At 65.4% G+C, this 112,654-nt stretch carries 107 protein-coding genes, 1 tRNA gene and 4 pseudogenes (1 of these 112 cut by a window edge); 62 read left to right on the forward strand and 50 right to left on the reverse strand.

The genetic code is table 11. The features are described from left to right. Positions 1-298: 298 nt before the first annotated feature. Positions 299-595, reverse strand: a complete 297-nt coding sequence (locus HNS34_RS09720; RefSeq protein WP_235952682.1) for an ArsR/SmtB family transcription factor — start codon at positions 593-595, stop codon at positions 299-301. A 152-nt stretch (positions 596-747) separates the two neighbouring features. Between HNS34_RS09720 and HNS34_RS09725 the strand changes: the two genes are divergently transcribed. Together HNS34_RS09725 and HNS34_RS09730 are read left to right on the forward strand one after the other, a co-directional pair. Next, positions 748-1,716: an efflux RND transporter periplasmic adaptor subunit gene (locus HNS34_RS09725; protein ID WP_172319875.1), complete on the forward strand. Its 969-nt coding sequence runs from the start codon at positions 748-750 to the stop codon at positions 1,714-1,716. Continuing rightward, a complete protein-coding gene (locus HNS34_RS09730) occupies positions 1,713-4,949 on the forward strand; it encodes an efflux RND transporter permease subunit (protein ID WP_172319876.1) in 3,237 nt (1,078 codons plus the stop codon). Before HNS34_RS09725 ends, HNS34_RS09730 begins: the two co-directional genes overlap by 4 nt. A gap of 163 nt (positions 4,950-5,112) precedes the next feature. On the opposite strand, the pseudogene HNS34_RS21085 reads toward HNS34_RS09730, so the two are convergent. Continuing rightward, a pseudogene (locus HNS34_RS21085) lies at positions 5,113-5,281 on the reverse strand (transposase); the annotation flags it as partial. 208 nt (positions 5,282-5,489) lie between these two features. On the opposite strand from HNS34_RS21085, the gene HNS34_RS09735 reads away from it, so the two are divergent. The 9 genes and pseudogenes from HNS34_RS09735 to HNS34_RS09780 all read left to right on the forward strand — a co-directional run bounded on the left by HNS34_RS09735 (position 5,490) and on the right by HNS34_RS09780 (position 13,058). Continuing rightward, positions 5,490-5,858, forward strand: coding sequence for a hypothetical protein (locus HNS34_RS09735; protein WP_172319877.1), 369 nt, complete (start codon positions 5,490-5,492; stop codon positions 5,856-5,858). Between the two features lie 66 nt (positions 5,859-5,924). After that, entirely contained in the window at positions 5,925-6,548 is a 624-nt protein-coding gene (locus tag HNS34_RS09740; RefSeq protein WP_172319878.1) for a cupredoxin domain-containing protein, read from the forward strand. A 120-nt stretch (positions 6,549-6,668) separates the two neighbouring features. Then, positions 6,669-8,183: pseudogene (locus tag HNS34_RS09750) on the forward strand (cytochrome c oxidase subunit I). A gap of 15 nt (positions 8,184-8,198) precedes the next feature. Further along, positions 8,199-9,353, forward strand: coding sequence for a multicopper oxidase domain-containing protein (locus HNS34_RS09755; RefSeq protein ID WP_172319881.1), 1,155 nt, complete (start codon positions 8,199-8,201; stop codon positions 9,351-9,353). Between the two features lie 80 nt (positions 9,354-9,433). Then, entirely contained in the window at positions 9,434-10,360 is a 927-nt protein-coding gene (locus HNS34_RS09760) for a heme o synthase (RefSeq protein WP_172319882.1), read from the forward strand. 45 nt (positions 10,361-10,405) lie between these two features. Next, positions 10,406-10,811 (forward strand): annotated as a pseudogene (locus HNS34_RS09765) (transposase); the annotation flags it as partial. Positions 10,812-10,914: 103 nt separating this feature from the next. Then, positions 10,915-11,469, forward strand: a pseudogene (locus tag HNS34_RS20990) (NADPH-dependent FMN reductase). Further along, positions 11,426-11,809 (forward strand): NAD-binding protein, encoded by a 384-nt coding sequence (locus HNS34_RS09775; protein WP_172319883.1) that lies wholly within the window; start codon positions 11,426-11,428, stop codon positions 11,807-11,809. Before HNS34_RS20990 ends, HNS34_RS09775 begins: the two are co-directional and overlap by 44 nt. 217 nt (positions 11,810-12,026) lie before the next feature. After that, the gene (locus HNS34_RS09780) at positions 12,027-13,058 is read left to right on the forward strand and encodes a glutathione S-transferase C-terminal domain-containing protein (RefSeq protein ID WP_172319884.1); all 1,032 of its coding nucleotides are present in this window, start codon (positions 12,027-12,029) and stop codon (positions 13,056-13,058) included. Positions 13,059-13,132: 74 nt separating this feature from the next. On the opposite strand, the gene HNS34_RS09785 is transcribed toward HNS34_RS09780, so the two are convergent. The 6 genes from HNS34_RS09785 to HNS34_RS09810 all read right to left on the reverse strand — a co-directional run bounded on the left by HNS34_RS09785 (position 13,133) and on the right by HNS34_RS09810 (position 21,156). Next, complete coding sequence (locus HNS34_RS09785) at positions 13,133-13,489, reverse strand: PRC-barrel domain-containing protein (protein WP_172319885.1); 357 nt, start codon at positions 13,487-13,489, stop codon at positions 13,133-13,135. Between the two features lie 88 nt (positions 13,490-13,577). Next, entirely contained in the window at positions 13,578-13,763 is a 186-nt protein-coding gene (locus tag HNS34_RS09790) for a DUF3008 family protein (RefSeq protein ID WP_172319886.1), read from the reverse strand. A 66-nt stretch (positions 13,764-13,829) separates the two neighbouring features. Next, complete coding sequence (locus HNS34_RS09795) at positions 13,830-15,368, reverse strand: trimethylamine methyltransferase family protein (protein WP_172319887.1); 1,539 nt, start codon at positions 15,366-15,368, stop codon at positions 13,830-13,832. Further along, on the reverse strand, positions 15,365-17,803 hold the full coding sequence (locus HNS34_RS09800) for a GcvT family protein (protein ID WP_172319888.1): 2,439 nt from the start codon (positions 17,801-17,803) through the stop codon (positions 15,365-15,367). The genes HNS34_RS09795 and HNS34_RS09800 overlap by 4 nt, the downstream gene beginning before the upstream one ends. 9 nt (positions 17,804-17,812) lie before the next feature. Next, positions 17,813-18,709: a homocysteine S-methyltransferase family protein gene (locus tag HNS34_RS09805; protein WP_172319889.1), complete on the reverse strand. Its 897-nt coding sequence runs from the start codon at positions 18,707-18,709 to the stop codon at positions 17,813-17,815. After that, on the reverse strand, positions 18,706-21,156 hold the full coding sequence (locus HNS34_RS09810; protein ID WP_172319890.1) for a GcvT family protein: 2,451 nt from the start codon (positions 21,154-21,156) through the stop codon (positions 18,706-18,708). The genes HNS34_RS09805 and HNS34_RS09810 overlap by 4 nt, the downstream gene beginning before the upstream one ends. A gap of 223 nt (positions 21,157-21,379) precedes the next feature. Here HNS34_RS09810 and HNS34_RS09815 point away from each other — a divergent pair, with 223 nt between their 5' ends. Continuing rightward, complete coding sequence (locus HNS34_RS09815; RefSeq protein WP_172319891.1) at positions 21,380-22,249, forward strand: LysR family transcriptional regulator; 870 nt, start codon at positions 21,380-21,382, stop codon at positions 22,247-22,249. A gap of 6 nt (positions 22,250-22,255) precedes the next feature. On the opposite strand, the gene HNS34_RS09820 is transcribed toward HNS34_RS09815, so the two are convergent. Further along, positions 22,256-22,462: a hypothetical protein gene (locus HNS34_RS09820; protein ID WP_172319892.1), complete on the reverse strand. Its 207-nt coding sequence runs from the start codon at positions 22,460-22,462 to the stop codon at positions 22,256-22,258. Positions 22,463-22,576: 114 nt separating this feature from the next. Here HNS34_RS09820 and HNS34_RS09825 point away from each other — a divergent pair, with 114 nt between their 5' ends. Beyond that, positions 22,577-23,413: a LysR family transcriptional regulator gene (locus tag HNS34_RS09825; protein ID WP_172319893.1), complete on the forward strand. Its 837-nt coding sequence runs from the start codon at positions 22,577-22,579 to the stop codon at positions 23,411-23,413. A 9-nt stretch (positions 23,414-23,422) separates the two neighbouring features. On the opposite strand, the gene HNS34_RS09830 is transcribed toward HNS34_RS09825, so the two are convergent. Genes HNS34_RS09830 through HNS34_RS09840 form a run of 3 tightly spaced genes read right to left on the reverse strand, consistent with a single transcriptional unit; the run spans position 23,423 to position 26,621 of the window. Continuing rightward, positions 23,423-24,436 (reverse strand): AbrB family transcriptional regulator, encoded by a 1,014-nt coding sequence (locus HNS34_RS09830; protein WP_172319894.1) that lies wholly within the window; start codon positions 24,434-24,436, stop codon positions 23,423-23,425. A 51-nt stretch (positions 24,437-24,487) separates the two neighbouring features. Beyond that, positions 24,488-25,393, reverse strand: a complete 906-nt coding sequence (gene trhO, locus HNS34_RS09835) for an oxygen-dependent tRNA uridine(34) hydroxylase TrhO (protein WP_172319895.1) — start codon at positions 25,391-25,393, stop codon at positions 24,488-24,490. Between the two features lie 52 nt (positions 25,394-25,445). Then, on the reverse strand, positions 25,446-26,621 hold the full coding sequence (locus tag HNS34_RS09840) for an alpha/beta hydrolase (RefSeq protein WP_172319896.1): 1,176 nt from the start codon (positions 26,619-26,621) through the stop codon (positions 25,446-25,448). A gap of 131 nt (positions 26,622-26,752) precedes the next feature. On the opposite strand from HNS34_RS09840, the gene pncA reads away from it, so the two are divergent. After that, complete coding sequence (gene pncA / locus HNS34_RS09845) at positions 26,753-27,358, forward strand: bifunctional nicotinamidase/pyrazinamidase (RefSeq protein ID WP_172319897.1); 606 nt, start codon at positions 26,753-26,755, stop codon at positions 27,356-27,358. Positions 27,359-27,388: 30 nt separating this feature from the next. On the opposite strand, the gene HNS34_RS09850 is transcribed toward pncA, so the two are convergent. Beyond that, positions 27,389-28,501: a THUMP domain-containing class I SAM-dependent RNA methyltransferase gene (locus tag HNS34_RS09850; protein ID WP_172319898.1), complete on the reverse strand. Its 1,113-nt coding sequence runs from the start codon at positions 28,499-28,501 to the stop codon at positions 27,389-27,391. Positions 28,502-28,621: 120 nt separating this feature from the next. Here HNS34_RS09850 and HNS34_RS09855 point away from each other — a divergent pair, with 120 nt between their 5' ends. The 4 genes from HNS34_RS09855 (at position 28,622) to HNS34_RS09870 (ending at position 32,471) form a co-directional block, all read left to right on the forward strand. Next, positions 28,622-29,893, forward strand: coding sequence for a peptidoglycan-binding domain-containing protein (locus HNS34_RS09855; protein ID WP_172319899.1), 1,272 nt, complete (start codon positions 28,622-28,624; stop codon positions 29,891-29,893). Between the two features lie 91 nt (positions 29,894-29,984). Continuing rightward, positions 29,985-31,277 carry a nicotinate phosphoribosyltransferase gene (gene pncB, locus HNS34_RS09860; protein WP_172319900.1) on the forward strand — a complete coding sequence of 431 codons (1,293 nt, stop codon included), beginning with the start codon at positions 29,985-29,987 and terminating at the stop codon, positions 31,275-31,277. Between the two features lie 119 nt (positions 31,278-31,396). Then, on the forward strand, positions 31,397-31,603 hold the full coding sequence (locus HNS34_RS09865; protein ID WP_172319901.1) for a hypothetical protein: 207 nt from the start codon (positions 31,397-31,399) through the stop codon (positions 31,601-31,603). Then, positions 31,569-32,471: an SDH family Clp fold serine proteinase gene (locus tag HNS34_RS09870; RefSeq protein ID WP_235952683.1), complete on the forward strand. Its 903-nt coding sequence runs from the start codon at positions 31,569-31,571 to the stop codon at positions 32,469-32,471. Before HNS34_RS09865 ends, HNS34_RS09870 begins: the two co-directional genes overlap by 35 nt. A gap of 32 nt (positions 32,472-32,503) precedes the next feature. Here the strand turns inward: HNS34_RS09870 and HNS34_RS09875 are convergent, their stop codons facing one another. From HNS34_RS09875 to sseA, 8 genes are all read right to left on the reverse strand, one after another. Next, positions 32,504-32,659, reverse strand: a complete 156-nt coding sequence (locus tag HNS34_RS09875; RefSeq protein WP_172319902.1) for a type II toxin-antitoxin system RelE/ParE family toxin — start codon at positions 32,657-32,659, stop codon at positions 32,504-32,506. Next, positions 32,625-32,759 carry a hypothetical protein gene (locus HNS34_RS20920; protein ID WP_268879089.1) on the reverse strand — a complete coding sequence of 45 codons (135 nt, stop codon included), beginning with the start codon at positions 32,757-32,759 and terminating at the stop codon, positions 32,625-32,627. The genes HNS34_RS09875 and HNS34_RS20920 overlap by 35 nt, the downstream gene beginning before the upstream one ends. Then, positions 32,756-33,022: a type II toxin-antitoxin system ParD family antitoxin gene (locus HNS34_RS09880; RefSeq protein WP_172319903.1), complete on the reverse strand. Its 267-nt coding sequence runs from the start codon at positions 33,020-33,022 to the stop codon at positions 32,756-32,758. Before HNS34_RS09880 ends, HNS34_RS20920 begins: the two co-directional genes overlap by 4 nt. A gap of 86 nt (positions 33,023-33,108) precedes the next feature. Continuing rightward, entirely contained in the window at positions 33,109-33,528 is a 420-nt protein-coding gene (gene arfB / locus HNS34_RS09885; protein ID WP_172319904.1) for an alternative ribosome rescue aminoacyl-tRNA hydrolase ArfB, read from the reverse strand. 294 nt (positions 33,529-33,822) lie between these two features. Then, positions 33,823-34,446 carry a queuosine precursor transporter gene (locus HNS34_RS09890; protein ID WP_172319905.1) on the reverse strand — a complete coding sequence of 208 codons (624 nt, stop codon included), beginning with the start codon at positions 34,444-34,446 and terminating at the stop codon, positions 33,823-33,825. A gap of 164 nt (positions 34,447-34,610) precedes the next feature. Then, positions 34,611-35,795 carry an amino acid aminotransferase gene (locus tag HNS34_RS09895; protein WP_172319906.1) on the reverse strand — a complete coding sequence of 395 codons (1,185 nt, stop codon included), beginning with the start codon at positions 35,793-35,795 and terminating at the stop codon, positions 34,611-34,613. Between the two features lie 11 nt (positions 35,796-35,806). Then, complete coding sequence (locus HNS34_RS09900) at positions 35,807-36,367, reverse strand: GNAT family N-acetyltransferase (protein WP_172319907.1); 561 nt, start codon at positions 36,365-36,367, stop codon at positions 35,807-35,809. Then, complete coding sequence (gene sseA, locus HNS34_RS09905; protein WP_172319908.1) at positions 36,364-37,215, reverse strand: 3-mercaptopyruvate sulfurtransferase; 852 nt, start codon at positions 37,213-37,215, stop codon at positions 36,364-36,366. The genes HNS34_RS09900 and sseA overlap by 4 nt, the downstream gene beginning before the upstream one ends. Before the next feature lie 92 nt (positions 37,216-37,307). Here sseA and HNS34_RS09910 point away from each other — a divergent pair, with 92 nt between their 5' ends. Continuing rightward, positions 37,308-37,997 carry a DNA alkylation repair protein gene (locus tag HNS34_RS09910; protein WP_172319909.1) on the forward strand — a complete coding sequence of 230 codons (690 nt, stop codon included), beginning with the start codon at positions 37,308-37,310 and terminating at the stop codon, positions 37,995-37,997. On the opposite strand, the gene smpB is transcribed toward HNS34_RS09910, so the two are convergent. The 3 genes from smpB to dapA form a co-directional block, all read right to left on the reverse strand. Beyond that, the gene (gene smpB / locus HNS34_RS09915; RefSeq protein WP_172319910.1) at positions 37,994-38,470 is read right to left on the reverse strand and encodes an SsrA-binding protein SmpB; all 477 of its coding nucleotides are present in this window, start codon (positions 38,468-38,470) and stop codon (positions 37,994-37,996) included. The two genes, HNS34_RS09910 and smpB, sit on opposite strands and share 4 nt — an antisense overlap. Positions 38,471-38,521: 51 nt before the next feature. Further along, positions 38,522-40,015: a calcium-binding protein gene (locus HNS34_RS09920; protein WP_172319911.1), complete on the reverse strand. Its 1,494-nt coding sequence runs from the start codon at positions 40,013-40,015 to the stop codon at positions 38,522-38,524. A gap of 417 nt (positions 40,016-40,432) precedes the next feature. After that, the gene (gene dapA, locus HNS34_RS09925; RefSeq protein WP_172319912.1) at positions 40,433-41,305 is read right to left on the reverse strand and encodes a 4-hydroxy-tetrahydrodipicolinate synthase; all 873 of its coding nucleotides are present in this window, start codon (positions 41,303-41,305) and stop codon (positions 40,433-40,435) included. 145 nt (positions 41,306-41,450) lie between these two features. Between dapA and HNS34_RS09930 the strand changes: the two genes are divergently transcribed. Next, positions 41,451-43,388: a lytic transglycosylase domain-containing protein gene (locus tag HNS34_RS09930; RefSeq protein ID WP_172319913.1), complete on the forward strand. Its 1,938-nt coding sequence runs from the start codon at positions 41,451-41,453 to the stop codon at positions 43,386-43,388. Here the strand turns inward: HNS34_RS09930 and HNS34_RS09935 are convergent. Together HNS34_RS09935 and mnmD are read right to left on the reverse strand one after the other, a co-directional pair. Then, positions 43,385-44,248: a DMT family transporter gene (locus tag HNS34_RS09935; RefSeq protein ID WP_172319914.1), complete on the reverse strand. Its 864-nt coding sequence runs from the start codon at positions 44,246-44,248 to the stop codon at positions 43,385-43,387. The genes HNS34_RS09930 and HNS34_RS09935 overlap by 4 nt on opposite strands. After that, a complete protein-coding gene (mnmD, locus tag HNS34_RS09940) occupies positions 44,238-44,921 on the reverse strand; it encodes a tRNA (5-methylaminomethyl-2-thiouridine)(34)-methyltransferase MnmC2 (protein ID WP_235952684.1) in 684 nt (227 codons plus the stop codon). Before mnmD ends, HNS34_RS09935 begins: the two co-directional genes overlap by 11 nt. Positions 44,922-44,931: 10 nt before the next feature. Between mnmD and HNS34_RS09945 the strand changes: the two genes are divergently transcribed. Next, positions 44,932-46,008 carry an NAD(P)/FAD-dependent oxidoreductase gene (locus tag HNS34_RS09945; RefSeq protein WP_235952685.1) on the forward strand — a complete coding sequence of 359 codons (1,077 nt, stop codon included), beginning with the start codon at positions 44,932-44,934 and terminating at the stop codon, positions 46,006-46,008. Here HNS34_RS09945 and HNS34_RS09950 read toward each other — a convergent pair. Both HNS34_RS09950 and HNS34_RS09955 read right to left on the reverse strand, forming a co-directional pair. After that, a complete protein-coding gene (locus HNS34_RS09950) occupies positions 46,005-46,547 on the reverse strand; it encodes an NADPH-dependent FMN reductase (RefSeq protein WP_172319917.1) in 543 nt (180 codons plus the stop codon). The genes HNS34_RS09945 and HNS34_RS09950 overlap by 4 nt on opposite strands. Before the next feature lie 93 nt (positions 46,548-46,640). Continuing rightward, positions 46,641-48,014 carry a mechanosensitive ion channel family protein gene (locus HNS34_RS09955; RefSeq protein ID WP_172319918.1) on the reverse strand — a complete coding sequence of 458 codons (1,374 nt, stop codon included), beginning with the start codon at positions 48,012-48,014 and terminating at the stop codon, positions 46,641-46,643. A gap of 245 nt (positions 48,015-48,259) precedes the next feature. Here HNS34_RS09955 and leuC point away from each other — a divergent pair, with 245 nt between their 5' ends. The 4 genes from leuC (at position 48,260) to HNS34_RS09975 (ending at position 52,370) form a co-directional block, all read left to right on the forward strand. Then, a complete protein-coding gene (gene leuC / locus HNS34_RS09960; protein WP_172319919.1) occupies positions 48,260-49,663 on the forward strand; it encodes a 3-isopropylmalate dehydratase large subunit in 1,404 nt (467 codons plus the stop codon). Between the two features lie 67 nt (positions 49,664-49,730). After that, positions 49,731-50,249 carry an HdeD family acid-resistance protein gene (locus HNS34_RS09965; protein WP_172319920.1) on the forward strand — a complete coding sequence of 173 codons (519 nt, stop codon included), beginning with the start codon at positions 49,731-49,733 and terminating at the stop codon, positions 50,247-50,249. 89 nt (positions 50,250-50,338) lie between these two features. Next, a complete protein-coding gene (locus HNS34_RS09970) occupies positions 50,339-50,818 on the forward strand; it encodes an NUDIX hydrolase (protein WP_172319921.1) in 480 nt (159 codons plus the stop codon). Between the two features lie 88 nt (positions 50,819-50,906). Then, on the forward strand, positions 50,907-52,370 hold the full coding sequence (locus tag HNS34_RS09975) for an inorganic phosphate transporter (protein WP_172319922.1): 1,464 nt from the start codon (positions 50,907-50,909) through the stop codon (positions 52,368-52,370). On the opposite strand, the gene HNS34_RS09980 is transcribed toward HNS34_RS09975, so the two are convergent. Together HNS34_RS09980 and HNS34_RS09985 are read right to left on the reverse strand one after the other, a co-directional pair. Next, positions 52,350-53,921 (reverse strand): AMP-binding protein, encoded by a 1,572-nt coding sequence (locus tag HNS34_RS09980; protein ID WP_172319923.1) that lies wholly within the window; start codon positions 53,919-53,921, stop codon positions 52,350-52,352. The genes HNS34_RS09975 and HNS34_RS09980 overlap by 21 nt on opposite strands. A 54-nt stretch (positions 53,922-53,975) precedes the next feature. Then, positions 53,976-55,058, reverse strand: a complete 1,083-nt coding sequence (locus HNS34_RS09985; protein ID WP_328700505.1) for a HupE/UreJ family protein — start codon at positions 55,056-55,058, stop codon at positions 53,976-53,978. Positions 55,059-55,122: 64 nt separating this feature from the next. Here HNS34_RS09985 and HNS34_RS09990 point away from each other — a divergent pair, with 64 nt between their 5' ends. The 4 genes from HNS34_RS09990 to HNS34_RS10000 all read left to right on the forward strand — a co-directional run bounded on the left by HNS34_RS09990 (position 55,123) and on the right by HNS34_RS10000 (position 58,839). Then, on the forward strand, positions 55,123-55,938 hold the full coding sequence (locus HNS34_RS09990) for a DUF4198 domain-containing protein (protein WP_172319925.1): 816 nt from the start codon (positions 55,123-55,125) through the stop codon (positions 55,936-55,938). Between the two features lie 163 nt (positions 55,939-56,101). Further along, positions 56,102-56,707: a 3-isopropylmalate dehydratase small subunit gene (gene leuD, locus HNS34_RS09995; RefSeq protein WP_172319926.1), complete on the forward strand. Its 606-nt coding sequence runs from the start codon at positions 56,102-56,104 to the stop codon at positions 56,705-56,707. 369 nt (positions 56,708-57,076) lie between these two features. Then, complete coding sequence (locus HNS34_RS20705) at positions 57,077-57,802, forward strand: hypothetical protein (RefSeq protein ID WP_328700506.1); 726 nt, start codon at positions 57,077-57,079, stop codon at positions 57,800-57,802. Between the two features lie 77 nt (positions 57,803-57,879). Further along, positions 57,880-58,839 (forward strand): endonuclease/exonuclease/phosphatase family protein, encoded by a 960-nt coding sequence (locus HNS34_RS10000; RefSeq protein ID WP_328700514.1) that lies wholly within the window; start codon positions 57,880-57,882, stop codon positions 58,837-58,839. Here the strand turns inward: HNS34_RS10000 and HNS34_RS10005 are convergent. Next, positions 58,765-59,664 (reverse strand): Rossmann-fold NAD(P)-binding domain-containing protein, encoded by a 900-nt coding sequence (locus tag HNS34_RS10005; RefSeq protein ID WP_172319928.1) that lies wholly within the window; start codon positions 59,662-59,664, stop codon positions 58,765-58,767. The two genes, HNS34_RS10000 and HNS34_RS10005, sit on opposite strands and share 75 nt — an antisense overlap. Positions 59,665-59,761: 97 nt before the next feature. Between HNS34_RS10005 and HNS34_RS10010 the strand changes: the two genes are divergently transcribed. The 8 genes from HNS34_RS10010 to HNS34_RS10045 all read left to right on the forward strand — a co-directional run bounded on the left by HNS34_RS10010 (position 59,762) and on the right by HNS34_RS10045 (position 66,787). Then, the gene (locus tag HNS34_RS10010) at positions 59,762-60,658 is read left to right on the forward strand and encodes a LysR family transcriptional regulator (protein ID WP_172319929.1); all 897 of its coding nucleotides are present in this window, start codon (positions 59,762-59,764) and stop codon (positions 60,656-60,658) included. A gap of 57 nt (positions 60,659-60,715) precedes the next feature. Continuing rightward, complete coding sequence (leuB, locus tag HNS34_RS10015) at positions 60,716-61,822, forward strand: 3-isopropylmalate dehydrogenase (RefSeq protein ID WP_172319930.1); 1,107 nt, start codon at positions 60,716-60,718, stop codon at positions 61,820-61,822. Between the two features lie 93 nt (positions 61,823-61,915). Beyond that, positions 61,916-62,896 carry a DMT family transporter gene (locus tag HNS34_RS10020; RefSeq protein ID WP_235952686.1) on the forward strand — a complete coding sequence of 327 codons (981 nt, stop codon included), beginning with the start codon at positions 61,916-61,918 and terminating at the stop codon, positions 62,894-62,896. After that, positions 62,893-64,389, forward strand: coding sequence for a capsular polysaccharide export protein, LipB/KpsS family (locus HNS34_RS10025; protein WP_172319931.1), 1,497 nt, complete (start codon positions 62,893-62,895; stop codon positions 64,387-64,389). Before HNS34_RS10020 ends, HNS34_RS10025 begins: the two co-directional genes overlap by 4 nt. Then, the gene (gene pseF / locus HNS34_RS10030) at positions 64,386-65,078 is read left to right on the forward strand and encodes a pseudaminic acid cytidylyltransferase (protein ID WP_172319932.1); all 693 of its coding nucleotides are present in this window, start codon (positions 64,386-64,388) and stop codon (positions 65,076-65,078) included. Before HNS34_RS10025 ends, pseF begins: the two co-directional genes overlap by 4 nt. A 31-nt stretch (positions 65,079-65,109) precedes the next feature. Beyond that, positions 65,110-66,165 carry an N-acetylneuraminate synthase family protein gene (locus HNS34_RS10035; RefSeq protein ID WP_172319933.1) on the forward strand — a complete coding sequence of 352 codons (1,056 nt, stop codon included), beginning with the start codon at positions 65,110-65,112 and terminating at the stop codon, positions 66,163-66,165. Beyond that, positions 66,162-66,587: a GNAT family N-acetyltransferase gene (locus HNS34_RS10040; RefSeq protein ID WP_172319934.1), complete on the forward strand. Its 426-nt coding sequence runs from the start codon at positions 66,162-66,164 to the stop codon at positions 66,585-66,587. Before HNS34_RS10035 ends, HNS34_RS10040 begins: the two co-directional genes overlap by 4 nt. Continuing rightward, on the forward strand, positions 66,584-66,787 hold the full coding sequence (locus HNS34_RS10045; protein WP_172319935.1) for a hypothetical protein: 204 nt from the start codon (positions 66,584-66,586) through the stop codon (positions 66,785-66,787). The genes HNS34_RS10040 and HNS34_RS10045 overlap by 4 nt, the downstream gene beginning before the upstream one ends. A gap of 99 nt (positions 66,788-66,886) precedes the next feature. Here HNS34_RS10045 and pseC read toward each other — a convergent pair whose 3' ends face one another. After that, the gene (pseC, locus tag HNS34_RS10050) at positions 66,887-68,050 is read right to left on the reverse strand and encodes a UDP-4-amino-4,6-dideoxy-N-acetyl-beta-L-altrosamine transaminase (RefSeq protein WP_328700507.1); all 1,164 of its coding nucleotides are present in this window, start codon (positions 68,048-68,050) and stop codon (positions 66,887-66,889) included. Position 68,051: 1 nt separating this feature from the next. Continuing rightward, entirely contained in the window at positions 68,052-69,065 is a 1,014-nt protein-coding gene (gene pseB, locus HNS34_RS10055; RefSeq protein ID WP_235952687.1) for a UDP-N-acetylglucosamine 4,6-dehydratase (inverting), read from the reverse strand. A gap of 106 nt (positions 69,066-69,171) precedes the next feature. On the opposite strand from pseB, the gene HNS34_RS10060 reads away from it, so the two are divergent. Then, positions 69,172-69,248, forward strand: a tRNA-Pro gene (locus HNS34_RS10060). Positions 69,249-69,332: 84 nt separating this feature from the next. Here the strand turns inward: HNS34_RS10060 and hmgA are convergent. Genes hmgA through HNS34_RS10085 form a run of 5 tightly spaced genes read right to left on the reverse strand, consistent with a single transcriptional unit; the run spans position 69,333 to position 74,100 of the window. After that, positions 69,333-70,703 (reverse strand): homogentisate 1,2-dioxygenase, encoded by a 1,371-nt coding sequence (hmgA, locus tag HNS34_RS10065; RefSeq protein WP_172319936.1) that lies wholly within the window; start codon positions 70,701-70,703, stop codon positions 69,333-69,335. A gap of 48 nt (positions 70,704-70,751) precedes the next feature. Continuing rightward, positions 70,752-71,294: a VOC family protein gene (locus HNS34_RS10070; RefSeq protein ID WP_172319937.1), complete on the reverse strand. Its 543-nt coding sequence runs from the start codon at positions 71,292-71,294 to the stop codon at positions 70,752-70,754. Positions 71,295-71,298: 4 nt separating this feature from the next. Further along, on the reverse strand, positions 71,299-71,493 hold the full coding sequence (locus HNS34_RS10075; RefSeq protein ID WP_172319938.1) for a DUF2783 domain-containing protein: 195 nt from the start codon (positions 71,491-71,493) through the stop codon (positions 71,299-71,301). A gap of 4 nt (positions 71,494-71,497) precedes the next feature. Further along, positions 71,498-73,120 (reverse strand): FAD-dependent oxidoreductase, encoded by a 1,623-nt coding sequence (locus HNS34_RS10080; protein WP_172319939.1) that lies wholly within the window; start codon positions 73,118-73,120, stop codon positions 71,498-71,500. A gap of 29 nt (positions 73,121-73,149) precedes the next feature. Then, a complete protein-coding gene (locus HNS34_RS10085; RefSeq protein WP_172319940.1) occupies positions 73,150-74,100 on the reverse strand; it encodes an MBL fold metallo-hydrolase in 951 nt (316 codons plus the stop codon). Positions 74,101-74,205: 105 nt separating this feature from the next. On the opposite strand from HNS34_RS10085, the gene HNS34_RS10090 reads away from it, so the two are divergent. After that, entirely contained in the window at positions 74,206-74,703 is a 498-nt protein-coding gene (locus tag HNS34_RS10090) for a MarR family winged helix-turn-helix transcriptional regulator (RefSeq protein WP_172319941.1), read from the forward strand. On the opposite strand, the gene HNS34_RS20995 is transcribed toward HNS34_RS10090, so the two are convergent. From HNS34_RS20995 to HNS34_RS10115, 5 genes are all read right to left on the reverse strand, one after another. Next, a complete protein-coding gene (locus HNS34_RS20995) occupies positions 74,651-75,457 on the reverse strand; it encodes a universal stress protein (protein WP_172319942.1) in 807 nt (268 codons plus the stop codon). The two genes, HNS34_RS10090 and HNS34_RS20995, sit on opposite strands and share 53 nt — an antisense overlap. Before the next feature lie 28 nt (positions 75,458-75,485). After that, positions 75,486-76,970 (reverse strand): aldehyde dehydrogenase family protein, encoded by a 1,485-nt coding sequence (locus HNS34_RS10100; RefSeq protein WP_172319943.1) that lies wholly within the window; start codon positions 76,968-76,970, stop codon positions 75,486-75,488. Further along, positions 76,970-78,445, reverse strand: coding sequence for a tripartite tricarboxylate transporter permease (locus HNS34_RS10105; RefSeq protein ID WP_172319944.1), 1,476 nt, complete (start codon positions 78,443-78,445; stop codon positions 76,970-76,972). The genes HNS34_RS10100 and HNS34_RS10105 overlap by 1 nt, the downstream gene beginning before the upstream one ends. 12 nt (positions 78,446-78,457) lie before the next feature. Then, positions 78,458-79,009, reverse strand: coding sequence for a tripartite tricarboxylate transporter TctB family protein (locus tag HNS34_RS10110; protein ID WP_172319945.1), 552 nt, complete (start codon positions 79,007-79,009; stop codon positions 78,458-78,460). Between the two features lie 66 nt (positions 79,010-79,075). Then, complete coding sequence (locus HNS34_RS10115) at positions 79,076-79,996, reverse strand: tripartite tricarboxylate transporter substrate-binding protein (protein WP_172319946.1); 921 nt, start codon at positions 79,994-79,996, stop codon at positions 79,076-79,078. Positions 79,997-80,127: 131 nt separating this feature from the next. Here HNS34_RS10115 and HNS34_RS10120 point away from each other — a divergent pair, with 131 nt between their 5' ends. The 4 genes from HNS34_RS10120 (at position 80,128) to HNS34_RS10135 (ending at position 84,748) form a co-directional block, all read left to right on the forward strand. Further along, complete coding sequence (locus tag HNS34_RS10120; protein ID WP_172319947.1) at positions 80,128-80,928, forward strand: IclR family transcriptional regulator; 801 nt, start codon at positions 80,128-80,130, stop codon at positions 80,926-80,928. A 3-nt stretch (positions 80,929-80,931) separates the two neighbouring features. Next, on the forward strand, positions 80,932-82,287 hold the full coding sequence (locus tag HNS34_RS10125) for an aminotransferase class III-fold pyridoxal phosphate-dependent enzyme (RefSeq protein WP_172319948.1): 1,356 nt from the start codon (positions 80,932-80,934) through the stop codon (positions 82,285-82,287). 19 nt (positions 82,288-82,306) lie between these two features. Beyond that, positions 82,307-83,530, forward strand: coding sequence for a Tm-1-like ATP-binding domain-containing protein (locus HNS34_RS10130; protein ID WP_172319949.1), 1,224 nt, complete (start codon positions 82,307-82,309; stop codon positions 83,528-83,530). A 69-nt stretch (positions 83,531-83,599) separates the two neighbouring features. Next, positions 83,600-84,748 (forward strand): acyl-CoA dehydrogenase family protein, encoded by a 1,149-nt coding sequence (locus tag HNS34_RS10135; protein WP_172319950.1) that lies wholly within the window; start codon positions 83,600-83,602, stop codon positions 84,746-84,748. 68 nt (positions 84,749-84,816) lie between these two features. Here the strand turns inward: HNS34_RS10135 and HNS34_RS10140 are convergent, their stop codons facing one another. Beyond that, on the reverse strand, positions 84,817-85,710 hold the full coding sequence (locus HNS34_RS10140) for a transglutaminase-like domain-containing protein (protein WP_172319951.1): 894 nt from the start codon (positions 85,708-85,710) through the stop codon (positions 84,817-84,819). A gap of 102 nt (positions 85,711-85,812) precedes the next feature. Between HNS34_RS10140 and HNS34_RS10145 the strand changes: the two genes are divergently transcribed. From HNS34_RS10145 to HNS34_RS10155, 3 genes are all read left to right on the forward strand, one after another. Continuing rightward, complete coding sequence (locus tag HNS34_RS10145) at positions 85,813-86,694, forward strand: transglutaminase family protein (protein WP_214647463.1); 882 nt, start codon at positions 85,813-85,815, stop codon at positions 86,692-86,694. Between the two features lie 62 nt (positions 86,695-86,756). Beyond that, complete coding sequence (locus tag HNS34_RS10150; protein WP_172319953.1) at positions 86,757-87,656, forward strand: MBL fold metallo-hydrolase; 900 nt, start codon at positions 86,757-86,759, stop codon at positions 87,654-87,656. Between the two features lie 11 nt (positions 87,657-87,667). Further along, positions 87,668-88,051: a rhodanese-like domain-containing protein gene (locus HNS34_RS10155; protein ID WP_172319954.1), complete on the forward strand. Its 384-nt coding sequence runs from the start codon at positions 87,668-87,670 to the stop codon at positions 88,049-88,051. 116 nt (positions 88,052-88,167) lie between these two features. On the opposite strand, the gene HNS34_RS10160 is transcribed toward HNS34_RS10155, so the two are convergent. The 3 genes from HNS34_RS10160 to HNS34_RS10170 form a co-directional block, all read right to left on the reverse strand. After that, positions 88,168-88,731 carry an amino acid synthesis family protein gene (locus HNS34_RS10160; RefSeq protein WP_172319955.1) on the reverse strand — a complete coding sequence of 188 codons (564 nt, stop codon included), beginning with the start codon at positions 88,729-88,731 and terminating at the stop codon, positions 88,168-88,170. A gap of 72 nt (positions 88,732-88,803) precedes the next feature. Then, a complete protein-coding gene (gene argE / locus HNS34_RS10165) occupies positions 88,804-89,961 on the reverse strand; it encodes an acetylornithine deacetylase (RefSeq protein ID WP_172319956.1) in 1,158 nt (385 codons plus the stop codon). Then, positions 89,958-91,142 (reverse strand): M24 family metallopeptidase, encoded by a 1,185-nt coding sequence (locus HNS34_RS10170; RefSeq protein WP_172319957.1) that lies wholly within the window; start codon positions 91,140-91,142, stop codon positions 89,958-89,960. Before HNS34_RS10170 ends, argE begins: the two co-directional genes overlap by 4 nt. 137 nt (positions 91,143-91,279) lie before the next feature. On the opposite strand from HNS34_RS10170, the gene HNS34_RS10175 reads away from it, so the two are divergent. The 3 genes from HNS34_RS10175 (at position 91,280) to HNS34_RS10185 (ending at position 92,808) form a co-directional block, all read left to right on the forward strand. Next, entirely contained in the window at positions 91,280-91,837 is a 558-nt protein-coding gene (locus HNS34_RS10175) for a pseudouridine synthase (RefSeq protein ID WP_172319958.1), read from the forward strand. Between the two features lie 35 nt (positions 91,838-91,872). Continuing rightward, positions 91,873-92,256 (forward strand): YbaN family protein, encoded by a 384-nt coding sequence (locus HNS34_RS10180; RefSeq protein WP_172319959.1) that lies wholly within the window; start codon positions 91,873-91,875, stop codon positions 92,254-92,256. A gap of 75 nt (positions 92,257-92,331) precedes the next feature. Continuing rightward, entirely contained in the window at positions 92,332-92,808 is a 477-nt protein-coding gene (locus HNS34_RS10185) for a hypothetical protein (protein ID WP_172319960.1), read from the forward strand. A 201-nt stretch (positions 92,809-93,009) separates the two neighbouring features. Here HNS34_RS10185 and glpK read toward each other — a convergent pair whose 3' ends face one another. Next, the gene (gene glpK, locus HNS34_RS10190; RefSeq protein ID WP_172319961.1) at positions 93,010-94,497 is read right to left on the reverse strand and encodes a glycerol kinase GlpK; all 1,488 of its coding nucleotides are present in this window, start codon (positions 94,495-94,497) and stop codon (positions 93,010-93,012) included. Positions 94,498-94,523: 26 nt separating this feature from the next. Next, the gene (gene glpD / locus HNS34_RS10195; protein ID WP_172319962.1) at positions 94,524-96,071 is read right to left on the reverse strand and encodes a glycerol-3-phosphate dehydrogenase; all 1,548 of its coding nucleotides are present in this window, start codon (positions 96,069-96,071) and stop codon (positions 94,524-94,526) included. A 131-nt stretch (positions 96,072-96,202) separates the two neighbouring features. On the opposite strand from glpD, the gene HNS34_RS10200 reads away from it, so the two are divergent. Beyond that, entirely contained in the window at positions 96,203-96,973 is a 771-nt protein-coding gene (locus HNS34_RS10200; RefSeq protein WP_172319963.1) for a DeoR/GlpR family DNA-binding transcription regulator, read from the forward strand. Here the strand turns inward: HNS34_RS10200 and HNS34_RS10205 are convergent. Continuing rightward, positions 96,948-97,640 (reverse strand): arylesterase, encoded by a 693-nt coding sequence (locus tag HNS34_RS10205; RefSeq protein ID WP_172319964.1) that lies wholly within the window; start codon positions 97,638-97,640, stop codon positions 96,948-96,950. The genes HNS34_RS10200 and HNS34_RS10205 overlap by 26 nt on opposite strands. On the opposite strand from HNS34_RS10205, the gene HNS34_RS10210 reads away from it, so the two are divergent. The 12 genes from HNS34_RS10210 to HNS34_RS10265 form a co-directional block, all read left to right on the forward strand. Further along, entirely contained in the window at positions 97,639-98,310 is a 672-nt protein-coding gene (locus HNS34_RS10210; RefSeq protein WP_172319965.1) for an ABC transporter ATP-binding protein, read from the forward strand. The genes HNS34_RS10205 and HNS34_RS10210 overlap by 2 nt on opposite strands. Further along, positions 98,307-100,829, forward strand: coding sequence for an ABC transporter permease (locus tag HNS34_RS10215; RefSeq protein ID WP_172319966.1), 2,523 nt, complete (start codon positions 98,307-98,309; stop codon positions 100,827-100,829). The genes HNS34_RS10210 and HNS34_RS10215 overlap by 4 nt, the downstream gene beginning before the upstream one ends. 69 nt (positions 100,830-100,898) lie before the next feature. After that, positions 100,899-101,696: a metallophosphoesterase gene (locus HNS34_RS10220; RefSeq protein ID WP_172319967.1), complete on the forward strand. Its 798-nt coding sequence runs from the start codon at positions 100,899-100,901 to the stop codon at positions 101,694-101,696. Positions 101,697-101,753: 57 nt separating this feature from the next. Next, positions 101,754-102,551: an Ldh family oxidoreductase gene (locus HNS34_RS10225; protein WP_172319968.1), complete on the forward strand. Its 798-nt coding sequence runs from the start codon at positions 101,754-101,756 to the stop codon at positions 102,549-102,551. Between the two features lie 27 nt (positions 102,552-102,578). Next, entirely contained in the window at positions 102,579-103,547 is a 969-nt protein-coding gene (locus HNS34_RS10230) for a LysR family transcriptional regulator (RefSeq protein ID WP_172319969.1), read from the forward strand. Between the two features lie 508 nt (positions 103,548-104,055). Continuing rightward, positions 104,056-105,999: an acetate--CoA ligase gene (gene acs / locus HNS34_RS10235; RefSeq protein ID WP_172319970.1), complete on the forward strand. Its 1,944-nt coding sequence runs from the start codon at positions 104,056-104,058 to the stop codon at positions 105,997-105,999. A 3-nt stretch (positions 106,000-106,002) separates the two neighbouring features. Next, positions 106,003-106,689, forward strand: coding sequence for an adenylate kinase (locus HNS34_RS10240; protein WP_172319971.1), 687 nt, complete (start codon positions 106,003-106,005; stop codon positions 106,687-106,689). A gap of 109 nt (positions 106,690-106,798) precedes the next feature. Next, complete coding sequence (locus HNS34_RS10245) at positions 106,799-107,059, forward strand: DUF4212 domain-containing protein (RefSeq protein ID WP_172319972.1); 261 nt, start codon at positions 106,799-106,801, stop codon at positions 107,057-107,059. 12 nt (positions 107,060-107,071) lie between these two features. Next, the gene (locus tag HNS34_RS10250; protein ID WP_172319973.1) at positions 107,072-108,841 is read left to right on the forward strand and encodes a sodium:solute symporter family protein; all 1,770 of its coding nucleotides are present in this window, start codon (positions 107,072-107,074) and stop codon (positions 108,839-108,841) included. A gap of 118 nt (positions 108,842-108,959) precedes the next feature. Further along, the gene (locus HNS34_RS10255) at positions 108,960-110,774 is read left to right on the forward strand and encodes a DUF294 nucleotidyltransferase-like domain-containing protein (RefSeq protein ID WP_172319974.1); all 1,815 of its coding nucleotides are present in this window, start codon (positions 108,960-108,962) and stop codon (positions 110,772-110,774) included. Between the two features lie 17 nt (positions 110,775-110,791). Next, positions 110,792-111,313, forward strand: coding sequence for a hypothetical protein (locus tag HNS34_RS10260; protein WP_172319975.1), 522 nt, complete (start codon positions 110,792-110,794; stop codon positions 111,311-111,313). A 15-nt stretch (positions 111,314-111,328) separates the two neighbouring features. Further along, positions 111,329-112,654, forward strand: the 5' portion of a protein-coding gene (locus HNS34_RS10265; protein ID WP_172319976.1) for a 3'-5' exonuclease. The gene runs 681 nt beyond the window's last position; 1,326 of the gene's 2,007 nt are visible here — the first part of the coding sequence; it begins with the start codon at positions 111,329-111,331; its stop codon lies off the right edge, out of view.

Here is a 112,654-nt window from a genome sequence, read left to right on the forward strand (position 1 = left end):
GGCCTCGCTTCGCTATGCGAAGGCTCCGCTCAGCCCGCGCTACCGGCGGGAGTTACACCAACTGTTGGGACACTGCTTTCGAGAACCGATGGAACAAACGCTACAGTCCCAAGCTCGGCCACCTTTTCTGCATATCTGCAATCAATCGCTGCACGCCGAACCGTCGTTAGGTTGGACCAATGTGAATCGGGCCCGTTGCGGGCCGCAACCTTCACCGATTTCACGTGCTTTGGCCCGAAATCTTCGGCTCACCTTGCTCCGCTCGTCAACCGGCAATTCTCCACGACCGGAACGGCACCTACTTGACGTCACGAGGTTCTTGGCAACTCAAATGTGCCAATAGATCCAGACAACGCGGATCGGTGATCGAATAGTTTATCTGCAAGCCATCTTTCTCACCCTTGACCAACCCGTCCCGCCGCATTTTGGCCAGATGCTGCGAAATCGCCGATTGCGACAGCCCCACGACCGCGCAAAGCTCGGATACCGAGGCCTTGCCGGATGAAAGTCGGCACAGGATCAGCAACCGGCTTTTGTTGGACATCAGCTTGAGCAGCCCGGCGATCTCCTCGGCGCGGGCTTCCAGATCTGCCAAGGCGTGGTTTTGGAACTGCGACATAAAGGCATATCAATCCGGTTGACACTAATTCAGTAATAACTAATTTAGATTTTGCTAATCTTTCTGTCAACTACCCATCCCGCCACCCCGTCTTCCCGCCTCCGACACCCGACGCTGAAAGCTCTGCCATGTTCAAGCCCTTACTCCTTTCCATATTTCTTGCCACGCCCGCCCTGTCCCAAACCGCGCCGGTTCTCGAGGTCACGACCACCATGATCGCCGACCGCAAGGCGGTGTTCGCAACGGTGGAAAGCGTCGATACCCTGACCGCGCGGACCCGCATCGGCGGCACCATCGCGGAACTGATGGTCGATGAGGGCGACAGCGTCGCGGCGGGCGAAGTGCTGGCGTTGGTGGTCAATGATCAGATGGCCCCGCAGATCGCCTCTGCCAGTTCGCAGGCCGATGCGCTCGAGGCCGAACTGGTCCAGGCCCGCGAAGACCTGGCCCGCGCCGAGGATCTCTTTGAACGCGGCATCGTCGCGCAGACCAGGCTGGATCAGGCGCAAACCGCGGTGGCGGTGCTCGAAGGCCGCCTGGCCGCTGCCAACCAGGCGCGCGATGTGCTGGTGCAACAGGAACGCGAGGGCGCGGTTCTGGCCCCCGCCGCGGGCCGCGTGCTGGACGTTCGGAGCCCGCAAGGAAGCGTCATGTTACCGGGTGAACCGGTCGCCATCATCGCCTCGGACCGCTACCTGTTGCGTCTGAACCTGCCCGAACGCCACGCCCGCTCCATCTCCGAGGGCGACGAGATCGAGGTTGCCGGGGCGGCGCTCGGGGCAGATGTGGCCCCCACCGGCGTGATCGTCCAGGTCTATCCGCGTATCGAAAACGGGCGCGTCATCGCCGATGCCGAGGTCGACGGATTGGGCAGCTTCTTTGTCGGCGAGCGCGTGCGCGTGCACGTGACGGTCGAGCGACGCGAAACGATCATCTTGCCACGCGCCTATATTTCCACCCGGTTCGGCAATGATTTCGTCACCGTCGAAACCGAGGAAGGCAGGCATGACATTGTTGTCCTCCTCGGGGCGGAAACCCCGCAAGGTGTTGAAATTCTGACAGGGTTGTCAGTTGGCGACCGGGTGGTGCGGCCATGAAATTGGGGATTTCCGGGCACCTGACGCGTGCCTTTGTCCGCTCGGCTCTGACACCGCTCTTGCTGTTGGCCTCGCTGGCCGTGGGATTGATCGCGCTAACGGTTATCCCGCGCGAGGAAGAACCTCAGATCTCGGTGCCGATGGTCGATGTGATGCTGCGTACCGATGGGCTGCGCGCGACCGACGCGGTGGAACTTGTGACCGAACCGCTGGAGGCGATTCTGCGGTCGATCAACGCGGTTGAGCATGTCTATTCGCAGACCGAGGATGACCGGGTCATGGTCACCGCGCGGTTCGAGGTCGGCACCGACCCCGATGACGCCATCCTGCGGGTGAACGAACGGATCATGGCCAATATGGATCGCATCCCGCAGGGCATTCCGCAGCCCTTGATCGTCGGGCGCGGCATCAATGATGTCGCCATCGTGTCGCTGACGCTTTCGCCCGCGCCCGAGTCCGCCGAACACTGGGACGACCGGGCGCTCTATTCGCTGGCCGAAGAATTGCGCGCGGCGCTGATGTCGGTCGAGGATGTCGGCTTGACCTATATCGTGGGCGGGCGCACCGATCAGATCCGGATCGAGCCCGACCCCGAACAGTTGGCGCTTTACGGCGTCACCCTGCAACAGCTGGCCGCGCGCGTTTCCGAGGCCAACCAGACCTTTCCCGCCGGAGAAGTCTCGACGCTGGACCGCACGCTCTCCGTTACCGCGGGACAAACGCTGCGCGGCCCCGGCGATATCGGCCTGCTGCAGCTGACGACCCGCGATGGGCGCCCGGTCTATGTCCGCGATGTTGCCGATGTCATCGTCGGCGGCGCGCCGGTCGAGGCACGCAGCTGGACCCTGACCCGCGAAGAGGGCGAGACCGAGTGGACCCGACTGCCCGCCGTCACGCTGGCCATTGCCAAGCGCGAGGGGGCCAATGCCGTATGGGTGGCCGAAAACGTGATGGAGCGGCTGGAGCTCCTGCGCGGCGAACTGATCCCCGAGGATATTACGGTCGAAATCACCCGCAACTACGGCGAGAACGCCGATGAAAAGGCCGATGAACTGATCTTCACCCTCGGCCTTGCCACCGTTTCCATCGCGCTTTTGGTGGTGCTTTTCATCGGTTGGCGCGAAGGGCTCGTGGTGGGCATCGTGATCCCCACAACCATTTTGCTGACGCTCTTTGCCTCGAATTTCATGGGCTATACGATTAACCGAGTCTCGCTCTTTGCGCTGATCTTTTCGATCGGGATCCTTGTCGATGACGCCATCGTGGTGATCGAAAACATCTCCCGGCACTGGGCCATGGGCGGCCGCCGCACCCGCACCCAGGCGGTGATCGAGGCCGTGGCCGAGGTTGGCAACCCCACCATCATCGCCACCCTGACCGTGATCGCCGCGCTGTTGCCGATGCTGTTCGTCTCGGGGTTGATGGGGCCCTATATGGCCCCGATCCCGGTCAATGCCTCGGCGGCGATGGTCTTTTCCTTTTTCGTGGCCGTGATCCTGACCCCGTGGCTGATGATGCGCATCGCCGGGCGCGGTGCCATGACGGCCGGGGATCATGACGATGACCGGGAAAGCCTTGTTGGCCGGATCTTCCGCCGGGCCGCCACACCGATTGTCGCCAGCCGCTGGCGCTCGGGGCTGCTGCTGGTGATTGTGCTGGCCCTGACGGCGGGATCGCTGACCTTCTTCTTTGATCGCACCGTGACGGTCAAGCTCTTGCCCTTCGACAATAAATCCGAGTTTCAGGTGATCCTCGACATGCCCGAAGGCACCAGCCTGGAACGCACCGAGCGCATTCTGGCCGAGGCCGGCGAACGCCTGGCCGCCCTGCCCGAGGCCACTTCGATCCAGATGAATGCCGGCACCGCCGCGCCGTTCAACTTCAACGGTCTGGTGCGCCATTATTACTTGCGCAACCGCCCCGAACTGGGCGATTTGCAGGTCAACCTGCTGCCGCGCGACGAACGAACCCGCGTCTCGCATGACGTGGCTCTCGAAGCGCGCGAATTGCTGGCCGATATCGAGCTTCCCGAAGGCGGCTCGATCCGCATCGCCGAAGTGCCACCCGGGCCCCCGGTTCTGGCCACTCTGCTGGCCGAGATCTACGGCCCCGATGCCGACACCCGCCGCGCCGTCGCCCGCGAAGTCAGCGAAGCCTTCGCCTCGGTGCCCTATATCGTCGATATCGAGAACAGTTTCGGCGTTCCGCGTCCGCGCTTGCGGCTGGCCATCGACCAGGACAGCCTGGAGTTCTTCCGGGTCCGTCAAAGCGATGTCTACCAGACCATCCAGGCGCTGTTTGAAGGCGTCCCGGTGGGCTATTCGCATCGTGGCGAAGGCCGCGATCCGACCGAGATCCTGGTGGCGCTGCCGCGTGGCGAGCTGACCTGGACCGAACGCTTGGCCTCGACCCCGGTTCCCGCCAACCTATTGCCCGGAGATCGTGGCGTGGTGGAACTGGGCGACGTGGTTTCGGTCAGCGAAGAGCTGGGCAGTTATCCGATCTTCCGCCGCAATGGCCGCTTTGCCGAGATGGTGATGGCCGAGATGGCGGGCGATTTCGAGGCCCCCATCTACGGCATGATCGCGGTGCAGGACGCGCTGGATGACCGGCCCTGGTCGGACGCGGTGCCGCGCCCCGAGATCAGCTTCTATGGCCAGCCCGCCAGCGACACCACGCCGACGCTGCTCTGGGATGGCGAATGGGAGGTTACCTATGTCACCTTCCGCGACATGGGCACCGCCTTTTCCGTGGCGATCCTGGCGATCTATGTGCTGGTGGTGGCGCAATTCGGGTCGTTCCGGGTGCCGTTTGTCATCCTCACACCCGTCCCGCTGACCTTTATCGGCATCGTCTTCGGCCACTGGCTGTTCAACGCGCCCTTCACCGCGACCTCGATGATCGGGTTTATCGCTTTGGCCGGGATTATCGTGCGAAACTCGATCCTGCTGGTCGATTTCATCCGCCATGGCGCGGCCGAGGGTGAGCCGTTGCGCGAAACGCTGCTGCGCGCGGGGGCGATCCGGTCCAAGCCGATCCTGCTGACGGCGATTTCCGCGATGATCGGGGCCTCGGTCATCCTGACCGATCCGATCTTCCAGGGATTGGCGATTTCGCTTTTGTTCGGGCTGGCCTCGTCAACCTTGCTGACGGTATTGGTGATCCCGGCCATCTACGTCGTGTTCAAGAATGCCGACGCGCCCTATCGACCGAAAGGACCCGAAGCGATCTAAGAGTCCGATTAAGAACTCGGGCGTTTCAGGTTTTGACGGAAGCGCATCCGGCTTTTGCGAGGTGATTTGCACACTTTTGTGGAGTGAATTTGTTGAGGACGGCACCAACGGCGCGCCGGAGGGACTCGCGGAATCTGGCAGCCGTTTTGCGGATCCTGTGTTAGAGCCTGGCGAAGACTTGTTCTATCGGGTTCAGGTCAGGGCTGTAGGGGCGGCAGGAACAGAAGGTTGGCGCCAGCCGTGCGGATTGCCTGTCGGACGGCCTGGCCTTTGTGGTTGCCGAGATAGTCCATCACCACCACATCGCCGGGCCTGAGCGTAGGCACCAGCCGAGGCGCCCCGGCGGGTCGGAAACTGCGCACCGACAGGTCGCTCGCCGCGTGCGGAAATGCACGTCCTTCTTCGAAATTCTCGCGGCCGGGGCCAAGACGATTGATTATTATGTTTCATGTGATAATGTGTCGCATCAGGGGAGCGTTGGCCATGTCATTGGGGACGGCCAGTTTTATTTCGCAAAGGTGCGTTTGCACTTTTATTTCGATGATGATCGTTCTGACGATCGCCATCGGACTTTCGACATCTACGGCTGCGTCGATGGGCGGAGGGATGACCTCCGACATGTCTCGGGAATCCGCCTCGCAGGCCTGCCAGGCCGAGGTTTCCGGCAGCCTGGCCGAACAGCCCTGTGACGCCGGTGACGACGAACCGAGAGGTTATGCAGCCTGTCCGATGTCGGGCCTGTGTGCCAACATGTCTTCCGGCCCGACCCATTGCGGCTTGCTGGGCCTGACCAGTATCGCCGAGTTGAACCCCGAGAACATCTCGTTTGCGACGGTCCGCTATCTCCGCACCGAGGTTCACGCGGCCGACCTGCCTGCCGACCCGAGGTTCCATCCTCCGATCCTCTGAACCGTTTGTCGCGGCTGCCCGTTGTGCGGGCCGCCAGGAAACACGTTCAAGGGAAGGAGAATTGCAATGGAAAATGCACTCGGACTGGCCGGTTACCAGTCCACGATGATCATCATAGTTTTTGTGGTGCTGGGGCTGGGGATTGCGGCGTTGTTCGCCGCGCTGTTCCTGCCGGCGCGCTGGCGATTGCCGTATTCGATGGAGTTCCTGTTCGTCGGCCTCCTTCTGGTGATGGTCTGGTACGGCGATCGGCGCAGCGCCGAGATTTTCGCTGCCTATCAGGCACCGCTGGAAGAAGAAGGCGTTCTGGAAGTCGGCTATGAACCCGGAGAGGGGGAGTTCGACCGGGTTATCCGTGTTCTGGCCTTTCAGTGGGGCTTTGCCTTCATCAACGAAGAGGATGAGATCTCGCGCAATGCGGCGGTCGTTCAGCCCGGTGAAAGGGTGCTGTTCAGCTTGTTCGCCAATGACGTCATCCACGGCTTCAACATCCCCGCCGCCGGCATCACCGCCGAGTTCGAGCCGGGCGCCGAGCGCAACGTATGGATCCGCGCGCCCGAGGAGCCGGGCCGCTACCTTGTCCAGTGCCTGAACTACTGCGGCGTGGGACACGCGCAGATGAAGGCCTGGCTTGTCGTTCAGGACGACGAAGGCGATGGCGACGAAGATCATGAAGGGGACGCGGCCTGATCCTGGGCCCATCCGTGACAACGCATTCAGAATTGAGGAGTCCGCACCATGGCAAGTGCACATGATGCAGAACGTATGGGGACAAAACCCCACTGGGAGCCGGAGGACGTCATCGGCAAGATGACCCTTTCAACGCTGCTTTTTTCCGACCACTACCGGCACATCGCGATCAAGGGGATGCTGACCTCGGTGGTGATGCTTGGCCTTGGCGGCCTGATGGCGATCTTGTTCAGGACCGAACTGGCCTATCCCGACATTCAGATCCTGGATGCCAGACCCTACATGTCGCTGATGACCTTGCACGGCATGTTCATGGTCTTCGGGTTCATCATTCCGTTCGTGGTTTCGATCATGTACTACATGATGCCCAAGATCCTCGGCACCGAGGAACTGCTGTGGGCGCGCGGCGCGCAATGGAGCTACTGGACATTGATCCTGGCCGCGGTGCTGCTGGTGATCTCGCGGCCCGATTTCACCTAGACATTCTATCCGCCCATGTCTCTGCGCGTTGGGGGCAGCCTGGTCTGGATGGGATATGTCGCGGTTGCCCTGGTGGCGCTCTCGGAGTTTCTCGCCGGTGCGGTGCTGCTGAAGAACGGTTTGGCGGCGGCCAGGCGCAAGGGATACAGCAAGCTGCCCCTGATGGGCTGGGGCGCGATTTCCGAAGGTATCCTGCTGGCCCTGTCGACCCCCATTCTCGGGCTTGTCGGTGTTGTCATGCTGACCGACTGGCTGGAAATGACGGCGCTGTTCGATCCGGCGCGCGGCGGCGACGTGATGACCTTCATGTTCATGTTCTGGTTCTATGGCCACCCGGCGGTTTATCTGCCGCTGATGCCGACGGTGGCGATCCTCTATACGCTTCTGCCGCGCTATCTGGGTCGCCCGATCTGGAGCTACTGGTCGGCGGTCACGGCTTTTGCACTGCTGACGCTGTTGGGCTTTATCGTGTATCCTCATCACTTCCAGCCGGCCGAAAACGTCAGCGGCTGGTTGCAGCGCGCGACACAGATCCTGACGCTGCTGATCTTCATCCCGTCCACGCTGCATGTGTTCAACTGGATCGCCACGCTCTGGTCCGATCCGATTCCGGATACGGCGCGGCGCGCGGTGCCGTTCAAGTTCATGATCGCGTCGATCTTCTTTCTGATGTACGGCGGTGTGACGGCCTATGTGAACGCCCAGATCGCGACCGACAGCGATTTCGTGCACAACACCTACTTCGTGCCGGCGCATTTCCACGCGATGTTCGTGGGCTTCATGGCCAATATGGCAATGGCGGGGATCTACTACCTCTATCCCTACTTCACGGGCCGGATGTACAGTCAGGGAATGGGAAACACCCATTTCTGGTTCTGGCAGATCGGCATCTTCACCAAGGTCACGATGATGTACCTGCTGGGGTTCAACTACTTCCCGCGCTGGGTGGTGGATTACCTGGACCTGCCGCAATGGTCGACACCGCAACTGATCCTGACCGGGGCGGCCTACCTGATCGGCCTCGGCTTTATCGTGTTCGTCTATAACATCATGCGCAGCTCAACCCGTGGCGTCGCCGTGTCCGGCGACCCCTGGGCAATCGGCGACAGCGACAGCGCCAAAGCCGGCTCGGCCAAGCCGGTCCCTGCGGAATAGGAAGGAGAACCTAAAATGATCATGCGATTGTTTCTGATAATTGGGCTGATCCTTCTTGGAGGGACAGGCTATTTCATCGTCGTTCAGACCCCGCCGACAGTGCAGGCCACGCCTGCGGTTGGCGAGATCGTGCGGCTTCGCGAAGAGGGCATCCTGCCGGAAGGGATCATGTTCGAGAACGAAGAAATCGAGCACGACATTTTCGGGGTGCCGCCCGAAGATGAAGCGATGATCGAGGCCGCCATGGCGAACATGGATATGGACATGGGTGGCATGGACATGGGTGGCATGGACATGGGCGGCATGGACATGGGCGGCGATGGTGACATGGATATGGCCGCTGACGGCGATATGGACATGGCCGCTGATGTCGACATGGACATGGCCGCTGATGGCGACATGGACATGGCCACTGACGGTGACATGGACATGGCCGCTGACGGTGACATGGACATGGCCGCTGATGGCGACATGAACATGGCCGCTGACGGCGGCATGGACATGGCCGCTGACGGTGACATGAACATGGCCGCGGACGGCGACATGGACATGGCCACTGACGGCGACATGAACATGGCCACTGACGGCGACATGAACATGGCCGCTGACGGCGACATGAACATGGCCGCTGATGGCGACATGAACATGGCCGCGGACAGCGGCATGGACATGGCCACCGACGGTGACATGAACATGGCTGCCGACGGTGGCATGGACATGGCCGAAGGCGGTGCTTTCGACGAGGAGGAAGCCGAGCGGCTGATGGCAGGTCAGATGGCCGGTTTGATCATCACCGACGAGGGCGACTTCGATCGTGAGATCGAACTGTCGATGTCGGAATGGACGTTCTCGGACCTTGAAATCGACGCCCAACCCGGCGAGCGGATCCGCTTCACCCTGCGCAATGACGGCAATATCGTGCACGAGTTCATGTTCATGGGCATGGCGCAGATGCAGGGTGTGAACTACCGCGCCCGTCGTGCGGACTGGAACCTGCTGGAGCACGAAGCGCTCTACGAGCAGTCGCTGGTTCTGCCGGGAGAGGAGATCACATTCGTCGCCGAGGTGCTCGCGCCCGGTGCCTGGATGTTCATGTGCATGCTGCCCTATCACATGCAGATGGGCATGATGGGCCAGATGGCGACCGAAGGCATGGCCATGGAGATGTGACCGGCGGGCCGAGTCACGATCAGAACACGGTCCGGCGCACGCGCCGGGCCCACCACCCCTCATCCGAGCGAGAGTGACCGATGTCCGATACCACCAGCAACGCGACCGGCCTGCTCCGGTCCGGATTGCCCAGCTATCTGGCGCTTCTGAAGCCGCGCGTCATGTCACTGGTGATCTTTACCGCGACTGTGGGGGTCTTTGCCGCCCCGGTTGCGGTGGGTCCACTGAACGCCATCCTGTCGTTGCTGTTCATCGCCATCGGCGCCGGCGCCTCGGGCGCTTTGAACATGTGGTGGGATGCCGATATCGACGCCCAGATGCGGCGCACCCGCAACAGGCCGATTCCCAACGGCCAGGTCACGCCACGCGCAGCGCTGGTCTTCGGCCTGGCTCTGTCGGTCCTGTCGGTGGCCGCCCTGTGGGCGGTGTCGAATGCGCTGGCTGCGGGGCTTCTGGCGTTCACCATCTTCTTCTACGCCGTGATCTACTCGATGATCCTGAAGCGGCGGACACCGCAGAATATCGTGATCGGCGGCGCCGCCGGCGCGTTCCCGCCGATGATCGGCTGGGCAGCCGCGACCGGTTCGGTCGGGATAGAGAGCCTGATGCTGTTCGGCCTGATCTTCTTCTGGACACCGCCGCATTTCTGGGCGCTGGCGCTTTACATGCACGACGATTACACCCGCGCCGGGGTTCCGATGTTGACCGTCACCCACGGCCGTGCGGTGACGCGGCGACGCATCCTGCTCTACAGTGTCGTGCTGGCGGTCATATCCGTGGGCGTGGGGGTTTCGGCCATTGGCGGCCCGATCTTCCTGGCGGCAGCGGTGGTGCTGAACGTTGCGCTCTTGCGTGGTGCCGCGGCGATCTCGGCGCGGGGCGAGGACGCGGCCGGCGCCGACCGTTACGAGACCGAACGCCGGTTCTTCCGGCTGACGCTCTACTATCTTTTCACCCTCTTCGCTGCCATCTGGCTGGAGGCGGCTATCGGGACCGCTGGCTTCTGAGGTCTTTCCGAGTGTCTTGCACCGGCTTGCAGCCCGATGGGCGGGGTGGAGTATCCGTTCGCCGGAAGCCGGATGATGAAGGGGGCTTTTGCGCCAGGAAGGCTTCACCGCTGGTCGGCTGCACGTCGCGACTTGCATGATGGTGATGGGGATAGAGGCGCTCTATCGCAGGCCGAACACCAGCAGACCCACACCCGGCCACAAGATATATCCGTATCTGTTGCGCAAGCTGGCGGTGAACCGTCCCAATCAGGTCTGGGCGATGGACATTACCTACATCCCCATGGCCCGAGGGTTTGTTTATCTGGTTGCCGTGCTCGACTGGTTCAGCCGGAAGGTGCTGGCCTCGCGACTCTCGGTCACACTGGAAACTGCGCCGTGCCTGAAAGCTTTGAACGAAGCGATCCGTAGGTTTGGCAAGCCGGAGATCATGAACTCGGATCAGGGTAGTGTCCCTGGAGATGGTGTAGGAGGCCGCGCGCGAAGCCATTGGCTTAGCGCAGCACGCGGCCGGGCTGGCGGCCACCAACAGCCGCAATTCCATCAACCGCGCCCTGGTTGAATTCGCCGCCAAGCGCCTCCGCTCCTCGGTGTCGCAGGAAGCGGAGGTCGCCTTCGTCAACCTGACCGACTTCGAAATGCCGATCTACTCCATCGATCGCGAGCGTGCGTCCGGTATCCCGCAGGCTGCCCGGAGCTTCTTCGACCTGATCGGCGCGGCGGAAGCGGTGCTGGTCTCCTTCGCCGAGCATAACGGCACGGTCACATCCGCCTAGAAGAACCTCTTTGACTGGATGAGCCGGATCGACAGACAGGTCTGGCAGGGCAAGCCTGTCGTCTTCCTTGCCGCCTCGCCGGGGCCGCGGGCCGGCGCGGGCGTGCTGGGCCATCAAGCGCAGCTGGCGCCGTTCTTCGGGCCGATCTGCGCGGCGTGCAAGGGATCGGCACATGGGGCGAAGCTTGGGACGCCGAGACCGGGTCGCTCACCCGTGTCGAGGACATCGCGGCGCTGGACGCCGCTCTCTCAGGACTGGTCACGGAACAGGCACGCAAAGGAGAGGCCGCATGAGCCCGAAGTCAAGCGAGCCGAAGCTTGTCATCGTCGGTGACGGCTACCTGGGCAGCGACCTGGCGAAATCGCTCGACGCGGTGATGGATGTCACCCTGATCGAGCGCGCTAGCCATTTCACCCACGCCCCCGCGATGATCCGCGCCATGGTCGACCCGGCGCTGCTGGACCGGGCGCTGATCCCCTACGACGGGCTGCTGGGGCGCGGGCGGGTGATCCGGGGCGAGGCCGCTTCGATTGACGGTACCGGGGTAATGCTGGCCGACGGCACGCAGATTGCGGGCGACTATATCGTGCTGGCCACCGGCTCGTGGAATTCCGCACCGTTCAAATCCGCGACGGGCGACATTGAGGGGCCAAGGGCCGACAATGCGCGCTGAAACGCCGCCCTGCACGAAGCGTCCCGGGTTCTGATTATCGGCGCAGGGGCGGGCGAAACACTACGCGCGCACCTACATCGGCAACGGCGCAGAATGCCCTTGATGAAGGATGGGCGGGCGCGGCCCCGAACCGGGACCGCAACGGCATCGGACAGCCGAAGAAGGGCTTGCCGTGCCGTTCATCTTGCCTCACCTTCCGAGGGATGGGGGGGCTGGCATGACCGAACCACGCAAAGACGCATCCGTCGAGGAAGACCAGACCGACGCCGCCAAACGCCGGGCAGAGGGCGAATTCGTGCGGGGCGTCAGCGGCTTCCGGCAAGCCATTGGCGATCCCGATTTCCCGCCAGAGCCAGGACGCTACCACCTCTTCGTGGCCCTGAACTGCCCCTGGTGCCACCGCGTCACGCTGGCCCGGAACGTCCTGGGTCTGGGCGATGCACTAACGATGGATGTGGTGTTTCCGAACCGCACTGGCGAAGATGACCCCGAAGGTCCGAACCTGTGGCAGTTCAACCCAACCCGTCCCGCCAGCCTGACCGGCGCGCCACTGCCTGAATGCACATCCGAGACCGGGACAGGCAGATCGCACCGTCTTGTCCGCGGCATCTACCGCGCTGAAGGGTCCGACGAACAATCCGTTCCGATCCTCTACGACAAGCAAGCGGGCCGCATCGTCAATAACGAGAGCGCCGAGATCCTGCGCATGTTGAACGCCGCCGCCGGGCCGCTTGGCAGCACGCTGTCCGACACCGACAGGCCCGACCTCTACCCGGTTCAGCCCGGCCTTCGCAGCGAGATCGAGGATCTCAACGACCTGATCTACACCGCCATCAACAACGGGGCCTACAAGGCCGGGTTCTCATCGGACCAGGCTGCCTATTCAGATGCGTTCAAGGCCTATTTCATTGCGCTGGACGCCCTGGAGGCCCGGTTGTCCGACGGTCGCCCTTTCCTGACCGGCCCACGTTTCACCGAAGCCGATCTGCGCCTGTTCCCGACCCTCTACCGTCACGACCCGGTCTATTACGTCCGGATGAAGCTGAATGGCGCGCGCATCCTGGATTATCCACATTTGTGGCACTGGCTGTGCCGTGCCCATGCCCTGCCCGGAGTCGCGGGCAGCGGATCGCTGATCCATTGCCGGCAAGGCTATTTCGGCAGATCGTGGAACGGCACCGTCCCATTGGGACCATTCAGGCCGATGCCCTACCCAGAGGCCTACGGGCACCCGGAACTTTGCGACTGATCCAATTTGGATCTGAACCGCATTCGGCACCCCAGACCGGCGCGCGTGAGTCGCGGGCCGGATCGTGCGACCGTTCAGAACCAGTAATACGGCACCCCGAAATGGTCGTGGGCGCGTTGTTCCCACTGCCGGTCGCGGTACCATTCGTCATGCGGCTCGGGGGCGCCCTTGACCTCTTCTTCCGTGATGTCGGTGCGATACGCCCCAAGCGAGGGGTCGTAGCGCAACCTCTTCCACGGCACCGGGTAGTGATCCTTGCCAAGGCCGAGGAAGCCGCCGAAGCCGACACTGGCATAGGCCACCTGGCCGGTTTCGCGTTCGATCATCAGGTGGTCGATCTCGCCGATCTTGGCACCGCTCGGGTCCACGACGGGGTTGCCGTTCACATCGCCCGAACTGATCAGGGGCGTCGATTTCACATAATCATCCATGTCCAGGTCTCCTTTCAGGTCTCTGCAAGGAAAACGTGGCGGAAGAGGCGTTCGTTCCCGCCCCTCATGGCGGTCGGCCAAAATGCGCTCAGCCGTCTTTCTTGTCGGGCAGCCCGTTGCGGTCGGTCGCGGCGTAATCCTCCAGCTCCGCCTCGCTCATCTCGTCATACATCTCCTTCGAGGCGCCTTGCAGCTCGGATACCTTGGTTTCGCCGCGCTTGGCCGCCAGGGCCGCCCCGGCCGCTTTCTGTTGTGCTTTCGATTCTGCGGGCATTGGCGCGCGCCCTCCTGCTTGCGTTGCAATGCAGGGGAAACGCAGCTTGCAAGGGCGGGGTTCCGTTCAGATCACGATGTTGAACTGCGCCCGGATCGCCCGGTCGATATCCGGGGCCAGCGTGCTGCCCGCCTTCTCAAGAATCGCATTCTTGCGCGCAATCGCGGCGTCCAGCAGCTTGGGCTTGCCCGCCTCGCCCCATTCCTTCGGGCTCATCCGGTTGCCGACCGCCGGGTAGATATATTCCGTCTGCATCAGCGCCAGCGTCTGATCCGATCCCAGGTAATGCCCCGGCCCCTCCAGGCAAACCGCGCGCATCACCTCGATCGACAGCGCATCCTCGGTCACGTCGATGCCCCGCACACAGCGCAGCGCCTGCCCCAGGATGTCATCGCCCATCACCAGGCTTTCCAGGCAATACCCAAGCAGCGAGGCATGCATCCCCACCGCCTCATAGACCATGTTGAGGCCCGAAAGCCCCGCCATCACATTGGTGATCCCCTGTTCCCACCCGGCCTGCATGTCGGGCAGCTTGCTGTCCGAGATCCCCGCCGCCGCGCCGCCCGGAAGGCCGTAGAACTGGTGCATCTGCGCGCAGCCCGCCGTCAGCAGCGCCTGTTCCGCCGACCCGCCCGACATCGCGCCGGTGCGCAGGTCGCTGACAAAGGGCCAGGTGCCGAACACCGCCGGATGACCCGGCTGGATCGCATTGACATAGACCACCCCCGCCAGGCATTCGGCGACGGCCTGCACGATGGCGGATGCAATCGGCGCGGGCGCAGTGGCCCCGGCCTGACCGGCGGAAAGCAGCAGAACCGGCATCCCGCGCCGGATGCAATCCTCCATCACCAGGCAGCTTTCCTCGGCAAATTTCATCGGCGGCACGACGAAACAGTTGGAGTTCGACACGAAGGGCCGCGCCCGCCACGCCGCCTCGCCGCCCGCGATCATGTGCAGAAGGTCGAAACAGCCCGCGACATGGGAGGGGTCGGAAAACGAGGTGCCGATATGCTTGGTCGTGCCGGAACAGCTTGCGAATATCGTGTTGATATCCATGTCGAAATTGTCGGTTATATCGCGGCAGACCATGGGCCGCTGGAAGAAATGCACATTGTCCAGATGCTGCACCAGCCGCGCGGCGGCATAGAGATCGGCGGTGCTGCTTTCGCGGTAATCGTCATTCTCCAGGTCAACCACATGCACCGCCGCGCCCGCCGTGCCGTAATGCACGCGCGTGCCCGACAGGTGCAGATCGTGTTTCGGATCGCGCGCCATCAAGGTGATGTCGCGCGCCGCCAGCGCCAGCATGTCCTCGACCAAGGCACGCGGAAATCGCAGCCGCCCGTCATCGCCCTGTACCGCGCCCGCCGCCGTCATCGCCACCACCCCCGAGGGCGGGGCCTGCGCCAGTCCGATCTGCTCCAAAGCCTGCAACGCGGCCTCATGGATGCGGGCGATATTGGCCTCGCTCAGGGGCTTGTATTGCCCGCCCGACAATCCGGGGCGCACGGGGCGCATGTTCTCGGCCAGCGGGGCCGCGCGCAGGGCCTTGCGGGCGGCGCGCCCGCCCGACCGCTTCGCGCGTGTGGAGGTTTCCGTCGTCATTGCTTCACCCTTTCCGACCGTGGGTCATAGAGCGGCCTCAAACTGGCCATGGCCTCTTGACGCGTGCCTGCAATCTCGATCTCGTAGGATGAGGCCAGCACATCGGCGGGGGCCTCGCCCTTGCAGGGCACATAGCCAAGCCCGACAGCCGCGCCCAAATGATGCCCGTAATTGCCCGAGGTGAGGTAGCCCACCATCTTGCCATCGCGGATGATCGCCTCATTGTGGAACAGCATCGGCTCAGCGTCGCGCAGCTGGAACTGCACCAGCCGCCGCGCCAGACCTTCCTCGCGCTTGCGCAACACCGCGTCACGCCCGATGAAATCGCCCTTGTCGGGCTTGACGGCAAAGCCAAGCCCCGCCTCAAGCACGTGATCCTCATCGGAAATGTCATGTCCGAAATGGCGAAACGCCTTCTCGGTCCGGCACGAATCCAGCGTGTGCATCCCGCAGAGCTTCATCTCCGGCGCGGCCTCCGTCAGCGTCTCGAAGACATGCGCCGCCTGATCGGAGGAGACATAGAGCTCCCACCCCAATTCACCCACGTAGGTGACCCGATGCGCCCGCGCCAACCCCATCCCGATCTCGATCTCGCGCGCGGTCCCGAAGGGGTGCGCGGCGTTGGAGAAATCGTCGGGGCTGACCGCCTGCATCACCTCGCGCGCCTTCGGTCCCATGACGCACAGAACCGCCTCCGCCGCCGTCACATCCGTGATCACCGCCAGGTCGTCGCCAAGGTTCCGCCGCAGCCAGTTAAGATCGCGTTGCAGCGTCGCCCCCGGCACGACGAGGAAGAACGCGGTCTCGGACAACCGCGTCACCGTCAGGTCGCATTCGATCCCGCCGCGCGCGTTCAGCATCTGCGTATAGACGATGCGCCCCGCCGCGACATCCATCTGCCCGCCGCAGACCCGTTGCAGGAAGGCCAGCGCCCCCGACCCCTCGACCCGGATCTTGCCGAAACTGGTCATGTCGAAGAACCCGACCGCTTCGCGCACCGCCTTGTGTTCGGCGGCATGGTTGGCGAACCAGTTCTGCCCCTTCCAGTCGTAGCGATATTCGCGCTCCTGCCCCTCATCCGCGAACCAATTGGCCCGCTCCCATCCGGCCATTTCCCCGAACACCGCGCCGCGCGCTTTCAAATGTTCATGCAGGGGCGACCGCCTGATGCCACGCGCGGTTTCCACCTGCCGGTAGGGGTAGTGATCGGCATAGAGCAGGCCCAATGTCTCGCTCACCCTCTCGCGCAGATAGCGCCGGTTGCGCTGGAACGGCTGCGCCCGGCGGATGTCGGATTCCCACAGGTCAAAGGGCGGCTCGCCATCCTCGATCCACTGCGCCAGCGCCATGCCCGCCCCGCCCGAGGAGACGATGCCGATGGAGTTATACCCGGCCGCAACCCAGTAGCCGCGCAATTCCGGCGCTTCGCCCAGGTAATAACGGTCATCCGGGGTGAAGCTTTCCGGTCCGTTGAAGAACGTATGAATGCCCGCCGTCTCGAACAGCGGCACCCGGTTCATCGCCATCTCAAGAATGGGCTCGAAATGGTCGAAATCCTCGGGGAGGCTGTCAAACTCGAAATCCTCCGGAATGCCCGCCATCCCCCAGGGCTTCGCGCGCGGCTCGAACGCGCCGAGCATCATCTTGCCCGCGTCCTCCTTGTAATAGGCGCATTCATCGGGCACCCGCAGCACCGGCAGCCTCCCCATGTTTTCAACGGGTTCGGTCAGCAGGTAGAAATGCTCACACGCGTGCAGGGGCAGCGTGACGCCGGATGCAGCCGCCAGATCGCGCCCCCACATGCCGCCGCAATTGATCACCACATCCGCCGCGATATGGCCCTGTTCACCGCCGCGCTCCCAATCCACGCCGGTCACCCGCGCGCCGTCATCGGTGACGCGCGCCACTTTCACACCCTCGATCACCTGCGCGCCCCGCATCCGCGCGCCCTTGGCCAGCGCCATGGCGATATTGGCGGGGTCGCATTGCCCATCGAGCGGCAGATGCACCGCGCCGACCACGTCCGAGACATTGAGATGCGGATACATCGCCTTGACCTCTGCGGGCGAGATCTCCGCCACCTCCACATCCAGCGCGCGCGCCAGCGTCGCCTGGCGCAGCAATTCCTCGTGCCGGTGCTCCGTCAACGCGACCGAGATCGACCCGTTCTGCCGCATCCCCGTGGCCACGCCGGTTTCAGCCTCCAGATCGACATAAAGACCGGCGGAATACTTCGCCAATTGCGTCGCGTTGTGGGTATTCCGAAGCTGCCCGATCAGCCCCGCCGCATGCCACGTGGTGCCACAGGTCAACTGCTTGCGCTCCAGCAGCACGATGTCGGTCCAGCCCAGTTTCGCCAGGTGATAGGCGACCGAACAGCCCGAGACGCCGCCCCCGATGATGACGGCACGGGCGTGGGTGGGAATGGGTTTCATGGCGCGACCTCAGATTATCTGGTGACCCGCGGCGCGCAGCCGCGTGGCGATTTCCGCGATATGGGCGGGGCCGATCTCGCAGCAACCACCGAGGATCGTGGCGCCTTGATCGACCCAGGTGAGCGCGAGCCTGGCATAGGCGTCGGGCGTCATATCCGCGCGTTCCTGCAACGCATCCACCGTCGGCGCCTCTTCCAGGAATCCTTCGGAAATGCGCGTGAACCCGTTGGCATAGGCCCCGAACGGCACCCCGAACCCCTTGAGGATCTCCAGCCCGTCGGCCACCACCTCGGGCCGGGTGCAGTTGATCAATACGGCCTCGGGCGCGAAATCCGCGACCACAGGGGCCAGGTCATCCACCCCCTCGCCCGAACGCAGCCGCGTTCCATCCCCGTCCATGGTCGAGACCGCCAGCCAGACCGGCTTGCCCGCCTCCTTCGTCCCCTCCAACGCCCCGATTGCATGCTTCACCGACACCACCGTTTCGATCAGGAAGAGGTCGACCCGGTCGCGGATCAGCCCCACGATCTCGGCGTAGATCGCCCCCGCCTCTTGCGGGTCGGGGCACAGGTCGGGCCGGTAGGACGCCCCGAGCGGCCCAAGCGCGCCCGCCACCCGTCCAGCGCCAAAAGCCTCCCGCGCCGCGACAGCGCCACCCACCGCCGCGGCCAGCAGATCCTCGAACCGCTCCTCGACGCCCGCGCGCACCAGCCGGTCGCGCAGCACCGCGTAGGTGTTGGCCGTCGCCACCGTCGCCCCCGCGGCGAAGTAATCCCGGTGCAGCCCCGCCACCAGATCGGGTTTCTCCATCATCACCGTGGTGGACCAGAGCGGCGTCGGACGGTCGCCCGCCCGCTTGACCAGCTCCTGCCCGATGGAGCCGTCCATGAGGGTCACGCGGCTCACGCCCGCAACCTTTCATTCTCGGGATCCCACAGCGGCCGATCCTCCTGCACCACCGCGCGGTGTTTCTGTCCGTAGATTTCTACCTCCAACTCGGTCCCCGGCACCGCCAGTTCGGCCCGCACCATGCCAAGCGCGATCGAGGCATTCACCCGGTAGCCCCAGCCGCCGCTGGTGGTCTCGCCGACGATCTCATCGCCGTGCCAGAGGCAGGACATATAGGGCGCATCGGCCTCCCCCGCCTCCACGATCAGCGTCACAAAGCGCTTGGACACGCCGCGCTGCTTCTCGGCCATAAGCGCGGCTTTGCCCGGAAACTCCTGCGGCTTGTCCAGCTTGACAAAGCGGTCCAGCCCGCCTTCAAGCAGGCTGTAATCGGTGGACAGATCGCCCTTCCAAGCGCGGTATCCCTTCTCCAGCCGCAGGCTGTTCAACGCATACATGCCAAAGGGCTTGGCCCCGGCGGCGATCACCGCATCATGGATCGCGGGCATTTCCGCGGTCTCGGCATGGATTTCCCATCCCAACTCGCCCGCAAAGGACAGCCGCACCAGCGCCGCCCAACCGCCCGCGATCTCGGTCTCCTGAAGGCTCAGCCAGGGCAGGGTCAGGTCGGCATCGCAAAGCGTCGCCATCAGGTCGCGCGACTTCGGCCCGGTCACGATCAGGGTCGACATCCGGTCGGTCCAGTCTGTCAGGGTGAACCCCGCATCCTGCGGCATGTGGCGCGTCAACCAATCCCGGTCATGCCATTGCGCCGAGGCCGCCGTGACCAGGATGAACAGATCCTCCGCGTCGCGCGCGACTGTCATCTCGGTCACGATCCGCCCGCGATGATCGGCGAAATAGACCAGACCGGCGCGGCCCAGTTTCGGCAGCGCCCCGGCCACCAGCCCGCGCAGCCACTCATCCGCGCCCGGCCCTTCGACCTTGAACCGCGAGAACCCCGGCAGGTCCAGCACGCCGACATGATCGCGCACCGCCTCGCATTCCTCGCGGATGCGCGCCTCCCACGGGCCGCTGCGGCCCCAGGTATGCGTTGCCTCAAGCGAGGTATCGTCGCCCGGCTTGGCGAACCAGTTCGCCCGCTCCCACCCGTTATAGGCGCCCATCACGCCGCCCGCCGCGATCACGCGGTCATGCACGGGCGACAGCTTCCGGTCGCGTCCGGCGGGCCATTCATGCCAGGGGAAATGCATCGCGTATTCGTTGCCATAGGTCTCCATCCCCTTGGCGACGCAATAGGCGTGATCGGTGTAATCTGTGTAGCGGCGCGGATCGACGGCCCACATGTCCCATTCGGTCGCGCCATCGACGATCCATTCGGCCAGCACCTTGCCCGCCCCGCCGCCCTGCGCAATGCCGAAGGTGAAGACGCAGGCCTCGAAGGCGTTTTTCACCCCCGGCATCGGTCCAAGCAGCGGCAGCCCGTCGGGCGCATAGGGGATCGGACCGTTGATGACGCGGCTGACACCGGAGGTGCCCAAAAGCGGCACCCGCTCCATGGCATCTGTCACGATCTCCTCGATCCGGTCCAGATCGTCGGGGTAGAGCTGAAAGCTGAAATCCTCGGGCATCGGATCGCCGGGGTCTTCCCATGCGGCCCGGCAATTCGGCTCATAGGGCCCAAGGTTGAATCCGTTCTTCTCCTGCCGCAAATAGTAGGAGACATCGACATCGCGCAGAAGCGGCAGCTTGCGACCGTTCTCCTTCGACCAGGCCACAACCTCCGGCACCTCCTCCGACAGCAGGTACTGATGGCTCATCACCATCATCGGCACGGTGCGCCCGCCATAGGGCTTGAACCACTCGCCCACCCGCTGCGCGTAATAGCCTGCGGCATTGACCACGTAGTCACAGGCGATATCGCCCTTTTCGGTGTGGACAATCCAGCCCTCGCCGTTCTGCGTCACGCCTGTCGCAGGCGTAAACCGCAGGATCGCGCACCCCATCTCCCGCGCGCCCTTGGCCAGGGCCTGGGTCAGCTGCGCCGGGTCAATATCGCCGTCATTCGGATCATAGAGCGCGCCCGCCAGGTCATGTGTTTCCAGGAACGGATAGCGCGCCTTTGTTTCTTCAGGGCTGAGGATCTCTATATCCATCCCCTGGTAGCGCCCCATCGCGGCGGCGCGCTGAAACTCCTGCATCCGCAGCTCCGAATGCGCCAGCCTGAGAGACCCGGACTGGTGATAATTCATCGGGTAATCGACCTCATCGCCCAAGCGCGCATAAAGCTCGGTCGAATAGCGCTGCATGTTCATGATGCCCCAGGAGGTGCTGAAGGTCGGCACATTCCCCGCCGCGTGCCAGGTCGATCCGGCGGTCAGCTCGTTCTTCTCAAGCAGAACGCAATCCGACCAGCCCCGCGCCCCCAGGTGATAGAGCACCGAGGCCCCCACGACCCCGCCGCCAATGATCACGACGCGCGCGCGCCCTGGAATCTCAGCCATCGAACCCCTCCGCAAATCAGCCTCGCCAAAGCCTATCCGCGCGCCCACCCTGCTATCAATCGCCAGTAATCGCCCTTTTTAATCGACAGGACCGATTAGCTCCTTCATTTTGCCGAAAATACCTCAGAGGGTTTGGGAGAGGATCTCCCAAGCGGTCGGGCGAGGGCTCCCGCCAGGGGGCCTGAACCCGACCGCACCCAAGCGCACCGGAAAGGCCCACGCGATGCAGATCGAACTTGTCGAAACCTTCCTTGACCTCTGCGACACGCGCAGCTTCAACCGCACCGCCGACCGGCTCGGGATCACCCAATCCACCGTCTCGGGCCGCATCAGGAGCCTGGAGAAATCCCTCGACCGAAGGCTCTTCCAGCGCAACCGCTCCGGCACCTCGCTGACCCTCGAAGGGCTGCGCTTCGAGCCCCACGCCCGCGCCCTGCGCGTCGGCTGGTCCGAGGCCCTGCGCGCCACCCGCGATGCGGGACCCACCGCGACCACCCTGCGCGTCGGGCTGCAACGAGACCTGACCTCACCACAGATCGGCGACTGGGTACGTGCCTTCCGCGCCTACCTGCCTGATACCGCGCTCTATATCGAGGCCGATTTCTCCACCCAGATGTGCAACGACCTGATGCAGGGTATCCTTGACGTGGCGGTGATCTACACGCCGAAACCGCATCCCGATCTCTATTTCGAAACCCTCTCCGAGGTCCGCTTCCGGATGATCTCCGACGTCGCCGACACGCTCGCCGCAATCCCTGCCGACAGTTACGTGCAGGCCGCGATCAGCGATGCCTTCGACCGTCTGCACAAGACGCTTTTGCCGGGGCTCAGCGCGTCGGCCATCCAATGCGGGCAGAACTCGCTGACCTCGGCCATGCTGACCGCGCTCGGCGGATCGGGCTACGTGCTGGAGGATACCGCGGCCGAGCTGACCGCCACCGGGCGCTTCGCTTACGTCGACCGCGCCCCGGTCATTCCGCAGCCGGTCTATTCCGCGATCCACCTGCGCAACCGGCACCGGTCCTCCTACCGCAAACTGATCCAGCTTCTCGGCGCGCATGTGCCGGGGCATCGGGGCTCCGATCCCGGTTGATCCGGCTCAGTCCCGGATTTCCTCCTGTCGGGTGACCGCGCCATGCAGCCACAGGAAGAAACCGGCGAAGATGAGACCGCCACCAAAGCCCGAGAAGGCCAGCCAGCCCGCGAAATTGCCGGTGACCATCACCGCGATCCCGGCGGCGATCACCAGGATACTCAGCAGCAATTCACGCTTGGCGGGGGTTCTGAACAGCTTTGCAAGGGTCATGATGGGCACTCCTGACATGTCGCGTTTCGGGGGAGCCTCAAGGATACGCCTATCATAGAATTAGTAAAACGAATATAATTGGCCTATCAAATCGGTTTCTTCGATGGGAGCGCCATGAATATCGAACAGGTCCGCAGCTTTCTGGCGGTGGCGGATACCGGCAGCTTCGTCGCCTCGGCCGAACGGCTCCATGTCACCCAATCGACCATCAGCGCGCGGATCAGGACGCTTGAGGAGGTGTTGGGATGCACCCTCTTCCAGCGCAACCGCACCGGCGCGACGCTGACGGGCGCGGGGCTTCGGTTCCAGCCCCGCGCGCTTCAGATGGTGCGGGCGTTTGAAAGGGCGCGGCGCGAGACCGGCCTGCCCGACACCATTCGCGCGCAGGTCGCCATCGGGGCCCGGTTCGGGCTGTGGGATGCGCAGGCGGTGACCTGGCTTGAGGATCAGTCCCGCCGCCGCCCCGACGTGTCCTTTCGCGCCGAGATCGCCTTTGAACCGGAATTGATGCAAGGTCTCATCGACGGCCATCTCGATATCGGCCTCATGTACACGCCGCAGCACCGCCCCAGGCTGGAGCAGCTTCCCTTCCGCATCGAACGCCTGCGCCTCGTCTCGTCCGACCCTGAAACGCCGGTGCGGCCCGACCATTACGTGCATATCGAATGGGGGCCCGAGTTCGACGCGCAGCTGGCCGCCGGGTTCCCCGAGTTCTTCCGCACCCGGATGTCGTTCAACATCGGCTGGCTGGCGCTGCAATATCTCAAGAACGCGCGCGGATATGCCTATTTCCCCGACCGCTTCGTGCGCCCCGAGCTGGAGACGGGGGTGTTTCACATCGTCGAGGACGCCCCGGTGTTCGAGCTTCCCTCCGCGCTGGTCATCCGCTCGGACCGCGACCGCGCCCTGATCGACCCGATGGTCGACAGCCTGCGCCGCCTTGCCGGGTGATCCCGCGCCTCAGCGCCGGTTGATCCAGCGAAAGAACAGCGGCGCCGAGAAGACCACGATCGCGATCCGCACGATATGGGTGACCGAGACATAGGCGATGTCGCCGCCCAGGGCGAAGGCCAACAGGCTCATCTCGGTCAGACCGCCCGGCGAATAGGCCAGGAAGGCCTGCGCCAGGTCGGTCGCGGTCAGGCTGGCCACGACCCAGGCAAAGCCCACGCCGGTGATCAGCATGATGGTTGTCGAAAACACCGACAGGAACAGGTCGCGCCCGACCTCGCGCAGTCTCGCGCCCAGGAACCGCGTGCCGATCAGCGAGCCCATCACCACCTGTGCCGCGATCACAAAGACCGTCGGCGGCGGCAGGTCGACCAGTTGCACGACATGCGCCGCCGCGCTCAGGATCATCGGCCCAAGCAGGCGCTGCGCGGGCAGGCGCAACAGGCGACCGAACGGTACGCCCAATGCGGCGCAACCGATCAAGATCAGGTAATCCAGCACCCCCGGCGCGCCGATCGGGGTCCAGATCCCGCCGTTGCGCCCCGATTGCACCCCCAGGACCAGCCCGAAGAACAGGCCCACGAAGGTGACCGTCAGCAGCACGCGCGACGCATGGGCCAGCGCGATCCGCCGCTCCTCGCCTCCCGCCTCGCCACCCAAGAGCAGCATCTCGTTCAGCCCCCCGGGCATGGCGCTGAAATAGGCGGTGACCGGATCGAACCGGCCAAGATGGCGATAGATCAGGTACGACCCGCCCGCCGCCGTCATCAGGAACGGGGCCAGCACAAGGAAGGAAATGCTCCAATCGCCCAATGCCTCGAAGGTCTCGGCGCTGACACCCGAGCCCAGCATCACCCCGATGATCGGCACGAAGATGTTGCGCAGCGGCATCGAGGCCCGGACAGGTGCGCCCGCAAGTGCGGCCACCGTATTGCCCAGCATCGCGCCCAGCATCCATGGCAGGGGCATCCCGGCCATATAGGCCAGCCACCCAGAAGCGAGGCCCACCGCCAGCGATGTCATCACCCCGCGCCAGTCCGGGCCGCCGAATATGCCAATCAAAGCGGCCAAACCCTATCCGCCCGCCAGATGGGTTTCCCCGCGCGCCTTCGCCAGCGCGATCTGTTTCTGCCGCTCGCGGAACCGGGCGCGATCGGCCTCGGAGTGTTCATTCACGCAATGATGGCACTGCACGCCCGCTTCATATTCGGGCCGCTCCATGTCCCGCGGTGTCAGCGGACGGCGGCAGGCGCGGCACAGAGCGTGCGGGCCTTGGCTCAACCCATGCCCGACCGAGACCCGCTCATCGAAAACGAAACAGTCGCCCTGCCACAGGCTCTCCTCCTCGGGCACATCCTCCAGGTATTGCAGGATTCCGCCCTTGAGGTGGTAGACCTCCTCAACGCCTTGGGAAATCAGGTAGTTGGTCGATTTCTCGCAGCGGATACCGCCGGTGCAGAACATCGCGATCCGCTTATTGTGAAACCGGTCCTTGTTCGCCTCCCACCAGGCGGGGAAGTCGCGGAAGCTTTCGGTCTCCGGGTCCACTGCCCCCCGGAACGTGCCGATGGCGGTCTCGTAATCGTTGCGCGTGTCGATCACCGCCACATCCGGCGCGGAAATCAGCGCGTTCCAGTCCCGCGCCCGAACGTAGTGACCCACCGCCGCCTTGGGATCGACCCCCGGAACGCCCAGCGTCACGATCTCCTTTTTCAGGCGCACCTTCAGGCGGCCAAAGGGAGGGCTGTCGCTGGTGCTTTCCTTCCACTCCAGACCGGCACAGCCCGGCAAGCCCCTGATATGGGCCAGCACCTCGTTCAACCCGTCACGCGGCCCCGCGATGGTGCCGTTTATCCCCTCGCCCGCCAGCAAAAGCGACCCGCGCACGGCATTGGCCGCGCAGACCGCGCGCAGCGGCGCCTGCAAGGCGGCGGGATCCTCGAACCGGGTGAAGTGATAGAGCGCGGCAATGGTATACATGCGCGCGGTGTTACGCCTCTGTCCGGGGATGCTCAAGACCCCGGCCCGCGCGTCAGTCGCGCGCCAGGAACTCCAGGATAGCATCGGTCTGCTGCTGCCAGGTGGGATCGGGCGTCAGGCACAGCGTGTTGCCGCTTTCCACCACAAGGAACTCCGCCCCCTCGATCCCCGCCGCGATCAGGCGGCCCTCGGTGATCGGGTGAACCACATCGTTGCGCGCATGGATCACCAGCGTTGGCACCGACACCTTGCCCAGATAGGGCCGCGCGTCGAACCGGTCGATGGTCTCGCGGTTGATCACGGATTCGCGCGCCGAGGTGGCCTTGCCGACATAGGTGATCAACTCGGTGATCTCGTCGAACCGCAGCCCCGGCACCGCCATCGTCATCCAGGCCCGCATCAGGCCGCTTTGCGGGTCGCCCCATCCGCCGGCGTGGATCAGCGACAGGAACGGATCGTCGCGCGCAGGCGTATCGGGGGCACCGCGCAGGGCCCGCCCGCGCGCATAGCCTTGTTGCAGCACCAGCTTGCTGACCCGCTCGGGATACTCCGCCGCGCATTGGATCGCAACCGCGACGCTGTTCAAGGTGGCCAGGATCGGGAACCTCTCCAGTCCGGCGGCATCCGCCACCGCCAGCAGATCCTCGACATGGGCCCGCATCGGCGACACCGTCCCGCCGCTATCCGACAGCCCCGCGCCGCGCATGTCGTAGCGCACCAGTTGATGCGTGGCCCCCAATGCGTCGAAGGTCGGACGCAAGAGCGGGCTGAGCCAGTCCAGTTCCAGATGCGTGACGTGATGCGACGCCTTGAGCAGCGGCGGCCCATCGCCCGAGATCGCATAGGCCAGCATCGTGCCATCCGCCGAGGTCGTGTAGCGCGTCACCTGGCTGCCACGCGGGCCCGCGGCGGCAGCCCCCTCATGCGTCACCGGCACCGCCAGCTCGATCCCCCGGCGCGGCACCGTGCGGATCACCGCCTGCCGCTTGCCGTCATCGCCCACCGCGCTGCGGGCGGCGTTGATCCGCGCGCTGATCGTCGCATCCGACACGATCCGGCCCTTCCAGACGGTCTCGATCAGCTTGTCGCGGCTGACCAGGGCGCCTGCGTTCTCGGCCAGGACACAGAGCAGGTCGAACACCTGCGGCTCCACCGCCTGCACCTCGCCGCCGCGCAGCAGGCGAAAGCTGCCGGTGTCCAGAACGCAATCGGCAAAATGATACTGCATCGGCGGGCCGCCTTCCCTCGTTGCGGAAGGATCGGGAGTTTTCGCCGCAAGATCAAGGATATTGCGCGTTGCCAATGGCGCCATCCTGCGTAGGGTATGGGGAACACGCGCATATCCAAGGACGAGGCCCCATGCACCCAGACACCCATGCCCTGATCGTCATCGACGTGCAGAACGACTTTTGCCCCGGCGGTGCGTTGGCCGTCGATGGCGGCGACCAGATCGTGCCCGGCATCAACGCGCTGATGGAGGATTTTTCCGCCATTGTCCTGACCCAGGACTGGCACCCGTTCGGCCATTCCAGCTTTGCCAGCGAACACCCCGGTGCCGCGCCCATGTCAGTGGTGGAGTTTCCCTATGGCCCGCAGGTTCTCTGGCCCGATCACTGCATCCAGTCGAGCCCCGGCGCCGCCTTCCACGCCGACCTGAACACCGTCGCCGCCGACCTGATCATCCGCAAGGGCTTCCGCCCCGCCATCGACAGCTATTCGGCCTTCTTCGAGAATGACCACGAAACCCCGACAGGGCTTGAGGGCTACCTGCGCACGCGCGGCATCACGCGGTTGACCATGGTGGGCCTCGCCACCGATTTCTGCGTCAAGTTCTCGGCCGTGGATGCCGCGAGGTTGGGCTTTGATGTGACCGTGCAGATGGACCTCTGCCGCGCCATCGACCTCGACGGGTCACTCGCTGCGGCGGTGGACGAGATGAAATCCGCCGGGGTGACGCTGGCGTAGGGTGGGCAGGTCTGCCCACCGCGCCCCACCTCACGGCAACGCATCCGTCCGCCACAAATGCACTTTCAGCCCCCCGAAACTGACCGCCCTGCCCTGCGGCACCCACGGCAACCCGGTCGCCTTGGCCAGCCCCGCGTCACTCGTCACCAGCCCCACGCGCCAGCCTGAAAACCGCTCCGCCAGAACCTTGCCGAGCGTGCCGTAAAGCGAGAACAACAGCTTCCGGTTGCCCACCCGCGCCCCGTAAGGCGGGTTCACCATGACCAGCCCCGGCGGCCCCTCGGGCGGCTGCAAGTCGCTGATCGCAGCCCGTGCAAACGCGGTCACGCCCGAGACACCGGCCCGCTCGGCATTGGCCTGCGCCCCCCGGATCGCGCCATCGTCGCGGTCATAGCCGAAGAACCACACCGGCCCCTCTGCCGTCACATCCCGTTTCATCGCCGCGAACGCGCCCGCATCGAAGCTTGCCAGATCCTCGAAGGCAAAGCGCCGTGACCGCCCCGGCTGCATCCCTGCCGAAACCTCCGCCGCCTCGATCACGAATGTCCCCGACCCGCACATCGGATCGACGACCGGCCCGGTGCCGTCAAACCCGCATTCCGCCAGGAACAGCGCCGCGAGGTTCTCCCGCATCGGGGCCTTGCCGACAAATTCCTTGTGCCCGCGCCGATGCAGCGCCGCGCCGGACGTATCGACGCTGATCGTGCACAGATCATCCTCGATCCGCACCTTCACCACCAATTCCGCCTCGGGCGAAAGCGTCACGCCAAGCTCCTCGACCAGGGCCCGCTCGACCCGCTCAGCCGCCGCCTTGGCATGGTAAATCTTCGACTTGCGGCAAGTCACCTCGACCCGGACCGGCACATCCCGGCGCAGGACATCCCCCCAGGGAAATTTCCGCGCCCGCTTGTCCAGCTGCGCCAGGTGCATCGCCCGGAATGCCCCCAGCCGCACCAGCACCCGGCCCGCGCCGCGCAACTCCAGATTGGCACGCCAGACATCGGCCCAGCCGCCCGCCACCTCTACGCCGCCCGCCACGGCGCGCGGCTCGGCAAACCCCCTGGCCGCCGCCTCTTGCGCAAGCGCCGCCTCCAGTCCGGGGGCGGTGGCCAGAAAAATGGAATATCGCGCGTCTTCGGTCATCCCCCTCCCCTATCGGCAAATTCTGTCGGGACAAAGGGCCAAACCTTCCCCGCCGTTAACCTTTTGGTAAGGATCGGTCCGACAAACAGGACCTGTCACTTTTGGTAATCGGTCGGTGCGATGATGCGTGTGTTTCTGTCTGCTTGTCTCCTCGCGGTCGTCCTGACCCGTCCCGCATCCGCGCAACAAGATCCCCTCGCGGGCAGTCTGGACGCCATCGAAACCCGCCTGGCCGAGGTCGAGCGCGATCTTGCGGGCTATGAGGGTGGCGCGATCCGGGACATCCTGCTTCTGCGTCGCCAGACCCTCGCGCTGACCCGCGACATGATCACGCTCAGACTTACCGGAGAGGCCACAGGCGCCTCCGAAGACCTCCGCCTGCCCACCCGGACGCCCGATCCGGCCCGCGCGGGCCAACTGGCAGGCGAGATCGCCGCCGCCGAGGCCCGCGTCGAAGCCGCAAGGCGCGAGGCCGAGGGAACCGGTGGCCTGTTGCAGCTTTCGGCACTCGCGGCCTATCACGCCGAGCAATTGGGGCTGACCCGGCTCAGGCTTGCATGGTTCGAGGCGGAGTATGGCATCGCCCTGCCCACCCCCGGCGCCGCCGCGCCCGAAACCCCGCCCCCGGATGTCGCCAGCGGGCCCGCCCCCGCGCCGGAACAGCCCACCGACCCCTGGGTCGATCCGCGCTTTCCCCAGATCGACTATGCGCGCCCCGCCTTTCGCCAGCTGCACCAGGAGGGGTTCGAGGTCAGCGGCTGGTGGGGCATCTCCCGCGAGCGCGCGCCGCTCGATGACAGCCTCAGCATCACCGCAATCAACGTGGCCGAGTTCTCGACATCGGGCTATGGCGACAACCCGTCCCTCATCGTCAGTTGCCGCGAAGGGACGCCCGCGCTCATCTACGATACGGATGACTACCTGCTGACCAATATCCGCAGCAATTCCATCGAGGTGACGTTCCGCATCGGCGATAACCCGGCGGAAACGCAGCAATGGTCGAAGCTGACCACCGGCGAGGGCGCGGGCCTCTTCGGTGATCGCGCCATCGCCCTGATGCGCCGCATCTACGACGCCGACCGGATTTTCCTGCGCCTCGTCGAGCGCAATGGCCAGACCCATGACGCGCTCTTCCCGCTCGATGGCGGCCCCGCCGCCTATGACGCCGCCGCCGATGCCTGCGGATTCTCCACCCTGTCGCTGTCGCGCGACGACTATCTGGCGTTGCAGACCGCCCTCACCCGCGCGGGCCATGATCCCGGCACACCCGACGGCAACTGGGGGCCGGCCTCGCGCCAGGCCATGCGCGCCTTCCAGGCCGCCAATGGCCTGCCCGAAACCGGGCAACCCGACCGCGCCTCGATCGCCCTGCTGCGCGGCGAACCGCAATAGGCGGCCATTCCGCTTGCAAATGGCCCGCCCGGTTTGCTCTAACCGATGCAAACGGCCATCCCCCGGCCCGCTGTCACGGAAAGGCCGTTCCATGGTCGATATCGCCGCCCGCGTCTACAACCACAAATGGAAGATCGACCCGATCGTCCGCTCCCTTATCGACACCGATTTCTACAAGCTGCTGATGTGCCAGTCGGTGTTCCGCAACAAGCCCGACACGGATGTCACCTTCTCGCTCATCAACCGCACCCACCGCATCAAGCTGGCCCACCTGATCGACGAAGGGGAGTTGCGCGAACAGCTCGACCACATCCGCTCGCTCCGCCTGTCCCGCGGCGAAAGCACCTGGATGCGCGGCAACCTCTTCTACGGCCAGCGCCAGATGTTCCGCCCCGATTTCATGGACTGGCTGGAGAAGCTGTCCCTGCCCGCCTACCACCTGGAAAAACGCGACGGCCAGTATGAGCTGACGTTCGAGGGCGCCTGGCCCGAGGTCATGCTGTGGGAGATCCCGGCGCTGGCCGTCCTGATGGAGCTGCGCGGCCGCCGCGTGCTGGCCGATATGGGCCGGTTCGAGCTTCAGGTGCTCTACGCCCGCGCCATGACGAAACTCTGGCAGAAGGTCGAGGCCCTGCGCGACATCCCCGACCTGCGCATCGCCGATTTCGGCACGCGGCGGCGGCATTCCTACCTCTGGCAGGACTGGTGCGTGCAGGCGATGATGGAAGGCTTGGGGCCGAAATTCACCGGCACCTCCAACTGCCACATCGCCATGCGCCGCGAGATCGAGGCCATCGGCACCAACGCCCATGAATTGCCCATGGTCTACGCCGCGCTGGCCGAGGATGACGCCGCCCTCGCCCGCGCCCCCTATGACGTGCTTTCCGACTGGCACGAAGAGCATTCGGGCAACCTGCGCATCATCCTGCCCGACACCTACGGCACCGAAGGGTTTTTGGCGAACGCCCCCGACTGGCTGGCCGGCTGGACAGGCATCCGCATCGATTCAGGCGACCCCGCGACGGGCGCCGAGATCGCCATCGCCTGGTGGAAGAGCCGCGGCGAGGATCCGGCGGAGAAGCTGGTGATTTTTTCCGACGGTCTGGACGTGGAGACAATCGCCGAACTCCAGGCGCAATTCGCGGGCCGGGTGAAGGTCTCCTTCGGCTGGGGCACGCTGCTGACCAACGATTTCCGCGGGCTGGTGCCGGATGACGCGCTGGCCCCGTTCTCGCTGGTCTGCAAGGCCGTGGCGGCGAACGGGCGGCCGACGGTGAAATTGTCGGACAACCCGGAGAAGGCGATGGGGCCGGAGGCGGAGATTTTGAGGTATAAGCGGGTGTTCGGGGTCGGGGAGCAGGAGCGGGTGGAGGTTGTGGTTTGATATCTGTACTACATCTTGTGGATAGTTCTTGACTCTGCACCATTTTCTGTAATCAGCCCTCGCTTGGCCGATTCTCTCGTGTTACACTTGAGAATCACTTCGGTTAGGGAGCTACTGAAATGTCTAATATCATTGACGAAATGCGAGCACATGGCATTTTCAAGGATGTTTCGGCAGCGGACACTTCGGACGCAGGCACCAGCTCCGCCCCTCTAATTGCATCTGAGCTTGCTTTCTCCGGCTACGGCGTCTTCACTCCAATCACTGTAAGCTCATCAACGGTGTTCGGAAATGCCAACTTGGAACGAAATAAACAACGAGATTGATGCAATTGGTACGCCCGAAGCGTGTGATCAAACCAGGAAAAAGTATATCTCTCAACTTGAGGCTAAAGTAGAGCGCAACGTGATTGCCTACTACTCTGGGTACCTGCAGAAACGCAGTGCTGATGGCCGCGTGCATCCCGAGTCGGCGATAACCGATTTGGACATGAACGGTTTGATGGCAGTCGTCCACAACCTTGATCGGTCTAAGGGTCTGGATTTAGTGATTCACACACCGGGGGGTGGCGTTGAAGCGGGTCGCGCCATGGTCGAATACCTCTTTAAGATGTTCGGTCGTGATATCCGAGTGATTGTTCCACATATGGCTATGTCGGTTGGTACGATGATCGCATGTGCTTCGAAAGAAATAATCCTTGGCAAGCACTCATGCCTCGGTCCAACTGATCCTCAAGTTCGCGGGCATCCAGCAATGGGTGTCTTGGCAGAAGTTGAACGCGCGATATTCGAGATCAAGCGCGAGCCAATGAAGCAACTTCTCTATCAACAGGTTTTCGCAAAGTATCCACCTGCTTTCATTCTTGATTGCGAGCGGTCTGTTGAACATTCTCGAGCAATGGTTGTTTCGTGGCTCACGACGGGCATGTTCAAAGATGAAGCTGATCCGCAGAAACATGCCGAGACGGCTGTTGCTGCGTTGATGGACTACGAAGGCACTGCCGAGCACAGTCACCATTTCTTCATCGACCAGTGTTTGGGGATGGGCTTGAACGTGAAAGCGTTGGAAGACGACCAAGAATTACAGGAGGAAGTACTTAGCGTGCATCATAGCTTTGTTGCAACTTTCGCCAGAATGAGTGCAATTAAAATCATTCAAAACGCCAATGGAGGTATTTGGACGGTGGGTGCTTGAGAAACTTTCAGTCCTACAGCTTTAGCACACCCCTACACCCGTCCCAGATCCATCCGCTGATGCAACACCCTCACCACTGTCACCCGCGTCTCGTTTTCCCGGATGAACACCACGTGCCCCTCCGCCATCGCGCGGCGCAGGCCGGGTTTCACGTCATCCGCCGCCCGTGAAGCGGTGTGCCCGGTCAACAACCCCGCGAATTCGAACCTCCAACGCTGCGTCATAGGTGTAATCCCAGATCGCTTCAATATCCGCCGTCGCATCCGCCGCGTATTCGAGCGCCTTCATTCAGCGGCGCCCAACTTCGCACGGTGTTCGGCCATCTTGCGCGCCCGGAACTCATCCCAATCGAACCCCTCCGCAATCCCACTCGCCTCGCCCTTCGCAATCTCCGCCCTGATGAGCCGGGTCAGCTTGGCCTCTTCCTCCTCCAGCAACCGCAATCCCGCCCGGATCACGTCACTGGCCGAGCCATAGCGGCCCTCAGCGACCTTCTCGTCAATGAACCCGGCGAAATGATCGCCCAGCGAAACCGATGTATTGCGCGCCATTGGGACACCTCCGAAACCAACCACTACCAATATTTGGTAACACCGCCTTCGAAGTCAACCGTAGGGTGGGCAGTTCTGCCCACCAATCACTCCGGATCAACCCCACCCCTCAGCCGCTTCACCTCCCCCCGCGCCTTCTTCGCCTCCACCCGCTTGCGCTTCTGGTTCAGCGACACCCGCGTCCGCTTGCGCTTTTTCGGCACCTCCGTCGCGCGCAACACCAGTTCCGCCAACCGCTCCCGCGCGATCTCTCTATTCCGTGCCTGCGAACGCGTCTCCTGCACGAAGATCACCACCGCGCCGTCCTTGGTCCAGCGGCTCCCCGCCAGCCGCCTCAGCCGCCGTTTCACCGCGTCCGCCAGATGCGGCGAGCGCTCCGCCTCGAAGCGCAGTTCCACCGCCGTCGAGACCTTGTTGACGTTCTGCCCGCCGGGGCCCGAGGCGCGCACGAAGGCCTCCGTCAGCTCCCATTCGGCGATCTCGATCTGGTCATTCACGCGCAACATGTCGCCTCAGGGGGTGTACGGGGGGTGCATCGAGGGGTGTACAGAAAGGCACCCCCCCTGATCAAACGAAAAGGGCCGCCACGACGGGCGACCCTTCACGAGAATTTAAGGAGGCGGGGCCGGTTAGACCGAGGGCCCACCTGGGGCGGTTTCTACCGCTAGGATTGCCTAAAGGCGACCTCCCCAGACTGTCCCGACGCCATTCTCCAATACCTCTCTAGACACTGGATCACCTCCTTTCGTTTGTTTCTGTTAGGGGCAGGTTGCCATAGATTTTGTGTTTGTCAAAACTTTTTATGCAACCCCTGCGATCAGCCGCCGTGTGATGAGTCTGAACGGCACCAGCGCCAGGATCGCAAGCGCCAGCTTCACGCCCCAATCCGCAACCGCCAAGGACACCCAGAGCGGCACCTGCGGACCCAAGCCCAGAAGCGGCAGAACCTCCCCCGCCCAGGACACGTCATTGGCAGGTTCCAGGAAGGCCAACGCCCCCGAAAATGCCACTGTAAAGAAGATCGCCGTATCCACAGAAGACCCGATCAGAGTCGATGCCAAAGGCGCCCGCCACCACGCGCCGCCCCGCAAGCGGTTGAAAACGCTGACATCCAGAAGCTGCGCGGTCAGGAAGGCCAGGCCCGAACCAAGCGCGATGCGCCATGTCACAAGGGGGCCGAACTCGCCCATGATCTGCGTGCCGATGAGAGAACAGAGCACACCGACGACGAACCCCGCGACCACCACGCGGCGGGCGGCGGCAACGCCATAGGCGCGGTTCATCACGTCGGTGATCAGGAAGGCCACCGGGTAGGTGAAGGCCCCCCAGGTCAGCCATTGGCCGAACAGGAATTGCACAAGGATGTTGGAGGCGACAACAGTGGCCGCCATGGCAAGAATGCCGGGCAGGATCGAGCGGGTCATATCTGGCTTTCCGTTTTGACAAGGTCGCGGAGACTTGGCCCTCGGGCTGCCCAAGGGTCGGGCTGCGGCTTACCGCAATGCGAAACCTCTTGGCAAGCGCGGGCCAAGAATTTTCCTTCAAAATTCTTGTGGCCCGAAAAATCTTGTCCGAAGATTTTTCCGCCTCAGCGCATCACCTCGGCCACCGCCTTCGCCACAACCGGGATATTCGCATCGGTCAACCCCGCCACGTTGATCCGGCTGTCGCCCACCAGGTAGATGCCGAACTCCTCGCGCAGCCGGTCCACCTGCGCGGGCGTCGCGCCCAACAGCGTGAACATGCCCTTCTGCGTGCCGAGAAACGCGAACCGGTCCGATCCCGTCACCTGCCGCAGCTCCGCCACCAAGGCGCGGCGATTGGCGGCCATCCTCTCGCGCATCTCGCGCAGTTCGCTCCGCCACATCTCGGTCAGGTCCGCATCATCCAGGATCGTCTGCACCACGCGCGCGCCATGATCGGGCGGAAAGGCAAAATTCTGACGGTTGAGCCACGCCAGCATCCCGCCCGCGGCCAGCGCCCGCTCGGCATCCGCGCCCATCGCCATGGCGATGCCGACCCGGTCGCGGTAGAGGCCGAAATTCTTGGAACAGGACGCCGCCAGCAGCAATTCCGGCACCATGCCCGCCAGCAGACGCAGGCCCGCCGCATCCTCCTCCAGCCCATCGCCGAACCCCAGATAGGCCATGTCGACAAAGGGCACCGCGCCGCGATCGAGGCACAGTTCCCCGATCGCGCGCCAATCCTCCAGGTCCAGATCGACGCCGGTGGGGTTGTGGCAGCAGCCATGCACGAGGATCAGGTCGCCCGGCGCGACGCCTGCCAGATCCTCCATCATGCTGGCCCGGTCCAACCCGCCCGTCTCGGAGTCGTAGTAACGGTATTCGCGCATCTCCAACCCGAGATAGCTGATGATCGCGGGGTGATTGGGCCATGTGGGCGCGGAAACCCACACCGTCGCCTCGGGCGTCAAGCGCTTGACCATCTCCAGCACCTGCCGCACCGCGCCGGTGCCACCGGGCGTGCCCGCCGCCCCGATCCGGTTCGCCGCGACCGCGTCGCCGAAGATCAGCGCCCGCATCGCCGCCAGGTAACCCGGATCGCCCGCCAGCGCGACATAGCCCTTGCTGTCCTGCGCCTGCCAGACAAGCTCCTCGGCCGCCTTCACGGCGCGCATCACCGGCGTGCGGCCCTCGGGGGTCTTGTAGACGCCGACGCCCAGATCGACCTTGTCCTCGCGCGGGTCGTCGCGGAACATGCCCATCAGGCGAATGATCTTGTCCACTTCGGGGGCGGTCAGGGTCTCGAACATCGCATCACTCCTCAATCGGCGAATTTGGACGGGTCTCGGTCACGGCGCAGCACACGCGTGCAGTCCTCGACCCGGACCGGGCGAAACCCGGCCTTCTGGTAGACGGACAGCGCGCGGGGGTGGTCCAGCGTGCAGGTGTTGACCGTCAGCTTTTCCGTGCCGGCCCGCGCCCATCCCGCCCGGATCGCATTCTGCAAGAGCCTGGCCCCGATCCCGGTCCCCACGGCCTCGCGCACCAGCCCGAAATAGGCCAGGTCGCAGATCCCGGCCTCGCGCCGGTCCAGCAGGTAGAACCCTTGCGGCCAGCCATGCCGGTAGGCGACGGTCAGCGCCATATCCGGGCCATGCAGCCAGGCGCGCAGATCCTCGGGGGCCTCGTCATGCTGATCGACCCATTCATACTCCTGCCCAACCGCATCGTAGAGCGACAGGAAGAACCAGACGGGCGGCTTGCGGGCCACCTCAAGGCGCAGGTCTCCGGGCAGCGCAGGCGCATCAGCCTCGGGCGGCTTCGTCATCTCAAGAAACGTCACCTGGTAGGGAACCTCGGTGCCCGCCGGAACGATGCTCATCCGGTCTCGACCTTCAACTGCTCGAACTGCCCCCATTCGGACCACGACCCGTCATAGAGCGCCACATCACGGTGGCCAAGCAGCTCCAACCCCAGAAACAGGATCGCCGCCGTCACGCCTGATCCGCAGGTGGTGATGATGCGCCGGTCCAGGTCGACGCCCGCCTGCTCAAACGCCGCGCGCAGGTCGGCGGCGCGCTTCAGGGTGCCGTCCTCGTTCAGAAGCGTCGCGTAATGGACGTTGAGCGAGCCCGGAATATGCCCCGCCCGCAGCCCCTCGCGCGGCTCGGGTTCCTCGCCCCGGAACCGGGCCGGACTGCGCGCATCGACGATCTGCCAGTCGCCCAGTTTCGCCGCGGCCGCCACCTGCGTCACATCCTTGACCAGATGCGCCTGGCGCTGCGCCGTCATGTGCCGATCCTTCACGACCGGGGGCATATCCTCGATCTCGCGCCCCTCGGCCCGCCATTTCGGCAATCCGCCATCCAGCACCGCCACATCGGTCTTGCCCATCAGCTTGAACAACCACCAGACCCGCGCGGCGGAAAACAGGCCCACGCCGTCATAGACCACCACCTGATGCCCGTCGCCCACGCCCATGGCGCGCATCCGGCTCATGAATTTCTCGATCGGCGGGGCCATATGCGGCAGGGCGCTGGCGCTGTCCGAGATCTCGTCGATATCGAAGAACCGCGCGCCGGGGATATGGCCCGCATCGTACTCGGCCTTCGCATCGCGCCCCATGTCGGGCAGGTAATACGAGGCGTCGATGACGCGCAGATCCGGATCCTTCAGATGCGCGGCCAGCCAGTCGGTGCAGACCAGGGTTTTCGGATCATCGGCGGGCATCGGCGGCCTCCCCATCTCTTGAATGTTATCGGCCATAGCCCTACGGCAAATGGCTTGGCACTGGCAAGGGGCGCGGGCTAGGCTGACATCCCATGACCCATGCAGACGTCATCGCCGCGCTCAAGGCCGCTGCCGACCCGGACGAGATACCTGGCGTGGCCCGGTTCTATAGCGGCGATCTTCCCGACACCGTCATCATCGGCGTGCCGCATCCGCTGATATTCAAGCTGGCCAAACCCTTCACCGATCTGCCGATCCCCGAGATCGAGCCCCTGCTGGACGATCCGCGCTACGAATTGCGCATGGCCGCGGTGAGCATCATGGATTTCAAGGCCGCCAGGCCGAAACTGCCGGAGGAGGACCGAAAGGCGCTGTTCGATCTCTACATCCGCCGCCATGACCGGATCGACAACTGGGATCTTGTCGATCGCGCTGCGCCCAGGGTTCTGGGCCAGTGGCTTGTCGACCGGGACCGCTCTGTCCTTGACGATCTCGCCCTGTCGGACCGACCGATGCAGCGGCGCAGCGCCATCGTCGCGAGTTTCGCCTTCCTGCGCCTCGGCCAGACCGAGGATACCTTCCGCATCGCCGGGCTTCTGGCGGGCGATCCGCACCCCTACGTGCAAAAGGCGGTTGGGTCATGGCTGCGCGAGGCGGGCAAGCATGACGAGGCGGCGCTTGTCGCCTTCCTGCGGGCCTATCGCGACGTGTTGCCGAAACCGACGCGCCGGGCGGCGACCGCGAAACTGCCGGCCGAATACCAGGCCGAATTGCGTGGCTAGCCCCGGTCGCGCAGGAGCCGCGCCTTCTGCCGCTGCCAGTCCCGCTTGGCCTCGGTCGCGCGCTTGTCCTGGTTTTTCTTGCCCTTGGCGATGCCGATCTTCAGCTTCACCAGACCGCGGTGGTTGAAATACATGACCAGCGGCACCAGCGTCATGCCCTGCCTTTGCGTCGCGTTCCACAGCTTCGTCATTTCCTTTCGGCTGACCAGCAGCTTGCGGCGGCGGCGTTCGTCATGGCCGAAGGTCTTGGCCTGCGCATAGGGCGCGACATAGGAGTTCACCAGCCACAACTCCCCCTCCTCGACCGCGGCATAGCTCTCGGCGATGTTCGAGCCGCCCTGCCGCATCGACTTGACCTCGGATCCCTCCAGAATGATGCCAACTTCGAGGTCTTCCTCGATGGCATAATCATATCGCGCGCGCCGGTTTTCGGCGATCACCTTGTAATTCGGGTCTGAGGCTTTCTTGTTCATGACCTGCCCCATGTAGGGGGCAGGCCACCCACTGTCCAGTTGCGGCGCGGATCAGAGCAGGAAATCATCCGCGCTCAGGCTGACGGTGTCCTGCACCACCAGCTGCATGTCCGCGCTTCCGTCGCCATCGACGTCGATCTGCACGATGGCATGGCCGGCCCCGTTCACGGTATAGGCCACGCTGGCCCCCGTGCCGCTCAGACCCCCGGTACCCTCGAAGGTGAAGGCCGGGTCGCTCAGCTCCGACAGGTCGATCCGGTCGATACCGGTCTCGAAGTCGCGGATCACGTCGCGCAAGGCCCCGAAGCCGCTGTCGGTCACCGCCTCGAAGACGAAGACATCCGACCCCGCCCCGCCGAGCATCACGTCGCGGCCAGAGCCGCCGATCAGCACGTCATTGCCGCTGCCGCCCCGCAGCACGTCGTCGTTGGATTGCCCCATCAGCGTGTCGTCGCCGGCATCGCCGAAGAGCACATCGTTATCCGAACCGCCAAGGAGCTGGTCGTCGCCATTATCGCCGCGCAGCGTGTCATTGCCGTCGAGCCCCGTCAGCGCGTTGTCGCCCTTGTTGCCCTGGATCAGGTTGGCACCATCGTCGCCGGTCGCGTCGAGTCCCTCCGACCCCCGCTGCACGATCCGCTCGATCCCGCCGCCCGAGACAAAATCCGCCCGCGCAACGACAGTGTCGTAATCCGCGCCGCCATCTATCACCACGCCGACCTGATCGACAAAGAACGTATCGTCGCCAGCCCCGCCGTCGATGGTCCCCGTCACCGTGCCGCCAAAGCCGCGATAAGTGTCCGCGCCGGACCCCAGATTCACATCGCCGGTAATGAGGCCGGTGTTGCGGATAATGTCCTCGTCGGCACCACCCCCGTAGGCCCCAAGGACGATGCCGGAGTTGTGGAAGACGTTGCTGCCATCTCCCAGAAGAACCGCGCCGTTGACATCCCCGAAATTCCGGAAAACATCTGAACTGTCGCTATCGCCGAAATATGCAATGGCGTCTGTTGCGATGAGCGACCCGAAATTGTCGAACCTGACCGTGTCGCTGACATCGTATGAAGAAATCTGCACCGCAGTATAGCCGGTAATGGTTCCGTAATTCGCCGATCGCAGATCGCCTGACGCCATACGGACACCCGGACCAAACAGGCTGAACCCGGTAATGGTTCCGTAGTTGAAGAGTTGCACGACCGTGTCAACGGCGGAGCCGGATACACCTACGACCCCTGTAATCTCCCCATGATTCTCCAGCCTGAAGCTGCCCGTGTTCAATGAAAGTCCATTAGACCCGGCGTGAACCGTGCCGCTTTCAGCGATATAGATCCGACTGCTCGCGGACGCGCTGGACCCTTCGATATGGACCCCGTCTGTCCCGGCCGCGACAAACCCGTGGATTGCAAGGTCGATGCGGTCGACCGAGAGCCCGCTGATCGCGTTACCCGCGCTGACCCCCAGTGTTTCGGTCGGCAGCATCAGGTAGTCGAAATTACTGGTAAGATTGATCGTCGCGGCACCGGAGTTGATGAACGTAAGGGGCATTGAGCTATCCTTTGTCATGCGAAAATGCATGCCGGTCAGGATAGGCTCATTCCAGTTTCAGTCAAAAGATAGTTAACGCCTTTAGAGCACGAAATCATTCGCCGTCAGCAGCCCGGTATTGGCCACCACGATCTGCATGTCTTGCGTCCCGTCGCCATCCACGTCGATGCGCGTCATCGCGAACAGCGGTGCCTGCCGACTTGTTCAGGCACGCATTGAACAGGTCGGCGATGCAGCCCGAGCCCCTCGCATGAACCTCGGAAAGGTTAACGGGCCGTCAGGAAATAGCCACTTGATTCGGTCCGGCTGAAAAAGTGACACATGCGCCAAGAATAGGTGACACTCTTGTCAAGAAAATCGCCCGCCAAACCTGTTGGGGCCTGACGGGCGTGGAGGATTTCGCCGAATTCTGCGCCTCTAATGGATCAGTCCGGCATGGCGCATGGCCATGTGCAGCGCCTCTTTCGTCACATCCGAGACCGGCAGCAGCGGCAGGCGCACATCCTCGCGGCACATCCCCAGCATCGCCAGCCCGGCCTTGGCACCTGACACGCCCGGTTCCAGGAAGATCGCCTCATGCAGCGGCATCAGTTTATCCTGGTATTCCAGCGCCTTGGCATAGTCACCTGCCAGCGTCGCGGCCTGGAACTCGGCGCAGAGGCGCGGCGCGACATTGGCGGTGACGGAGATGCACCCCACCCCGCCATGCGCGTTGAATCCGAGGGCAGAGGCATCCTCGCCCGACAGCTGCACGAAATCGGTGCCGCAGGTGATGCGCTGCTTTGAGACGCGGGTAATATCCGCCGTGGCGTCCTTGACTCCCACGATATTGGGCAGTTTCGCCAGTTTTCCCATGGTTTCCGGCGTCATATCCACCACCGACCGGGGCGGGATATTGTAGATGTAGATCGGCAGGCCGACCTCGTTCACGGCGGCGAAATGGGCACACATGCCCGCTTGCGTGGGCTTGTTGTAATAGGGCGTCACCACCAGCGCGGCATCGGCGCCGACATCCTTGGCATATTGGACAAAGCGCAGCGCCTCCTCGGTGTTGTTCGACCCTGCCCCCGCCATCACCGGAACGCGGCCGCCCGCTGCCTCGACCACGGCGCGGATCACCTCTTCATGCTCGCGATGCGTGACCGTGGGGCTTTCGCCCGTGGTGCCGACCGGTACGATCCCGCTGCTGCCTTCCGCGATATGCCAGTCGACAAGTTTTTTCAGCGCGTCGAAATCCACTGCACCGTCCTTGAACGGCGTGACCAGGGCGGGCATCGAGCCTTTGAACATAACACGCTTCCTTATCTCAGGGTTGGGCCGGGATCGGCGAAATAACGCGGGTCTTGCCACCGCAGGGCTGCTATTGCCAAGTTCGTGAGTTGCAAGCAAGTCCCCAGGCACTATCCTCTGGCCGGTGTTCTGCAAGGTGGTGCCAATGAGACGTATCCTTTTCGCCCTGATCCTCGGCCTCTCGCCCCTGCCCGCCACGGCCTCGCCCGAGGCGCTGGCGGAGGCGTTGGAGGCGCTATCGGCGCGCGACTATGCCGCCGCGGCTGCCGCGCAAGCGCGGATCGACGATCCCGCCGCCGCCCATGTCGTGACATGGACCCGCCTGCGACAGGGGCGCGGCGAGCTTGCCGAGTATATCGAGTTCATCGAGGATCATGCCGATTGGCCCGGAATGCCCTACCTGATGCAGCGCGGCGAGGAGAACATCCCCGAAGGCACCGACCCCGCCACCGTGATCGCCTATTTCGACGTCGAGCAGCCGCAGACCGGCACCGGGTCGCTACGCCTGGCAGCCGCGCTATGGGAGACCGACCAGCGCGACGCCGCCATGGCCGAAGCACGCCGGGCCTGGACGACGATGTCGCTCAGTGAGGCCGAACATGATCAGTTCATGGTCGACTGGCCCCGAACGCTCGCCACCTATCACGAGGCGCGGCTGGATCACCTGCTGTGGGAGTATGAGCCCGAACAGGCCCGCCGCATGTATCCTCTCGTCGGCGACGGATGGGAACGTCTGGCCGAGGCACGGCTGGCCCTGCGCGCGCGGCGCGGCGGCGTTGACGACCTGGTCGCGGCGGTCCCCGCCGATCTGCGCGACCATCCCGGCCTCAATTTCGAGCGGTTCATCTGGCGGATGCGCGAGGGCCTGACCGACAGCGCGCAGGAATTGATCGATGCCACCTCCACCTCCGCCGAAGCGCTTGGCCACCCCGAGGAATGGTCCAACCGCCGCCGCCAGTTGGCACGCGAGTTGATGCGGTCGGGTGACCTTGACGGCGCCTATCACGTCGCCGCCAACCATCACATGGAGATCGGCGACGACGATTCCGATTATGCCGACCTGGAGTGGATCGCGGGCTATACCGCCCTGCGCCTCGGTCGCTACGACACCGCGCTGCAACATTTCAACAATTTCCGCGCGGTCGTGGTCTCGCCCATCTCGGTCGGACGCGCGGGCTACTGGATCGGGCGCACCTACGAGGCGGCGGGCAATGCCGAAGGGGCGGCCCTGGGCTATGCGCTCGGCGCGCAGTATCAAAGCAGTTTCTACGGGCAGCTGGCCGCCGAACGCGGCGGGATCGCGGCGGATCGCGCGTTCCTGGGGCAGGAGGATTTCGGAAACTGGCGGGACTCGGATTTCGTCGATGACGACGTGTTCCGGGCGGCCATGGCGCTTTTCGAGGCCGACGAGATCGGCCTGGCCTCACGGTTCTGGACCCACCTGACCGAGAGCCTCAGCCGCCAGGATGCGGGCCGCCTCGGCGACATGGCGCTGGAGCTTGGCAGCCCGCATATCGCGCTGCGCATCGCCAAGCGCGCGGCGCAGAACGGGCACGAGATCATGCGCGCCTATTACCCGATCTATCCCGACCTCGTCGAGGCCGACCTGCCGGTTTCGGCCCGCCTGACCCTCTCCATCGCGCGGCGCGAGTCCGAGTTCAATCCCGCAGTCATCAGCGGCGCGGGCGCGGTCGGGCTGATGCAGGTGATGCCCGGCACGGGCCGCCAGATGGCGGCGCGGCTCAATGTCGGTTTCAGTGAATCGCGGCTCTTCAGCGATGCGGGCTATAATGCCGTGCTTGGTGCGGGCTACCTCGACTACCTGATCGAGGAGTTCGGCCCCAACCCGGTCCTCATCGCCTCGGCCTATAACGCGGGGCCGTCCCGCGCGATCCGCTGGTCCGAGGAAAACGGCGATCCCTGGGATCCGGAGGTCGATATCGTCGACTGGATCGAGGGAATTCCCTTCCGCGAGACGCGCAACTACGTGATGCGGGTGACCGAGAGCATGTTGATCTACGACGCGCATCTGTCGGGCGAGATGCCGGACCAGACGCTGATGCAACTGCTCAGGCAGCGTTAGCGCGCGCGCCGTTCGCGCCAGAAGGTGAAGAGGCCCGCCCCGACAACGATCGCCGCGCCGAGCATCACGGGCCATTCCACCACCTCGCCGAACACGGTCACGGCCAGGATCGAGACGAAGACAAGCTGGAAATAGGCAAAGGGCTGCACCGCGCTGGCCTCGGCCACCTCGTAGGTCTTGATCAGCAGGTAATGGCCAAGCGCGCCGGTCAGGCACAAAAGACCCATCCAGCCCCAATCGGGCCGTGCCATCGGCTCCCAGAACCAGACCCCGATCAGGGTCGCAGCGACGGCCCCCACGGTGCCGGTCCAGAAGAAGCTGGTCATCGCCGGATCCTTGCGTGCCGCGAACCGCGTCAGCAGCCCGTAAAGCGCGAACATCGCGGCGGCCAGCAGCGGGATCAGCGCGGTGAGTGAGAACACGGCCGCGCCGGGGCGCAGAATGATCAGAATACCGATCATGCCGACCCCGATCGCCGCCCATCTGCGCCAGCCGACGGTTTCCCCCAGGACGGGACCGGAAAGCGCCGCGATGATCAGCGGGTAGGAGGTAAAGATGGCGTGGGATTCGACGAGGCCGAGCAGCACGAAGCTGAGCACGGTCACCATGATCTCCAGCACCAGCAGCACGGCACGGAAGCTCTGGAGGAGCCATTGTGGGCTGGCCATGGCGCGGCGCAGCCCGCCGGGTTTGCGCGCGACCAGCGCGGTGACGAAGAGGGCGAAGAACCAGTAGCGGATCATCACCACCATGTAGACGTTGTATTCCCCCGCCAGGTGGCGCGAGATCCCGTCCTGTGCGGCGAACACCGCCGTCGTGGCGATCATCAGGGCGATGCCCAATCGCGTGTCATTGCCCATCGTTCAGCCGCCCCACGCTCATGTGTCGCTTGCGGCCATAGCCCGGCACGCGGGCCACGTCGAACCCGGCAGCGACAAGGCCGCGTCGGACATGGCCGGCCGCCGTGTAGGTGGCGAATGTGCCGGCGGGCGCCGTGTGCCTGCCGACCTCGGCCAGCAGGCCGGGCTGCCACAGTTCGGGATTCTTGGCCGGCGAAAACCCGTCGAGGAACCACGCATCGGCGCGCCCCTCCCAACCGGGCAGAGTCTGGCGGGCGTCGCCCAGGACCAGGCGAAGCTCCAGATCAGGGCGCATCAGGGGCGTCGCGGGATCGGCCAGCGCCTCGGCGACAATATCCGCAAAAGGCACGGCCTCGGGGAACCCCGCCAGCGCCCGCGCGGCGTCCTCGGGGGCCATCGGGAAGGCTTCGAAACTGGTAAACCGCAGCGGGCCGTGGGTGCCCGCCGCCTGCCACGCCCGCAAGGCCGCGATCAGGTTCAACCCGGTGCCAAAGCCAAGCTCGGCGATGTGGAACCCCGGCTGAAATCGGGCGGGCAGGTCATTGCCGTCAAGGAACACGTGGCAGGTCTCGGCCAGACCGTCCTCCAGCGAGTAATAGGGATCGTCGAAACGCACCGAGACCGGCACGCCCTGCTCACCCCACATCACGCTGTCTGTCTGGTCCCGCTCCATATCCTGCCCTATGAAGGCTGCGCATGACTTCGGCAAGTGGGGCGCGATGGTGGATGTGACGATCAGGGGGGCCGGGATCTTTGGCCTGTCCATTGCATGGGCCTGTGTCGCGCGCGGCGCAAGGGTGCGCGTGATCGACCCCGGCGGGGTGGGGGCGGGGGCCTCGGGCGGCCTCGTCGGTGCGCTGGCCCCGCATACGCCGGAACGCTGGAACGACAAGAAGGCGCTGCAATTCGAGAGTTTGGAGAGGGCCGAGATGTTCTGGGCCGAGGTGCGGGAGACCGGCGGCCATGACCCCCACTATGCCCGCACGGGCCGCATCCAGCCGGTCGGCGCGCTGGACCTGGCGACGGAGCGCGGGCGCAACGCGGAAGAATTGTGGCAGGGCCGATACGACTGGCGCGTGGTGCCGGTCGAAAATTTCGCCCCTTTCGCGCCGCTGACCACGTCGGGCCTCGTGATCCACGACACCCTGACCGCCCGCGTGCATCCGCGTAAAGCAACGCAGGCGCTGGCCGCCGCGCTGCGGGCGCGCGGGGTGGAGGTGGTGCCGGACGGGCGGGAAGAGGGCGCGGTGATCCATGCCACCGGGGTCGCGGGGCTGGAGGCGCTCAATACCGATCAGGAGGCCCGCGTCGGCACCCCGGTCAAGGGACAGGCCGCGCTGCTGGAGTTCGACGCACGGGACGCGCCGCAGATCTTCGTCGATGGGCTGCACGTCGTGCCACATGGCGACGGGACCACGGCAATCGGATCGACCACCGAGATCGAATTCACCGACCCCGCCCGCTGCGATGGCGGCCTCGATGACATCCTTGGGCGCATCATCCGGCTGGTCCCTGCCCTGCGTGACATCACGGTATTGGAGAGGTGGGCCGGTTTGCGTCCCCGCGCCCGGTCGCGCGCGCCAATGCTTGGGGGTTGGCCCGACAGGCCGGGTCAATTCATCGCCAATGGCGGTTTCAAGATCGGCTTCGGCATGGCGCCCGTGGTGGCCGAGATGATGGCCGATCTGGTGCTGGAGGGGCGCGATACGATCCCCGAGACCTTCCGGGTCGCCGCGTCGCTGCCGAAATCGCGCCGCTAACCCAACCTCGCCTCGGCCCGCAGCCCGTCCATCAGGTCCTGCAATGCCTTGAGGTAACGCTCATTGGTCAGCCGCCCCTCGGCGTCGAACTCACGCGCGGCCCCGCCGACCAGAACCTCCGGCCCGACCAGCAGACGGGGCCGGAACGGGTTGAGCGACAGGCGCATGATCCACTGCGTCCGCTCGCCGCCCGCGCGCCCGCCCGTGGCCGACATCAGGGCGACGGGCTTGTCCAGCCACGGGTTCGGCCTGGTCCGGCTGACCCAGTCCAGCGCGTTCTTCAGAACACCCGAGATCGACTTGTTGTATTCGGGGCCCGCGATGATCACCGCATCCGCCGCCGCGATCTGTTCGGCGTGGCGCGTGACCGCCTCGGGGATGCCCTCCTCCTCCAGATCGCCATCGTAGAGCGGCAGGCGCAGATCGGCATAGGTGACCTTTTCGGGGTCGAAGAGGCGCACGGCCTCGCGCATCAGCTTGGTGTTGAGCGATGCCGCCCTGAGCGACCCGGACATTCCCAGAACATGACCCTGTGCCATTCGCGCGGCCCCTTTCCTTCGATTGCCCTTCGCAGATAGCGCGCGGGCCCGCCCCGGCAAAGAGGCGGCACCGCACACGGCCTGTGCGGGCTGTCAGTCGGCAGGGGCTTCGTCCGGTGTCTCCGCATCCGCCGCCTCGCCCAACATGCGCACTTCGCGCTGCGGGAAGGGGATCGAGATGCCGTTCTCCTGAAAACTGTCCCACAGCGCCAGGAACACGTTGCCGCGGATATTGGTCAGCCCGCCGGTCGGATCGAGGATCCAGAACCGCAGCACGTAATCGACGCTGCTGTCGCCGAAGCCCACGATATGGCAGACCGGCGCGCGGCTGGACAACACCCGGTCCACCGACCTTGCCGCCTCGATCGCCAGTTTGCGCACCTTGTGGGGATCGTCGGCATAGGCGGTGCCGAAATTGATATCCAGCCGCACGAACTGGTTGGAATGAGACCAGTTGACCACCTGGCTGGTGATCAGATCCTCGTTCGGGATGAGGTATTCCTTGCCGTCACGGGTGACCACGCTGGCATAGCGCGCGCCAAGCGTCTCGATCCAGCCGAACGTGTCGCCAAGCGAGATCACGTCGCCCGGCTTGATCGACTTGTCGAGCAGGATGATGATGCCCGAGACGAGGTTCGAGACCACTTTTTGCAGGCCGAAACCAAGCCCGACACCGATGGCGCCCGACAGGAACGCCAGCCCGGTCAGGTCGACGCCGACGGCCTTGAGCCCGATATAGAGACCGGTGCCGTAAAGCACGACCTGCACGGCCTTGACGACGAGAACCCGCATCGAGGGCGAGATGTCCTCGTTGCGCTGGATCCGCGACGAGGTGGTGCGCGACAGGAACCGGGCGGCGACCATCAGCGCGGTGACGATCAGGATGCCTTGCAACACCAGCAGCAGGGACAGGCGGAACTCGCCCAGGCTGAAGCCGATGCTGTCGAGGATGGCGGCGGCATCATCCTCCAGATCGAGGATCAGCAGCGTGACATAGGCCCATGCGCCATAGCGCAGCAGGCTGCGGATGACGGGGGAGTGAATCAGCCGGGTGACGAAGGTCACGATCAGCCAAGCGGTGGCCAGCTGCGCGATGATGATCAGCAGGTAGGACCGGCTTGGCCAGGTGAACTCCTGCATCCCGAAGACGAGCGGCCAGATCAAGAGGACGAAGAAGATGCCCCGCAGTCGGCGATGGATGACCACAAGGATGCGCATCCGCCATTTCGGCCAGCCCTCGCGCGAGGCCATCCAGGCGCGGATGCGGGGGCCCAGGACGCGGCGCAGGAGATGCGCCAGCAGGAACAGCCCCGCGGCGATGCTGATCTGGTAGAAATTCCACGGCCTGAGCAGGTTGGCCAGCAGATCCTGCCCCTCGGCCAGCAGGCGGGTGCCGATATCGACGGCATCTTCCAGCTGCAATGTGTCGGGCAGGATACCGCCCGGTGGGGTCGTCTCTTCTTCCATTCACCTATCCGCTTGTGCTGCGATCCATAGTGGCGGCTTGCGCGGAAGGGGGCAAGCACCGTTGAGCCCGCTTGATGCGACCGGGCCATGGGTGTATCTGCCGGGGCATGACACGGATTTTCGACATGGATGACCGCACGCGCCTGCCCTGGCGGTTCCACCGTCTCAGCGCGGCGGGTCTGACGGGCGGCTGACGCCCGCATCGCCCGCGCCCCATCCATCGACCCGATTTGAGAGACCCTAAAATGACCGGCAAGACACTCTACGACAAGATCTGGGATGCCCACCTGGCCCATGAGGCCGAGGACGGCACCTGCCTGCTCTATATCGACCGCCACCTGGTGCATGAAGTCACCTCGCCGCAGGCCTTCGAGGGGCTGCGCATGACCGGCCGCACCGTGCGCGCGCCCGACAAGACCATCGCCGTGCCGGACCACAACGTGCCCACCACGCTGGACCGGGTGAACGGCATCACCAACGAGGAAAGCCGCATCCAGGTCGAGGCGCTGGACCGCAACGCGCGCGAGACCGGTATTCACTACTACCCTGTCTCGGACGTGCGCCAGGGCATCGTGCATATCGTCGGCCCGGAGCAGGGCTGGACCCTGCCTGGCATGACCGTGGTCTGCGGCGACAGCCACACCGCCACGCATGGGGCGTTCGGCGCGCTGGCGCATGGCATCGGCACCTCTGAGGTCGAGCATGTGCTGGCCACGCAGACGCTGATCCAGCGCAAGGGCAAGAACATGAAGGTGGAAATCACCGGCAAGCTGGCGCCGGGCGTGACCGCCAAGGACATCACCCTGTCCGTCATCGGCAAGACCGGCACGGCGGGCGGCACCGGCTATGTCATCGAGTATTGCGGCGAGGCGATCCGCGACCTGTCGATGGAGGGGCGCATGACCGTCTGCAACATGGCCATCGAGGGCGGCGCGCGCGCCGGTCTGATCGCGCCGGACGAGACCACCTTCGATTACGTCAAGGGCCGCCCGCATGCCCCCAAGGGCGCGCAATGGGAGGCGGCGCTGGATTGGTGGAAGACGCTGAAATCCGACGAGGATGCGCAGTGGGACAAGGTGGTCACCATCGACGCCGCCGATATCGCGCCGGTCGTGACCTGGGGCACCAGCCCCGAAGACGTTCTGCCGATCACCGCCGATGTGCCGGACCCCGCCAGCTTCAAGGGCGGCAAGGTCGACGCGGTCAAGCGGTCGCTGGACTATATGGGCCTGAAACCGGGCCAGAAGCTGAGCGATGTGGAGATCGACACGGTCTTCATCGGCTCCTGCACCAATGGCCGGATCGAGGATCTGCGCGCGGCGGCCGAAATCCTGAAGGGCAAGAAGATCAAGGAGGGTCTGCGCGCCATGGTCGTGCCGGGCTCAGGCCTTGTCCGGGCGCAGGCCGAAGAGGAAGGGCTGGCCGATATCTTCAAGGAGGCCGGGTTCGAATGGCGCCTTGCGGGTTGCTCCATGTGCCTCGCGATGAACCCCGACCAACTGGCCCCCGGCGAACGCTGCGCGGCCACCTCGAACCGCAATTTCGAGGGCCGCCAGGGCCGGGGCGGACGCACCCACCTGATGAGCCCCGGCATGGCGGCGGCGGCGGCGGTGACCGGCAAGCTGACGGATGTGCGTGAGATGATGTGAGTTTGCGGTGGGTGATCCCGGCCCCTGGGGCCCGGAACCACCCACCCTGCGGCAGAGGGGCGAGGGCATGGGCAACTGGGGCAGCTGGATCGTCATCGGGCTTTTGCTGATCGCGGGCGGGGGGCTGGCGCTGGCCAATCCCTTCGCGGCCTCTCTTGCGGTCGAATTGCTGGTCGGCTGGATCTTCCTGATCGCGGGCGTGGTCCAGCTTTACGCGGCCTTCCGGTCCGAGGGCGATTTCGGCCTACGGCTCGGGCTCGGGCTCTGGGGGCTGCTGGTGCTGGTGATCGGCGTGTCGCTGGTCGCCGATCCGCTGGCCGGGCTGGTCACGCTGACCTTCCTGCTTGGCATCGTCTTCACCGTCTCGGGCCTGTTGCGGCTTGCCCTGGCCTGGGGTGCCCGCAACAGCCGCATCTACTGGGTCTTGCTGCTGTCGGGCGCGCTGTCGGTCCTGATCGGCATCGCGGTATTGGCCAATTTCCAGCAGGCGGCAACGGCCCTTCTGGGGATCGTGCTGGCGGTGGAGCTGATCTCGAACGGCATCGGCGCGGTCGCCTACGGGCTTGCCTTGCGGGATCGCTCCTGACCCGGTAACCATTGCCAGAATTGCATTTCCCCAAATTATCCGTTAGAACAAACAGATAACAAAAAGCACATCGCGGCAGGATAAGAAAAATGACAAACTATGCACGCTCCGCATGGCGGGAGCTGATTTCACCGCTATTCCGCAGACCCTCGCTCGTTCAACTGGCCGGTCTGTGCCATCGCACCGGCCCCGACGGGCTGGAGGTTCTGCTTGTCCGGTCCTCGCGCGGGCGCTGGATCCTGCCCAAGGGCTGGCCTATCGAGGGGCTTGGCGGGGCGGAGACCGCGTTGCAGGAGGCCTGGGAAGAGGGGGGCGTCAGCGATGGCAAACCCGCGAAGCGCGCGCTTGGGCATTTCCAGACCGTCAAGCGCGACGATCACGGGGCCGAAATGCGCTGCGAGACGCATGTCTACCCGATCGAGGTGCGCGAAACGCAGCCCGATTTCCCCGAATCCGATCAGCGCGATCCGACATGGGTCAGCATCAACACCGCCATCGGCATGGTCGAGGAGCGTGGCCTCAAGGACATTCTCGCGGAATTTGCCGAGGCGAAGGCCGACAGAAGTTGATCTTGGCGGCAGCGCCCTCTAGGCCCTGCCGGAACTGAGTCAACTGGAGGACCGGTCGCCATCGGCGCGGCCAGTCGCGAAGGAGCCGATGGCGCAAGATCCCCTGAACAACCAATGGCGCACCCTGGACAAGGATCTGGGGCGCATCAGCCAGTTGGAATACGCGACGCAATATGTCTCGCGCCCCATGGTCGGGCTTGGCATCGCGCTGGCCTTCGTGGTGATCGTGGGGATCGCCGTCACCATCTTCCTGGGCACCCAGACACCCTCGCCCATCATCATCGCCGCCGCCGTGTTGGGCGCCTATATGGCGATCAATATCGGCGCCAATGACGTTGCCAACAACATGGGGCCGGCGGTCGGGGCCAATGCGCTGACCATGGGGGGCGCCATCGTGATCGCGGCGCTCTTCGAAAGCGCGGGGGCGCTGCTGGCGGGGGGCGACGTGGTCTCGACCATCTCCAAGGGCATCATCGACCCCGAAAGCGTCGCCGACACGCAGGTCTTCATCTGGGCTATGATGGCCGCACTCATGTCCTCGGCACTGTGGGTCAACCTGGCCACCTGGGTCGGCGCGCCGGTCTCGACCACCCACGCGGTGGTGGGAGGTGTCATGGGCGCAGGCATTGCGGCGGCGGGGTTTGCCGCGGTGAACTGGGCCACGATGGGGGCCATCGCGGCCTCCTGGGTGATCTCGCCCCTGCTTGGCGGCGTCGTCGCTGCCGCGTTCCTGGCCTTCATCAAGGCCTATATCATCTACCAGGACGACAAGATCGCCGCCGCCCGCCGGTGGGTGCCGGTGCTGATCGGGATCATGGCGGGCGTCTTTGCCACCTACCTGGCGATGAAGGGGCTCAAGCGGATCGTCTCGATCGACCTGGGCACGGCGCTGGTGATCGGCGCGGTCTCCTATGCCATTTCCGCCCCGATGATCCGGCGGCAATCCGAGGGGATGGAGAACCGCAACCGGTCGCTCAAGTCCCTGTTCTCGGTGCCGCTGGTGTTTTCCGCGGCACTGCTGTCCTTCGCGCATGGGGCCAATGACGTGGCCAATGCGGTCGGGCCGCTGGCGGCCATCGTCCATGCCGACCAGTTCGGCGAGTTCGCGGGCAGCGTCTCGATCCCCAACTGGGTGATGATCATCGGCGCCTTCGGCATCTCCTTCGGTCTGGTCCTGTTCGGGCCGAAACTGATCCGCATGGTCGGCAGCCAGATCACCAAGCTCAATCCGATGCGCGCCTATTGCGTGGCGCTGTCGGCGGCGATCACCGTGATCATCGCCAGCTGGTTGGGCCTGCCCGTCAGTTCCACCCATATCGCCGTGGGCGCGGTCTTCGGCGTCGGGTTCTTCCGCGAATGGCACGCGGAGCGGCGCAGCCGCAAGTTCGGCGCGGCCAAGCCCAAGCGGATCGCCGCCGAGGAACGCCGCCGCCGCAAGCTGGTGCGCCGGTCGCATTTCCTGACCATCATCGCGGCCTGGGTGATCACCGTGCCCGCCGCCGCGACCATGTCGGGGCTTATCTTCCTGGGGCTATCGGCCGTCCTGTCCTGAGGCCAGACGGTCGCGCAAGAGCCGCCGCAGGATCTTGCCCGAGGCCGATTTCGGCACTTCGTCTACAAAGATCACCCGGTCCAGATGCTTGTAATGGGCCAGCGTCTTGGCGACATGCGCCTTGATCTCGGAGCGTTTCAGCCTGGACCCCTGCGCGCGCTGCACGAAGGCCACCGGCACCTCGCCCGCCTCGTCATCGGGCGCGCCGATCACGCCCGCATCCGCGATCTCGGGGTGATCCAGCAGCCGCGCCTCAAGCTCCGCCGGCGCGACCTGGAAGCCCTTGACCTTGATCACCTCCTTCAGCCGGTCGCGGATGAAGAGGTAGCCGTCATCGTCGATCATCGCGATATCGCCGGTGCGCAGCCAGCCATCCTCGACAATGCTCTCCGCCGTCGCCTTGGCGTTGTTCAGGTAGCCGCGCATGACCTGCGGGCCCTTGACCCAAAGCTCGCCTTCCGCGTTCGGCCCCAGGTTCTTGCGCGTCTCCGGGTCCACGATCCGGCTGAGCGTGCCCGCAATGGCCTGCCCGACCGCCCCGTCGCGCGGCGCATCGGGCGACATGACATGGCTGCCGGGGCTAAGCTCGGTCATGCCATAGGCCTGCGTCACCGTGCAGCCAAGCCGCTTGTGCATGGCATTCCCAAGATCGGCCCCCATCGGTGCAGCGGCGGAGTTGATCTGTTGCAGCGAGGACAGGTCGAACTTGTCCACCAGAGGATGCTTGGCCAGCGCGATGGCGACCGGCGGCACGATGAAGACCCGTTCCGCCTTGTGCTTCTGGATCAACGCCAGGAACAGCTCGAGGTCAAAGCGCGGCATGGTGGCGAGGCGCGCCCCGGCGGCGAGGTAGACATTCACGAGGACCTGGAGCCCGTAGATGTGGAAGAAGGGCAGGAAGGCGGGCGTGATCTCGCCGGGCTGGATCTTCACCACACCGAGAAACTGATCGGTATTCACGACGAGGTTGCGGTGGCTCAGCATCACCCCCTTGGGCAGGCCGGTCGTGCCCGAGGAATAAGGCAGCACTGCGCTATGCGTGTCCAGATCGACCGGCACCTGCGCGGCCAGCGGCGCGCCCATCAGATCGGCCAGCGGGGTGGCGCCCTCGGCCTCGCCGATCACCACCAGTTCGGACACACCCGTGCCCTTGATCCCCTCGCGTGCCACATCCAGCGTCGCGGGGATGGTGATCAGCAGATCGGCCCCCGCATCCTGCAGTTGGTGGCGCAGCTCCTCCGCCGTGTAGGTCGGGTTGATCGTGGTCACGGTCGCCCCGGCATAGGTGATGCCGTGGAAGGTGCTGACAAACTCGGGGATGTTGGGGGCCATCAGCCCGATCACCTTGCCCGGCCCGATCCCGCGCGCCTTGAGGCCGCCTGCCAGCCGCTGGATCGCATCGACCAGTTGCGCGCCGGTGATCTCGCGCCCCGTCAGCCCCTCGATCAGGACGGGGGCATCCAGACGCGTCCGCACGCCCTCCAGCACACGCTCGGTAATGGTCTGATCGCGCAGGGCGATATCGCCATGCGGGCTTGTGAATACGGACATGCGGCCTCCCCAAATTCGGTTCAGCCGCAGCCTGCCACAGGTGGACGGACGCGCCTAGAGAAACACGCGCTCGACGCTCCACCAAGCGCCGATCAGCGCAATGAACAGCGAGGCCGGCACCGCGATGCGGGCGCGATACCAGCCCTTCCGCCCGAACCAGTATCCCACCAGCAGGAAGGCCGCGAAGATCACCGCAAGCTGTCCGAACTCCACCCCGATATTGAACCCGACAAGGGCCGTGATGAAGCGCGTCGGATCAATCCCGACATCGCCAAGCACGCTGGCGAAACCAAGCCCGTGCAACAGGCCGAAAGCAAAGACCAGCGCCGTGCGTGACCTGAGCGAGCCGAAGCCAAGCACGTTCTCGACGCCGACATAGACGATTGACAGCGCGATCAGCGGTTCCACCACCGAGGCCGGGACGCTGATAATCTCGAGGCTGGCCAGCGCCAGCGTGATCGTGTGCGCCAGGGTGAATGCGGTGACCTGAAACAGGATGGGCCGCAACTGCAGTGAGAAGAAGAAGAGACCGAGGACAAAGAGGATGTGGTCCAGGCCCTTGGGGACGATATGTTCGAACCCCACCACGATGTAGCGCAGGAACACCGCGCCCGCACCCTCGGTCGCGATCTCGCCACGCGGCAACGGTTCGCTCAACTCGCCACCCGCCAGGAACCCGGCATAGGCATCCTCGCCCGCATCCGCCTGCCGCACGACCAGTTCGCCATATTCTTCGGCCCACCCGAATTGCACCGGCGCATCGCCTTCGGGCAGATCGGCGCGGAAGGTGAGCGTGGAGGTGCGGGCCAGGTCGAAATTCCCGACCTCCGGCACCTCGATCCCGACGAACTCGGGCGTCAGCCGCTGGCCATCCACCACGATCATGAGGTTATCGGCCATCTGCGGCCAGAAGGCGCGCATCTCCTCGGCAAGCGCTTGCGGCTCCATCGCGCGGAACCGGTCATAGGCGCCTTCCTCGGGCGCCTCGGTGGTTTCGGTGACTTCGCTCAGGTCGATATCCGCGAGGATGGACTCGACCGCCATGCGCAATTCGATCACCACCTCCTCGGCGCTCACGGCCACGTCCGAGATACCGGGGTCGATCTCATGGGACTGCGCACCGGGGGCGACACTCACGAAAAGAAGAATTGACAGCGCCGAGATCCGGGCCAAGTTAAAGGGAAACATATTGGAAATTCTCATGTCTGTTACACTCCGTTCCATCTGTGCCGCATTTGTCCTCGCGCTGCCAGCTTTGCCTGCCGCGTCGCATGAGTTCTGGATCGAACCGCTGGCGTTTCAAGTCGCGCCCGGCGACCCGTTGGAGGCACGGCTGCGGGTGGGCGAAAGTTTCGAGGGCCCGTCCTATTCCTACCTGCCGCGCAACTTCATCCGCTTCGACGTCGCGCAGGGCGACGCGGTCACCGAGGTCGATGGACGGCTTGGCGACAACCCGGCGCTGCAATTCGACGGGGCCGCGGAGGGGCTGGCCGTAATCCTGCACGAAACCTCGGACAACCGCCTGACCTATGACGAATGGGCCGGGTTCCTGCGCTTTGCCGCACACAAGGATTTCGGCGATGTCGAGACGATGCACGACGCCCGTGGCCTGCCGAGGGAGGGCTTTCGGGAAAGCTACAGCCGCCACGCCAAGAGCCTGATCGCCGTTGGCTCGGGCGCGGGCGCGGATCGCGAATACGGGCTGCGGACCGAGATCGTGGCGCTGGCAAACCCCTATACCGACGACCTCAGCGACGGCTTTCCGGTGCTGGTCCTGCTGGAGGGCGAACCGCGCGCCGATGTGCAGGTAGAACTGTTCGACCGCGACCCCGACGGCGAGGTGACCGTCACCCTGCACCGCACCGATGCCGAGGGCCGCGCCGTGCTGCCGGTTGAGCCCGGCCATGTCTACCTTGCCGACAACGTCACCCTGCTGCCGCTGGAACAGGACAGCCCCGGCGACCCTGTCTGGCATTCCCTCTGGGCCTCGCTCACCTTCGCGGTCCCCGCCCCCTGATCCCTTCTTTGTTCTGAAAATATCCCAGGGGGTTTGGGGGACTGGTCCCCCAACCGGTCGGCGCGCTTGCGCGCCGAACCCACGCCGTACGCACCGCACCCGTCTTGTATCGCCCCCCCATTGCCGCTATGCCCCATTGCGAACCCGAAGGAGGTGCCATCAGATGGACAGTTTCACCACGCTCACCGGCATCGCCGCCCCGATGCCGCAGATCAATGTCGATACCGACATGATCATCCCCAAGCAGTTCCTGAAGACGATCAAGCGCTCGGGGCTTGGCGTGAACCTCTTCGACGAGATGCGCTATGACGACAACGGCAACGAGATCCCCGATTTCGTGCTGAACAAGCCCGCCTATCGCAACGCGCAGATCCTGGTCGCGGGCGACAATTTCGGCTGCGGTTCAAGCCGTGAGCACGCCCCCTGGGCGCTCCTCGATTTCGGCATCCGCTGTGTCATCGCGCCCTCATTCGCCGACATTTTCTACAACAACTGCTTCAAGAACGGCATCCTGCCCATCGTCTTGCCGCAGGACCATGTCGATATGCTGATGGATGACGCCGAACGCGGGGCCAATGCCGTCGTGACCGTCGATCTGGAAAGCCAGACCATCACCGGACCCGATGGCGGATCGGTCTCGTTCGAGGTCGACGCCTTCCGCAAGCATTGCCTGATGAACGGCTTGGACGATATCGGCCTGACCCTGGAAAAATCCGCCGCGATCGACGCGTTCGAGGCCGAGGCCGCACAGGCCCGCCCCTGGGTCTGATCCGTCAGAAACACAAGATATAGCCCCTCGGCCCCGCCGGGGGGCTATTTCTTTTGGCCACTGTGTCAAACCGGCGACAGTTTCTCCCGCAAAATCCGCAGCCTCGAATCCTCAACCAAGTCAGAGGGTTGCGAAACGACATGAATGTGGGCAAGATCGTGGCAATTGAGGCAATCCGATGGCAAATCGGACAAGAACGTGGACCAAGGGCCTGTAAAAACAAGGGTCCGTCCAGGTTGAGGGTTTTGGGCAGTGATCGCACAGCTTGCAAGCGCTGTGGTGCGGGCGATTTTGGTTGTTATCGTCATCTCCACGCCGTCCTTGCTCCTACCGGGGGCAACGCCGGAATCGGCGCAGGTGGTTGCACTGGTGGCCCTCTTTTGCGCGTTCTTCACCTTCTCCGAATATGCCTCGACCTATCCCGGCCTGATCGAGTTCCGCGATGCCCCGCCCTTCAACCGGGTGCGCGCGGTCAGCCTGTTCATCACGCTCTTCGCGCTGTCCATCGCCGCCACCGGGGCCGAGGCGCCGCAGACCCTGGCCCTGATCGTCAACGCGACCGGCCTTGTCGTGGCCCACGCGATCGACTTTCCCTACAGCCCGATCAACCTGCTCGGCACACTGTTGCAGGACGATATCTCGCCCGCCGAGCTGACCCGGCTGCGCACCATGGGCGGGCTGAGTTTCCTGATCGGCCTCGTCACGCTCAGCATCTTCGCGGTGCTGATGCGGGTGCATGGCTGGCCCAACCGCAAGGCCAAGTTCAATGTCTGGGTCAACCTGCCGACCTTCGACCCGACCGTCGGCGGCGACGTGGTGGTGCGGCTGACCCGTGACAGCCGGATTAACATTATCTTAGGCTTCGTCCTGCCATTCTTGATGCCGATCCTGGCGTCGCTCGGCATCCGGCAGCTTGGGCTGTCGGTCTCGACCTCGCCGCAAACGCTTGTCTGGGTGGTCACGTTATGGAGCTTCCTTCCCGTCTCGCTCTTCATGCGCGGCATGGCGATGGCGCGGGTGGCGGCAATGGTAACGGCGCGGCGGCGTTACCTGACGCGGCAGATGGATATGCAGGGCGGCTTGCAGCCGGTCTGATCTGGCTGCTGCTGCTCCTTCTGCTGGCCGGCCCGCTGGTCGCCGATCCCGTCCGCATCGCCACCTACCAGACCGAATTGTCCCGCGACGGCCCCGGCCGACTGCTGCGCGATATCCTGCGCGGCGAGGATGACCAGATCGACGCTGTCGTCGCCGTCATCGCGCATCTCGACCCCGACATCTTGCTGCTGCAGGGCATCGACTATGACGCCGAGGGGCACGCACTGGCCGCCCTGGCGGACCAGTTGGCCGAGGCTGGCAGCCCCTATCCCTTTCGTCTCGCGCTGCGCCCCAATACGGGTCAACCGACGGGGCTGGACCTCGATGGCAATGGCCGTTCGGGCGAGGCGCGGGATGCGCAGGGCTATGGCCGGTTCAACGGCGCGGGTGGCATGGCGCTGCTGTCGCGCTATCCCATCGGGGCCGGTGTCGTCGATCACTCCGCGTTCCTCTGGCGCGATCTGCCGGGTGGCCACGCGGCCGATGTGTTGAACGCCGAGGTGCTGGCGGTCCAGCGCCTCGCCTCGGTCGCCGCCTGGGAGGTGCCGGTGGAGGTCGAGGGCCAGGTGCTTCGCCTCCTGACCACCCACGCCACACCGCCTGTCTTCGACGGCCCCGAGGATCGCAATGGCCGCCGCAACGAGGATGAGTTGCGCTTCTGGCAATGGCGGATCGAAAGCGGCGCGGTGGGGCCGCCTTTTGCCCTGATGGGTGTTCTCAACGCCGATCCCGTCAACGGCGACGCGCGGCGCGGGACTCTGATGACGATGCTGTCACATCCTGCGCTGCAAGACCCGGTCGCGACCGGCGCGGCGGGCGGCTCCGAAACCGCCGATTTCTCCGACCCCGATCCCGGCAACCTGCGCGTCAGCTACATCCTGCCCTCTGCCGATCTGGAGGTGCAGGATGCGGGCGTCTTCTGGCCCGATCCGGATAGCCCGGACCATGCCATCCTTGGCGGCTCAGACGGCAACGGGGCCTCGCGTCACCGGCTGGTCTGGCTGGATGTCGAGTTGCAGGGCGCGGGCGAGCACTAAGGCCAAGGGCGTCTCCTGCCGATCGGGCAATAGCCGGTCCAGCTCCGTCCCATCCAGCCGATGCGGCGTGGTCCAGAGGTAGCGCATTTCCAGAAGATGCTTCGCCTCGGGCCAGAAAGGGCGCGCAAGGTGCAGCGGAAGATAGCCCATCCGCTTGACCCGAACCGGACGGCCAATGGCCTTCGCGCAGGCGCGCGCAAGGTCAGTGCCCGTCAGCGTGGTGCCCGCGAAGGCCAGGTCGGTGAACCCCGGCAAGCTCTCGCGCCGCTCGGCCAACCCCACCACCGCGCGCGCCACATCCGGCAGCCACGCCCAGGCATGGGGGATGTCGGACCTGCCGGGATAGGTCAGCACGCCCCGCGCCACCCGCTTGGCGATTACCATGTCGAACCAGTTGCCCGAGGCGGCATCGTCGATGAAATCCCCCGCCCGCAGCACGATGGTCCGCACGCCCGAAGCGCGGTAGCTTTCCTCCATCTCGCGCCGGATACGGCCAAGCGGATGCTCCGCCCGATGCGGCACGCCCGGCCCGATCACCTCCGGCATGTCGGGGCCGTAGACATAGACATTGCCGGGCAGGATCACCGCAGCACCCGACGCTTTCGCCGCCGCGATCACCGCGCAGGTCAGCCCCGGCACCTCGGCGCGCCACTTGCTGTAGGGCGGGTTCCAGGCGTTGACGATCACGTCGACGCCCATGGCCGCAGCCGTCAGGTCATCGCCGCGCCGGAAGCGACGCACGCGCCAGCCCGCCGCGTCAAAGGCCAGCGCGGTGTGGCGGCCCATGCGGCCCGTGGCGCCAAGGATCAAGACGGATTGTGACATCGGATAGCTCCTTTCAGATTTGCTGCCCCCGGAACCTACCCCATGCACATTCGTCGACACTATTGCCCAAAACCCGTCATATGATATTCATTTTCGAATGGACAATCGCCCCAGCTCCCTCGACTGGACCCACATCCGTGCCTTTCTGGCGGTGGCGGAAACCGGCTCGCTCTCGGCGGCGGCGCGGGCGCTCGGGCTCAGCCAACCGACGCTCGGGCGGCACATCCGCGCGCTGGAGGAGACGACGGGCAACGCCCTTTTCACCCGCAGCCCGCGCGGGTTCGACCTGACCGACCTGGGTCTTGCCCTGCGCCCGCAGGCCGAGGCGATGCGCGCGGCGGCGCAGGCGATGGAACTGGCCGCCGCGGGCCGTGACACCCGCACCGCCGGACCCGTTCGGCTGACCGCCAGCGTCTATGTTGCGGTCTACCTGCTGCCCCCGATCCTGGCCCGCCTGCGTCAAGACCACCCGGAGATCGAGATCGAACTGGTCCCCTCGGACCGCTCCGAGAACCTGCTGTTTCACGAGGCCGATATCGCACTGCGCATGTATCGCCCGGAACAGCTGGAGATGGTGACGCGGCACCTGGGCGACCTTCCGCTCGGGCTTTACGCCGCGCCCGGTTACCTGTCCCGCAAAGGCACGCCGCAGGATTTCACCGAGATCCTGGATCACGATGTGATCGGCTATGACCGCGACGACCGCATCGTCCGGGGTTTTCGCGCCGCCGGGCTGGACGTGACCCGCGACTGGTTCCCGATCCGTTGCGACGACCAGGTCGCCTGTTGGGAAATGACCTGCGCGGGCTGCGGCATCGGGATCGCGCAGCGCGTGGTGGGCGAGGCCGAGCCGCGCGTCGTGCCGGTCCTGCCCGGCGCCCCCCTGCCCGCGCTGCCGGTCTGGATCACCGCCCATGCAGCCACCCGCCACACCCCCCGCGTCGCGGCTGTCTGGCAAGCGCTGACAACCGGCCTGGCGCCGCTGGTTTCTTGACCCTGCCCGGCGCAAGGGGTAGCGGAAGGGCAACGCAATTCAAGCACGGAAATCCCCATGAGCACGCCATCGCTTCTTATCCTGCCCGGTGACGGGATCGGCCCCGAGGTCATGACCGAAGTTCGCAAGATCATCGACTGGTTCGGCGCCAACCGCGACCTCGCATTCGATGTCAGCGAGGATCTTGTCGGCGGGGCCGCCTATGACGCCCATGGCACGCCGCTGACCGATGAGACGATGGCACGCGCGCAGGCCGCCGATGCGGTGCTGCTTGGTGCCGTGGGCGGGCCGAAATACGACAGCCTGGATTTCAGCGTGAAGCCCGAACGCGGCTTGTTGCGCCTGCGCAAGGAGATGGACCTCTTCTCCAACCTGCGCCCCGCGCAGTGCTTTGACGCGCTGGCCGATTTCTCCTCGCTCAAGAAGGATGTGGTCGCGGGCCTCGACATCATGATCGTGCGCGAGCTGACCTCGGGCGTCTATTTCGGCGAACCGCGCGGCATCTTCAAGGAAGGCAACGAGCGCGTCGGGATCAACACGCAGCGCTACACGGAAAGCGAGATCGCCCGCGTCGCGCGGTCAGCCTTCGAACTGGCGCGCAAGCGGTCGGGCAAGCTCTGCTCGATGGAGAAGGCCAACGTGATGGAATCGGGCATCCTGTGGCGCGATGTCGTGACCGAGGTGCATCAGGCCGAATACAGCGACGTGGAGTTGAGCCACATGTATGCCGATGCGGGCGCGATGCAGTTGACCCGCTGGCCCAAGCAGTTCGACGTGATCGTGACCGACAACCTCTTCGGCGACCTGCTGTCGGATCTGGCCGCGATGCTGACCGGCAGCCTGGGCATGTTGCCCTCGGCCAGCCTCGGCGCGCCGATGGAGAACGGCCGGCCCAAGGCGCTTTACGAGCCCGTCCACGGCTCGGCCCCCGATATCGCGGGGCAAGGCAAGGCCAACCCGATCGCCTGCATCCTCAGCTTTGCCATGGCGCTGCGCTACAGCTTCGACCAGGGCGACGAGGCGACCCGGCTGGAGCAGGCGGTCGAGGGTGTGCTGGCCGACGGGTTGCGCACCGCCGACCTGTTGGGTGAGGATGGCGCGACCCCGATCAGCACCGGCCAGATGGGCGATGCGATCGTGGCAAAATTGTCCGCCAGCCTTTGAAGAACCGGGCCGCTCCGTCGCGGGCGGCCCCGCTTTGCCTTTGCCTCCTGACCGCATTAGGGTCTGCGCAAGCCTGATCCGCGAAAGCACCCGATGACCTCGTCCCCGGACCCCTCGAAGATGCGCGGCGCGTTATTCGCGTTGCTGGCCTTTGCGCTGTTTTCCACCCATGACGTGGTGATCAAGTTTCTGGGCGGCTCCATCTCGTCGCCGCAGATCATCTTCTTCTCGGTCCTGTTCAGCTTTCCTCTGATCATCTTCATGCTGATCCGCGATGCGGATGGCGGATCGCTGCGCCCCGTGCATCCGTGGTGGACGGCGGGGCGCACGGCCTGCTCGGCAATCAGCGGGCTGGCCACGTTCTACGCCTTTTCGGTGCTGCCGCTGACGCAGGTCTACCCGATCCTGTTTTCCATGCCGCTCCTGATCACGCTGATGGCGATCCCCATCCTGGGCGAACGTGTCGGGCTGCGGCGCGGGGCGGCCATCGTGGTCGGGCTGGCCGGTGTCCTGGTGGTGTTGCAACCGGGCGCGGCGGAGATCTCGGAGGGCCATATCGCGGCGCTGATCGGCGCGGTGGGATCGTCGCTGAACTCGATCATCATGCGCAAGATCGGGCGCGATGAACGCACCGTGGTGCTGCAGCTTTATCCGCTGATCGTGAACCTTCTGGTGATGGCGGCCTTCCTGCCCTTCTTCTATGTCCCGATGGAGCTGGTGAACCTCGGGGCCACCGCCGTCGTCGCCTTTCTGGCGCTGACCGCCGTGGGCTGCCTGGTCATCGCCTACCGCGAGGCCCCCGCCGTGATCGTGGCGCCGATGCAGTATTCGCAGATCATCTGGGCCAGCCTCTTTGGCGCGCTCTTCTTCGACGAAACGCTGGACCGGATGACGCTGATCGGCACCGCGATCATCATGGCCTCCGGCATCTACATCGTGCTGCGCGAGGAGCGGCGCGGTGGCAGGTCGACGCGGCCCGTTCAGCGCTCGCGCACCCGTGGCGGTACCGCGACGACGCTGCGGGTGGCCGATTACCTAGGCCTGAAACACCGCAAGGACGGGCGCAAGGAATGACCGATCCGGCCCCGATCCGCCTGGCCGTGGTCGCCACCGCCGAACACAGCGTGAAGACGTTGGAGGCCCTGCGGGAGGTGGCCGGGGACCGGATCGAGCACATCGTGCATCTCGGCGGAAAGGATGCCGACTACAAGGCCAACAACTTCTTCCGGATGCGCAGCGTCCAGGGCCGGCGCGGCGACCTGATGCAGGGCGACCGTTTCACCGGCGCGGCCTCGGCGCTGGAGACCGGACCGGGGATGGAGGCGGCCCTGTGGGAGGCGGTCGACAACCTCACGCGCGGCTCGGACCAGATGGCCTATGGGTTTCATGGGCTGAGGGATGTGCAGGATTACCAGCACATCACCCTTATCGCGCATGACGTGATGGGTGAAATGCTGCTGCGCGAGGGGATCACCCATGTCCTCTTCTTCGACATCCCGCATATGTTCTACGACACCTGCCTGGCGCAGACGGCGCAGGCGCTTGGGCTGAAGGTGCTGATCCTGCGGCAGAGCTTCTTTCCGCGCCAGTTCTTCTCGATGCGCTCTGCGATGGACCTCGGTCACATGACGCCCCGACCCTCGGATGACGACGCCGCACCCGCGCCCCTGCCCGAGGGTGCGCCCGACCTCTTCTACATGAAGGGCATCGGGCAGGACCGCGACGCCCCCGGCGGGCTGTCCCTGCGCGGTGTCGGTCAGATGATCGCGCATCACCTGGTCAATGCGCCGCTCAAGCTGCTCAACCCCGTCTACATGACCCGTCTTCTGCGCCGGATGCGACGAACCGCCGGACGCTTCCCCGAATGGCGCGATCCGTTCTTTCATTTCTTCCACACCGATCACCTGGCTTATTTCGACTATCTCGCCGAGGTCGAGGAGACCGAGCCGGAGCTTGACGCGCCATTCGTCTACTTCCCCCTCCAGATGCAGCCCGAGATGACCACCAGCAGCCTGGGCGGGCGCTACCGCGATCAGCTTCTGGCGGTGGAGCGGTTGGCCGAAATGCTGCCCGAGGGGCACCTGATCTACGTGAAGGAGAACCCCAAGCAGACGGGCAAGATGCGCAGCCCGCTGTTCTTTCACCGGATGGAGCGGATCAGACAGGTGCGCCTGATGCCGAGCCATGCCAACAGCCAGACCCTGCTGGCGCATGCGCAGGCCGTCGCGAATATCTCCGGCACCGTCGGGTGGGAAGGCGTGCTGGCGGGCAAGCCGGTCATCTGTTTCGGCGCGACCTGGTGGGCCGAGGCCCCCGGCGTGACGCGCTACCGGCCCGGCCTGACCTTGGACGAGGTGCTTGCGGGCACCCCCACCCGCGCGGCGGTGGAACGGTTCGCGGGCATCCTTCAGGCGCGCTCGCATTCCGGCCATGTCCAGCGCCATTTCGCCCGCGCCGACACCGACACCCCCGATGAGGACAACGCGCCCGAGGCGGCCCGCGCGATCCTCGACCTTCTGGATGGCCGCACCCCGCACACATTCGACCCGCAGGAGGGCCATCCATGACCCGCGTTGCCATCATCCCCGCGAGGGGCGGCTCCAAGCGCATCCCGCACAAGAACATCAAGGAATTCCTCGGCCATCCGATGCTGCACTGGCCGATCGCGGCGGCCAAGGAAACCCATAAGTTCGACCGTATCGTGGTCTCGACCGACGATCCCGACATCGCCGATTGCGCCAAGGCGGCGGGGGTCGAGGCGCTGATGCGGCCCGATGACCTGTCCGACGATTACACCGGCGTCGTGCCCGTGATCCGTCACGCGATGTGGACCCTGCCCGGCGTGATCACCACCGCCTGCCTGATCTACGCCACCGCACCCTTCCTGAGGCCGGAAGATCTGCGCCGGGGCCTCGACGCGCTGGAGGGGGCGGATTTCGCCCTTTCCGTCACGTCCTTCCCCTTCCCGATCCAGCGCGCCGTGGGGGTGACACCGGAAAACCGGTTGCAGATGTTCTATCCCGAGCATGAACAGACCCGCTCGCAAGACCTGCCCGAGGCCTATCACGACGCCGCCCTCTTCGCCTGGGGCACGCGGGATGCGTGGTTTTCGGACAGATCGCTTTTCGGCGCGGGCACGGTGCCGGTGCCGATCCCGCGCCACCGGGTGCAGGATCTGGACACTGCCGAGGACTGGACCCGCGCCGAATACATGGGCCGCGCATTGATCGAGGCGGGCGAGATCACAGCGCCTTGACCTTCGCCAAGGTCCAAGAGACAACAGTTACATGATAGACCCTGTTCAGATCGAACATTTCACCCTGGGCGAAGGCAAGAAACCCTTCCTGATCGCCGAGCTTTCCGCCAACCATGACCGCGATCTCGACCTGGCCCTGCGGCTCGTCGATATCGCCGCCGATGCCGGGTGGGATTGCGTCAAGTTCCAGACCTACAATGCCGACAGCCTGACGGTGCCCTCGAGCCACCCGTCGATGAAGATCGACCCGGTCTGGGGCACCGACAACCTCTATGATCTCTACAACAATGCCGGCATGCCGATGGAGTTTCACGCGCCGCTTTTCGAGCGCGCGCGCGACCGCGGGCTGGTGCCGTTCACCTCGATCTACGACCCCCGCGACATGGAGTTCGTGGAAAGCCTCGGCTGCGCCGTCTACAAGATCGCCAGTTTCGAGATGACCTTCGACGACCTGCTGATCGAGGTCGCGGCCACGGCCAAGCCGATCATCATGTCCACCGGCATGGCCAATCTGGGCGAGGTCGATCACGCCATGGAGGTGCTGGACAAACATAATGCGGGGCCTGTCGTGCTGCTGCATTGCGTGTCCTCCTACCCCGCGCCGATCGAGGAGGTGAACCTGGCCTCGATGGCGACGCTGCGGGCGCGGTTCCAGCGCCATGTCGGGTTCTCCGACCACACCATCGGCCCGGATGCGGCGCTCCTGGCCTCGGCCATGGGGGCGGTCGCGATCGAGAAGCACTTCACCGATGACATGACCCGCCCCGGCCCCGATCACCGCTTTTCCGCGACGCCCGAGATCCTGCGCGAGATCAGGGACGGCGTGGACAAGTTGCAGGTAGCGCGCGGGACGGCGACCAAGGATACCGCCGAAGCCGAGGCCGGCAACCGCGCCGCGTTTCGCCGCTCGGCCTTCGCGCTGCGCGACCTCAAGGCCGGGGAGGTCCTGACCAGGAGCGACTATCGCTTCGTGCGGCCCAATGCGGGCGTGCCGGTCAGCGACAAACCGGCCCTGATCAACCGCAAGCTGGCGCGCGACGTGACGCAATACGACCCCATCACCTATGACGACCTCGCGCCCAGATGAGGCTGCGCCCCGCGACGATGGAGGATGCAGAGCGCCTCTTTGACTGGCGCAACGATCCGGTGACGCGGGCCGCCTCGGTCAATCGCGACCCGGTGGCGTGGGAGGATCACCTGGCGTGGTTAGAGGCCGCACTTGCCGACCCCTCGCGCCGCATCCTGATCGCCGAGGATCGCGTGCCGCAGGGCACCGTGCGGCTGGATGGCGGGCAACGCACCGAGGTCTCGATCACGCTTGCGCCTGCCGCACGCGGTCACGGTCTGGCCACGCCGATCCTGCGGCTGGCCACTGACGGGCGCGGGCCGTTCGTTGCTCGGATCCGCCCCGACAATGCCGCCTCGCGCCGGGCCTTCGAGGCGGCGGGCTTCACCTATACCCATCACGAGGGTGGGATGGACTGGTTCTCAAAGAGGAAAGACACATGACCCCCGAGCAGATCGAAGAGAAGCTGAAACTGATTGACGCCATCGAGCAGGTCCGCACCAAGAACAACGTCAACTGGATGAACCTGCTGCGCGTGGCACTGCGCGCCGACCCGGAAGGCACGCTGGAACTGGTGCGCGAGATCAACACCAAGGATAACGAAATATCCGAGCTGTTCGCGAAACTGGGCGAGGCTGTGTGAGGGCGGCAGGTGTCGCAGGACCGTCCTATGGACGGTTGCCTTCGGCGAGGATATTTGACGAACAAAGAAGGGGGGCGGCGCGTTAACCTTGATGTGGGGTTAACGGAGCGCGTCGCCTAGCGTCTCGATGACGCGGTCCTGCATGGCCTCGGTGAGGCCGTGATAAAGCGGGATCGACAGGGCGCGGGCGTACACCCATTCCGAGACCGGGAAATCGCCGGGCCTGAAGCCGAGCGACTGGTAATAGGGCTGCGTGTGGACAGGCTGGTAATGCACGTTCACGCCGATACTGGCCGCCCGCATGTGGTCGAACACCTCGCGCCGCGTGCGGTTGGTTTTGCCGGTGTCGATGAGGATCGGATAAAGATGTAGCGCCGAATGGCTGTCAGGGTTCTGCCATGGCAGGATCAGCGGCAGGTCGGCCAGTGCCGCATCATAGCGGCGGGCCATCTTGTGCCGATGCGCGATGAAGTCGTCCAGCCGCGCGGCCTGGGTGACGCCCAAGGCGGCCTGGATCTCGGTCATGCGGTAGTTGAGGCCGAGCGCCACCTGGTCGTATTCCCAGGGCTCGGCGTGCTTGCGCGCCATCAGGTCGGGGTCGCGCGTCACACCATGGCTGCGGTAGAGCCCCATAAGATCGGCAAGGGCCTTGTCCTGCGTCGTGGCAAGGCCGCCCTCGGCAGTGGTGATGATCTTGACCGGGTGGAAGCTGAAGACACAGATATCGGAATGGGGGCAGGCCCCGATGGGCTGGCCGTCATAGCGGCCGCCGATGCAATGGCTGGCATCCTCGATCACGCGGATATCATGGGCCTTCGCGATGGCGCCGATCCGTTTCATATCCGCCGACTGGCCCGCGAAATGCACCGGGATCAGGATGTCGGGCTTGCGCTCCGCCTGCGCCAGCTTTGCCTCGAGCGCGTCAGGGTCCATGCAGTAATCGCTGTCGCGGATATCGACGAAGTCGACCTCGGCCCCGCAAAGCCGCGCGACATTGGCGCTGGCCACGAAGGTGTTGGGCGCGGTCCAGACCAGCCCGCCCGGTTTCAGCCCGAGCGCGAGGCAGGCGACATGCAGCGCCGAGGTGGCGGAGTTGACGGCGACGGCATGAGCGGCGCCGGTCACCTCGGCTATCGCGGACTCAAACGTCGGCACCTGGGGGCCCTGGGTCAGGAAATCCGAGCGCAGCACATCGACCACGGCGGCGATATCCTCCTCGCTGATATCCTGCCGCCCGTAAGGGATGAAGCCCGCGCCCGACACGTCAGAAATGCCCGATCGTATCGGCGTTCTCGTCGATCCAGTCGCGCAGCGCCTCGACGCTCATCCAATCCTCGTTGGTGTCGGACACATAGGAGAATCCTTCCGGCACCTTCACGCCGTTCTTGATGCGCACCGGGTCTTTCGACCAGTTGTGAATGGCCGGGATGATCTTGTAATGCTCGTCATATTCGTAGGTATGCGGCGCGTCCTCCTCGCCGATCATCTGCTCATGCAGCTTTTCGCCCGGGCGCACGCCGACCACCTCGGTCTCGGCTCCCGGCACGCAGGCCCTGGCGATGTCCATGATCGTCATCGAGGGGATTTTCTTGACGTAGATCTCGCCCCCGATCATGTCCTCGAAAGCATGCCAGACCAATTCCACCCCTTGCGGAAGGGTGATCATGAAGCGCGTCATGCGCGGATCGGTGATGGGCAGCGGCGCGTCTTCGGGCAGCGATTTGAAGAACGGGATGACCGAGCCGCGCGAGCCCATGACATTGCCATAGCGCACCACGGCAAAGCGGCATCCACCCGCCCCGGCATAGGAATTGCCCGACACGAACAACTTGTCAGAGGCCAGTTTCGTGGCCCCGTAGAGGTTGACCGGCGAGGACGCCTTGTCCGTCGACAGCGCCACGCATTGCTTGACGCCCTTGTCGATGCAGGCGTCGATCAGGTTCATCGCGCCGTTGATATTCGTCTTGACGCATTCGAAGGGGTTGTATTCGGCGGTCGGCACGATCTTGGTGGCGGCGGCATGAACCACGTAATCCACCCCGTCCAGCGCGCGGTAAAGCCGGTCGCGGTCGCGCACATCGCCGATGAAGAAGCGCACGCGGGGATCGTCGCCGAATTTCTTCGCCATCTCCCACTGTTTCATCTCGTCGCGCGAATAGATGATCAGCCGGGCGGGGTCGTATTTCTCCAGCGTCATCGGCACGAAATGGGATCCGAAGGACCCGGTGCCGCCGGTCAGCAGGATTGATGCGTTTTTTTCCATGGGATCGCCCGTCATGTCCGTTTCAAGCGTTCTTGCAGGGAATGCGGGCGGGATCAAGCGGCGCGCCCCGCATTCCCCTCTTGCAAAGGCGCCCATCCCCGGCTATCCCGCGCGACACGGTCGGGCTGTAGCGCAGCCTGGTAGCGCACCTGCTTCGGGAGCAGGGGGTCGGAGGTTCGAATCCTCTCAGCCCGACCAGATTTCCGACAAGTTGATGAACGAAAACCCCCACCCGCAATCATACGGATGGGGGCGCTGTTGCGGTGCCGGAAAGCGACCTGCCTATTCGCCGGTCCAGACCTTGCGGTTGGGATCGAAATGATTGCGCAGGGGCTTCCAGACGTCGGGATATTTCACCTGCAACGTGTCCAGTTCGGCGGCGTATTTGGTCAGTTGCTGCGGGAACCGGGTCTCGAACATGAAGGCGATGGTGTTGTCCAGCTTCTCCGGCTCCAGCTTTTTCAGCGAGGCCGCGTAGAACGCATCGGCATCCGGCCCATGCGGCAGCATCATGTTGTGCAGGCTCATGCCGCCCGGAACGAAGCCCTGCGGTTTGGCGTCATAGACGCCCTCGATCAGCCCCATGAATTCAGACATGATGTTCATGTGATACCAGGGCGGGCGGAAGCTGTCCTCAGCCACCAGCCAGCGCGGCGGAAAGATCACGAAGTCGATATTCGCGGTTCCCGGCTCACCGCTCGGCGCGGTCAGCACGGTGAAGATCGACGGATCGGCATGGTCGTTGCGGATCGGGCCGACCGGCGAGTAGTGGCGCAGGTTGTATTTGTAGGGCGCGTAATTGCCGTGCCAGGCCACCACGTCCAGGGGGCTGTGGTCGATCTCGCAGGCATGAAACTGGCCGCACCATTTGACGGTGACGCGATGGGTCACGCCGTCCTTGCGCTCATAGGCGGCCAGCGGCGTCAGGAAATCGCGCGGGTTGGCCATGCAGTTGGCCCCGATGGGTCCACGCTCCGGCACGGTGAAGGCACCGCCATAATTCTCGCAGATATAGCCGCGTGCCTTGTCCTCGCCGTTCAGCAGCACCTTGTATTTGAGGCCGCGCGGGATCACCACGATTTCACCGGGGCCCGCGTCGATCACGCCCATCTCTGTGAAGAAGCGCAGATTGCCCACCTCGGGCACGATCAGCATTTCGCCATCGGCGTTGTAGAAGACCTCGGTTTCCATGCTTTCCGTCACCGCGTAGGTGTGGATCGCGTAACCCACCTGGGTCAGCACGTCGCCGCCGGTGGAGATGGTGCGGATGCCGGTGATCCAGGTACCCGCATCCTCGGGGATGGGCGCGGGATCCCACCGCATCGGGGCCAGCGGCAACCCGCTTTCATCGGGTGTCGGGGCGGAGCGGAAATGCGGCAGCTCCACCCGCGCCATGTCCGAGATATGCTGCACCGTGGGCCGCATCCGGTAGAGCCAGGTGCGCTCATTCGATGCGCGCGGCGCGGTGAAGGGCGTGCCGCTCAACTGTTCGGCATAGAGCCCGTAGGGGCAGCGCTGCGGGCTGTTCTGCCCGATGGGCAGCGCGCCCTCCTCGGCCTCGGTCTCGAAGTCATTGCCGAAACCGGGCATGTAGCCTTCGTTGTATTTCGCGCGGGACGTCGCCCGCACGAAATCATTGGTTTCCCTGTTCATCGCTCGTCTCCTGTCAGTCCTTGGCCCCGCCTTCACGGGTCGCGCGCTTCAGACTTTGCTCAACTCTTTCTGGTGCAGCCACTCGGCATGTTTCGGGGCCTTCTTGGTACGGCTCCATTCCTCCAGCATGTCCCATTTGACCTCGTCCATGCGCTTGATCAGCGCCTCTTCCTCGGGGTCGGGGGCGGCCAGTTCGACGCGGTGGCCGTTGGGATCGAAGAAATAGATCGAGTGGAAGATGGAATGATCGGTGACGCCCAGAACCTCGACGCCGTTCGCCTCCAGATGCTGCTTGTATTCCATCAGCGTGTCGCGGTCCTTGACGCGGAAGGCGATGTGCTGGACCCAGATGGGCGTGTTCGGATCGCGGCCCATCTCGGGCTTGGTCGGAAGCTCGAAGAAGGCCAGGACGTTGCCGCTGCCCGCATCCATGAAGATATGCATGTAGGGGTCGGGTTCGTGGGTCGAGGGCACGTGATCCTCGGCAATGGCCAGCACGAAATCCATGTTGAGCATCTTGCTGTACCATTCCACGGTTTCCTTCGCGTCCTTGCAGCGATAGGCGACGTGGTGGATTTTCTCGATCTTCATGACATCACTCCTTTTTCGCGGCAACGGCAAGCGCCTCTCGCAGCACTTCGCGGTCGCCGACATGGTTGGCCAGGGTCAGGATCAGCCGGGCGTTGAAGGCTTCGCTTTCGTCATCGCTGAGGCCCTGGTGGGCGGCGATAAGCTCTCCATAGAACCCGTCGGGATCGTTGATATTGGCGGTCGTGTTCAGCGCGTTCATCGTCTCAATCCTTTCCGCAGGCATGGCGCAGGGCGGCGCGCAGGGCGGTTTCATCGCAGGTGCTCCATCGCGCCGCGACATGCTGGTCGGGGCGGATCAGGTAGACGGCGGATTCCGCATCGCCCAGGTAGCGCTCGGCCAGGGCCCCGGTCGCATCGTCCGACGCCGAGAGCGCCAGCCGCGTCGCGGTGATGCCGTCCACCTCGACGCTTTCGGGCGCGTCGGCGTCGATGGTCAGGATGGTGAAGCTGCCGCCCAGTTTGCCAAGCAGGTAGTCGCCCCCAAGCGGCGCATCCGGGCAGGCGCTGCCCACGCGGCTGCGGGCGGGGCCGCCTGGCAATTCATCGGGGCCGTTCAGGGACAGCCCGTCATAGGTGCAGGGCACCGACAGGCGGCCCGAATTGACAAATGGCCGCGCGAAGGCGTGATCTTCCGACAGGTCCAGCACCGCATCGCGGAAAATCCGGCTCATCTTCGTCTTCGGCGTGATGAAATCGGTGGCGCGGGTCGAGTTGAGGATGTTCTCATCCGCGCCGAAGCTGCGTTCCTCGTGATAGGTGTCAAGCAGGCTCTCGGGGGCCTTGCCCTCGATCACCAGGCCCAGTTTCCAACCCAGGTTATCGACGTCCTGCATCCCCGAATTGGCCCCGCGCGCGCCAAAGGGCGAGACCTGATGCGCGGCATCGCCGGCAAAGATCACGCGGCCATGGCGGAATTCCCGCATCCGGCGGCACTGGAAGGTGTAGATCGAGGACCACACCATCTCATACTCGACATCGTCCCCAAGCATCTGCTTCAGCCGCCGGTCGATATTTTCCTGTTTCAACTCTTCCTTGCGGTCGATATCCCAGCCAAGCTGGAAGTCGATCCGCCAGACACCGTCAGGCTGCGAATGCAGCAGCGCGGAATCGCCCGATTTGAAATAGGGGTCGAACCAGAACCAGCGCTCGACCGGGAAATCGGCCTGCATCTTGATGTCGGCGATCAGGAAGTTGTCCTCGAAGACGCGGCCCTCAAACTCCTGTCCCAGCATCTTGCGCAGGGGCGATCCGGCCCCGTCGCAGCCGATCAGCCAATCGGCCTCGACCTTGTACGGGCCATCCGGCGTCATCACGTCCAGCGTGACGTAACGCCCGTGCTCCTCCACCGCATCGACCCGGTTCTTGCCCCGGATCTCAATGGGCGCGCCCTCTTTCTGGGCCTGCCAGATACGGTCGATGATGAAGCGTTCGAAATAGGGCTGTTGCAGGTTGATGAAGGCGGGGAACTTGTGCCCCTTCTCGGGCAGCAGGTTGAACTCGAACACCTGCCGGTCATCGTGGAACACCTTGCCGACATTCCAGACCACGCCCTTGTCCAGCATCGCCTCGCCGCAGCCGTAGCGGTCGGCAACCTCCAGGCAGCGCTTGGAAAAGCAGATCGCGCGCGAGCCCATGCCGATGCCCTCATGGTCATCCAGCACCAGCACGGGGATGCCCTGCAACCCCAGATCCAGCGCCGTGGCCATGCCGATCGGGCCGCCACCCATCACCACAACGGGGTGACGGACGGGGGCATCCCTGTCCTGGTCCGCCACCTTTGCGTAAGGGTAGAGCTTGAAGGCCAGGGTATAGCGATCATCCAGCATTGTCGTCATTCCTCCCAAAAATCCGATCTTCAGCCGTGCAACGCGGCCCACATTTCCTTGTCGCGCTCCGCCGTCCAGATGCGCGGCGTCTCGATGCCAAGCGCCTCGTCATAGGCGCGCGCGACGTTGAAGGGCAGGCAATGCTCATATATGGCGAAATCCTTGAACTTCGGATCGCACTCGGCGCGCACCGCGTCCCAGGCTTCCTTCAGCGTGCCGCCGCCCTTGGCCACCCGCGCGGCAGGGCGGTAGGTGGAGCGCACGAAATCGCCCGTCGTGTCCAGCGCCGCATTGACCATCTCGCGGCCGACCAGCGCATCGCCGCGCCCCGGCGCGATGGCGTCCAGATCGAAGGCGCGGATATTGTCCAGCGTGCCCTGCCAATCGGCGAAATGCCCGTCGCCGCAATAGCAGGCCGAGTGGTATTCGACGATATCGCCGGTGAACATCACGTTCTGATCCGGCACATGGATCACCGCATCGCCCGCCGTATGGGCGCGGCCCACCTGCATGATATCGACCCGGCGCTTGCCCAGGTAGACCGACATGCTTCCGGTGAAGGTCGTGGTGGGCCAGGTCAGGCCGGGAATTTCCTCGTGGCCCTCGAAAAGGCGCGGGAAGCGGTCAAATTCGCTGTCCCAATCCTCCTGCCCGCGCTCGACCACCATGGAGCGTGCCTTGTCGGTCATGATCACGGTGTCGGCGCCGAAGGCCGAGGCGCCAAGCACGCGCACGGCGTGATAATGCGTCAGCACCAGGTGACTGATCGGCTTGTCGGTCACTTCGCGGACCTTCTCGATCACCATGCGGGCCAGGCGCGGTGTGGCCTGCGCCTCGACGATCATGACGCTGTCATCGCCGATGATCACGCCGGAATTGGGGTCGCCCTCGGCGGTGAAGGCATAGAGCCCCTCGCCCACTTCGGTGAAGCTGATGGTCTTTTCCCCGGTGTCCCCCTGGGATGCAAAGGCCTTGGCCATGTCGTCTGTCTCCTTTTTCCTGTCCGCGGGAAATCGAATCCCCTTGCGGTCGCGCGCGATTTGGTTGCATATGTGACTATAATTTTTGTAACTAACAAGAGATCGATGGGACTTACACTCGAAAATTTCCTCCCCTATCGCCTTGCCCGGCTGTCCGAGGCATTGAGCGCCGAGATTCAGCCCGTCTACAAGGACGCCTTCGGCCTCAACCGCCCCGAATGGCGGGTTCTGGCCGCCCTGGCCGATATCGGCCCGGCCACGGCGACCGCGCTCGGGCATCACTCCGCGCAGCACAAGACCAAGGTCAGCCGCGCGGTGCGGGCGCTGGAACTGCGCCGCTGGATCCGCCGCGACGAGGTGCAGAGCGACCGCCGCTCCGAGATCATCAGCATGACCGATCTGGGTCAACGCTCCTATTGCGAGCTGGTCAATCCGCTGCGCGAGCGCGAGGCGCAGCTTCTCAAACGGCTCGGCCCCGAGGATCGCGAGGTGCTGGACCGCGCCCTGCGCGCGCTGGAGGAGGCCGTCGGCGTCGCCACGCACGCCCCGGTCAATGTGCCAGGAACACCGGAACCCGTGTCTGCGCCATCACATCGTGCGTGACCCCGCCAAATATGTCTTCGCGGAACTTGGAATGCTCGAACGCCCCCATCACCAGCAGGCCCGCCCCAAGCACCGAGGCATGATGCAACAGCGTCCGCGCGATCCCGCCGCGCCCCTGCGGCACGGTGATCCAGTCGGCCGTCAGCCCCTGCCGCTCCAGCGCCGTCTTCGGGTCCAGCCCGTCGGCCTCCACCTCGGTTTTCTTCGGCTCGCCCACGGTCACCACGGTCACCCGCGTCCCGGTCTCCAGCAGCCGCAATGACGCATGCAGCGCGCGGGCGGCGGCGCGGCTTCCATCCCAGGCCAGCATGGCGTGATCGGCCAGCCTCGTCGTATCCGCGCCCTTGGGAAAGGCCAGCACGGGCCGCCCGGACATGAGCGCGATGCGATCCGGGTGCAGGCCGGTCGACGGGCTGCCCTCGCCCATCAGCCCGACCAGCGTGACATCGAAGAATCGCGACGCCTCGGCCATGCCGCTGTCGCTGGCGCGCGGTCCCCGGATGAGGTGAAGCTTGTCCTCGGGCAGATCGGCGGTGGCCGCGCGAAACTGCGCCTCGATCCGGGCCACGGCCTCCTCGGCGGCACCGCGCAGGGATTTGCGGATCGCGGCAGGCACCCAGTTCTGGCCGCCATCTTCCAGCACCGCCCGTTCAGCCAGCGCGATGTAGCCCGTCAGATGCGCGCCATGCGCCTTCTGTAACGCGATGGAGGCCGCCAGCGCCGTGTCGGATGCGAGGGTGCCTTCAAGTGCCACGATAATGTTTCCTACCGGCATGGGCCCCTCACAGCTTGATCCAGACGGTCTTGAGGTCGACATATTTGTCCAGCGCGTGCAGCGACTTGTCGACCCCGTTTCCGGATTGCTTCATCCCCGCCATCGGCACGTTCACGCCCGAGCCGCCATAGGTGTTGACATGTAGCAGCCCCGCCTTGATGGCGCGCGTCATGCGATGCGCGGTGGAAAGATCAGAGGTCCAGACCGCCCCCGCCAGCCCGAAATCGGTCGCGTTGGCGAGGGCCAGCGCCTCGGCCTCATCCTTGAACGAGACCGCCGCGAGGACCGGGCCGAACACTTCCTTGCGGTGGATATCCGCCTCCGGCCCCAACCCGTCGATCACGGCAGGCGACATGTAGAAACCGCCCGATTTCTCGTGGATGCGCGCACCGCCACCCATGACGGTGCCGCCCGCCGCGCGGGCCGCCTCGACCATGGCCAGATTGCCCTGCAACTGCGCCTCGGAATGCACCGCGCCGACATCGTTTTGCAGGTCCAGCGGGTCGCCCACCTTGAGGGCCCCGGCAATCTCGACCACGCGGGCCAGAAAATCCTCGCGGATGCTCTCCGCCACGATCAGGCGAGAGCCCGCGATGCAGACCTGCCCGGAGTTGCGGAAGATGCCGTTCGCGCAGACCTGCGCGGCAACCTCCAGATCCGGCGCATCGGCGAAGACGATATTGGGGGATTTGCCGCCAAGCTCCAGGTAGCAGCGTTTCATGTTCGACCGGGCGGAATATTCCATCAGACGCCGCCCCGTCGCGCCGGATCCGGTGAAGGCCAGCACGTCGATATCCGTATGCAGCCCCATCGCCTGCCCCACGACCGGCCCGGCCCCGGTGACGACGTTCAGCACACCCTCGGGCAATCCGGCCTCAAGCCCCAGTTCGGCCATGCGCAAAAGCGACAGCGACGCGGTTTCCGCCGGTTTCAGCACCACGGAATTGCCTGCCGCCAGCGCTGGCCCCAGCTTCCACGCCGCGATCATCAGCGGGAAGTTCCACGGCACGATCGCCCCCACCACACCGATCGGATCACGATGGACCAGCGCCAGAACATCGTCGCCCGTCGGCGCGATCTCGCCCGGCACCTTGTCGATGGCCTCGGCGTAGAAGCGCAGCGTCGCGGCGGCCGATCCCGGTTCCGCCTTCAGCGCCATGCCGATCTCGGTGCCGTTGTCGCGCACGCCCAGAACGGCCAGTTCCAGCGCGTTCTCCTCGATCAGCCCCGCCCATTTCAGCAGCACAGCCTTGCGCCCGGCAGGGGCCATGCGCGACCAGCGGCCAGTCTCGAACGCGGCGCGGGCGGCGGAGACGGCCGCATCCACATCGGCCTGCGTGCCTTCGGCCAGCGTCGTCAGCAGCGCGCCGTCGATGGGGCTGATCACATCGCGGCGGCCCCCGTCCGAGGCATCGCGCCATTTCCCCCCGATCAGCAGGGATTGCGGGCGGATGGGGTGCGTGCGCAAGAGGTCGATATCGGACTGTTTCATTACATACCTTTCCGGCTGCGCCACAGGTTGCGCAGGTGCAGACCGACCGCCAGCAGGATCAACCCGAACAGGATCGCCGCGATGGGCCGGTCGATGAAATCAAGCGGGCTGTTCACCCGCGCCATGGAGGTGCGCAGCCGGGTCTCCATGATGCCACCCAGGACCATGCCCAGGATGATCGGCACCACCGGCAGGTTCAACCGCTTGAGGATATAACCAATGATCCCGAAGCCTGCGGCCAGCGCGCAATCGGTTGCCGAATTGCGCAAGCTGTAGACCCCGACAAAGCTGAGCGTCAGGACGATCACGCCGAGGAACCGCGTCGGGATGCGGATGACCTGGAGGATGCCCTTGGTCGCCACGGAAAGGAAGATCAGCACCAGGACATTGAGGATCAGCAGCGCGAGGTAGAGCGCCACGACGAACTCCGGCTGGCTTTCGAACAATTGCGGGCCGGGCACGACGTTATGGACGTAGAACACCGACAGCATCATCGCGGTCAGCGCCTCGCCGGGGATACCAAGCGCCAGTAGCGGGATCATCGCGGCCCCCGGCACGGCGTTGTTGGCGGCCTCCGACGCGATCAGCCCCTCGGGCGATCCGTTGCCAAACTCCTCGGGCGTCTTCGAGGTATTGGCGGCGTAGGAATAGGAAAAGAACTGCGCCAGGAACTCGCCCACGCCGGGGATGATGCCCATCACGACACCGGACCCGGAGGAGAAGAGCGCCACGCGCTTGTGGCGGAAAAGCTCGCCCATGCCGGTAAAGATCGACCCGGTCAGCTTGGGCGCCTTCGGGCTGTCGTCGCGCCCGATCAGCAGGGAATATGCCTGGCTGATGGCGAAAAGGCCCAGGACAACCACGATCAGGTCTATGCCCGAGGTCAGCCATGTCTGCCCGAAGGTGAAGCGCTGCGTGTAGCGGATGGGCTCCAGCCCGATGGTGTTGATAAAGATGCCGAACGAGACGAGGAAGGCCGCGATGGTGGTTTGCCCGCGATGCGTGACGATGACCAGGACGATGCCCAGAAGCGCCGCCAGGAAGATCTCGCGCGACCCGAACAGGGGCGCGACGGCGGCCAGAACCGGCGTCAGGACGATCAGGCAGACGACCGAGAAGATGCCCCCCGCAAACGACGCCGAATAGGCCAGCGACAAGGCCCGATGCGCCTGTCCCCGCTGCGTCATCGGGTAGCCGTCATATGTGGTCAGTGCATTGGCGGCGGTCCCCGGCGTGTTGATCAGGATCGCGGGGATCGCGCCGCCATACATGGATGAGCCGTAGATGCCCAGAAGCAGCGTCAGCCCCACAATGGGATCAAGAGAGAAGGTCGCAGGCAGCAAGATGGCGATGGCCACGGCGGGCCCGACACCGGGGATCGAGCCGATGATGACCCCGCCGACCGACCCGATCACAAGCGCGATCAGCACGTCGATGCGGGCAATCAGCTCGAACCCGGAAAGAAGAAGCTCCATGCCGTGCGTCCCTTACAGGTAGAGAATGAAGAAATTGCGGATCGCGGCGGGCAGGCTTTCATAAAGCGCACCGCCCGGAATGCGGACCTGCAGGAAGGACTTGAACAGCACCACCGTGGCCAAAGCCGTCAGCGCCGCCGCCACGAAAGCCTGGGGCGAGCGATAGCCGCAGCGTGCGGTCAGCGCGACGGTGAAGATCAGCGACGCGGGCAGGTAGCCGACATAGGGCGTGATCAGCACATAGGCCATGAACCACAGGGCGAACTCGATGCTGCGCAGCCAGAGCGAGATTTCCTCGCCAAGCGAGATCAGCCTTTCCTCGCTGCTCGGGTCACGGAAGGACATTGCCAGGTTGATGGCGGAAAACAGCACCATGCCGCTGACCGCAAGGCGCGGCCAGAAGCCCGGCTGCGCGGCAAAGCCCTGGCCGTTCACCCAGGCGGTCTGGCTCCACATCTGTGAAAACAGGACCAGCGAACCCAGGAGGCAGATCGCGCCGAAAACCGTGTCGCCGGTGCGCCGCTGGATCTGCGGCAGGCCGACACTGTCCGAATTGTCCGACATCGGGGAACCTCCTGGCAGGGACACGCCCCGCCGCCGGGTCGGGCGGCGGGGCCGGGCTTCAGGGGCTCAGAGGCCGTTGATGACGTCCGTATCGGCCTCGATCTGGGCAGTCGCCTCCTCGGCGTTCTGCCAGTAGATCAGCGCGCCGGTTTCCGCGGCCAGGGTCTGCGCCCGCTCGCTGGCCATGGTCTCCCGCGCGACCGCGATGATCGCATCGCGCACGTCCTGCGGGGTGTCGCGATGCACGAACAGGCCGTTCCACAGCGACAGGTTCAGGCTCGGCTCGATTTCGGCCACGGTCGGCACGTCATCGAGGATCGAGATGCGCTCGCCTGTGACCGAGGCCAGGATCGTCACATCGTCCAGGCAGGGCAGGATCAGTTGCAGCGTCGTGTTGATCACATCCGCGTCGCCCGAGGCCAGCGTATTGCAATCCAGCGCATCGAAGGCGGCGTCGGACCCGTAGGAAAACCCCATCCGGTCGGCCAGCGCCAGTGTCACCCGCGTCGGCACCAGCGGTGCGCCGAAATGGCCAAGCACAAGGTCGTTGTCCTGCGCGTACTCGGCCAGTTCCTGCATCGTGGAATAGGGCGCGTCGCCCGAGGCGGCGATGACGAAAGGATAGGTCAGGAAGATGCCGAGCGGCTCGAACGGGTTTGGCGACAGCTCAGGGATGCCGAGGTTCGGGCCGACCACCGGCACCGCGACCACGAAAGAGCCGATGACCGAGCCATCCGCGGGGGCGTTGGCCACCTGCACCGCGCCGGGGAAGGGGCCGCCGCCACCGCCGGGCACGTTGATGACCGCCGTGGGCACGCCGTAGGCTTCCTGGAAATCCTCGGCGACCATGCGCGTCAGCACATCCTCCAGGTCGCCCGGCGGGAACGGCACCACGATGGATACGGGCCGGTCCGGATATTCGGCAAGCGCCCCGGTCGCGGACACGCCAAGGGCCAGAGCGGCGGCGGCTATCTGTTTGATCATCATCGTCTCCCAAAATCTCAATTGGTTCATTTATTGAACCGTTGGTGCGATAAGTGTTGCGTATCGGATGGCTTTCTGTCAACGATTATATGAACCGATGCCCTGCTTTGCGGCGTCATCCATTCGGGATCAGCATGGCCAACACCTCCTCTACCGTTGACAAGGCTTTGACGCTGCTTGGCTTTTTCACCGAGCGGCGCAGCGCGGCGGGGTTGAGCGAGCTGGCCCGGCTGAGCGGCTTCAACAAGGCCACGACGCTGCGATTCCTCAACTCGCTGGAAGCGAAGGGATTCGTCGAACAGGACGCGGCCACCCGCGCCTACCATCTGGGCCCCGCCTTCCTGCGTTTTGCCCAGGTCCGCGAATCGAGCTTCCCCTTTGCCCGCGCGGTGCGCGATATCCTGCACGGCCTGGTCGAGAAGACCGGCGAGACCGCGCATGTCTCGGCCCTGTCGGGCGGGGTGCTGGCCAATATCGACCGGGTCGAAAGCAAACGCTCCAACCGCGTCGTGCTGGACCCCGGCGAGGTGCTGCCGTTTCACGCCACCGCCTCGGGCATTGTCTACCTTGCCTTCGCCGATCCCGATGTCACCGATGCCGCGCTGAAGGCCCCGCTGACCGGCCACACCGCCAAGACCATCACCGATCCCGCCGCGATCCGCGCCCGCGTGGACCAGGCCCGCGCCGATGGATACGCGCGCGCCGGAGAAACCTACGAGGATCAGGTCGTCGGCCTCGCCCTGCCCTATTTCGGGCCCTCCGGCGCTGTCTGCGGCGCGGTGGCCGTCGCCCTGCCCAAGGCGCGCGCCAGCGACGGCGCCGAGGCGCTGATCCTGCGCGAGTTGCGCACCGCCGCCCGGAAACTGTCCGCCGCCTGTGGCGGGGCGCTGCCCGATGATTTCCCCCAAGTCCCCGCCGATGACGTGAAGGAGTGACCGATGCGTGACCACAATTTCCTGACCGAGAACAACACCAAGCATCTCTGGCAGCCAATGGCCAACCCCGCCGAGGTCAAGGGCAACCCGCCCAGGATCATCACCGGGGCCGAGGGCGTGCGCATCACCGATATCGACGGCCATTCCATGATCGACGCCGTTGGGGGCCTCTGGAACGCCAATCTCGGCTATTCCTGCGAGCCGATCAAACAGGCCATCGCCGACCAGCTTCAGACCCTGCCCTATTATTCCAGCTTTCGGGGCACCATGCCCGGCCCCGCGATCGAACTGGCCTATGAGCTGCGCGAGTGGTTCGCCGAGGACGGGTTGACCCGCGCCTTCTTCACCTCCGGCGGCTCCGACAGCATCGACGTGTCCTTGCGGCTGGCCCGCCAATATCACAAGCTGCGCGGCGAGGGCGAACGGGTCAAGTTCATCTCCTTCAAGAAGGGCTATCACGGCACCCATTGGGGAGGTGCCTCGATCAACGGCAACGCCAATTTCCGGCGCAATTACGAGCCCCTCCTGCCCGGCTGCATCCACATCCCCGCGCCATACCCCTACCGCAACCCGTTCGGCGAGACCGACCCCGCGAGGCTGGCGCAACTGATCGCCGCCACGCTGGAGGACGAGATCGCCTTTAACGGCGCCACCACCATCGCCGCCTTCATCATGGAGCCGATCCTGGGCGCGGGCGGCGTGATCCCGCCGCATGAAACCCTGATGCCAATGATCCGCGAGATCTGCGACCGCAACGGCATCCTGCTTATCGCGGATGAGGTCATCACCGCCTTCGGCCGCACCGGGGCCTGGACCGGCAGCCGCCTCTGGGGCGTGCAGCCCGACATGACCTGTTTCGCCAAGGCCATCACCAACGCCTATTTCCCGATGGGCGGCGTGATGATCTCGGAACGTCTGGTTGACGCCTTCGAGACCTCCACCGACGCCACCGGCTCCATCGGTTCGGGCTACACCTATTCCGGCCACCCGGTCGGGGCTGCGGCGGCGCTAGCCTGTCTGGAGGAAACCAAACGCCTGAACGTCATCGAAAATGCCGCCGCGCGCGGCACGCAGCTTTACGAGGGCTGCAAACGGCTGATGGAAAAGCACGAGCTCATCGGCGATGTACGCGGCGGGCACGGAATGATGACGGCACTGGAATGTGTCGCCGACCGCGACAGCAAGGCGCCTGCGCCGGGGCCGAGAATGGCGAAGGTGCAGGAAACCGCCTATGCCGAGGGTGTGATGATCCGCGTCTCCGGCCCCAACATCATCCTCTCGCCGCCGCTGATCCTTGATGAAGCCGATGCAAGCGCCATCATCGACGCGCTCGATGCCGGGTTTACGGCGGCGGGCTGAAGCAAGGGGGGAGGATAAGATGAGCGACAAGACAATCCTGATCCTGGGAACCGGCGACACGAAATCGGACGAGATGCGCTATCTGTCGGACTGCATCACCGGCCAGGGCGCGCGCCCGCTGGTGATGGATGTCGGCGTGTTGGGCGAGCCTGAAGCCCATGTCGACATCACGCGGCACGAGGTGGCCGAGGCCGCGAACACCACGAACGCCGACATCATCGCGCTTGGCGACGAGAACCTCGCCATGGCCAAAACCTCCGAAGGGGCGGCGGCGCTGGCGCAGCGCTTGCAGCAGGCGGGCAAGGTCCACGGCATCCTGATCCTCGGCGGCACCATGGGCACCGATCTGGCGCTTGACGTGTGCAACGCCCTGCCGATGGGCTTTCCCAAGGTGATCGTGACCACGGTGGCCTTCTCGCCGCTCCTGCCCGGCCCCCGCATCGCGCCCGACGTGATGATGATCCTCTGGGCGGGCGGGCTCTATGGCCTGAACGCGATCTGCAAATCATCGCTCAGCCAGGCGGCGGGGGCCGTATTGGGGGCTGCCCGCGCGGTCGAAGCCCCGGACGCGACACGCCCCGTCATCGGCATGACCTCGCTCGGCACCTCGTCGCTCAAATACATCAAGGCGCTGAAACCGGCGCTGGAGGCGCGCGGTTTCGAGGTCGCGATCTTCCACACCACCGGCATGGGCGGGCAGGCGTTCGAGGCGCTGGCCGCCAAGGGGGCCTTCGCCTGCGTGATGGATTTCTCGCTGGTCGAGGTCTCGAACCACCTGCACGGCTCGGTCGTCAGCGCCGGGGCCACCCGCCTCACCGCGGCAGGGCGCGCGGGCATTCCCCAGATCATCGCACCGGGCGGTGTCAGCCTCATTGACATGCAGGCCTGGGCCGATCCGGACCCGCGCTTTGAGGGGCGCGAGATCCACGCCCATAACCGCCTGATCGCCTGCGCCCTGATGAGCCATGAGGAAAAGGCGCAGGCAGGCCGCGAAATCGCACGGAAGGCCGCCGCTGCGAAAGGCCCGGTGCGTGTTCTCATGCCCATTCAAGGCATCGACGAATGGGACCGCCCCGGCGGCCCGTTCCATGACCCCGACGGGCTGGCGCAACTGGCCGGGGCGCTGTCCGAGGCTCCGGGCTATGAGGCGCTGGACGCCCATATCAACGACGCGGCCTTTGCCGAACGGGCGCTTGAGATCCTCGACGGCTGGATCGCGGAGGGCACCGTGCCCCGTCCCTGACGTTGCGCGAGGCTTGCCAGACCGCGCGCCCCGCGCCACCATTCCCTGACTCAAGAGGGGGATGAGAGCATGCCGACCCACGCCTGGATGACCGACGACCACCGCGCCTTTGCCGACACTGTCAAACGGTTCCTGAGCGAGGAGTTTCAGCCCAACCGCGACACCTGGAAAGAGGCGGGGATGATCCCCAAGGACTTCTGGCGCAAGGCGGGCGATCTCGGCATTCTCGGCGCGACCGTGCCCGAGGAACATGGCGGCCTCGGCCTGTCTTACGGGTTTGATGTCGTCACCTTCCTGGAACAGGGCCGCATCGGCGACAGCGGGTGGGGCTTCTCGGTCCACAACATCGCCACGCATTACATCGCCGCCTATGGCACCGAGCAGCAACGCGCCCGCTGGCTGCCGAAACTGGCAAGCGGAGAGATGGTCGCCGCCATCGCCATGACCGAACCCGGCACCGGGTCGGACCTGCAAGCGGTCAAGACCACCGCGATTGCCGATGGCAACGAATACTGCCTGAACGGCTCCAAGACCTTCATCACCAATGGGGCCAGCGCCGACCTCATTGTGACCGTCGCCAAGACCGACCCGAAATCGCGCTCAAAGGGTGTCTCGCTGATGGTGGTGGAAACCGGTGGGCTTGAGGGGTTCAGCGTCGGGCGCAAGCTGGACAAGATGGGGATGCGCAGGAATGACACGGCGGAGCTGAGCTTCGACAATGTCCGCATCCCGCGTACGCATCTGTTAGGCGACGAGGAGGGGCAGGGGTTCTATCAATTGATGAAGCAACTGCCCTGGGAACGGCTGATCCTGGGCTATGGCGCGCTCGGCGCCTCCGAATGCGCGCTGGCGGTGACGCTGGACTACGTGCGCGAACGCCGCGCCTTCGGGCAGCGCATCATGGATTTCCAGAACACCCGCTTCAGGCTGGCCGAATGTGCCACCAAGGTGGAGATCCTCGCCGCCTTCCTCGACGCCTGCCTTGCGGAACTGGAACGGGGGACGCTGAGGGCCGAAAAGGCCGCGATGGCGAAATGGTGGGGCAGCCAGGCGCAATGCGAGATCGTGGATGAGTGCCTGCAACTGCATGGCGGCTATGGCTACATGAACGAATATCTTATAGCAGAACTTTACGCCGATGCGCGGGTGCAGAAGATTTATGGCGGCACCAACGAGATCATGAAGGAATTGATCGCGCGGGGGCTGGACAAGGACTGACTCCGGGGGTGCAAAGGGCCTTCGAAGGCCCTCATGAGGCTTTTCGAAAAGCCTTGGCCCGCCAACGCTCAGGCCACGCGCGCGGAAGACGGGAAGACCAGCGCCTCGCCCTCGGGCCGCGTGCGTAACATGTCGAGGATCTCGCCATCCTCCAGCCCATCCTCGATCCGGTCGGTCCAGACCCGGAAATAGCTCAGCCGGTAATCCCCGAAAGACGTGATCATCGCCACATCCGCCGCGTCAGAGCCGCGCACCATGAGAATACGGCCGATCCGGGGTTCGTTGTAGCGCGCGTCGAACGTATGCCACGCGCCGCCCAGGAACACCTCGAACCAGGCGCAGAAATCGCCTGCCCCCGAATCCGGCACGCCGATATCGCCCAGGTAGCCGCTGGCGTATCGCGCCGGAATGTTCATGGCCCGGCACAGCGAGATCGCCAGATGGGCGAAATCGCGACACACGCCGGTCTTCTCGCGGAACACGTCCGACGCCGTCTTGTTGGCGCGACCGAATTGGTAGCCGAAAGTGACGTGGCTATGGACAAATCCGGTGATGGCCTGCACGCGCGGCCATCCCTCCACAGTATAGCCGAACAACGCCCAAGCCTGCTGGATCAGGTTGTCGCTGTCACAATACCGGCTGGCCAAGAGGTGGGCCAGAACGTCGTCGGGCAGATCCTCAATGGCGTGCTGGCGCGCGTCCGGCACCTGGCGATCGGGTTGCGCGTCAAACTCGATGACACAGTCCGACCACATCCGCGTCGGCCCCACTGGCGCAACAATACGGGTGATCCGGTTGCCAAACTGGTCGTCATACGCCCGCGTCGGACAGTTGGCCGGAACGCGGACGAAATCCTCGCCGATCAGCCGCCCGATCACGTCACGATGCGTCGAAAGCGCCAGCAGCATGGGGACAGGTGACGTGCATTCGACATCAATCTCGAATCCGAAACGGATCAGCATCACTTCATCCTTGTTTTCAGGGTCGCTGGCGGCCAGGGTTCGGTGTCTCGGGAAGGCCTCGTGCCATCGGGGAAAATGCCTCAAACCCGGAAAGGTTCCCGTGTGCCCCGTATCCTGCGCATCCTACATCGGACCGAATACAATTACGACCGTCCTGTTTTTCTGCACCCGCATCACCTCATGTTGCGGCCCCGCGACGGACATGACCTGTGGGTCGATGACGCGTTCCTGACGATCAGACCCAAGGCGAGTTTGCGTTGGTATTTCGACACGTTCGGGAATTCCATCGCCGAAGCGACGTTCACCGAGCCCGCCAATCGCCTGGTGATCGAGAGCGAGTTGGTACTGCGCCGCTATGTCACCGAATTCATGTCCCGCCAGGACGGGCCGCATGTCTGTCCCTACCCCTTCACCTATTCCAAAGACGAAGCGCGCGACCTGTTTCCCTACATTGGCCTTGAGAATGAACACGATGCCGGGACGCTGGACGATTGGCTGAACGCGCATTTCACCGAACGACCGGATGGGGCCTTCCTGTTCCTGCGTCGTCTCAGCCACGCAATCCACCGCGAACTGGGCTATTCCAGCCGCGACGAGATGGGCACGCAGACAGCTGGCGAAACCATCGCCAGGGGGGAAGGCACCTGTCGGGATTTCGCATTTCTGTTCATGGAGGCCACGCGCCGTTTCGGGTTTGCCGCCCGTTTTGTCACCGGCTATCTGAACGATTCCGTAGGCGGGCCGGACGCGCCCGTCGGCGGCGGCGCGACCCATGCCTGGGCCGACGTCTTCGTTCCCGGTGAAGGCTGGGTCGAGTTCGACCCGACCAATCGAATCACGGCAGGCAGCGCCCTGATCCGGGTTGCGACCACCCGCACACCCGCACAGGCCTCGCCGGTCTCGGGCAGTTACGACGGCACCGAAGCGAGCTTCCTCGGCCTCTCCGTGTCCGTCGATGTGCGCGAAGTGGACAGCCCGGACTGACCCGGAACGGATGGAACCCCGCCGCCTGCCCGCCTGTTGTCCCCCGAAAGGAGGTTCGACAGATGACCTATTCCAGCACCAGCCCATCCACCGGCCCCGGCTCGCCCGAGGTGTTCGGGTTCTATGACGACGACACCGGCAGCATCCAGTATCTGGTCGCCGACCCTGAAACGTCCAAAGCGGCCCTGGTCGATGTTGTCCTGGGCTTCGACCCCGAAAGTGCCGCGACCCATTCCGCCGGGGCCGATGCGATCCTGTCCTTCGCGTCTTCCGAGGGGTTCGAGATCGAATGGATCCTCGACACCCACCCCCATGCGGATCACCTGATGGCGTCTTCCGTCCTCAAGGACCGGATCGGCAAACCCAATGCCATCGGCGAGAAGGTGAAAGAGATCGCGGAGCTCTGGCGCGACTATTACAACATGCCCGACGCGTTCGATCCGGCCCGCGATTTCGACCGCCTCTTCGCGGATGGCGATGAGTTTCAGATCGGAAACCTGCCGGTCCGCGTCATGCTGACCCCCGGTCATACGCTCGGCTCGATCACCTATGTGGTCGGCGACGACGCGGCCTTCGTCCATGACACCTTCATGCAGCCCGATGTCGGCACCTCGCGCGCCGATTTCCCCGGCGGCTCGGCAGGGGAGCTTTACGACAGCCTTCAGGCGATCCTGTCCCTGCCGGACCGCACCCGCCTCTTCATCGGACACGATTACGGCAGCGATTTTCGCGAAACGCCTGACTGGGTTTCGACCGTGGCCGAACAGCGCCGCCACAACGCCCATATCGGCGGCGGCGTGGCGAAAGCGGAGTACGTCACGACCAGGGAAGAGCGGGACAAGACCCTGGCCCTGCCCGACCGGATGCTGCACGTTCTGCAGATGAACCTGCGCGCGGGCCGCCTGCCCGAGCCGGAAAGCGAGGACAACCGCTACCTGAAAATCCCGCTGAACCGCTTTTGAAGGAGACCGGAATGGACACCGAGAAGACCGAGAACGGCACATTGGAGACATGGACGCCCGAGGAGGTCTCCAGGGCCTTTGAAGACCGCAAGATCGTGGTCATCGACGTGCGCACCCCGCAGGAATTCAACGTCGAGCGGATCGAAGGCGCGCTTCTGGCCCCGATGCAGGCGTTTCACCCCGAACACATGCCCGCCCAGGACGGCAAGCGCATCGTGTTCCACTGCGGCTCGGGCGCAAGGTCGGAAAAGGTGGCGCGGCTCTGTCTCGACCATGGCTTCGGTCGCGTCGCCCATATGAAGGGCGGTTTCGGGGCGTGGAAGGCGGCGGGCCTGCCCTATACCGGCACCGACATGGCCACCGGCGCGCCCAAGACGATGCGCAAGGAGAGTTGAGGGGCAAGCCCGCGTCGATGCGGGCTTGGGCAACGCGGGCGGCGAGGGCCTTCGAAGGCCCTCAGGAGGCTTTTCGAAAAGCCTCCCCCCGGCCCAACCGGACACCAAGACCTGCCTCAGACCCGCCCCGACCCCGCGCCACCCGGCCCCCGCCCACAGCGCGCAATCGGCCGCCCGCCATCGGCATAGGCCAGGAACATCACGATCTCGTCCAGCTTCGGCCCGTCGGGGATGCACAGCGTCATGGTGTCGAAATGATCGAAGGACCAGGGGTCGTCCTTGTGCCCCAGAGGCAGGTCGATCGACGCCCCCAGGGCGCCGAGCTTCACGTTGGACGGGATGACAGCCTCGCCGCCGCCCGCCGCCTTGCGCATCGGTGCGCCCAACCGGGGGTGAATCACGGCCCCACCATGCTCCATATCGCCCGCGACCCCGACAATCGCCGCTTTCCCGTAAGAGACCGGGGGATTTCCAAGCTGCGCGGCGGCTTGACCGGCCAACAATTCCCCCAGTTCCGCCCCGATTTCGAACAGCGGCGCCAGGTCGCTTTCAAACCGCCCCGCAAGCGGGTTCTGGAAGATCGCCCCGACCGCAACCCGCGTCACCGGCGGGCACGCCTCCCCATGCGCATCCGAGGTGATCACTTCGCGCAGAAACACGATCTTTCGCGCATGCCCCATATCCCGTCTCCCTATGTCCCGATTGCGGGATAGTGGCCGGGAACCGTGCCCTGTGTCGACTCAAACCTAAATCTACGTCAGCTTCCGGCTCAACCGCTCCAGCATGTCCAGGCAGGCCCCCAACTGGCTGACCTCCAGATATTCATCCGGCTTGTGGGCCTGATCAATCGACCCCGGCCCGCAGACGACAACGGACATGCCCAAGCCCTGGAACAGCCCGGCTTCCGTCCCGAAGGGCACCAGGCCCGCGCCATTGGCCCCGGTCAGTTCCATCGCCACGTCGCGCGCCTCGTTCTCGCTGGCGGGCTCCAGCCCGTCGACCTCGGCGATGGTCTCGGTCTCGATGCCCGCCTCGAGATGGACCGCCCGCATCGCAGGCAACAGCGTATGGGCGCAATACCCGGCCAGGTCCGCCTTGACGAACTCCGCATCCGATTTCTGCACCGGGCGCATCTCCCAATCCACCCGCGCGCGCCCCGGTATGACGTTACGCGCGACACCGCCCTGCAACGCGCCTGTGTTGATCGTGGTCCAGGCAGGTTCGAACCGGCTGCCCTCGGGCACCCGCGCGCGCAACCGGTCCTTGAGGTCCAAGAGGCGCCCGACATAGCGCGCCGCGTATTCCACCGCGTTCACACCCTGATCGGGGCCCGATCCATGCCCCTCCAACCCGGTGAAATGGGTCGAGTACTCGTAGCAGCCCTTGTGCCCCTCGATCACCCGCATCCGCGTGGGCTCCCCCACGATGGCCATGCTCGGCATCACCGCGCGCCCGCGCAACTGGTCGGCCAGCGCCTGCGCGCCGAGGCAGCCGGTCTCCTCGTCATAGCTGAAGCAGAAATGCACCGGCCGGGTCAGCGCGCGTTCGGCGAAGAGGGGTGCCATGGCGACGGCGGCGGCGATGAACCCCTTCATGTCGCAGGTGCCGCGCCCGTAGAGCCGACCCTCCTCCTCCAGCATGTCGAACGGATCGCTGGACCAGGCCTGATCGGTCACCGGCACCACGTCGGAATGACCCGAAAGCAGCACGCCGCCGGCCACATCCGGCCCGATCCGGGCCCAGAGATTGGCTTTGGCCCCGGTCGCGTCATGAAAGATCTCGACCCGCGCGCCCGCCTGTTCCAGCCGCGCGGCAAGGTGGTTGATCAACGCGACATTGCTGTCGGTCGAGACCGTCGGGAACCCGATCAGTTCCGCCAGCAGCGCGGTGGTGGTGGGCAGATCGGTCATGGCTTGACGAAGATCTTGCGCTCGACATCGGACAGAACCTCGGGCGGGCCGTTCTCGGTGATGATGATGGTCTCGGTCGTCTCGAGGCCCCAATCGTCCATCCACAGCGCGGGCATGAAGTGGAACACCATGCCGGGTTCCAGCACGGTCGTGTCCTCGGACCGGATCGAGGCCGTGCGCTCGCCCCAGTCGGGCGGGTAGCTGAGGCCGATGGGGTATCCCGCCCGCCCCTCGCGCTGGATGCCATGGCGCGCCAGCACACCGATCAGCGCATTGGCGATGTCGCAGGTCCGGTTGCCCGCCCGCGCCGCGTCCAGCCCCGCTTCGATGCCTTCAAGCTGCGCGGCCTCCGCGTCCAGCACCTCCTGCCCCGGTTGCCCCAGGAACACCGTCCGGCAGAGCGGCGCATGATAGCGGCGATAGACGCCGGAAAGCTCGAAGAACGTCGCCTCGCCCGCCCGCATCCGGTCGCCGTTCCAGGTCAGATGCGCGGCGGTCGCGTCCTTGCCCGACGGCGTCAGCGGCACGATGGCGGGATAATCGCCCCAGATATCGTCCACGCCCGCGATCGCGGCATGGGTGATCGCGGCCACCAGGTCATTCTTGCGCAACCCCGGCTCGGCCTTCTCCAACGCCACGCGCGTGATATGCGAGGAAATCCGCCCCGCCTTGCGGACAAATTCCAGCTCGACCTCGGATTTTACCAGCCGCTCCCAATTGACCAGCGCGGTGGCATCGGTGATCCGCGCATTGGGCAGTTCTGATACAAGAACCTGGTGCGCCTTGGCGGAGTAATAGTAATTCTCCATCTCGACGCCGATCCGCGCCCGCTCCAGCCCCATGATCCGCAAATGCCCGGCCAGGTCCTGCATCGGGTGCCGCTCGGTCGATTGCACGTAATGGTCGGCATAGCCCAGGATGGCGTCGGTCTCCATCCAGCAGGTCCGCCCGGCGCCCACGCTGTCCATGTAGCGCCCCCACCAGACCGGCGGGCCGTCATGGGTCAGGATCACGCCCTGGTGGACATAGAAGGACCAGCCATCATAGCCGGTCAGCCAGGCCTGGTTCGACGGGTCGGTGACAAAGATCGCGTCCAGCCCGGCGCGCGCCATCGCGGCGCGGGTGCGGGCGATGCGGCGGTCATACTCGGCTTGCGCGAACGGGGCGGCACCGGCGGGCATGGCGGGGTCCTTCCTGATTGTCTGTATCCGGCCACGCTCAATCATTAGGGGCTTTCGGACAAGACCATTTCCGGCACCCCCCTTGCCTGATTGCGACCAATCGGCCAGTGATTGCGGCATCGGCAAAGGTGCGCGGCATGACGACAGTGATCCTCTTCAACAAACCCCATGATGTGCTGTCGCAATTCACCGACAAGGGCAGCATCGGCAGCCCGCGCAAGACGCTCTCCGACTATATCGAGTTTCCCGGCGTCTATCCCGCAGGCCGGCTGGACCGCGACAGCGAGGGGCTGATGGTGCTGACCGATGACGGCCGCTTGCAGGCAAGGATCACGCAGCCGCGCGCCAAGATGGCCAAGACCTACCTGGCCCAGGTCGAGGGCGCGCCATCGCCCGGGCAGATCGCGGCGCTCCGCTCCGGTGTGACCCTCAAGGATGGTCCCACCCGCCCCGCCGGGGCCCGCCTCATCGACCCGCCCGAGATCTGGCCGCGCGTGCCGCCGGTCCGGTTCCGCAAATCGGTGCCCGATGCCTGGATCGAGCTGACCCTGACCGAGGGGCGCAACCGCCAGGTCCGGCGCATGACCGCCGCGGTGGGTCTGCCGACCCTGCGCCTGATCCGCTGGCGCATCGGGGGTTGGAGCCTTGACGGCATCGCGCCGGGCACATGGATCCACGCCCCGCCCCGGACCTGATTTACAAAGCCGCAAACCCGGCCTATGCCCGCGCCATGCAAGAGCCTTCCCCGACCCGCCTCGGCCGCCTGCCCTGGATCATCCTGGGCTGGCTCTGCGTCGTGCTCGGCTTCATCGGGGTGGCGCTGCCGATCCTGCCGACGACGCCGTTCCTGATCCTCGCCGCCATCGCCTTCGGCAAAAGCTCACCGCGGCTGCGCGCCTGGCTGCTGGCGCACCCGGTTTTCGGCGGCCCGATCCGCGATTGGGAAGGCAGCGGCGCGATCCGCCCGCGCCACAAGATCCTCGCATGCACCTCGATGGCCCTGATCCTGATGGGGAGCCTTCTGGCCGGACTGAGCGCGACGATCCTGATCATCCAGGGCCTCGCCATTGGGGGGGCCGCCAGCTTCATCCTCAGCCGTCCCAATGGCGACTAGGGCGGCCACTTTCCTTGAAACTCAACGGGAATCACGGAATCCTGCGGCAACATCCCCAGTCGTGAAAGGTATGAGATGACCCGGCTTCTTTTCGTCCTCACTCTGTGCTGCACGCCGCTCGGCGCAGCCGCCCAGACCCTCACGCTCGCCTCGCTCTTCGAGGACGCCTGCCTGGCCCCGTTCGATCTCTTCTTCGGGCAAACCGAGGACGTGCTGCGCGGTCACGGGTTCGAGGTCCAGGCGAGTGGAATGACGACCGAGTTCACTCATGAAGACACCGGAATGACAGGGTCCTACTCCGCCAATCCCGAAAACCCGTTCTGCACGATCCACGACCCCCGCGCCACGCCCGAGGAAGCATCGCGGACGGCGCAGACCCTGCTGGCCGCGTCCTACGATGAAACACCGCAGCCGGTTCCCGCGAATGACGGGCAGACGGCCTGGGGCATTTCCCGTGGCGGCTGCTGCTACCTGACGGTGCAGATCGACGACCGCAACCCGATGGATGTCCGCGAGGGGGCCACGATGCGCCTGCTGGTGCAGGACCGCTGAGTCCTTACCGCCTGCACAAAGAAAGAGATTCAATGCCTCCGGCGGGGATATTTTCGGAACAAAGAAGGAGCGGTTAACCTTAACCGCGCGGGCAATTGAGGGTCTGACTCAAGCTTCTTTGTTCTGGAAATATCCCGGGGAGCGCGAGGGGCTGGCCCCTCGCACCGGTCGGATTGCGAAGCAATTCGAAGCCATAATACGCTACCGGCTGAGGGTCCGCGCCACCGCATCCTTCCACCCGGCATAGCGCGCCTCGCGGGTCGCCTCTGCCATCACAGGCTCGAACTCCCGCTCCAGCGCCCAGGTCTCGGCGAAACCGTCGCGATCCGGGTAGAGCCCCGCCTGCATCCCCGCCAGCCAGGCCGCGCCAAGCGCCGTCGTCTCCAGCACCTGCGGCCGATGCACTTTCGCGCCGAGGATGTCGGCCAGGAACTGCATGGTCCAGTCCGAGGCACTCATGCCGCCATCGATGCGCAGGATGCTCTCGCCGCCCGCATCGCCCCAATCGTCATGCATCGCCTCGTAGAGGTCGCGGGTCTGAAAGCCGACGCTTTCCAGCGCCGCCCGGGCGAATTCCTCGGGCCCCGATCCGCGCGTCAGGCCAAAGACCGCGCCGCGGCATTCCGCATCCCAATAGGGTGCGCCAAGCCCGGTGAAGGCGGGCACGAGGTAGAGCTCCTGCTCCGCATCCGCCGCCTCGGCCAGCGCTTGGCTTTCGGCGGCGCTCTCGATGATCTTCAGCCCGTCGCGCAGCCATTGCACCACCGCGCCCGCAATGAAAATCGAGCCTTCCAGCGCATAGGTCGGTGTGCCGTCGAACTGGTAGGCAATCGTCCCGAGCATCCGGTTGCGGCTTTCCACAAGCGTATCGCCAGTGTTGAGCAGCGCGAAACAGCCCGTCCCGTAGGTCGATTTCATCATGCCGGGCTGGAAACAGGCTTGCCCGATCGTGGCCGCCTGCTGGTCGCCCGCGACGCCCAGGATCGGCACCTCGGCGCCCAGGTGATCCGCGATCGCATCGCCGAATTGCGCCGCGCAATCCTTGACCTCGGGCAGCAGGCCCAGGGGGATGTTCAGCAGCCCGCAGATCTCCGCGTCCCACTGCCCCTCGCGGATATTATAGAGAAGCGTCCGTGCCGCGTTGGTGGCATCCGTCACATGTGAGGCGCCCCCGGTCAGCCGCCAGATCAGGTAGCAGTCGACGGTCCCGAACATGAGCTTGCCCGCCTCGGCCTTCTCGCGCGCGCCGTCCACGTTCTCCAGCATCCAGGCCAGCTTGGTGCCCGAGAAATAGGGGTCCAGCAGCAGGCCGGTCCTTTCCTGCACCATTGCCTCGTGCCCCGCCTCGCGCAGCGCCGCGCAGAGGCCCGAGGTCCGCCGGTCCTGCCAGACAATCGCGCGATGCACGGGGTCGCCGGTCTCACGATCCCACAACAGCGTCGTCTCGCGCTGGTTGGTGATGCCGATCCCCGCCAGGTCCGCCGCCGCAACGCCCGCCTTCTCCAGCGCCGCGCGGGCCGTCGAGATCACGGTGCCCCAGATATCCTCGGCCTCATGCTCGACCCACCCCGAGGCCGGGAAATGCTGCGTGAACTCCTCCTGCACCGAGGCGACCGGCTGCATCTGCGCGTCAAAAACAATCGCCCGGCTCGACGTGGTTCCCTGATCAATCGCAAGAATATGGGTCATGGCGGCCCCCTCCCTTTTGCCCCAGATCACGCGCTGCGCATGAAACTGTCAATCTCCGCGATCTGGCCCTCGCTCAAGCGCAGCCCCAGTTTCGACCGACGCCAGACCACATCCTCCGCCGTCACCGCGTATTCGCGCGCCATCAGCCAGCGCAACTCGGCCTCGCTCAGGCTCGCGCCAAAATCGCGGCCCAGGTCATCCGCGCTCTCTGCATCGCCCAGGATCTCGCGCGCCTCGGTGCCATAGGCGCGGATCAGCCGCTTCGCCCATCGCGCGTCGAGGAACGGGAAATCCGCGCGCAAGCCGTCGATCAGGTCTTCGACGCCATCCACCGGGAAATCGCCCCCCGGCATCGCAACGCCCGCCGTCCAGTCGCCCCCCATCTCGGGAAACGCCCCGCGCAGCTTCGCCAAGGCCGCCTCGGCCAGCTTGCGGTAGGTGGTGATCTTGCCGCCGAACACGTTCAGCACCGGGGCCCCGGTCGCGTCCAGCGACAGCACGTAATCGCGCGTCGCCGCCGTCGCCGATTTCGCGCCGTCATCATAGAGCGGACGCACGCCGGAATAGGTCCAGACCACATCTTCGGGCCGCAAGGGGTTCGCGAAATATTCCGAGGCGAAGCGGCACAGGTAATCGCGTTCGGCATCGGTGCAGACCGGGTTGCCGGGGTCGCCCTCGTGATCCAGGTCGGTGGTGCCGATCAGGGTGAAATCCGTCTCATACGGAATGGCGAAGATGATCCGGCCATCCTCGCCCTGAAAGAAATAGGCCTTGTCGTGGTCATGCAGCTTCGGCACCACGATATGGCTGCCGCGCACCAGCCGCACATCCTCATTGGATTGCAGATGCGCCACCTCGTGGATGATCCGCCCCACCCAGGGGCCACCCGCATTGACCAGCGCGCGCGCCCGGTAGGTCTCGACCGCCCCGCCGCGCTCCACCGTAACCTGCCAGACGTCCTCCACCCGCTCGGCCTGGATCACCCTGGCCCGCGTCATGATCTGCGCGCCACGCGCCTCGGCATCGCGGGCGTTCAGGACGACCAGCCGCGCATCCTCGACCCAACAATCCGAATATTCATAGGCGCGCTGGAATTTCGGATCCAGCGGCGCGCCCTCGGGGCTGCCTTGCAGGCGCAGCGTTTCGGTTCCGGGCAGGATCTTGCGCCCGCCGAGGTTGTCGTAGAGGAACAGCCCCAACCGGATCAGCCAGGCCGGGCGGCGGCCCTTCATCCACGGCATCACGAAGGACAAGACGCGCGAGGTCGGCGTCTCGGATTCGAACCGCATATCCGGGTGATAGGGCAGCACGAAGCGCATCGGCCAGCTGATATGCGGCATCGCGCGCAGCAGGGTTTCGCGCTCGACCAGCGCCTTCTTCACCAGCCCGAACTCGAAGAACTCCAAATACCGCAACCCGCCATGGAAAAGCTTGGTGGAGGCCGACGAGGTCGCCCCGCCAAGATCGCCCATTTCCGCCAGCGCCACCGACAGGCCCCGGCCCGCCGCATCGCGGGCAATGCCGCAGCCGTTGATACCGCCGCCGATGATGAAGAGATCGTAGATGCGACTCACGGGGGGTCATCCTTCTGAAACTCGCTTCTCCCTTGCCATTCAGTGTTCGTTTTGTCAATTTTCATGTTCGCTTTTATTCCCTTCCCCGCAAGGTTGCATCGGCTATAAAATGATCGACAAGGAGAGAGCCCATGCCCATGACCCCGCGCCAATCCGACATCCTGACCCGTGCCCGCAACGATGGCCGTGTTATGGTCGAGGATCTGGCGCGCGATTTCGGCGTCACCGTCCAGACCATCCGCCGCGACCTGACCGAGATGTGCGACGCCCGCCTCCTGGAGCGGATCCACGGCGGCGCGGTCCTGCCCTCGGGGATCACCAATATCGGCTATGAAGACCGCCGCCGCCTCAATGCCGAGGCGAAGGAGGCCATTGCGCGCACCTGCGCAGACCTGATCCCGCATGGCGCCTCGCTGCTGCTCAATATCGGCACCACGACCGAGGCGGTGGCCCGCGCGCTTTCCGCCCATTCCGGCCTGATGGTGGTGACCAACAACATGAACGCGGCACAGATCCTTGCGGGCAATCCGTCCTGCGAAGTTGTGCTGACGGGCGGTGCGCTGCGCCGCTCGGATGGCGGGCTGGTCGGCGACCTGGCGGTGCAGACCATCCGCCAGTTCAAGGTCGACATCGCCGTCATAGGCGCCTCGTCGCTGGACGCGCAGGGCGACCTGCTGGATTTCGACATTCAGGAGGTGCGGGTGGCCCGCGCCATCCTGGAACAGGCCCGCACCAGCATCCTCGTCGCCGATCAGGGCAAGCTGAAACGCGCCGCGCCCGTGCGCATCGCCTCGCTCGGGGCGCTGGATATCTGGGTGACCGACAGCGATCCGCCGCCCGCCCTGCGCACCCGCTGCGAGGTGACGGCGACCGAGATCAGGGTTGCCCCGCCCGCTGAATGAGCGCCTCGACCGCCGGGCCGATATCCTCGACGATCCGCGCCACGCCGGCCGCATTGGGGTGCAGCCCGTCGGCCTGGATATAGCGCGGCAGGAACCCCTCCTGGCCGGACGTGTCCACCCCCGAGATCGCGCCGAGGAAATCCTCGTGGAAGAGGGCGCCATGCGCCTCGGCCAGTTCGGGATACATCGCGTCATAGGCCGCCTGGTACTCCTCGCCGAAATTGTTGAAGGCGCGCATCCCGATCACCAGAACCTCGACCCCTGCCGCATCCGCCGCACTCAATATCCCGTCAAGGTTCGCACGGCTCACGCCCGGGTCGATCCCGCGCAACAGGTCATTGCCGCCAAGCGCCACGATCATGCCATCGACATCGTCGCCAAGCGTCCAGTCCACCCGCGCCAGCCCGCCCGCCGTGGTATCGCCCGACACGCCCGCATTGATCAGCCGCACGTCATGGCCGCGCCCATCCAGCCAGTCCTGCAATTGCGGCACCAGCCCCTGCCCGCGCGGCAACCCGTAGCCCGCCGTCAGGCTATCGCCAAGGGCGGCGATCACCACCTCCTGGGCCTGAACGGGGGCCGCAAGCGCCAACCAGACCGCTATCGCCTTGCCGATCCCCCCCATCGCCCCATATCGAGGGGACACCTTGCGCCGGAGCCACGCCATGACTGCCCCCATCCTCGACCTCGATGACGTGTCGCTGCGGCTTTCCGGCAATGCGGGGCCGGTCGATATCCTGCATGCCATCACGCTACAGGTGGCGGGCGGCGAAACGCTCGGGCTGGTGGGGCCATCGGGGTCGGGCAAATCGTCTCTCCTCATGCTCATGGGCGGGCTGGAACGCGCCAGCACCGGCAGCATCCGCGCCATGGGCCATGACCTTACCCGTTTGAACGAAGATCGGCTGGCCCGGTTCAGAAGGGACAATATGGGGGTGGTTTTCCAATCCTTCCACCTCATCCCGACAATGACCGCGCTGGAGAACGTCGCCACACCGCTGGAACTGGCCGGCCACCGCGACGCCTTCGCCCGCGCCGAGGCGGAGCTTGAGGCCGTGGGGCTTGCCCATCGCACCGGCCATTATCCCGGCCAGCTTTCGGGCGGCGAGCAGCAGCGCGTGGCGCTGGCCCGTGCCGCCGCGCCCCGGCCCGCGATCCTCCTGGCGGATGAACCCACCGGCAACCTGGATGCCGCCAACGGGGCCGCGATCATGGACCTTCTGTTTGGCCTGCGCGACCGGCACGGGGCCACGCTGATCCTGGTCACCCACGCGCCGGAGCTCACCGCGCGCTGCGACCGCGTGATCCGCCTGCGCGACGGGCGCATCGCCGCATGACCCCTGCGCTCGGCATCGCCAGACGGGAATTGCGCGGCGGCCTCAGGGGCTTCCGCATCTTCCTTGCCTGCCTCACCCTCGGAGTCGCGGCCATCGCGGCGGTCGGCTCGGTCCGTGTCTCGATCGACCAGGGCCTGACCCGCGAAGGCGCGGTGATCCTGGGCGGCGATGCACAGATCAGCCTGCCCCTGCGCCGCGCCAGTGCGGAGGAACGCACCTGGATGGAGGGCCGCGCCGCCACGGTTTCGGAAACCCTCGACTTCCGCGCCATGGCGGTGGTGGAGGGGGACGGCGAAACCCAACGTGCGCTTACCCAGATCCGCGCGGTGGACGGGGCCTATCCGCTTTATGGCGCGGTCGGCCTCGCCCCGGCGATGACGATGCAGGAGGCGCTGGAGGCGCGCACCTTGCCCGGCGTGGTCATGCACCCCGCCCTGATCGCGCAACTTGATCTGGCAATCGGCGACACTGTCACATTCGGCACCGGCGATTTCGAGCTGCGCGCCGCGCTGGAGAACGAACCGGATATGGCCGGCGGCAATTTCGGCCCCGGCCCGCGCAGCATCGTCGCGCTCTCGGCGCTCGCGGGCACCGGCCTCGCCACGCAGGGCACACTTTACGACAGCCAATACCGCCTCGCGCTGGCCCAGGGCACCGATATCGAAGCGCTGAAGGGCGCCGCCCGCCGCCAGTTCGCGGAAACCGGGTTCGGCTGGCGCGATGCCCGCAACGCCGCGCCTGCGCTGCGCCGTTTTACCGACCGGATCGGCGCGTTCCTGGTCCTCGTGGGGCTCGCTGGTCTGGCCGTCGGCGGCATCGGCATATCCGCCGCGATCCGCAGCTACCTTGAGGGCAAGACCGCCACCATCGCCACGCTGAAGACCCTCGGCGCGACCAGGGCCACCATCTTCGCCGCCTACCTCGCGCAGATCGCCGCGCTGACCCTTCTGGGCCTCGCCCTCGGCCTGATCCTCGGCGCGCTCCTCCCCTTGGTCCTCGCCCCGATCATCGAGACACAGCTGCCCGTCACCGCCGCCGTCGGCCTGCATCCCCGCCCGCTGGCCGAGGCCGCGCTCTACGGCACGCTCACCGCGCTCATCTTCACGCTCTGGCCGCTGGCGCGCGGCGCCGATATCCGCCCCGCCGCCCTCTACCGGCAGGCGCTGACCGGCAATCGCGGCTGGCCCCGCTGGCCCATCCTCGCCCTCACCGCCCTGCTTGCCGTGACGCTCGCCGGGTCCGCCGCGCTCCTCTCGGGCCTGCCCCGCATGACCCTCTGGGCCGCTGCCGGCATCCTCGCCGCGCTCATTGTCCTGAGCCTCACCGCCTGGCTCATCCGCCGCCTCGCCCGCGCGCTGGCCCGCTCCCGCCTGGCACGGGGGCGCAGCACGATCCGCCTCGCCCTCGGCGCGGTCGGCGGGCCCGGCTCGGACACCACCAGCACGATCCTGTCGCTCGGCCTCGGCCTTTCGGTGCTGGCCGGCGTGGGCCAGATCGACACCAACCTGCGCGCTGCAATCCAGACCGAGCTGCCCGACCGCGCACCCTCCTATTTCTTCATCGACATCCAGACCGACCAGCTGGCCGATTTCCTCGCCCGTACCGAAACCGATCCCGGCGTCACCCGGGTCGAGACCGCACCCATCCTGCGCGGCTTCGTGACCCGCATCGACGGCCAACCGGCGGAAGAGGTCGCGGGCGAACACTGGATCCTGCACGGCGACCGGGGCGTGACCTATCGCGCCACCCCGCCGCCCGAGGAACAGATCGTCGCGGGCAGCTGGTGGGCGCAGGACTACACCGGCCCGCCCCTGATGGGTTTCGCGGCGGAAGAAGCGCGCGAGATCGGCATCGGCATCGGCTCAGAGATCACCGTCAACCTCCTGGGCCGCGACATCACCGCGACCGTGGCGGCCCTGATCGAGGTCGATTTCTCCGACGCAGGCATCGGCTTCGTCATGACGCTGAACCCCTCGGCGCTCGCCGGGGCTCCGCACACCTATATCGCCACCGTCTACGCGGAAGAACCCGCCGAGGCCCCCCTCCTGCGCGACATCGCCGGGGCCGCGCCCAACATCACCGCGATCCGGGTGCGTGACGCGATCGACCAGGTCGCGCAGGCCCTGCAAGGCATCGCGGCGGCCACCTCCTGGGGCGCGGCGGCGACGCTTCTGACCGGGCTTCTGGTCCTCATCGGCGCGGCGGCGGCGGGCGAACGCGCGCGCATCCAGGAAGCCGCGATCCTCAAGACCCTCGGCGCCAGCCGTGCCCGCATCCTCGCCAGCTTCGCCCTGCGCGCCGCGATCCAGGGCGCGGCGGCGGGCGTCATCGCGGTTGGCGCGGGCACCTTGGCGGGATGGGCGGTGATGCGCTTCGTGATGGAGGGCAGCTATACCTTTCACGCCGCCTCCGCCGTCGCCATCATCCTGGGCGGCGCAACCCTCAGCCTGCTGGCGGGGCTGGTCTTTGCCTGGCGACCGCTGGCCGCCCGCCCCGCCCGTATCCTGCGCACCCAATAGGCACCGATTATAGACCGCAACCGCGCCCTGCCCCTTGTTTTTCGCAAGCGGCCAGCGCAAGTGACACCCATGATCCGAAATCTGCGCTCCATCCTGGCCCGGCCCCGCACCGTGACGCCAAGTCCCGAGGCGCAGGTGAACCTTCCGCGCCCTCTGGACCCGGTCTATGCCGTGGGTGACGTCCATGGCCGCGCCGACCTGCTGGAACGCGCGCTTGACCTCATCGACGCCCATGTCGGCCGGGTCGGCGCGCGCAACCCGCAGGTGGTCTTTGTCGGCGATTACATCGACCACGGCCCCGACAGCGCCGCCGTTCTGGCCCGCGTGCGCGAACTGGCCGAAGAACTGCCCGACAACGTGACCGGGCTGATGGGCAACCACGAACGGATGCTGCTGGATTTCCTCGCCGATCCCGTCACGCGCGGGCCGCGCTGGTTGCGCACCGGCGCGCATGACACGCTGGACAGCTACGGGTTACACAGCAGCCAGCTCTTGCCCGGTGCCGCCCCCGATGCGCTGCGCGCCACCGCCGAGGGGCTGCGCGCCAAGATGGGGGCCGGGATGCTGGACTGGCTGGCGAACCTGCCGCTCTCGTGGTCCTCGGGCAACCTCTGGGCGGTCCATGCCGCCGCCGATCCGCAACACCCGATGGACCACCAATCGCCACGCGTCCTGCTCTGGGGGCACCCCGAATTCGAGACCCGGCCCCGCGCCGACGGGCTTTGGGTCGTGCATGGCCACACGCCGATGGACGCGCCCGTGACCGAGGATGGCCGCATCGGCATCGACACCGGCGCCTGGGAGACGGGGACGCTGACCACGGTTGCGATCCTGCCCGACGGCCAAGTCGAATTTCTCTATACCTGAGCACCCGCGCCCCCTTTTGATTGACAGCGCGGAAGCTGCGGTGACACATATTCGCCCATGAATGAGTTGCTCAGCCTAGACGATGTCGAAACCCTCGCCCGCGACATCCTGATCCGCGCGGGCACGTCCCGCCCCAATGCCGCCATCGCCGCCCGGAGCCTGCGTCAGGCCGAACGCGACGGGCAGCACGCGGCGGGGTTGGGCGCGCTTCCCGATATTGTCGAACATCTGCGCTGTGGCCGCCTCAATGGCCAGGCGGTCCCGGCCCTGACTCAGGTGACGCCAAGCTGCCTTCAGGTCGACGCGGGTGACGGGTTTGCCTGCCCCGCGATCGAGGCGGGGTGGCTACCCTTCCTCGCCGCCGCGCGCCGCCACGGCATCGCGATCCTCACGATCCGCAACGCCTATCCGATGACCCTGCCCGCGCTGGTCGCCGAGAACATCGCCGGGGCCGGTCTGATCGGGCTGTGCATGGCGACGACGCGGGTTTCGCTGGCGGATGGGGCCGACACAGCCCTGCCGCGTCACATGGCACTGGCCCTGCCGGGGGCGGGCAACCCGGCGACGATCCTGCAAGACAGTGCCGCAGATGGCAGCGTCCTGGCCGCCCTCATCCAGACCCTCGCCACCGGCGCGCTGGACGAGGCCGCGCGCGGCGATTTCACCGGCCCGCTCGGCGGTCCGTTGCGCGCCGGTCACGCCCTGATCGCCATCGCGCCCGAGGTGCTGAACACCGATCTTGCCGCGCCCCGCGCTTGCGCCCATGCCGTCCGCCGGCAGGAAACCCGCAGCCGGTCCGAGGCCACCGGCATCGCCATTCCGGCCCGCCTTCTGGAAACCATCATCAACGCCTGATCCCGCGCCCAAGGACGCCACACCGCCATGCCGGGAATACTCAAAGGCGTTTCGATCCGCGGGCTGGAGGTGTTCGAGGCCATGGCCGAGACCGGCTCGGTCGGCGAGGTCGCAAAGCGCCTGGGGATGAGCGCGCCCGCCGTCTCGCAACAGCTCAAGAACCTTACTACCGCCGTGGGTGCGCCGCTGATCGACCAGGGCCGCCGCCCGATGGTGCTGACGCCCGCCGGTCGCCAGTTCCTGCATCATGTCGAGGTCGCGCTGGGGGCGCTGCGCCACGGCCAGCGCGACCTGGTCGCCCCCGATCTCAGCCAGGTCTCCTCGCTGCGCATGGGCGTGATCGAGGATTTCGAGAACGAGGTCACGCCGCTTCTGGCCACGCGGCTGGCCGAGACCATGCAGCATTGCGAGTTCCGCCTGCATACCGGGGCCAGCCACGTTCTGCTGAACCAGGTCGCGGGTGGTGAGCTGGACATCGCGATCTGCGCCGCCGGCCGCAGCACGCCCGCGGGCGCCGTCGCGCATCCGCTGCTGGAGGATCCCTATATCCTCGCCGTGCCGCATGGCACCGATATGGGCGGCGGGCTGAAGGCGCTGGATCATCTGCGCCTCCTGCGCCGCGATCAGGCCCAGGTGATGGGCCAGCAGATCGAGGAGGTGCTGACCCGCCAGGGCCTGACTCCGCCGAATTGGTTCGAGCTGGACTCGAACCAGTCGATCAGCGCGCTGGTCGCGGGCGGCACCGGCTGGACCATCACCACCCCGCTCAGCCTGTTGCGCGCGGGCCGGTTCCGCGACGCCATCGACGCGCATCCCCTGCCCTTCCAGGGCTTCTCCCGCCGCATCGTGCTTTACTCCGGGCCGGATTGGGCGGGCGAGGTTCCGGGCCAGATCGCGGGCCTCGCGCGCGACCTGATCGAAACCCATTTCACCCGCCCCGGCCTTGCCCAGATGCCCTGGCTGGAGGGCAGTTTCCGCAGCCTCGACCCGGCCTGACCCCCGCAAAACCGTCGATCTGAAAAGAAAACGACGCAGCTTTTCTCAATCCGCCCCGAAACGACCCTGCGCAATATCCAGATAAACAACGCTTTTGCAGATACAGTTGTAAATTTATTGACCACATTCGCCTTCCGCGCGAAACTCCGTGACAGGATCGTGACGCTGCGTAACGCCCCCCATTCCCCAATGCCCCACTCTCTGCAAATTTGACAGCAGGGAGTCGGGCCCATCGCGGCCCTCATGTCATCGACCACCGGAACGCACGGGGGCGGCCTCGATCCGCCGCAAGCCACCGGGCAGGCGATGAAACGGTTGGGGAGGCCAGCCAGGAATATCCGCCCGCTTGGGCGAGACGGAAAAGCGCGGAGGCGGCAGACCTGCCGCGCCGTTTGAACTGTGCAAGGCGCGGGACGCGTGACCGGCGAAGGGCTCTTCGCGGATCAGCACCCGGTTCGACGCGCCGATTGCCTGGGATGAGGAACCGGACTGAACGAGGGGGACTACCTTGCCCGACACGACCAAAAAGACGCCCGCCCTGCTGACAGGCGCCCATATCGACTCCGCCAAATACGACGAGATGTATGCCGCCTCGATCAACGACCCCGAAGGCTTCTGGCGCGAGCATGGCCAGCGCATCGACTGGATCAAGCCCTACACGAAGGTCAAGGACACCTCCTTCGCGCATGACGACGTGCATGTGAAATGGTACGAGGACGGCACGCTGAACGTCGCCGCCAACTGCATCGACCGCCACCTTGCCACGCGCGGCGACCAGACCGCGATCATCTGGGAACCGGATGAGCCCGGCGATGACGCGCTGCACATCACCTATAACGAGCTGGCCGAAAAGGTCGGCACCTTCGCCAATGTCCTCAAGGATCTGGGCGTCGAGAAAGGCGACCGCGTCGTCCTCTACCTGCCGATGATCCCCGAGGCCGCCTATGCCATGCTGGCCTGCGCCCGGATCGGGGCGGTCCATTCCATCGTCTTCGCGGGCTTCTCGCCCGACGCGCTGGCCGCGCGCATCAACGGCTCGGGCGCCAAGCTGGTGATCACCTCGGACGGCGCGCCGCGCGGGGGCCGGGTGACGGAACTCAAGGACAACGTCAACAAGGCGCTCCTGCACAACGTGATCGACACCAAATGCCTGGTGGTCAAGCGCACCGGCGGCCAGGTCGCCTGGGTCGGCGGGCGCGATGTCTGGTATGACGATGTCGCCGAACGTGTCGGCGCCGATTGCCCGCCCGAGGAAATGAACGCCGAAGATCCGCTTTTCATCCTCTACACCTCCGGCTCCACCGGCCAGCCCAAGGGCGTGGTGCATTCCACCGGCGGCTACCTCGTCTATGCCTCGATGACGCATGAATATGTCTTCGACTACCACGAGGGCGATGTGTTCTGGTGCACGGCGGATGTCGGCTGGGTCACCGGCCACAGCTATATCGTCTACGGGCCGCTGGCCAATGGCGCGACCACGCTGATGTTCGAGGGCGTGCCGACCTACCCCGATGCGGGCCGGTTCTGGGCCGTCTGCGAAAAGCACAAGGTGAACCAGTTCTACACCGCGCCGACCGCCATTCGCGCGCTGATGGGCAAGGGCCCGGAGCCGGTCGAGAAGCACGACCTGTCCAGCCTCAAGCTGCTCGGCACCGTGGGCGAGCCGATCAACCCCGAGGCCTGGAACTGGTACAACACCCATGTCGGCAAGGGCAGATGCCCCATCGTCGACACCTGGTGGCAGACCGAGACCGGCGGCCACATGATGACGGCACTGCCCGGCGCGCATGAGCTGAAACCGGGGGCGGCGCAAAAGCCGTTCTTCGGGGTCAAGCCGCTGGTGCTGGAACCGACGACGGGCGAGGTGATCGAGGGCAACGATGTCGAGGGCGTACTGGTGCTGGCCGATAGCTGGCCGGGTCAGATGCGCACCGTCTATGGCGATCATGACCGGTTCGTGAAAACCTATTTCTCGGACTACAAGGGCTATTACTTCTCCGGCGACGGCTGCAAGCGCGACGCCGATGGCGATTACTGGATCACAGGCCGCGTCGATGACGTGATCAACGTCTCCGGCCACCGCATGGGCACGGCCGAGGTCGAATCCGCCCTGGTCGCGCATGAAACCGTCTCCGAGGCCGCCGTGGTCGGCTACCCGCACCCGATCAAGGGCCAGGGCATCTATTGCTACGTCACGCTGATGAATGACGAGACGCCTTCGGACGACCTCAAGAAAACCCTCTCCGACTGGGTCCGCAACGAGATCGGCCCGATCGCCAAGCCCGACGTGATCCAATGGGCCCCCGGCCTGCCCAAGACCCGCTCGGGCAAGATCATGCGCCGCATCCTGCGCAAGATCGCCGAGAACGACACCGGCTCGCTCGGCGATACCTCGACGCTGGCCGATCCGTCCGTGGTCGATGACCTGATCGCCAACCGCGCGGAAGGATAGGACATGGACGCCGAGACCCAGACACATCCCGTCAACCTGATCCTGCTCGGGCCTCCGGGCGCGGGCAAGGGCACCCAGGCGCGGATGCTTACCGAGGCGTTTGGCCTGGTCCAGCTTTCGACCGGCGACCTGCTGCGCGAGGCGGTGGCCCAGGGCACGCCCGCGGGCAAGGTCGCCAAGCAGGTGATGGCGGAAGGGCAGCTTGTCTCGGACGAGATCGTGCTGGCCATACTCAAGGACCGCCTTGATCAGCCCGACACCGGCAAGGGCATCATCCTCGACGGCTTTCCCCGCACGGAAGGACAGGCCGAGGCGCTGGACGCGCTGATGCTGGACCGCGGCGCGCCGATCAGCGCCGTGATCAGCCTTGAGGTCGATGACGAGGCCATGGTCGGCCGCATCGCGGGCCGCTACACCTGCGCCGAATGCGGCGAGGGCTATCACGACGACAACAAGCCCCCCGCCAGCGAGGGCGTCTGCGACAAATGCGGATCGACCCAGTTCACCCGCCGCCCCGACGACAACGCCGAGACCGTGCGCACGCGGCTCGGTGCCTATCACATGCAGACCGCGCCGCTGATCGACTATTACGCGCTGCGCGGAAACCTCAAGCCCGTCCCGGCCATGGCGCCGATCGACGATGTTGCGGAGAAGCTGACCCAGATCGTCAAGGAGGTCTCGGACGGCTGACCCGCTTTCAAGAAGCCGATGCCCGCGGGAAACGGGCACCGGCGACGTTCCGGCCCTGGCACGCTTTCCATCACCCGCCGGGGGACCAAAACAAAAGGGAGACTACCTCATGGCAGAGACGCCATCAAACAACGAGTACTGGGCGGCCAATATCCGCCTCGTCACCATTTGCCTGATAATCTGGGCCTTGGTGTCGTTCGGCTTCGGTATCCTGTTGCGCCCGATGCTCTCCGGCATCGCGGTCGGCGGCACCGATCTGGGCTTCTGGTTTGCCCAACAGGGCTCCATCCTCGTCTTTCTGGCGCTGATCTTCTTCTATGCCTGGCGCATGAACAAGCTCGACCGCCAGTATGGCGTCGACGAAGAATAAGGGGCGGAGATTATGGATCAATATACCCTCAACCTGCTGTTCGTGGGCGCGACCTTCGCGCTCTACATCGGCATCGCGATCTGGGCCCGTGCCGGGTCCACGTCCGAATTCTACGCCGCCAACCGCGGCATTCACCCCGTCACCAACGGCATGGCCACGGCGGCCGACTGGATGTCGGCGGCCTCGTTCATCTCGATGGCCGGTCTCATCGCCTTCACCGGCTATGACAACAGCTCGTTCCTGATGGGCTGGACCGGCGGCTACGTGCTGCTGGCGCTGCTGCTCGCGCCCTACCTGCGCAAGTTCGGCAAATTCACCGTGCCGGAGTTTATCGGCGACCGCTTCTACAGCCCGACCGCCCGCATGGTGGCCGTGGTCTGCCTGATCGTGGCCTCGGTGACCTACGTTATCGGCCAGATGACCGGCGTCGGCGTGGCCTTCTCGCGCTTCCTGGAAGTGTCGAACTTCTGGGGCCTGATGATCGGTGCCGCGGTTGTGTTCTGCTACGCGGTTCTGGGTGGCATGAAGGGCGTGACCTATACGCAGGTTGCCCAGTATATCGTTCTGATCACCGCCTACACGATTCCGGCCGTGTTCATCTCGCTGCAACTGACCGGCAACCCGATCCCCGCGCTCGGCCTGTTCTCGGATCACACCGCAAGCGGCGTGCCGCTTCTGGAGCGTCTGGACCAGGTGGTGCAGGATCTCGGCTTTGCCGAATACACCGCCGCGCAGGGCTCGACCCTGAACATGGTGCTCTTCACCCTGTCGCTGATGATCGGCACGGCCGGTTTGCCGCATGTCATCATCCGCTTCTTCACGGTGCCCCGCGTCGCCGATGCCCGCTGGTCCGCCGGTTGGGCGCTGGTCTTCATCGCGCTGCTCTACCTGACGGCCCCCGCCGTTGGCGCAATGGCGCGTCTGAACCTGATCGACACGGTCTACCCGAACGGGACCGCCGAGGAACCGATCGCCTATGATGAGCGTCCCGAATGGATGCGCAACTGGGAGATCACCGGCCTGCTGACCTTCAACGACGCCAATGATGACGGGTTGATCCAGTGGTACAATGACGGCTCGGCAAGCTTCGCCGATACCGCCGAAGCGCGTGGCTGGGAAGGCTCCGAACTGACCGTGAACCGCGACATCCTGGTGCTGGCCAACCCCGAGATCGCCAACCTTCCCGGTTGGGTGATCGCGCTGGTGGCTGCCGGTGGTCTGGCAGCGGCGCTGTCCACGGCTGCGGGTCTGCTCCTGGCCATCTCGGGTGCCATCAGTCACGACCTGATCAAGGGTCAGCTCAATCCGAACATCTCGGAAAAGGGTGAACTGATGTGGGCCCGTATCGCGATGGCCGGTGCCATCGTGGTGGCGACCTACCTGGGTCTGAACCCGCCGGGCTTCGCGGCGCAAACCGTGGCCCTGGCCTTCGGTCTGGCGGCGGCGTCGATCTTCCCGGCGCTGATGATGGGCATCTTCTCCAAGCGCGTGAACAACAAGGGCGCGGTCTGGGGGATGCTGGCAGGTCTGATCGTGACCCTGCTCTACATCTTCCTGCACAAGGGCTGGTTCTTCATCCCCGGCACCGCCAGCTTCGATGACGCCGACCCGCTTCTCGGGCCGATCAAGTCGACCTCGTTCGGTGCCATCGGCGCGCTGATCAACTTCGGTGTGGCCTATATCGTGTCCAACGCGACCGAGGAGCCGCCGCAGGAGATCGTCGACCTGGTCGAGAGCATCCGCGTGCCGCGTGGCGCGGGTGCGGCAGCCGCCGACCACTGAGATGCGCAATGATCCGGGGGCCGCGCCACCATGCGGCCCCCGGAACCCCAAGACCGGCGCATCCTGAGACCCTCGGGATGCGCCGTTTTCCATTTCTTGCCTGATCCGGGACCGATCCATGCCGCTGCCCATCGCCGACATCCTCGCCCGGACGCACCCATATGACAGTCTCGACGCCGATGCGCTGCGCGATCTGGTCGCCCATGTCGGCGAGGCGCGCTTCGAGGCCGATCAACAGATCTATGCCCATGGCGACCGGCTGCCCGCGCTCTACCTGATTGCCGAGGGCCGGGTCGAGGTCAGCGACGAGGCCGGGTCCGTCCTGTCGCAGCTCGGCCCCGGCAATTCCTTCGGCGAACGCGGCCTCTTGCGCGACGGCACCGCCGCGACCTCGGCGCGCGCCACCAACGCGACGGCCCTCCTGTCGATCCCCGCCGATGTGTTCACCGCGCTGGTCGCCGACCATCCAGGTATCGCGCGCTTCTTCGACCGCAGCCGCCCCGCCCGCGCCAAGCGCCAGGACCTGACCACCATGTCGCTGGCCGATGTGATGACCCGCGATCCCCTGACCTGTACGCCCGACACCGCGATCCGGGCCGCCGCGGGCCGGATGCGCGACAACTCCGTTTCCTCGCTGATGGTGATGCGGGACGCGAAGCTTGCCGGTATCCTGACCACCCGCGACCTGACCAACCGCGCCGTCGCGGAAGGGCTGCCGCCCGAGACACCCGTGGCGCAGGTGATGACCCCCGATCCGGTCACCCTGCCGCCCTCGGCGCTGGTCTCGGACGTGCTGCACCGGATGGTGGAACGCCACATCACCCATATGCCCGTGGTCGAGGCGGGCCGCCTTGTCGGCATCCTGACCCAGACCGACCTGACCCGGTTCCAGGCGCAATCCTCGGCCGCGATGATCGGCGAGATCGCGGATGCGTCCTCAATCAAGGATCTCGCGCGGGTCGTCCACGCCATCCCGCAGCTTCTGGTGCAACTGGTCGGCGGTCATAACGCGCACCAGGTCGTCACCCGCCTGATCACCGACATCTGCGACGCCACCACCCGCCGCTTGCTGGCGATGGCCGAAGAGAGGCTCGGCCCCCCGCCGGTGCCCTATCTGTGGCTGGCCTGTGGCAGCCAAGGGCGCCAGGAACAGACCGGCGTTTCGGACCAGGACAACTGCCTGATCCTCCATGACGACATGACCCCCGCGCATGACGCCTATTTCAAGTCGCTGGCCAGGATCGTCTCGGACGGGCTGGATGCCTGCGGCTATTTCTACTGCCCCGGCGACATGATGGCGACGGCGGATCGCTGGCGCCAACCCCTGCGCGTCTGGCGCGAGTATTTCGAGGGCTGGATCGCCTCGCCCGACCCCGAGGCGCAGATGCTGGCCAGCGTCATGTTCGACCTGCGCCCCATCGGCGGCGATGAGAGCCTCTTTGACGGCCTGCAGGATGAGACCTTGCGCCAGGCCTCGGAAAACTCGATCTTCGTGGCGCATATGGTCTCCAACTCGCTCAAGCATCAGCCGCCGCTCGGCCTCTTTCGCGGTTTCGCCACGATCCGCTCGGGCGAGAACAAGAACAGCGTCGACCTGAAACATAACGGCGTCGTGCCGATCGTCGATCTGGGCCGCATCTACGCCCTGCGCGGGCGCCACCGCGCCGCCAATACCCGCGCAAGGCTGGAGGCTGCGATCACCGGCGGGCAGGTCTCGCCCACCGGCGGGCGCGACCTGCTGGACGCCTATGACATGATCGCCGATATCCGCCTCGCGCATCAGGCCGCGCAGATCAGGCGCGGCGAGACGCCCGACAATTTCATGACCCCCACCGACCTTTCCGATTTCGAGCGCAGCCACCTGCGCGACGCCTTCGTGGTGGTCAAGACGATGCAATCCGCCGCCGGCCAGGGCCGCGGCATCCTCAGCTAGACGCGGAAGGAACGCGCATGTTCTTCACCCTCATTGCCGTTTTCATCGCCGGGATCGGCGGCGCGGGGCTTGCCATGCTCCTGCGCATGACCTTCCGGGGACGCCTGCCCGCCTGGATCACGCCCCTCTTCGCGGGCGGGGCCATGATCGCGGCGACGGTCTCGACCGAATATACCTGGTTCGACAACCAGGTCGGCAACCTGCCCGAGGGGATGGAGGTCATCGTTTCGCGCGAACACACCGCCTGGTACCAGCCCTGGACCTTTGTGCGCCCCTATGTAAACGGCTTCATCGCGCTCGACCGCGCCTCGATCCGCATGAATGACGCGCTACCCGGCGTGCAGCTGGTCAACCTCTATGTCTATGGCCGGTGGGCCGCGATCACCGAGGTGCCGATGGCCGTCGATTGCGAGGCGGGCCGCCAGATGACCCTGATCGACCAGCCCGACCTGACCGAAGCGGCGCTTGGCGAGGACGCGCGCTGGAACGCCATGCCCGAAGGCGACCCGCTGCGCGCGGCCCTCTGCGACGAGGCATAACCGAAAGGCCGCCCGATGCTCACCCATCTCAGCCTCCGCCTGCGCATCTTCCTCTTTTTCGCGCTGCTGGCGCTTGGCGGGGCGGCGCTGGTGGTGGGCGGCATGGTGCTCGGCTACATGCGGCTCGGCGATCCCGACGCCCTGCCCGCGTTCATCGTCGCGGGGCTGGTGGCATCGCTGGCCATTATCGGGCTGACAACCTGGGTCTGGGTCAAGTTCGACGAACATGTCGCCCGCCCGGTCGAGCAGCTGGCCGCCGAGATGCGGGCCCGCGCCCATGCCGATGTGGAAACCGGCATCGACCACGCACCCGCGCGCTATCTGGGCGATCTGGCCCCCGCCGCCGCCGCCGTCGCCGATCACCTGACCGAAACCCGCAACGCCATGGCGATGGAGGTGGGCCGCGAAACCGCCAAGCTGTCGCGCGAAAAGGCCCGGCTCGAGGCGCTCTTGGCAGGCTCGCCCGATGGCGTCCTCTTCTGCACGCCCGAGCATAATATCGCGCTTTACAATGCGCAGGCGGGCCGGGTTCTGGGCGATACCGAGGCACTCTCCCTCAACCGTCCGCTCTCGGACCTGCTGCTGCCAGGCCCGATCCTGCAAGCCTATGACCGGCTGCGCGACCCCGCAACGGCCGAGGACCGCGCCGACATCCTCTGCGCCACCGTCGAGGGCACCCGCCTTTTGGAGGCGCGCCTGCACCTGATGCACCTTGAGGGCCAGGAAACCGAGGCCCCCGGCTATGTCCTGCGCCTGCGCGACCAGGGCCGCGGCCTTCTGGTGCAGGCGCAACGCGCGCATCTTCTGAACGACCTGCTGGAAGGCGTGACCGAGGCGCTGCCGACCCTCCCCGACTCCGCCCGCGCCGACCTCACCGCGCTGACCGCCCGCATTCGCCGCGAGAAATCCGAGACCGACGCCAAGTGGTGGCCGCTGGAGGCGCTGCCCGCCCAGACCCTGGCCACCGGGTTGCGCGCACGGCTCGCCCGCAAGGACTTCCCCCTGACCGATGACATCGCCGATCTGCGGATGCGCTTTGACGGCTTCGCGGCGGTGCGCCTGCTGGAACAACTGGCGCTGGCTTGGGCGGGCGCGGGCGCGACCGGCTTTCACCTCTCGGTTTCCATCGCCGATTCCATGACCGCGATGGTCACGCTTTCGGCCACCGGCCCCACGCCCACGCCGGACAAGATCGCCCAGTGGCTCGCCGCGCCGCTGACCCCTGGCTTTACTCGCTTCTCGGGCCGCGACGTGGTGCTGTTCCACGGCACCCGCGTCACGGTCGAGCCCGCCTCGGATGGCCGCGCCTCGCTGCGCTTCCCCCTGCGCCTGTCGCTTTCG

Origin of the sequence: Alterinioella nitratireducens (assembly GCF_013155465.1) — a bacterium.
Lineage (GTDB): Bacteria > Pseudomonadota > Alphaproteobacteria > Rhodobacterales > Rhodobacteraceae > Alterinioella > Alterinioella nitratireducens.

Excerpts from the sequence above, each read along its gene's own strand:
- HNS34_RS09725 (WP_172319875.1), top strand. The coding sequence starts at position 748 with ATGTTCAAGCCCTTACTCCTTTCCATATTTCTTGCCACGCCCGCCCTG.
- HNS34_RS09730 (WP_172319876.1), top strand. The coding sequence starts at position 1,713 with ATGAAATTGGGGATTTCCGGGCACCTGACGCGTGCCTTTGTCCGCTCG.
- HNS34_RS09735 (WP_172319877.1), top strand. The coding sequence starts at position 5,490 with ATGATGATCGTTCTGACGATCGCCATCGGACTTTCGACATCTACGGCT.
- HNS34_RS09740 (WP_172319878.1), top strand. The coding sequence starts at position 5,925 with ATGGAAAATGCACTCGGACTGGCCGGTTACCAGTCCACGATGATCATC.
- HNS34_RS09755 (WP_172319881.1), top strand. The coding sequence starts at position 8,199 with ATGATCATGCGATTGTTTCTGATAATTGGGCTGATCCTTCTTGGAGGG.
- HNS34_RS09760 (WP_172319882.1), top strand. The coding sequence starts at position 9,434 with ATGTCCGATACCACCAGCAACGCGACCGGCCTGCTCCGGTCCGGATTG.
- HNS34_RS09775 (WP_172319883.1), top strand. The coding sequence starts at position 11,426 with ATGAGCCCGAAGTCAAGCGAGCCGAAGCTTGTCATCGTCGGTGACGGC.
- HNS34_RS09780 (WP_172319884.1), top strand. The coding sequence starts at position 12,027 with ATGACCGAACCACGCAAAGACGCATCCGTCGAGGAAGACCAGACCGAC.
- HNS34_RS09785 (WP_172319885.1), bottom strand. The coding sequence starts at position 13,489 with ATGGATGATTATGTGAAATCGACGCCCCTGATCAGTTCGGGCGATGTG.
- HNS34_RS09790 (WP_172319886.1), bottom strand. The coding sequence starts at position 13,763 with ATGCCCGCAGAATCGAAAGCACAACAGAAAGCGGCCGGGGCGGCCCTG.
- HNS34_RS09795 (WP_172319887.1), bottom strand. The coding sequence starts at position 15,368 with ATGACGACGGAAACCTCCACACGCGCGAAGCGGTCGGGCGGGCGCGCC.
- HNS34_RS09800 (WP_172319888.1), bottom strand. The coding sequence starts at position 17,803 with ATGAAACCCATTCCCACCCACGCCCGTGCCGTCATCATCGGGGGCGGC.
- HNS34_RS09810 (WP_172319890.1), bottom strand. The coding sequence starts at position 21,156 with ATGGCTGAGATTCCAGGGCGCGCGCGCGTCGTGATCATTGGCGGCGGG.
- HNS34_RS09815 (WP_172319891.1), top strand. The coding sequence starts at position 21,380 with ATGCAGATCGAACTTGTCGAAACCTTCCTTGACCTCTGCGACACGCGC.
- HNS34_RS09820 (WP_172319892.1), bottom strand. The coding sequence starts at position 22,462 with ATGACCCTTGCAAAGCTGTTCAGAACCCCCGCCAAGCGTGAATTGCTG.
- HNS34_RS09825 (WP_172319893.1), top strand. The coding sequence starts at position 22,577 with ATGAATATCGAACAGGTCCGCAGCTTTCTGGCGGTGGCGGATACCGGC.
- HNS34_RS09830 (WP_172319894.1), bottom strand. The coding sequence starts at position 24,436 with ATGACATCGCTGGCGGTGGGCCTCGCTTCTGGGTGGCTGGCCTATATG.
- trhO (WP_172319895.1), bottom strand. The coding sequence starts at position 25,393 with ATGTATACCATTGCCGCGCTCTATCACTTCACCCGGTTCGAGGATCCC.
- HNS34_RS09840 (WP_172319896.1), bottom strand. The coding sequence starts at position 26,621 with ATGCAGTATCATTTTGCCGATTGCGTTCTGGACACCGGCAGCTTTCGC.
- pncA (WP_172319897.1), top strand. The coding sequence starts at position 26,753 with ATGCACCCAGACACCCATGCCCTGATCGTCATCGACGTGCAGAACGAC.
- HNS34_RS09850 (WP_172319898.1), bottom strand. The coding sequence starts at position 28,501 with ATGACCGAAGACGCGCGATATTCCATTTTTCTGGCCACCGCCCCCGGA.
- HNS34_RS09855 (WP_172319899.1), top strand. The coding sequence starts at position 28,622 with ATGATGCGTGTGTTTCTGTCTGCTTGTCTCCTCGCGGTCGTCCTGACC.
- pncB (WP_172319900.1), top strand. The coding sequence starts at position 29,985 with ATGGTCGATATCGCCGCCCGCGTCTACAACCACAAATGGAAGATCGAC.
- HNS34_RS09865 (WP_172319901.1), top strand. The coding sequence starts at position 31,397 with ATGTCTAATATCATTGACGAAATGCGAGCACATGGCATTTTCAAGGAT.
- HNS34_RS09870 (WP_235952683.1), top strand. The coding sequence starts at position 31,569 with ATGCCAACTTGGAACGAAATAAACAACGAGATTGATGCAATTGGTACG.
- HNS34_RS20920 (WP_268879089.1), bottom strand. The coding sequence starts at position 32,759 with ATGAAGGCGCTCGAATACGCGGCGGATGCGACGGCGGATATTGAAGCG.
- HNS34_RS09880 (WP_172319903.1), bottom strand. The coding sequence starts at position 33,022 with ATGGCGCGCAATACATCGGTTTCGCTGGGCGATCATTTCGCCGGGTTC.
- arfB (WP_172319904.1), bottom strand. The coding sequence starts at position 33,528 with ATGTTGCGCGTGAATGACCAGATCGAGATCGCCGAATGGGAGCTGACG.
- HNS34_RS09890 (WP_172319905.1), bottom strand. The coding sequence starts at position 34,446 with ATGACCCGCTCGATCCTGCCCGGCATTCTTGCCATGGCGGCCACTGTT.
- HNS34_RS09895 (WP_172319906.1), bottom strand. The coding sequence starts at position 35,795 with ATGTTCGAGACCCTGACCGCCCCCGAAGTGGACAAGATCATTCGCCTG.
- HNS34_RS09900 (WP_172319907.1), bottom strand. The coding sequence starts at position 36,367 with ATGAGCATCGTTCCGGCGGGCACCGAGGTTCCCTACCAGGTGACGTTT.
- sseA (WP_172319908.1), bottom strand. The coding sequence starts at position 37,215 with ATGCCCGCCGATGATCCGAAAACCCTGGTCTGCACCGACTGGCTGGCC.
- HNS34_RS09910 (WP_172319909.1), top strand. The coding sequence starts at position 37,308 with ATGACCCATGCAGACGTCATCGCCGCGCTCAAGGCCGCTGCCGACCCG.
- smpB (WP_172319910.1), bottom strand. The coding sequence starts at position 38,470 with ATGAACAAGAAAGCCTCAGACCCGAATTACAAGGTGATCGCCGAAAAC.
- HNS34_RS09920 (WP_172319911.1), bottom strand. The coding sequence starts at position 40,015 with ATGCCCCTTACGTTCATCAACTCCGGTGCCGCGACGATCAATCTTACC.
- dapA (WP_172319912.1), bottom strand. The coding sequence starts at position 41,305 with ATGTTCAAAGGCTCGATGCCCGCCCTGGTCACGCCGTTCAAGGACGGT.
- HNS34_RS09930 (WP_172319913.1), top strand. The coding sequence starts at position 41,451 with ATGAGACGTATCCTTTTCGCCCTGATCCTCGGCCTCTCGCCCCTGCCC.
- HNS34_RS09935 (WP_172319914.1), bottom strand. The coding sequence starts at position 44,248 with ATGGGCAATGACACGCGATTGGGCATCGCCCTGATGATCGCCACGACG.
- mnmD (WP_235952684.1), bottom strand. The coding sequence starts at position 44,921 with ATGGAGCGGGACCAGACAGACAGCGTGATGTGGGGTGAGCAGGGCGTG.
- HNS34_RS09945 (WP_235952685.1), top strand. The coding sequence starts at position 44,932 with ATGAAGGCTGCGCATGACTTCGGCAAGTGGGGCGCGATGGTGGATGTG.
- HNS34_RS09950 (WP_172319917.1), bottom strand. The coding sequence starts at position 46,547 with ATGGCACAGGGTCATGTTCTGGGAATGTCCGGGTCGCTCAGGGCGGCA.
- HNS34_RS09955 (WP_172319918.1), bottom strand. The coding sequence starts at position 48,014 with ATGGAAGAAGAGACGACCCCACCGGGCGGTATCCTGCCCGACACATTG.
- leuC (WP_172319919.1), top strand. The coding sequence starts at position 48,260 with ATGACCGGCAAGACACTCTACGACAAGATCTGGGATGCCCACCTGGCC.
- HNS34_RS09965 (WP_172319920.1), top strand. The coding sequence starts at position 49,731 with ATGGGCAACTGGGGCAGCTGGATCGTCATCGGGCTTTTGCTGATCGCG.
- HNS34_RS09970 (WP_172319921.1), top strand. The coding sequence starts at position 50,339 with ATGACAAACTATGCACGCTCCGCATGGCGGGAGCTGATTTCACCGCTA.
- HNS34_RS09975 (WP_172319922.1), top strand. The coding sequence starts at position 50,907 with ATGGCGCAAGATCCCCTGAACAACCAATGGCGCACCCTGGACAAGGAT.
- HNS34_RS09980 (WP_172319923.1), bottom strand. The coding sequence starts at position 53,921 with ATGTCCGTATTCACAAGCCCGCATGGCGATATCGCCCTGCGCGATCAG.
- HNS34_RS09990 (WP_172319925.1), top strand. The coding sequence starts at position 55,123 with ATGTCTGTTACACTCCGTTCCATCTGTGCCGCATTTGTCCTCGCGCTG.
- leuD (WP_172319926.1), top strand. The coding sequence starts at position 56,102 with ATGGACAGTTTCACCACGCTCACCGGCATCGCCGCCCCGATGCCGCAG.
- HNS34_RS10005 (WP_172319928.1), bottom strand. The coding sequence starts at position 59,664 with ATGTCACAATCCGTCTTGATCCTTGGCGCCACGGGCCGCATGGGCCGC.
- HNS34_RS10010 (WP_172319929.1), top strand. The coding sequence starts at position 59,762 with ATGGACAATCGCCCCAGCTCCCTCGACTGGACCCACATCCGTGCCTTT.
- leuB (WP_172319930.1), top strand. The coding sequence starts at position 60,716 with ATGAGCACGCCATCGCTTCTTATCCTGCCCGGTGACGGGATCGGCCCC.
- HNS34_RS10020 (WP_235952686.1), top strand. The coding sequence starts at position 61,916 with ATGACCTCGTCCCCGGACCCCTCGAAGATGCGCGGCGCGTTATTCGCG.
- HNS34_RS10025 (WP_172319931.1), top strand. The coding sequence starts at position 62,893 with ATGACCGATCCGGCCCCGATCCGCCTGGCCGTGGTCGCCACCGCCGAA.
- pseF (WP_172319932.1), top strand. The coding sequence starts at position 64,386 with ATGACCCGCGTTGCCATCATCCCCGCGAGGGGCGGCTCCAAGCGCATC.
- HNS34_RS10035 (WP_172319933.1), top strand. The coding sequence starts at position 65,110 with ATGATAGACCCTGTTCAGATCGAACATTTCACCCTGGGCGAAGGCAAG.
- HNS34_RS10040 (WP_172319934.1), top strand. The coding sequence starts at position 66,162 with ATGAGGCTGCGCCCCGCGACGATGGAGGATGCAGAGCGCCTCTTTGAC.
- HNS34_RS10045 (WP_172319935.1), top strand. The coding sequence starts at position 66,584 with ATGACCCCCGAGCAGATCGAAGAGAAGCTGAAACTGATTGACGCCATC.
- pseB (WP_235952687.1), bottom strand. The coding sequence starts at position 69,065 with ATGACGGGCGATCCCATGGAAAAAAACGCATCAATCCTGCTGACCGGC.
- hmgA (WP_172319936.1), bottom strand. The coding sequence starts at position 70,703 with ATGAACAGGGAAACCAATGATTTCGTGCGGGCGACGTCCCGCGCGAAA.
- HNS34_RS10070 (WP_172319937.1), bottom strand. The coding sequence starts at position 71,294 with ATGAAGATCGAGAAAATCCACCACGTCGCCTATCGCTGCAAGGACGCG.
- HNS34_RS10075 (WP_172319938.1), bottom strand. The coding sequence starts at position 71,493 with ATGAACGCGCTGAACACGACCGCCAATATCAACGATCCCGACGGGTTC.
- HNS34_RS10080 (WP_172319939.1), bottom strand. The coding sequence starts at position 73,120 with ATGCTGGATGATCGCTATACCCTGGCCTTCAAGCTCTACCCTTACGCA.
- HNS34_RS10085 (WP_172319940.1), bottom strand. The coding sequence starts at position 74,100 with ATGGCCAAGGCCTTTGCATCCCAGGGGGACACCGGGGAAAAGACCATC.
- HNS34_RS10090 (WP_172319941.1), top strand. The coding sequence starts at position 74,206 with ATGGGACTTACACTCGAAAATTTCCTCCCCTATCGCCTTGCCCGGCTG.
- HNS34_RS10100 (WP_172319943.1), bottom strand. The coding sequence starts at position 76,970 with ATGAAACAGTCCGATATCGACCTCTTGCGCACGCACCCCATCCGCCCG.
- HNS34_RS10105 (WP_172319944.1), bottom strand. The coding sequence starts at position 78,445 with ATGGAGCTTCTTCTTTCCGGGTTCGAGCTGATTGCCCGCATCGACGTG.
- HNS34_RS10110 (WP_172319945.1), bottom strand. The coding sequence starts at position 79,009 with ATGTCGGACAATTCGGACAGTGTCGGCCTGCCGCAGATCCAGCGGCGC.
- HNS34_RS10115 (WP_172319946.1), bottom strand. The coding sequence starts at position 79,996 with ATGATGATCAAACAGATAGCCGCCGCCGCTCTGGCCCTTGGCGTGTCC.
- HNS34_RS10120 (WP_172319947.1), top strand. The coding sequence starts at position 80,128 with ATGGCCAACACCTCCTCTACCGTTGACAAGGCTTTGACGCTGCTTGGC.
- HNS34_RS10125 (WP_172319948.1), top strand. The coding sequence starts at position 80,932 with ATGCGTGACCACAATTTCCTGACCGAGAACAACACCAAGCATCTCTGG.
- HNS34_RS10130 (WP_172319949.1), top strand. The coding sequence starts at position 82,307 with ATGAGCGACAAGACAATCCTGATCCTGGGAACCGGCGACACGAAATCG.
- HNS34_RS10135 (WP_172319950.1), top strand. The coding sequence starts at position 83,600 with ATGCCGACCCACGCCTGGATGACCGACGACCACCGCGCCTTTGCCGAC.
- HNS34_RS10140 (WP_172319951.1), bottom strand. The coding sequence starts at position 85,710 with ATGCTGATCCGTTTCGGATTCGAGATTGATGTCGAATGCACGTCACCT.
- HNS34_RS10150 (WP_172319953.1), top strand. The coding sequence starts at position 86,757 with ATGACCTATTCCAGCACCAGCCCATCCACCGGCCCCGGCTCGCCCGAG.
- HNS34_RS10155 (WP_172319954.1), top strand. The coding sequence starts at position 87,668 with ATGGACACCGAGAAGACCGAGAACGGCACATTGGAGACATGGACGCCC.
- HNS34_RS10160 (WP_172319955.1), bottom strand. The coding sequence starts at position 88,731 with ATGGGGCATGCGCGAAAGATCGTGTTTCTGCGCGAAGTGATCACCTCG.
- argE (WP_172319956.1), bottom strand. The coding sequence starts at position 89,961 with ATGACCGATCTGCCCACCACCACCGCGCTGCTGGCGGAACTGATCGGG.
- HNS34_RS10170 (WP_172319957.1), bottom strand. The coding sequence starts at position 91,142 with ATGCCCGCCGGTGCCGCCCCGTTCGCGCAAGCCGAGTATGACCGCCGC.
- HNS34_RS10175 (WP_172319958.1), top strand. The coding sequence starts at position 91,280 with ATGACGACAGTGATCCTCTTCAACAAACCCCATGATGTGCTGTCGCAA.
- HNS34_RS10180 (WP_172319959.1), top strand. The coding sequence starts at position 91,873 with ATGCAAGAGCCTTCCCCGACCCGCCTCGGCCGCCTGCCCTGGATCATC.
- HNS34_RS10185 (WP_172319960.1), top strand. The coding sequence starts at position 92,332 with ATGACCCGGCTTCTTTTCGTCCTCACTCTGTGCTGCACGCCGCTCGGC.
- glpK (WP_172319961.1), bottom strand. The coding sequence starts at position 94,497 with ATGACCCATATTCTTGCGATTGATCAGGGAACCACGTCGAGCCGGGCG.
- HNS34_RS10200 (WP_172319963.1), top strand. The coding sequence starts at position 96,203 with ATGCCCATGACCCCGCGCCAATCCGACATCCTGACCCGTGCCCGCAAC.
- HNS34_RS10210 (WP_172319965.1), top strand. The coding sequence starts at position 97,639 with ATGACTGCCCCCATCCTCGACCTCGATGACGTGTCGCTGCGGCTTTCC.
- HNS34_RS10205 (WP_172319964.1), bottom strand. The coding sequence starts at position 97,640 with ATGGCGTGGCTCCGGCGCAAGGTGTCCCCTCGATATGGGGCGATGGGG.
- HNS34_RS10215 (WP_172319966.1), top strand. The coding sequence starts at position 98,307 with ATGACCCCTGCGCTCGGCATCGCCAGACGGGAATTGCGCGGCGGCCTC.
- HNS34_RS10220 (WP_172319967.1), top strand. The coding sequence starts at position 100,899 with ATGATCCGAAATCTGCGCTCCATCCTGGCCCGGCCCCGCACCGTGACG.
- HNS34_RS10225 (WP_172319968.1), top strand. The coding sequence starts at position 101,754 with ATGAATGAGTTGCTCAGCCTAGACGATGTCGAAACCCTCGCCCGCGAC.
- HNS34_RS10230 (WP_172319969.1), top strand. The coding sequence starts at position 102,579 with ATGCCGGGAATACTCAAAGGCGTTTCGATCCGCGGGCTGGAGGTGTTC.
- HNS34_RS10240 (WP_172319971.1), top strand. The coding sequence starts at position 106,003 with ATGGACGCCGAGACCCAGACACATCCCGTCAACCTGATCCTGCTCGGG.
- HNS34_RS10245 (WP_172319972.1), top strand. The coding sequence starts at position 106,799 with ATGGCAGAGACGCCATCAAACAACGAGTACTGGGCGGCCAATATCCGC.
- HNS34_RS10250 (WP_172319973.1), top strand. The coding sequence starts at position 107,072 with ATGGATCAATATACCCTCAACCTGCTGTTCGTGGGCGCGACCTTCGCG.
- HNS34_RS10255 (WP_172319974.1), top strand. The coding sequence starts at position 108,960 with ATGCCGCTGCCCATCGCCGACATCCTCGCCCGGACGCACCCATATGAC.
- HNS34_RS10260 (WP_172319975.1), top strand. The coding sequence starts at position 110,792 with ATGTTCTTCACCCTCATTGCCGTTTTCATCGCCGGGATCGGCGGCGCG.